This is a genomic window from Sporosarcina sp. GTC18466 (assembly GCF_055389225.1).
In genome coordinates this window covers 2,261,860-2,375,177 of record NZ_AP044037.1, presented here as the reverse complement: position 1 = coordinate 2,375,177, position 113,318 = coordinate 2,261,860, and the positions used below count along the sequence as shown (strand labels likewise).

At 49.9% G+C, this 113,318-nt stretch carries 122 protein-coding genes and 5 tRNA genes (2 of these 127 only partly in view); 21 read left to right on the top strand and 106 right to left on the bottom strand.

Features of this window, described 5'->3' with window-relative positions:
• The 4 genes from ACZ5FK_RS11685 to ACZ5FK_RS11670 all read right to left on the bottom strand — a co-directional run.
• Positions 1-388, bottom strand: the beginning of a protein-coding gene (locus ACZ5FK_RS11685) for a 5-oxoprolinase subunit C family protein (RefSeq protein WP_464805074.1). The gene continues 608 nt to the left of window position 1, outside the view; the window shows 388 of its 996 coding nt (coding positions 1-388); it begins with the start codon at positions 386-388; its stop codon lies beyond the left edge, outside the window.
• Positions 385-1,080, bottom strand: coding sequence for a 5-oxoprolinase subunit PxpB (pxpB, locus tag ACZ5FK_RS11680; protein ID WP_464805073.1), 696 nt, complete (start codon positions 1,078-1,080; stop codon positions 385-387). Before pxpB ends, ACZ5FK_RS11685 begins: the two co-directional genes overlap by 4 nt.
• 150 nt (positions 1,081-1,230) lie before the next feature.
• Positions 1,231-2,583: a transposase gene (locus tag ACZ5FK_RS11675; protein WP_464805072.1), complete on the bottom strand. Its 1,353-nt coding sequence runs from the start codon at positions 2,581-2,583 to the stop codon at positions 1,231-1,233.
• Between the two features lie 194 nt (positions 2,584-2,777).
• Positions 2,778-4,445, bottom strand: coding sequence for a DUF2207 domain-containing protein (locus tag ACZ5FK_RS11670; protein ID WP_464805071.1), 1,668 nt, complete (start codon positions 4,443-4,445; stop codon positions 2,778-2,780).
• 171 nt (positions 4,446-4,616) lie between these two features.
• Between ACZ5FK_RS11670 and dacB the strand changes: the two genes are divergently transcribed.
• A complete protein-coding gene (dacB, locus tag ACZ5FK_RS11665; protein ID WP_464805070.1) occupies positions 4,617-6,125 on the top strand; it encodes a D-alanyl-D-alanine carboxypeptidase/D-alanyl-D-alanine endopeptidase in 1,509 nt (502 codons plus the stop codon).
• Positions 6,126-6,211: 86 nt separating this feature from the next.
• Here dacB and ACZ5FK_RS11660 read toward each other — a convergent pair whose 3' ends face one another.
• The 6 genes from ACZ5FK_RS11660 to ACZ5FK_RS11635 all read right to left on the bottom strand — a co-directional run bounded on the left by ACZ5FK_RS11660 (position 6,212) and on the right by ACZ5FK_RS11635 (position 10,332).
• Positions 6,212-6,595 carry a hypothetical protein gene (locus tag ACZ5FK_RS11660; RefSeq protein WP_464805069.1) on the bottom strand — a complete coding sequence of 128 codons (384 nt, stop codon included), beginning with the start codon at positions 6,593-6,595 and terminating at the stop codon, positions 6,212-6,214.
• 113 nt (positions 6,596-6,708) lie between these two features.
• Entirely contained in the window at positions 6,709-7,239 is a 531-nt protein-coding gene (locus ACZ5FK_RS11655) for a GrpB family protein (protein WP_464805068.1), read from the bottom strand.
• On the bottom strand, positions 7,223-7,777 hold the full coding sequence (locus tag ACZ5FK_RS11650) for an AAA family ATPase (RefSeq protein WP_464805067.1): 555 nt from the start codon (positions 7,775-7,777) through the stop codon (positions 7,223-7,225). The genes ACZ5FK_RS11655 and ACZ5FK_RS11650 overlap by 17 nt, the downstream gene beginning before the upstream one ends.
• 2 nt (positions 7,778-7,779) lie before the next feature.
• Positions 7,780-8,619: a VanW family protein gene (locus ACZ5FK_RS11645; RefSeq protein ID WP_464805066.1), complete on the bottom strand. Its 840-nt coding sequence runs from the start codon at positions 8,617-8,619 to the stop codon at positions 7,780-7,782.
• Positions 8,620-8,699: 80 nt separating this feature from the next.
• On the bottom strand, positions 8,700-9,812 hold the full coding sequence (locus tag ACZ5FK_RS11640; RefSeq protein ID WP_464805065.1) for a hypothetical protein: 1,113 nt from the start codon (positions 9,810-9,812) through the stop codon (positions 8,700-8,702).
• Positions 9,805-10,332 (bottom strand): sigma-70 family RNA polymerase sigma factor, encoded by a 528-nt coding sequence (locus tag ACZ5FK_RS11635; RefSeq protein ID WP_464805064.1) that lies wholly within the window; start codon positions 10,330-10,332, stop codon positions 9,805-9,807. Before ACZ5FK_RS11635 ends, ACZ5FK_RS11640 begins: the two co-directional genes overlap by 8 nt.
• 213 nt (positions 10,333-10,545) lie before the next feature.
• Between ACZ5FK_RS11635 and ACZ5FK_RS11630 the strand changes: the two genes are divergently transcribed.
• From ACZ5FK_RS11630 to ACZ5FK_RS11610, 5 genes are read left to right on the top strand one after another with little or no spacing between them, the layout of a single operon-like run.
• Positions 10,546-11,265, top strand: coding sequence for an ABC transporter ATP-binding protein (locus tag ACZ5FK_RS11630; protein WP_464805063.1), 720 nt, complete (start codon positions 10,546-10,548; stop codon positions 11,263-11,265).
• Positions 11,266-11,278: 13 nt separating this feature from the next.
• Positions 11,279-12,028, top strand: coding sequence for an ABC transporter permease (locus ACZ5FK_RS11625; protein WP_464805062.1), 750 nt, complete (start codon positions 11,279-11,281; stop codon positions 12,026-12,028).
• A gap of 46 nt (positions 12,029-12,074) precedes the next feature.
• Positions 12,075-12,533: a LytTR family DNA-binding domain-containing protein gene (locus ACZ5FK_RS11620; RefSeq protein WP_464805061.1), complete on the top strand. Its 459-nt coding sequence runs from the start codon at positions 12,075-12,077 to the stop codon at positions 12,531-12,533.
• Entirely contained in the window at positions 12,530-12,943 is a 414-nt protein-coding gene (locus ACZ5FK_RS11615; RefSeq protein ID WP_464805060.1) for a DUF3021 domain-containing protein, read from the top strand. The genes ACZ5FK_RS11620 and ACZ5FK_RS11615 overlap by 4 nt, the downstream gene beginning before the upstream one ends.
• A 15-nt stretch (positions 12,944-12,958) precedes the next feature.
• Positions 12,959-13,309: a DUF4288 domain-containing protein gene (locus ACZ5FK_RS11610; RefSeq protein ID WP_464805059.1), complete on the top strand. Its 351-nt coding sequence runs from the start codon at positions 12,959-12,961 to the stop codon at positions 13,307-13,309.
• 56 nt (positions 13,310-13,365) lie between these two features.
• Here ACZ5FK_RS11610 and ACZ5FK_RS11605 read toward each other — a convergent pair whose 3' ends face one another.
• From ACZ5FK_RS11605 to ACZ5FK_RS11590, 4 genes are all read right to left on the bottom strand, one after another.
• The gene (locus ACZ5FK_RS11605; protein ID WP_464805058.1) at positions 13,366-14,562 is read right to left on the bottom strand and encodes a class I SAM-dependent rRNA methyltransferase; all 1,197 of its coding nucleotides are present in this window, start codon (positions 14,560-14,562) and stop codon (positions 13,366-13,368) included.
• A 97-nt stretch (positions 14,563-14,659) separates the two neighbouring features.
• Positions 14,660-15,307: a hypothetical protein gene (locus ACZ5FK_RS11600; RefSeq protein WP_464805057.1), complete on the bottom strand. Its 648-nt coding sequence runs from the start codon at positions 15,305-15,307 to the stop codon at positions 14,660-14,662.
• A gap of 816 nt (positions 15,308-16,123) precedes the next feature.
• Entirely contained in the window at positions 16,124-16,852 is a 729-nt protein-coding gene (locus tag ACZ5FK_RS11595) for a MerR family transcriptional regulator (RefSeq protein WP_464807421.1), read from the bottom strand.
• Between the two features lie 155 nt (positions 16,853-17,007).
• Positions 17,008-17,430 carry a GyrI-like domain-containing protein gene (locus tag ACZ5FK_RS11590; protein ID WP_464805056.1) on the bottom strand — a complete coding sequence of 141 codons (423 nt, stop codon included), beginning with the start codon at positions 17,428-17,430 and terminating at the stop codon, positions 17,008-17,010.
• Positions 17,431-17,544: 114 nt separating this feature from the next.
• Here ACZ5FK_RS11590 and ACZ5FK_RS11585 point away from each other — a divergent pair, with 114 nt between their 5' ends.
• Both ACZ5FK_RS11585 and ACZ5FK_RS11580 read left to right on the top strand, forming a co-directional pair.
• A complete protein-coding gene (locus tag ACZ5FK_RS11585) occupies positions 17,545-17,862 on the top strand; it encodes a YbjQ family protein (protein WP_464805055.1) in 318 nt (105 codons plus the stop codon).
• Between the two features lie 55 nt (positions 17,863-17,917).
• Positions 17,918-18,244, top strand: coding sequence for a hypothetical protein (locus ACZ5FK_RS11580; RefSeq protein WP_464805054.1), 327 nt, complete (start codon positions 17,918-17,920; stop codon positions 18,242-18,244).
• Here the strand turns inward: ACZ5FK_RS11580 and ACZ5FK_RS11575 are convergent.
• The gene (locus ACZ5FK_RS11575; RefSeq protein ID WP_464805053.1) at positions 18,241-19,125 is read right to left on the bottom strand and encodes a DMT family transporter; all 885 of its coding nucleotides are present in this window, start codon (positions 19,123-19,125) and stop codon (positions 18,241-18,243) included. The two genes, ACZ5FK_RS11580 and ACZ5FK_RS11575, sit on opposite strands and share 4 nt — an antisense overlap.
• 138 nt (positions 19,126-19,263) lie before the next feature.
• Here ACZ5FK_RS11575 and ACZ5FK_RS11570 point away from each other — a divergent pair, with 138 nt between their 5' ends.
• Positions 19,264-20,001 (top strand): DUF3888 domain-containing protein, encoded by a 738-nt coding sequence (locus tag ACZ5FK_RS11570; RefSeq protein WP_464805052.1) that lies wholly within the window; start codon positions 19,264-19,266, stop codon positions 19,999-20,001.
• A 38-nt stretch (positions 20,002-20,039) separates the two neighbouring features.
• Here ACZ5FK_RS11570 and ACZ5FK_RS11565 read toward each other — a convergent pair whose 3' ends face one another.
• The 12 genes from ACZ5FK_RS11565 to ACZ5FK_RS11510 all read right to left on the bottom strand — a co-directional run bounded on the left by ACZ5FK_RS11565 (position 20,040) and on the right by ACZ5FK_RS11510 (position 31,048).
• Positions 20,040-20,204 (bottom strand): hypothetical protein, encoded by a 165-nt coding sequence (locus ACZ5FK_RS11565; protein WP_464805051.1) that lies wholly within the window; start codon positions 20,202-20,204, stop codon positions 20,040-20,042.
• A gap of 109 nt (positions 20,205-20,313) precedes the next feature.
• Entirely contained in the window at positions 20,314-20,814 is a 501-nt protein-coding gene (locus tag ACZ5FK_RS11560) for a glycosyl-4,4'-diaponeurosporenoate acyltransferase CrtO family protein (protein ID WP_464805050.1), read from the bottom strand.
• Positions 20,811-21,935: a glycosyltransferase family 2 protein gene (locus ACZ5FK_RS11555; RefSeq protein ID WP_464805049.1), complete on the bottom strand. Its 1,125-nt coding sequence runs from the start codon at positions 21,933-21,935 to the stop codon at positions 20,811-20,813. Before ACZ5FK_RS11555 ends, ACZ5FK_RS11560 begins: the two co-directional genes overlap by 4 nt.
• A 21-nt stretch (positions 21,936-21,956) precedes the next feature.
• Entirely contained in the window at positions 21,957-23,459 is a 1,503-nt protein-coding gene (locus tag ACZ5FK_RS11550) for a phytoene desaturase family protein (RefSeq protein ID WP_464805048.1), read from the bottom strand.
• Positions 23,460-23,475: 16 nt separating this feature from the next.
• The gene (locus ACZ5FK_RS11545; RefSeq protein ID WP_464805047.1) at positions 23,476-24,339 is read right to left on the bottom strand and encodes a phytoene/squalene synthase family protein; all 864 of its coding nucleotides are present in this window, start codon (positions 24,337-24,339) and stop codon (positions 23,476-23,478) included.
• A gap of 12 nt (positions 24,340-24,351) precedes the next feature.
• Positions 24,352-25,869 carry a phytoene desaturase family protein gene (locus tag ACZ5FK_RS11540; RefSeq protein WP_464805046.1) on the bottom strand — a complete coding sequence of 506 codons (1,518 nt, stop codon included), beginning with the start codon at positions 25,867-25,869 and terminating at the stop codon, positions 24,352-24,354.
• Positions 25,870-26,052: 183 nt separating this feature from the next.
• Positions 26,053-26,763: a polysaccharide deacetylase family protein gene (locus tag ACZ5FK_RS11535; RefSeq protein ID WP_464805045.1), complete on the bottom strand. Its 711-nt coding sequence runs from the start codon at positions 26,761-26,763 to the stop codon at positions 26,053-26,055.
• A gap of 114 nt (positions 26,764-26,877) precedes the next feature.
• Entirely contained in the window at positions 26,878-28,317 is a 1,440-nt protein-coding gene (gene aspA / locus ACZ5FK_RS11530) for an aspartate ammonia-lyase (protein ID WP_464805044.1), read from the bottom strand.
• Positions 28,318-28,572: 255 nt separating this feature from the next.
• Positions 28,573-29,574, bottom strand: coding sequence for an NAD(P)H-dependent flavin oxidoreductase (locus tag ACZ5FK_RS11525; protein ID WP_464805043.1), 1,002 nt, complete (start codon positions 29,572-29,574; stop codon positions 28,573-28,575).
• Positions 29,571-29,801 (bottom strand): hypothetical protein, encoded by a 231-nt coding sequence (locus ACZ5FK_RS11520; protein WP_464805042.1) that lies wholly within the window; start codon positions 29,799-29,801, stop codon positions 29,571-29,573. The genes ACZ5FK_RS11525 and ACZ5FK_RS11520 overlap by 4 nt, the downstream gene beginning before the upstream one ends.
• Before the next feature lie 202 nt (positions 29,802-30,003).
• The gene (locus tag ACZ5FK_RS11515; protein WP_464805041.1) at positions 30,004-30,729 is read right to left on the bottom strand and encodes a dihydropteridine reductase; all 726 of its coding nucleotides are present in this window, start codon (positions 30,727-30,729) and stop codon (positions 30,004-30,006) included.
• Between the two features lie 124 nt (positions 30,730-30,853).
• On the bottom strand, positions 30,854-31,048 hold the full coding sequence (locus tag ACZ5FK_RS11510) for a YwbE family protein (protein WP_464805040.1): 195 nt from the start codon (positions 31,046-31,048) through the stop codon (positions 30,854-30,856).
• Positions 31,049-31,283: 235 nt separating this feature from the next.
• Here ACZ5FK_RS11510 and ACZ5FK_RS11505 point away from each other — a divergent pair, with 235 nt between their 5' ends.
• Both ACZ5FK_RS11505 and ACZ5FK_RS11500 read left to right on the top strand, forming a co-directional pair.
• On the top strand, positions 31,284-31,736 hold the full coding sequence (locus ACZ5FK_RS11505) for a MarR family winged helix-turn-helix transcriptional regulator (protein WP_464805039.1): 453 nt from the start codon (positions 31,284-31,286) through the stop codon (positions 31,734-31,736).
• A complete protein-coding gene (locus ACZ5FK_RS11500) occupies positions 31,733-34,387 on the top strand; it encodes an MMPL family transporter (protein ID WP_464805038.1) in 2,655 nt (884 codons plus the stop codon). The genes ACZ5FK_RS11505 and ACZ5FK_RS11500 overlap by 4 nt, the downstream gene beginning before the upstream one ends.
• Before the next feature lie 22 nt (positions 34,388-34,409).
• On the opposite strand, the gene ACZ5FK_RS11495 is transcribed toward ACZ5FK_RS11500, so the two are convergent.
• Positions 34,410-34,784 carry a hypothetical protein gene (locus tag ACZ5FK_RS11495; RefSeq protein ID WP_464805037.1) on the bottom strand — a complete coding sequence of 125 codons (375 nt, stop codon included), beginning with the start codon at positions 34,782-34,784 and terminating at the stop codon, positions 34,410-34,412.
• Positions 34,781-36,367 carry an amidohydrolase gene (locus ACZ5FK_RS11490; protein WP_464805036.1) on the bottom strand — a complete coding sequence of 529 codons (1,587 nt, stop codon included), beginning with the start codon at positions 36,365-36,367 and terminating at the stop codon, positions 34,781-34,783. The genes ACZ5FK_RS11495 and ACZ5FK_RS11490 overlap by 4 nt, the downstream gene beginning before the upstream one ends.
• A 106-nt stretch (positions 36,368-36,473) precedes the next feature.
• Here ACZ5FK_RS11490 and ACZ5FK_RS11485 point away from each other — a divergent pair, with 106 nt between their 5' ends.
• The 5 genes from ACZ5FK_RS11485 (at position 36,474) to pstA (ending at position 40,851) form a co-directional block, all read left to right on the top strand.
• Positions 36,474-36,914 carry a YtoQ family protein gene (locus ACZ5FK_RS11485; RefSeq protein WP_464805035.1) on the top strand — a complete coding sequence of 147 codons (441 nt, stop codon included), beginning with the start codon at positions 36,474-36,476 and terminating at the stop codon, positions 36,912-36,914.
• A gap of 92 nt (positions 36,915-37,006) precedes the next feature.
• Positions 37,007-37,822, top strand: a complete 816-nt coding sequence (gene pstB / locus ACZ5FK_RS11480; RefSeq protein ID WP_464805034.1) for a phosphate ABC transporter ATP-binding protein PstB — start codon at positions 37,007-37,009, stop codon at positions 37,820-37,822.
• 155 nt (positions 37,823-37,977) lie between these two features.
• Entirely contained in the window at positions 37,978-38,964 is a 987-nt protein-coding gene (locus tag ACZ5FK_RS11475; protein ID WP_464805033.1) for a PstS family phosphate ABC transporter substrate-binding protein, read from the top strand.
• A 65-nt stretch (positions 38,965-39,029) separates the two neighbouring features.
• Positions 39,030-39,983, top strand: coding sequence for a phosphate ABC transporter permease subunit PstC (gene pstC / locus ACZ5FK_RS11470; RefSeq protein ID WP_464805032.1), 954 nt, complete (start codon positions 39,030-39,032; stop codon positions 39,981-39,983).
• 1 nt (position 39,984) lies between these two features.
• Positions 39,985-40,851, top strand: a complete 867-nt coding sequence (gene pstA / locus ACZ5FK_RS11465) for a phosphate ABC transporter permease PstA (RefSeq protein WP_464805031.1) — start codon at positions 39,985-39,987, stop codon at positions 40,849-40,851.
• Between the two features lie 47 nt (positions 40,852-40,898).
• On the opposite strand, the gene ACZ5FK_RS11460 is transcribed toward pstA, so the two are convergent.
• From ACZ5FK_RS11460 to ACZ5FK_RS11400, 13 genes are all read right to left on the bottom strand, one after another.
• Positions 40,899-42,491: a GGDEF domain-containing response regulator gene (locus ACZ5FK_RS11460; RefSeq protein ID WP_464805030.1), complete on the bottom strand. Its 1,593-nt coding sequence runs from the start codon at positions 42,489-42,491 to the stop codon at positions 40,899-40,901.
• Between the two features lie 84 nt (positions 42,492-42,575).
• Positions 42,576-43,925 (bottom strand): phosphoglucosamine mutase, encoded by a 1,350-nt coding sequence (glmM, locus tag ACZ5FK_RS11455; protein ID WP_464805029.1) that lies wholly within the window; start codon positions 43,923-43,925, stop codon positions 42,576-42,578.
• A 36-nt stretch (positions 43,926-43,961) separates the two neighbouring features.
• Positions 43,962-45,293 carry a CdaR family protein gene (locus ACZ5FK_RS11450; RefSeq protein WP_464805028.1) on the bottom strand — a complete coding sequence of 444 codons (1,332 nt, stop codon included), beginning with the start codon at positions 45,291-45,293 and terminating at the stop codon, positions 43,962-43,964.
• Entirely contained in the window at positions 45,286-46,122 is an 837-nt protein-coding gene (cdaA, locus tag ACZ5FK_RS11445; RefSeq protein WP_464805027.1) for a diadenylate cyclase CdaA, read from the bottom strand. Before cdaA ends, ACZ5FK_RS11450 begins: the two co-directional genes overlap by 8 nt.
• A gap of 156 nt (positions 46,123-46,278) precedes the next feature.
• Positions 46,279-46,926 carry a zf-HC2 domain-containing protein gene (locus ACZ5FK_RS11440; RefSeq protein WP_464805026.1) on the bottom strand — a complete coding sequence of 216 codons (648 nt, stop codon included), beginning with the start codon at positions 46,924-46,926 and terminating at the stop codon, positions 46,279-46,281.
• A 13-nt stretch (positions 46,927-46,939) separates the two neighbouring features.
• On the bottom strand, positions 46,940-47,503 hold the full coding sequence (sigW, locus tag ACZ5FK_RS11435; RefSeq protein ID WP_464805025.1) for an RNA polymerase sigma factor SigW: 564 nt from the start codon (positions 47,501-47,503) through the stop codon (positions 46,940-46,942).
• Positions 47,504-48,098: 595 nt separating this feature from the next.
• Positions 48,099-49,004 (bottom strand): arginase, encoded by a 906-nt coding sequence (gene rocF / locus ACZ5FK_RS11430; protein ID WP_464805024.1) that lies wholly within the window; start codon positions 49,002-49,004, stop codon positions 48,099-48,101.
• A 74-nt stretch (positions 49,005-49,078) separates the two neighbouring features.
• On the bottom strand, positions 49,079-51,190 hold the full coding sequence (locus ACZ5FK_RS11425) for an EAL domain-containing protein (RefSeq protein ID WP_464805023.1): 2,112 nt from the start codon (positions 51,188-51,190) through the stop codon (positions 49,079-49,081).
• A 228-nt stretch (positions 51,191-51,418) separates the two neighbouring features.
• Positions 51,419-51,493: transfer RNA gene (locus ACZ5FK_RS11420), tRNA-Gln, on the bottom strand.
• A gap of 58 nt (positions 51,494-51,551) precedes the next feature.
• A tRNA-Glu gene (locus ACZ5FK_RS11415) sits at positions 51,552-51,626 on the bottom strand.
• Between the two features lie 6 nt (positions 51,627-51,632).
• Positions 51,633-51,717 (bottom strand) — tRNA-Tyr (locus ACZ5FK_RS11410).
• A gap of 57 nt (positions 51,718-51,774) precedes the next feature.
• Positions 51,775-51,850 (bottom strand) — tRNA-Thr (locus tag ACZ5FK_RS11405).
• 141 nt (positions 51,851-51,991) lie between these two features.
• Positions 51,992-52,066: transfer RNA gene (locus ACZ5FK_RS11400), tRNA-Asn, on the bottom strand.
• Between the two features lie 229 nt (positions 52,067-52,295).
• Here ACZ5FK_RS11400 and ACZ5FK_RS11395 point away from each other — a divergent pair.
• Complete coding sequence (locus tag ACZ5FK_RS11395) at positions 52,296-52,961, top strand: polysaccharide deacetylase family protein (RefSeq protein WP_464805022.1); 666 nt, start codon at positions 52,296-52,298, stop codon at positions 52,959-52,961.
• Positions 52,962-52,988: 27 nt separating this feature from the next.
• Here the strand turns inward: ACZ5FK_RS11395 and ACZ5FK_RS11390 are convergent, their stop codons facing one another.
• Positions 52,989-53,657: a KinB-signaling pathway activation protein gene (locus ACZ5FK_RS11390; RefSeq protein ID WP_464805021.1), complete on the bottom strand. Its 669-nt coding sequence runs from the start codon at positions 53,655-53,657 to the stop codon at positions 52,989-52,991.
• 139 nt (positions 53,658-53,796) lie between these two features.
• Here ACZ5FK_RS11390 and gerD point away from each other — a divergent pair, with 139 nt between their 5' ends.
• Positions 53,797-54,414: a spore germination lipoprotein GerD gene (gene gerD, locus ACZ5FK_RS11385; RefSeq protein WP_464805020.1), complete on the top strand. Its 618-nt coding sequence runs from the start codon at positions 53,797-53,799 to the stop codon at positions 54,412-54,414.
• 46 nt (positions 54,415-54,460) lie between these two features.
• Here gerD and ACZ5FK_RS11380 read toward each other — a convergent pair whose 3' ends face one another.
• The 5 genes from ACZ5FK_RS11380 to ACZ5FK_RS11360 form a co-directional block, all read right to left on the bottom strand.
• Entirely contained in the window at positions 54,461-55,519 is a 1,059-nt protein-coding gene (locus ACZ5FK_RS11380; RefSeq protein ID WP_464805019.1) for an Mrp/NBP35 family ATP-binding protein, read from the bottom strand.
• A 76-nt stretch (positions 55,520-55,595) separates the two neighbouring features.
• On the bottom strand, positions 55,596-56,330 hold the full coding sequence (locus ACZ5FK_RS11375) for an N-acetylmuramoyl-L-alanine amidase (RefSeq protein ID WP_464805018.1): 735 nt from the start codon (positions 56,328-56,330) through the stop codon (positions 55,596-55,598).
• 576 nt (positions 56,331-56,906) lie between these two features.
• Positions 56,907-57,203 (bottom strand): rhodanese-like domain-containing protein, encoded by a 297-nt coding sequence (locus ACZ5FK_RS11370; RefSeq protein ID WP_464805017.1) that lies wholly within the window; start codon positions 57,201-57,203, stop codon positions 56,907-56,909.
• A 78-nt stretch (positions 57,204-57,281) separates the two neighbouring features.
• On the bottom strand, positions 57,282-58,655 hold the full coding sequence (locus tag ACZ5FK_RS11365) for an MATE family efflux transporter (protein WP_464805016.1): 1,374 nt from the start codon (positions 58,653-58,655) through the stop codon (positions 57,282-57,284).
• Complete coding sequence (locus ACZ5FK_RS11360) at positions 58,639-59,094, bottom strand: GNAT family N-acetyltransferase (RefSeq protein ID WP_464805015.1); 456 nt, start codon at positions 59,092-59,094, stop codon at positions 58,639-58,641. The genes ACZ5FK_RS11365 and ACZ5FK_RS11360 overlap by 17 nt, the downstream gene beginning before the upstream one ends.
• Positions 59,095-59,178: 84 nt before the next feature.
• Between ACZ5FK_RS11360 and ACZ5FK_RS11355 the strand changes: the two genes are divergently transcribed.
• Positions 59,179-60,003: a MerR family transcriptional regulator gene (locus tag ACZ5FK_RS11355; protein WP_464805014.1), complete on the top strand. Its 825-nt coding sequence runs from the start codon at positions 59,179-59,181 to the stop codon at positions 60,001-60,003.
• Positions 60,004-60,059: 56 nt separating this feature from the next.
• Here the strand turns inward: ACZ5FK_RS11355 and ACZ5FK_RS11350 are convergent, their stop codons facing one another.
• The 11 genes from ACZ5FK_RS11350 to fdrA all read right to left on the bottom strand — a co-directional run bounded on the left by ACZ5FK_RS11350 (position 60,060) and on the right by fdrA (position 76,046).
• Positions 60,060-62,120 carry a catalase gene (locus ACZ5FK_RS11350; RefSeq protein WP_464805013.1) on the bottom strand — a complete coding sequence of 687 codons (2,061 nt, stop codon included), beginning with the start codon at positions 62,118-62,120 and terminating at the stop codon, positions 60,060-60,062.
• A gap of 119 nt (positions 62,121-62,239) precedes the next feature.
• Positions 62,240-62,665, bottom strand: coding sequence for a MerR family transcriptional regulator (locus ACZ5FK_RS11345; protein ID WP_464805012.1), 426 nt, complete (start codon positions 62,663-62,665; stop codon positions 62,240-62,242).
• An 11-nt stretch (positions 62,666-62,676) separates the two neighbouring features.
• Positions 62,677-63,786, bottom strand: coding sequence for an FAD-dependent monooxygenase (locus ACZ5FK_RS11340; RefSeq protein ID WP_464805011.1), 1,110 nt, complete (start codon positions 63,784-63,786; stop codon positions 62,677-62,679).
• Between the two features lie 143 nt (positions 63,787-63,929).
• Complete coding sequence (locus ACZ5FK_RS11335) at positions 63,930-65,996, bottom strand: catalase (RefSeq protein ID WP_464805010.1); 2,067 nt, start codon at positions 65,994-65,996, stop codon at positions 63,930-63,932.
• A 120-nt stretch (positions 65,997-66,116) separates the two neighbouring features.
• A complete protein-coding gene (locus tag ACZ5FK_RS11330) occupies positions 66,117-67,376 on the bottom strand; it encodes an MFS transporter (RefSeq protein WP_464805009.1) in 1,260 nt (419 codons plus the stop codon).
• Between the two features lie 204 nt (positions 67,377-67,580).
• On the bottom strand, positions 67,581-68,315 hold the full coding sequence (locus ACZ5FK_RS11325) for a response regulator transcription factor (protein WP_464805008.1): 735 nt from the start codon (positions 68,313-68,315) through the stop codon (positions 67,581-67,583).
• A 2-nt stretch (positions 68,316-68,317) separates the two neighbouring features.
• Positions 68,318-70,939 (bottom strand): ATP-binding protein, encoded by a 2,622-nt coding sequence (locus tag ACZ5FK_RS11320; protein ID WP_464805007.1) that lies wholly within the window; start codon positions 70,937-70,939, stop codon positions 68,318-68,320.
• A gap of 29 nt (positions 70,940-70,968) precedes the next feature.
• Positions 70,969-71,907 carry a carbamate kinase gene (gene arcC / locus ACZ5FK_RS11315; RefSeq protein ID WP_464805006.1) on the bottom strand — a complete coding sequence of 313 codons (939 nt, stop codon included), beginning with the start codon at positions 71,905-71,907 and terminating at the stop codon, positions 70,969-70,971.
• Positions 71,889-72,788 carry an oxamate carbamoyltransferase subunit AllH family protein gene (locus tag ACZ5FK_RS11310; RefSeq protein ID WP_464805005.1) on the bottom strand — a complete coding sequence of 300 codons (900 nt, stop codon included), beginning with the start codon at positions 72,786-72,788 and terminating at the stop codon, positions 71,889-71,891. Before ACZ5FK_RS11310 ends, arcC begins: the two co-directional genes overlap by 19 nt.
• A gap of 11 nt (positions 72,789-72,799) precedes the next feature.
• The gene (locus ACZ5FK_RS11305) at positions 72,800-74,062 is read right to left on the bottom strand and encodes a YlbE family protein (protein ID WP_464805004.1); all 1,263 of its coding nucleotides are present in this window, start codon (positions 74,060-74,062) and stop codon (positions 72,800-72,802) included.
• A 235-nt stretch (positions 74,063-74,297) separates the two neighbouring features.
• Positions 74,298-76,046, bottom strand: coding sequence for an acyl-CoA synthetase FdrA (gene fdrA, locus ACZ5FK_RS11300; protein WP_464805003.1), 1,749 nt, complete (start codon positions 76,044-76,046; stop codon positions 74,298-74,300).
• A 297-nt stretch (positions 76,047-76,343) separates the two neighbouring features.
• Here fdrA and ACZ5FK_RS11295 point away from each other — a divergent pair, with 297 nt between their 5' ends.
• Entirely contained in the window at positions 76,344-77,219 is an 876-nt protein-coding gene (locus ACZ5FK_RS11295; RefSeq protein WP_464805002.1) for an alpha/beta hydrolase, read from the top strand.
• A gap of 29 nt (positions 77,220-77,248) precedes the next feature.
• Positions 77,249-78,298, top strand: coding sequence for an ureidoglycolate dehydrogenase (gene allD / locus ACZ5FK_RS11290; RefSeq protein WP_464805001.1), 1,050 nt, complete (start codon positions 77,249-77,251; stop codon positions 78,296-78,298).
• A gap of 45 nt (positions 78,299-78,343) precedes the next feature.
• Here allD and ACZ5FK_RS11285 read toward each other — a convergent pair whose 3' ends face one another.
• The 47 genes from ACZ5FK_RS11285 to rpoB form a co-directional block, all read right to left on the bottom strand.
• Entirely contained in the window at positions 78,344-79,585 is a 1,242-nt protein-coding gene (locus ACZ5FK_RS11285) for an allantoate amidohydrolase (protein WP_464805000.1), read from the bottom strand.
• 164 nt (positions 79,586-79,749) lie between these two features.
• A complete protein-coding gene (locus ACZ5FK_RS11280) occupies positions 79,750-80,133 on the bottom strand; it encodes a DUF3887 domain-containing protein (RefSeq protein WP_464804999.1) in 384 nt (127 codons plus the stop codon).
• Positions 80,130-80,825: a YhfC family glutamic-type intramembrane protease gene (locus ACZ5FK_RS11275; protein ID WP_464804998.1), complete on the bottom strand. Its 696-nt coding sequence runs from the start codon at positions 80,823-80,825 to the stop codon at positions 80,130-80,132. Before ACZ5FK_RS11275 ends, ACZ5FK_RS11280 begins: the two co-directional genes overlap by 4 nt.
• Before the next feature lie 80 nt (positions 80,826-80,905).
• Positions 80,906-82,231 carry a GHKL domain-containing protein gene (locus tag ACZ5FK_RS11270; protein ID WP_464804997.1) on the bottom strand — a complete coding sequence of 442 codons (1,326 nt, stop codon included), beginning with the start codon at positions 82,229-82,231 and terminating at the stop codon, positions 80,906-80,908.
• Entirely contained in the window at positions 82,218-82,967 is a 750-nt protein-coding gene (locus tag ACZ5FK_RS11265) for a LytR/AlgR family response regulator transcription factor (protein WP_464804996.1), read from the bottom strand. Before ACZ5FK_RS11265 ends, ACZ5FK_RS11270 begins: the two co-directional genes overlap by 14 nt.
• Before the next feature lie 142 nt (positions 82,968-83,109).
• A complete protein-coding gene (gene rpsI, locus ACZ5FK_RS11260; RefSeq protein ID WP_464804995.1) occupies positions 83,110-83,502 on the bottom strand; it encodes a 30S ribosomal protein S9 in 393 nt (130 codons plus the stop codon).
• Positions 83,503-83,521: 19 nt separating this feature from the next.
• Positions 83,522-83,959 (bottom strand): 50S ribosomal protein L13, encoded by a 438-nt coding sequence (gene rplM / locus ACZ5FK_RS11255; RefSeq protein WP_464804994.1) that lies wholly within the window; start codon positions 83,957-83,959, stop codon positions 83,522-83,524.
• Positions 83,960-84,123: 164 nt separating this feature from the next.
• A complete protein-coding gene (truA, locus tag ACZ5FK_RS11250) occupies positions 84,124-84,870 on the bottom strand; it encodes a tRNA pseudouridine(38-40) synthase TruA (protein ID WP_464804993.1) in 747 nt (248 codons plus the stop codon).
• 10 nt (positions 84,871-84,880) lie between these two features.
• Positions 84,881-85,678 carry an energy-coupling factor transporter transmembrane component T family protein gene (locus ACZ5FK_RS11245; RefSeq protein ID WP_464804992.1) on the bottom strand — a complete coding sequence of 266 codons (798 nt, stop codon included), beginning with the start codon at positions 85,676-85,678 and terminating at the stop codon, positions 84,881-84,883.
• Positions 85,671-86,549, bottom strand: a complete 879-nt coding sequence (locus ACZ5FK_RS11240) for an energy-coupling factor ABC transporter ATP-binding protein (protein ID WP_464804991.1) — start codon at positions 86,547-86,549, stop codon at positions 85,671-85,673. The genes ACZ5FK_RS11245 and ACZ5FK_RS11240 overlap by 8 nt, the downstream gene beginning before the upstream one ends.
• On the bottom strand, positions 86,525-87,370 hold the full coding sequence (locus ACZ5FK_RS11235) for an energy-coupling factor ABC transporter ATP-binding protein (protein WP_464804990.1): 846 nt from the start codon (positions 87,368-87,370) through the stop codon (positions 86,525-86,527). The genes ACZ5FK_RS11240 and ACZ5FK_RS11235 overlap by 25 nt, the downstream gene beginning before the upstream one ends.
• A gap of 263 nt (positions 87,371-87,633) precedes the next feature.
• Positions 87,634-88,014, bottom strand: a complete 381-nt coding sequence (gene rplQ / locus ACZ5FK_RS11230) for a 50S ribosomal protein L17 (protein ID WP_184209305.1) — start codon at positions 88,012-88,014, stop codon at positions 87,634-87,636.
• A gap of 27 nt (positions 88,015-88,041) precedes the next feature.
• Entirely contained in the window at positions 88,042-88,986 is a 945-nt protein-coding gene (locus ACZ5FK_RS11225; protein WP_464804989.1) for a DNA-directed RNA polymerase subunit alpha, read from the bottom strand.
• A gap of 135 nt (positions 88,987-89,121) precedes the next feature.
• Positions 89,122-89,511, bottom strand: coding sequence for a 30S ribosomal protein S11 (gene rpsK / locus ACZ5FK_RS11220; RefSeq protein ID WP_184209308.1), 390 nt, complete (start codon positions 89,509-89,511; stop codon positions 89,122-89,124).
• A gap of 24 nt (positions 89,512-89,535) precedes the next feature.
• On the bottom strand, positions 89,536-89,901 hold the full coding sequence (gene rpsM, locus ACZ5FK_RS11215; protein WP_464804988.1) for a 30S ribosomal protein S13: 366 nt from the start codon (positions 89,899-89,901) through the stop codon (positions 89,536-89,538).
• Between the two features lie 24 nt (positions 89,902-89,925).
• The gene (rpmJ, locus tag ACZ5FK_RS11210) at positions 89,926-90,039 is read right to left on the bottom strand and encodes a 50S ribosomal protein L36 (protein WP_076758849.1); all 114 of its coding nucleotides are present in this window, start codon (positions 90,037-90,039) and stop codon (positions 89,926-89,928) included.
• 40 nt (positions 90,040-90,079) lie between these two features.
• Positions 90,080-90,298, bottom strand: coding sequence for a translation initiation factor IF-1 (gene infA / locus ACZ5FK_RS11205; protein ID WP_184209310.1), 219 nt, complete (start codon positions 90,296-90,298; stop codon positions 90,080-90,082).
• A gap of 410 nt (positions 90,299-90,708) precedes the next feature.
• Positions 90,709-91,362 (bottom strand): adenylate kinase, encoded by a 654-nt coding sequence (locus ACZ5FK_RS11200; protein ID WP_464804987.1) that lies wholly within the window; start codon positions 91,360-91,362, stop codon positions 90,709-90,711.
• 55 nt (positions 91,363-91,417) lie between these two features.
• On the bottom strand, positions 91,418-92,710 hold the full coding sequence (secY, locus tag ACZ5FK_RS11195) for a preprotein translocase subunit SecY (RefSeq protein WP_464804986.1): 1,293 nt from the start codon (positions 92,708-92,710) through the stop codon (positions 91,418-91,420).
• Entirely contained in the window at positions 92,710-93,150 is a 441-nt protein-coding gene (rplO, locus tag ACZ5FK_RS11190; RefSeq protein WP_464804985.1) for a 50S ribosomal protein L15, read from the bottom strand. Before rplO ends, secY begins: the two co-directional genes overlap by 1 nt.
• A 31-nt stretch (positions 93,151-93,181) precedes the next feature.
• Positions 93,182-93,364 (bottom strand): 50S ribosomal protein L30, encoded by a 183-nt coding sequence (gene rpmD / locus ACZ5FK_RS11185; RefSeq protein WP_464804984.1) that lies wholly within the window; start codon positions 93,362-93,364, stop codon positions 93,182-93,184.
• A 14-nt stretch (positions 93,365-93,378) separates the two neighbouring features.
• Positions 93,379-93,879, bottom strand: coding sequence for a 30S ribosomal protein S5 (gene rpsE, locus ACZ5FK_RS11180; protein ID WP_464804983.1), 501 nt, complete (start codon positions 93,877-93,879; stop codon positions 93,379-93,381).
• Positions 93,880-93,901: 22 nt separating this feature from the next.
• Positions 93,902-94,264 carry a 50S ribosomal protein L18 gene (gene rplR, locus ACZ5FK_RS11175; RefSeq protein ID WP_464804982.1) on the bottom strand — a complete coding sequence of 121 codons (363 nt, stop codon included), beginning with the start codon at positions 94,262-94,264 and terminating at the stop codon, positions 93,902-93,904.
• A 34-nt stretch (positions 94,265-94,298) separates the two neighbouring features.
• A complete protein-coding gene (gene rplF, locus ACZ5FK_RS11170) occupies positions 94,299-94,838 on the bottom strand; it encodes a 50S ribosomal protein L6 (protein WP_464804981.1) in 540 nt (179 codons plus the stop codon).
• A 30-nt stretch (positions 94,839-94,868) separates the two neighbouring features.
• Positions 94,869-95,267 carry a 30S ribosomal protein S8 gene (rpsH, locus tag ACZ5FK_RS11165; RefSeq protein WP_464804980.1) on the bottom strand — a complete coding sequence of 133 codons (399 nt, stop codon included), beginning with the start codon at positions 95,265-95,267 and terminating at the stop codon, positions 94,869-94,871.
• A 29-nt stretch (positions 95,268-95,296) separates the two neighbouring features.
• The gene (gene rpsN, locus ACZ5FK_RS11160; protein ID WP_001085700.1) at positions 95,297-95,482 is read right to left on the bottom strand and encodes a 30S ribosomal protein S14; all 186 of its coding nucleotides are present in this window, start codon (positions 95,480-95,482) and stop codon (positions 95,297-95,299) included.
• 19 nt (positions 95,483-95,501) lie between these two features.
• Positions 95,502-96,041 carry a 50S ribosomal protein L5 gene (rplE, locus tag ACZ5FK_RS11155; protein ID WP_464804979.1) on the bottom strand — a complete coding sequence of 180 codons (540 nt, stop codon included), beginning with the start codon at positions 96,039-96,041 and terminating at the stop codon, positions 95,502-95,504.
• Between the two features lie 27 nt (positions 96,042-96,068).
• Positions 96,069-96,428, bottom strand: coding sequence for a 50S ribosomal protein L24 (gene rplX / locus ACZ5FK_RS11150; protein WP_464804978.1), 360 nt, complete (start codon positions 96,426-96,428; stop codon positions 96,069-96,071).
• 35 nt (positions 96,429-96,463) lie between these two features.
• Positions 96,464-96,832 (bottom strand): 50S ribosomal protein L14, encoded by a 369-nt coding sequence (gene rplN / locus ACZ5FK_RS11145; protein WP_464804977.1) that lies wholly within the window; start codon positions 96,830-96,832, stop codon positions 96,464-96,466.
• Between the two features lie 39 nt (positions 96,833-96,871).
• Positions 96,872-97,135 (bottom strand): 30S ribosomal protein S17, encoded by a 264-nt coding sequence (rpsQ, locus tag ACZ5FK_RS11140; RefSeq protein ID WP_464804976.1) that lies wholly within the window; start codon positions 97,133-97,135, stop codon positions 96,872-96,874.
• Between the two features lie 17 nt (positions 97,136-97,152).
• Positions 97,153-97,353, bottom strand: coding sequence for a 50S ribosomal protein L29 (gene rpmC / locus ACZ5FK_RS11135; protein ID WP_025783856.1), 201 nt, complete (start codon positions 97,351-97,353; stop codon positions 97,153-97,155).
• A complete protein-coding gene (gene rplP, locus ACZ5FK_RS11130; protein ID WP_464804975.1) occupies positions 97,343-97,777 on the bottom strand; it encodes a 50S ribosomal protein L16 in 435 nt (144 codons plus the stop codon). Before rplP ends, rpmC begins: the two co-directional genes overlap by 11 nt.
• A 1-nt stretch (position 97,778) precedes the next feature.
• Positions 97,779-98,435 (bottom strand): 30S ribosomal protein S3, encoded by a 657-nt coding sequence (rpsC, locus tag ACZ5FK_RS11125; protein WP_464804974.1) that lies wholly within the window; start codon positions 98,433-98,435, stop codon positions 97,779-97,781.
• A 3-nt stretch (positions 98,436-98,438) separates the two neighbouring features.
• A complete protein-coding gene (gene rplV / locus ACZ5FK_RS11120) occupies positions 98,439-98,783 on the bottom strand; it encodes a 50S ribosomal protein L22 (RefSeq protein ID WP_464804973.1) in 345 nt (114 codons plus the stop codon).
• Positions 98,784-98,803: 20 nt separating this feature from the next.
• Positions 98,804-99,082, bottom strand: a complete 279-nt coding sequence (gene rpsS, locus ACZ5FK_RS11115; RefSeq protein ID WP_191693410.1) for a 30S ribosomal protein S19 — start codon at positions 99,080-99,082, stop codon at positions 98,804-98,806.
• A gap of 60 nt (positions 99,083-99,142) precedes the next feature.
• Positions 99,143-99,973: a 50S ribosomal protein L2 gene (gene rplB, locus ACZ5FK_RS11110; RefSeq protein WP_464804972.1), complete on the bottom strand. Its 831-nt coding sequence runs from the start codon at positions 99,971-99,973 to the stop codon at positions 99,143-99,145.
• Positions 99,974-100,005: 32 nt separating this feature from the next.
• Positions 100,006-100,290 (bottom strand): 50S ribosomal protein L23, encoded by a 285-nt coding sequence (gene rplW / locus ACZ5FK_RS11105; protein WP_464804971.1) that lies wholly within the window; start codon positions 100,288-100,290, stop codon positions 100,006-100,008.
• Positions 100,290-100,913 (bottom strand): 50S ribosomal protein L4, encoded by a 624-nt coding sequence (rplD, locus tag ACZ5FK_RS11100; protein WP_464804970.1) that lies wholly within the window; start codon positions 100,911-100,913, stop codon positions 100,290-100,292. Before rplD ends, rplW begins: the two co-directional genes overlap by 1 nt.
• Positions 100,914-100,938: 25 nt before the next feature.
• On the bottom strand, positions 100,939-101,565 hold the full coding sequence (rplC, locus tag ACZ5FK_RS11095) for a 50S ribosomal protein L3 (protein WP_464804969.1): 627 nt from the start codon (positions 101,563-101,565) through the stop codon (positions 100,939-100,941).
• 40 nt (positions 101,566-101,605) lie between these two features.
• Positions 101,606-101,914, bottom strand: a complete 309-nt coding sequence (gene rpsJ / locus ACZ5FK_RS11090; protein WP_042478628.1) for a 30S ribosomal protein S10 — start codon at positions 101,912-101,914, stop codon at positions 101,606-101,608.
• Between the two features lie 1,748 nt (positions 101,915-103,662).
• Positions 103,663-104,850 (bottom strand): elongation factor Tu, encoded by a 1,188-nt coding sequence (tuf, locus tag ACZ5FK_RS11085; protein ID WP_464804968.1) that lies wholly within the window; start codon positions 104,848-104,850, stop codon positions 103,663-103,665.
• Between the two features lie 120 nt (positions 104,851-104,970).
• Positions 104,971-107,049 (bottom strand): elongation factor G, encoded by a 2,079-nt coding sequence (gene fusA / locus ACZ5FK_RS11080; RefSeq protein ID WP_464804967.1) that lies wholly within the window; start codon positions 107,047-107,049, stop codon positions 104,971-104,973.
• Between the two features lie 50 nt (positions 107,050-107,099).
• Complete coding sequence (rpsG, locus tag ACZ5FK_RS11075; protein ID WP_464804966.1) at positions 107,100-107,570, bottom strand: 30S ribosomal protein S7; 471 nt, start codon at positions 107,568-107,570, stop codon at positions 107,100-107,102.
• Between the two features lie 38 nt (positions 107,571-107,608).
• Positions 107,609-108,031, bottom strand: coding sequence for a 30S ribosomal protein S12 (gene rpsL, locus ACZ5FK_RS11070; RefSeq protein WP_464804965.1), 423 nt, complete (start codon positions 108,029-108,031; stop codon positions 107,609-107,611).
• A gap of 99 nt (positions 108,032-108,130) precedes the next feature.
• Positions 108,131-108,382 carry a ribosomal L7Ae/L30e/S12e/Gadd45 family protein gene (locus ACZ5FK_RS11065; RefSeq protein ID WP_464804964.1) on the bottom strand — a complete coding sequence of 84 codons (252 nt, stop codon included), beginning with the start codon at positions 108,380-108,382 and terminating at the stop codon, positions 108,131-108,133.
• 187 nt (positions 108,383-108,569) lie between these two features.
• Positions 108,570-112,175, bottom strand: a complete 3,606-nt coding sequence (gene rpoC / locus ACZ5FK_RS11060) for a DNA-directed RNA polymerase subunit beta' (RefSeq protein WP_464804963.1) — start codon at positions 112,173-112,175, stop codon at positions 108,570-108,572.
• Positions 112,176-112,294: 119 nt separating this feature from the next.
• Positions 112,295-113,318 carry the 3' end of a DNA-directed RNA polymerase subunit beta gene (rpoB, locus tag ACZ5FK_RS11055; RefSeq protein WP_464804962.1) on the bottom strand. It continues 2,519 nt past the right edge of the window, so the window shows 1,024 of its 3,543 coding nt (coding positions 2,520-3,543); the start codon falls outside the window, past its right edge; its stop codon occupies positions 112,295-112,297.

Here is a 113,318-nt window from a genome sequence, read left to right as displayed (position 1 = left end):
TGGAGCGGCTTCCCATGACGACGGGGATATCAAATCCGCCCGCAACGGCCAGGTACATCCGGCATCCTTCCACAGCAGGGCCTGTCCGCAGTTCAGCGCCTTTTTCAATGAATAGCGGCTTCCATAAGGGAATCGGCTCCCCATTGATATTCGGGGACAAGTTTCCTCCGCATAATGCGATGACTGCATCCTCTTCGAACCGGAGCTTCGGGCCGACCAGTGTCATTTCAAGCGTCGCTTCCATTTCTTCATTGCCGACCAGCAGATTGGCTGCTCGATGCGAAAAGACATCCATCGCACCGCTCGTCACGACACCGAACTTCTGGAAACCCGACCTGCCGAGGTCTTGGATCGTATCACTGAGACCTGCCTTTATGACTGTTATCATCCTTCTTCACCCCGCAGCCTGTCATATTCGGCCCGGGATATAGGGGTAAACCGGATGAGATCGCCCGCTTTCAACAGACTCGGCGGATTTTGACCTGGCAGAAATAAGTCCACAGGTGTTCTGCCGATCAGCTGCCAGCCTCCCGGAGTCTCAATCGGGTATACTCCGGTTTGCATGCCGGCGATGCCGACGGTCCGTTCCGGAATGGCCAGCCTCGGAGTCTTCCGTCTCGGAGCGACAATTTGTTCAGACATGCCTCCGATGAATGGAAAACCTGGAGCAAAACCGATCATATGGACTTTATATTCACCTGAAGAATGGATGGAAATCACCTCATCGGCCGTGAGTCCGTTGACACGCGCAACATATTCCAAATCAGGTCCCTCTTCCCCTCCATAAAGAACAGGAATCTCCACGATATTCCCTGTCGCCGAATTTCCCAGCTTGACACCACGCAACAAATCATGAATGCGCTTACAGACATCTTCATAGGGCGTGCCATTCAATTGATCCGGCCGGTAAAATACGGTTACTGTCGTATAGGCCGGAACATATTCAACCATCCATGGAGGAGATTCTCGCTCGAGCCGTTCTCCTACTGCCAGGACTTTCCGCTGCGCATCGTCCCCGATTTCCTCTGATACTTCGATGACGACCGCCTGATCACCTAAAGGAGATAATGAATACTCCATCGGCCCACCTCTTTCGACAAAATTCGACGATATGGATTCCATTGTACTATGTAGTTAAAAAATTTCAATATATGAGTCAATTTCATAATTGCTCTTTTTAAAAATGCAAAGACTTTCCCAATCGGAATTTTGCATTTCAAAAAACAGAAATCATGCGAGTTTTTGCTGTTGTAACGATGCGTTAATCCGATCAGCTGCCAGCTTTGATGCGTTATAGATTAAAACAATGGCGTCAAAATGGACTTTCGTCCGTTTTCCAGTTCTATATCGTACATTGTTGAGCTGATAGAATTCTTTCAGATAGGCATTGACGCGTTCGACCGCAGTTCGGCGGGCGAAGACTTTCTTCCAGGCCATTGATCCACGGGCTGGCACCGTGTACTTGCGAAGATCTGTTGCACTTTTGACCTTATATACTTTTTGACATTGTCCTTGGTTGGCGAGCGGACAGTCTTTACACTCGAGAGGTTGCGTGTATTTTAGGGTCCCGTACTTCGGGTCATAGCTATCATAGCGATATGAATGCTCTCTGAAACAAGTTGGCGCAAAGTGCTCATCATAGCCGATCATTTCACGCTCGTTCCGTTTATTATAAGCAATGTTTGACTGATGGCCCATCCGATGGATTTGTTGATAAATTGGTTCAAAATCATAACCCGCATCCATGGAGTGATATTGAATTGTCGACAGCTGGAACTGCGATAAGCCTTTCAATAGCGGAATGGCCGCCTTACCGTCATTCAAATTGCCGGATGACAGGATAGACTGCAGGATATATTGACTGGTCGCGCCCACAGCTAAGTGGCCTTTGTAGCCAAACCAAAAGACATTTTTCCCTTCGCTGTTCTTTTTAATGCCCCATTTAGGGGCTTGAGGTATTTCTGTGCGTAACTTGTGAAGAGGCGCATCAAGCTGAGCTTCAATCTTCTTTTCATAAAGAGACAAATTCGCTTCCTCTTCGGCCTTGTCTGCCAACCATTGCTCGCGCTCTTCTTTCTTTTTTCGTCCCCGTTTTTTGGGCGTTTTCTTGGCATCTGCCTCCTTCGGAGGCGCCTGGTCCCGAGCTTCAAAGTGAGTGGCGTCAATCGCAATTGTTTCATCGGCGATAAATCCTTCACAGATGGCTGTCTCGATGACCGTCTGTTGCACTTTCTCCAAAACATCGGATTCACTTAGTTTCGCGAGAAGTCGGCTGTAGGATGCTTCGGAAGGCACCGAATCCGAAACCTTGAAACCGCAGTCCAGTTTAAATGACAAATCCCGTTTCAGCCGTTTGACTAAGTCGGCAATCGTAGGAATTCGTTCAACGTACCGAATAAAGAAGCTGACAAGCATAGCTCCATAATTCAGCTCTACAGGCGCACCAAGACTGGATTTCTTATTGATCGCAAAGAAGATTGCATCTAGATCGAGCGCACTTATAATCTCTTGATATTGTTGGGTAGGTTCCATGTCGTATAATTCTTGGATGCCAAATAGGCTTTGTTGTCGTATAATGGTCAAAGGGAGTACCTCCAGTCTTTTGGGATGTTTTAGTCGACTACCATTATACAAGACTTGGGGAGGTACTTCTTTTTTGATGTCTTGAAACCCTTGATAGATAAGGGCTCGGAATTATGAAATTCACTCATATGAATGAAAATAGTTGTGATAGGAATTAAAAAACACCCAAGGCTTTAACCTTGGGTGCCGCTTATCTAAAATGCGCCCGATCCGCCGCCGCTTCCGCTGCTGGATGAAGTGGACGAAGTCGAGGAGGCGGCATTCACAGAGGAGACCTGTTCACCGGCATGCGTGAAAGAGGACGTCATCACGTATGGATTCGGATAGAACGCCGCGAAACTTCCTGCTCCGCGGTGACGTTCTGCTGTTTCCTCTGCCTCTCGGAAGAATTGATTGCCTGCTGCAGAAAGATCCTTGTCGCCAGTACCTATTCCGAACAGATACGACCGAATCTTATCATTTTGCGGGAGTGTTCTCCACCTGTCGAAATCAAAGTTCTCCAGGTACCGGTTCCATTCATTCAAGAGCATATGCCCTTCCACGCTGTAAGGCTTGTAAAATGCCGCCGTTGCCCCTGCCAGAAAGACAAGGATCAGGTTTGCGAACAGCAGGATGAGCAAATCAAATCCGATCGACAAGGCAAACAAGACGGCAAAACCCAAGGCCGTCAGCCAGAACACGGTTCTGATTCCGCCGCGCTTCGCGTACATCCCTGACTGGTCCACCTCTTCCTTCACATGTGCAAGCCACTGCTGCTTTTCGGTGTCATACTTATTGACATTCTCCTCTTTTTCCAGGAACTCTTTTAATTGTCCTGCCGTGAAAGTCCTATCCGCACCGACCGTCTCGAACAGCAGGCTGATCAAAGCCCGTTCGTGCGCCGTCTCAGCATGACGGTTGAGAAGTTCGAATGAATCCTCTCCCGTCTGCTTGATATACCCCTTGCGGACAAGATCGAGAAGTGCCGCCGTCATCACTTCCGGTTCAGCGGCGCTTCCCGTTTTCAGCAATACTGTCGCAGGGATGCTCAATGTTTCCGCAGGCATTTCCGATTTCGCGCCTGCCAGCTGGTTCATCGCGTAATCATACCGTGATTTCCTTAGCAGCACAGCCCGGACAGCTGCAAAAAGATATACGGCCAGCAAAGCAGCCATGACGCCGATGATCACATTGCCGGCAGTCTCCCTGCGCTCCTCGGCATCCAGGAAATCCTGGCGGTCTGCAGCCAGGATTGCAAGAGCTGACCCTTCATGGACTGCCCCGCCTGAGAAGAGCTCCCTAGGATACACAACCCGGACATCCGCAGACGTCTCTGCCGGTACGCTGCCGAGAGTGAAGGTGACCCCTTCCCTCGTACGGGACGTTTCCTTTCCGTACGCAGCTCCGTATCCCAGCACATCCAGCGGCTCTGCGCTTGCCGGAGGGCTGACGTCAATCCGCATATTTCCATATTCCGATTCATTGTTCTTATCGAAAAAAGCCCAATAAAATTGACCGCCGTCGTTAAACAGATCTACACCATTTGAAATCGAGTAATGGATTTCAAGATTTACGGTATCGTCTTTCCCTTTCCGGTAGATCTTAAAGAGATCCTTCTTTTGTTCAACTTCCAGCCGCTTTCCGTTTTCAACAGCCATGAATCCCTTGATTGATGTCCCTTCGCGCGGGATGATTGTCCGGGTCACGCCATTGAATTTACCGTCAAAAACATACGTATATCGCTCCGTGATCTGTACATCGCCATTTTCCTGCATGATGGCATGAATCTGTCCCTGCGGTATTTCATAGTCTACAGCGAGCGCTTCACGCGGTACGAAGAAAAGCAACATTACGATCATCAGTAGAAGCTGAGTCCATTTCACAGTCATCACCTCTTTGTTCCTTTACGAAGAATTGCCGGTCAAAGTTTCACTTCATTTCCAAGGGACTAGACAAGCTGGTACATTTCTATCAATTTGAACTTTTCAGTGAGTAATAAAACAATGGCTTGCTAACCTATAGTACAATGAAGAAAATCGAAAGGATGTGTACATATGAAGAAATTCGGCAAACGGGCATTCCTCGCTGTCACCATGGCTGCTGTTGTCATCGCACCAGCCGCTTACCAGGCACCCCAATTGGCAGCCGCATCGACATCCACGACCATTCCATCCGCAGAAGCCACTCTTGCCCAGCAAATCGATACCATCTTGAAAGACCCGAAACTTGAGGGAGGCATCACGGGCGTAACCGTCCGCAATGCCAAAAGCGGAGACATCGTCTACTCCCATATGGGCGATATCAGGCTGCGGCCAGCATCGAATATGAAACTGCTTACCGGCACATCAGCAATGGCTGTTCTGGGACCGGACTACAGATTCTCGACAGAAGTCCTGACAGACGGTGAAGTGCGGGGGAATCAGTTGAAAGGGAACCTCTACTTGAAAGGGAAAGGCGATCCGACCTTGCTGAAAGAGGATCTTGAAGACTTCGCCAAGCAGTTGAAAGCGCAAGGCATCACAAAGATTCACGGTGATTTGATTGCGGATGACAGCTGGTATGACAATATCCGGTACTCACAGGATTTGAACTGGTCGGATGAGCATAATTACGTCGGCGCGCAAGTTTCTGCATTGAATTTATCGCCAAATGACGATTATGACGCAGGCACTGTCATCGTTGAAGTGAAGCCGGGCACAAAGGCCGGAGATCCTTCGATTGTGACTGTATCTCCTGCAAACGATTATGTGGAGATCGTGAACAATGTGAAGACAGTCGCTAAAGACGGGACAAAATCGGTCTCTATCGAACGTGAACATGGCACCAATAGAATCTTCGTCGAAGGGGTCATTCCTCTAGAAGGAACGAGTTCCCGTTCATGGACAGCAGTTTGGGAGCCGACCGGCCTTGTACTGGATGTATTCAAGAAAGCCCTTGCAGAGCAAGGCATCCGTATGATCGGCAATAGCCGGACAACAATTGGTGCTGCTCCGGAAGATGCCAAGACACTGACCACCCATTACTCCATGCCGCTTTCGGAGCTGTATGTGCCTTTCATGAAACTGAGCAATAACGGGCACGCCGAAACGCTTGTGAAGGAAATGGGCAGAGCCGCAAAAGAGGACGGCAGCTGGGATGCCGGGCTTGCGGTCATGGAAGAGACGTTGAAAGACCTAGGAGTCAATACCGGCACAATCGTCTTGCGTGACGGCTCCGGCATGTCCCATAAGAACCTGGTCTCACCTGACGAGCTCTCCTCCTTGCTTTACAGCATCCAGGATGAAGACTGGTTCCCTGCATTCGAAGCATCCCTTCCTGTCGCAGGCAATGAGGATCGCATGGTCGGCGGCACACTTCGAAATCGTATGAAGGAAGGCCTTTCTGCAAATAATGTCAAAGCGAAAACCGGTTCCATTACTGGAGTTTCAACACTGACCGGCTATGTGAGAGCAAATGACGGAACGCCTTTAGTCTTCTCCGTGATGATCAATAACTATATCCATGGCCCTGTTACGCCGATTGAAGACGCAATTGCAAATGTACTGACAAAATATAAATTTTAATGAAGCCGAAAAAAACAGCATTTCCGCCTGTTAATCAGGAGGGATGCTGTTTTGTTTATCGAATAAAACATTGATGCGGCGATGCTTTAAAGTTCTGCACTGTCGCTCATTTCAAATACATCAAATACGTCTTTCTGAATGATCAATGACATGATTTTGCCGTTTTTCCGGAAGTAGTGCACATTTCCGACGCGTTTCTCCTCTACTTCCTCCCAGCCCCACTTCTCGATCTCCGCGAGGTATTCAGGCGGCGGCGTCCCGTTCCAGTCACCAATATTCTTCAGTTTGTATTTGGCGGATTTCGCAATTTGTGCGTTGCAATCCTCCGGCTTCACTTCATAGGCGTTTTTCGGAACAGGAAACCCTTCATTGATCACAGCCATCCGGTATCCGTCATCGTCCGTAAATTCATAGGAACAGCCTGTCATGACGAGTACTGTCAATAGGACTGCTGCCAGTCGACGTTTCATGTCGCTGCACCTCTCGCATGTTTGTTACTCTCAGCTTACGTCCAATCCATGCGATTGTCACCCGACAGATTTGTGACTGTTTTGACAGCCTGCCAACTGGAACTTTACATCCATCATCCTTCTACCCGAAGTCCCACAATCTGGTCGACAAACGCCTTCTTCGCTTCCGCATATTCCCTTTCGTTATTAGGATACAATTGGACGAGATCCATCTTCAATGCCTCATATTCACGGGCTACTTCTGGATGCTCATTGAGGAAGTCCCGGAAGAAAGTATGGGCCTGCCACCAGTCACCGCCATGCTCCACGACATGGTAGACATGGGTCTTTGTCAAGTCGTTCAAATCGGAAAACTTTGCGTAGACGACTTTCCCTTCCACTTCGGCTTTCAAGCGGTAAATATCCGCGTCCTTTAGCGCATGCCGGTCAAACTTCTCAGCATCCGCCAGCTGTCTCACGCCAATGAGCACATCGATCATCGGCTTTGCTGCGATTCCCTCAATTGCTGTGCTGCCGATGTGCTGAATTTCGATTACATGTTCGCCGATCAGCGTCTCAAGCAGCTTCTTCTCCTTTTTAAACAACGCCTTCCATTGCTCCTGGTAGGGCGCCAGCTCAACGACATCCTTATTCAATCCCAACATGCTCTGCTTCCCCTTTCTGTACCACTGCCCCGCAGATGAAATCGACAATTTCTTCAACTGTCCTTCTATCTGTATCGACCCGCATTTCAAAGCATTCATCCCGGAAGCCATCCAGGCACTTATCCGTCTGTGCGAAACACCAATTCCCCGGTTCCTCTCCGCGGGCAAGCAATCTTTTATGGATAGTCTCCTTCTCCGCCATCAAACAGAAGTGATAGGTCTTGTCAATTGTTGAAAAGCCTTCGTGGACGATTTGAAAATACTCCTGATTATAGATAGTCATCGGTACAATCAGATCCCGCTGATATGTCCGTTTCAGTTGAGCCGCCACTTCGACGACAAGCGTTCTCCACATCGCAAAATCCTGAAAATCCCCTGTCCGTTCTTCCGGAAGTTTCATATCTTCAGGAATCATCTCCCGCAGCAAGAAGCCGACCATTTCAGGATCAAATATGAAAGCGTCCGGCATCCGGCTGTGCAATGCGTTTGCTACGGTCGTCTTCCCTGCACCGAACGCTCCGTTGATCATAATGATCATACTCATTCCCCCTTATATGTCAAAAACGGTTCATACATTGTAATGGCATGATTCTCCGTGACGAATTCATCCGCCAATAAGTTCCCATCCATATCATACACATGGCGGAAAATCGTATTATGCCTGACGTATCCACCCCAAATTTCATATGTGAATTCGTGATTTTTTTCATATACTTCATATGTTCTCATCTGCGGCTCAACCGACCGCCATTCCCCAACCAGATGCGTATCTGTCAAATAGATGACAAGCTGGTACGCATGCGGCGTTTCATTCTTAATCTGTAAATCCAAATAGTTATAGGCGCAAGTCGCCCCGCTCCCGAACGGCTGGCTCCTGCCCGAATCGGGAAATACATCATAGCTGTGCCGGTATCTCTCCGTGACAGTCAGCGGTGTATGCAAGGTGATCCAATAGATCAGATTGGACAGCTGGCAGAGACCGCCTCCCGTGCCGACCGTCACCTTTCCATAATGCAGGATCATGCCGTCCACATAGCCTTTTCGTTTTGTCGTATTGCCGATCAGCTTCCAATACGAGAACGTTTCACCCGGATTCACAGTGACGCCGTGCAGACGCCCTATGGCCAGTTTCAGGTTGGTGATCTTATTGTATTGCAGCTGCATCTCCACATCTTTCAACTTTCGCAGCAGAGGTGTCCGGTGCCGTTTGATCAAGTACGGCAACTCTTCTCCCGTCCGTAATTTTGCATATCGCTTTCCATCCCATGCCCACTCACCGTATCGCTTCAGCCTGTACGCCTTTTTCCCCAGATAAATGCGCAGCTTGCTTCGCTTTACCGGTTTCAATGAAACCAAACCTTCACCCCCATCCGGATACATATTCCATATAGCGCATGGAAATCCCTTCTTCTGTTAAAAATAAAAAAAGAAGTGCCCGCAGGAGACACTTCCCTCTACATTTAATCCGCATACTGGAGGCTTACAATCAGATCCCCTGCAGACGAATGTTCCGTACTGACCATCTGTGAGGTGGTATCGGAATACAAATCCACGCCCTCATACCCCTCCAGCACATGATTGAAATACACCTCATCCACTTTCGTGAAGCGGATGGAACGCAGTTTGCCGAGCTTCGTAAACTCGAATTCAATTTCATCGCCATACGTGATTGTATACCCGTCGTTCTTCTCATAGTCCACTTTATAGTCTTCCCCGAAATAGCGGATCACTTTCTCCTCTGAATCACCGAGTGTCAAGCCGTGCAAATAGAAGACGCCGCCCGCTTCCGAAAGGATCGGCTGGGAATGATTCAGGCCGATCTCCATGGAATGCCCTGGCATTTCCGGCTTCAGAATAAAGCCCGGGTTTTCAGCAAAATTGGGATCAATCACATAAAGCCCGATGCTCATTTTCCCGTCGCCCGTATCTGTCATCTTCAAGATTCGCGGTGATTCCGGTGCATAGATGAACCGCATGGAATCGTTCGCATCGAATTTAATGCCGCCATACTCTCTGTATAGCTGTTCACCGTACGACAAATCGACGTTTGAGAAAAAGAGTCCTTCCACCGTCTCCTGATACAAAAACACACGGAGACCGTCTTCATATACCATTCCGGTATCCGCACCCGTACCCTGCAATTCCTCATCCAGGGTATAGTCATCGCCCAGCCGCTCAATCACGTCATCCAGCGAATCGCCAACTGTCAGGCCCATCAAGTAGAAGACACCCTGCTCCACAGTCAGTTCGGGCCGCGTCATATCATCCGCTGCTTCTGGCGGCAATTCCTCAACGGTTGGCACAGCAGGTCCCGTATCCCCCGGCTGCGCAGGCGGCTGCCCAACACCCTCTCCCGGCTCGCCGGTCACTTCTGAAATTGGTTCCGGATGATCAAGTGTCACTTTCAGAACAAACCCGACGGAACAAGCGAGTATGATTCCCGTCATGACGGCATATTTCCACTTTCCCCCTGAAGCCCTCGCACCTTGCGCTACTGATTCTGTCACATTCCGCATGACACGTTCTTTGCTGTCCTTCAGATCCTTCAATTCCGGCGGCAGAAACTTATTCATCGAGCAACACCTCCCATTCAATTCCCCGCAGCTGCTTTTTGATCAATTCCCGTCCTCTCACAAGCCTTGTCTTCACGGTGCTCTCCGGGACGGACAGCAATTGTGCGATCTCTGCGACACGCATTTCATTGAAATAAAAATGGATAAGCACTTCCCGCTGTTTGAGCGGCAGCGCCAGAATGGCCTTTCCGATCAGCTCCTGTTCGTCCTCTCGCACCAGTCCGTCCACATGCCGCATTCCCATCTGCGGCGAGAAACGGTCCCGGAACTGGAGCTTCCGGTATGACCAGCTCTTCAAATAATCCTTGCATTGGTTGACCGTCATCCGTGCTAAATACGCCTTCAATTCCCCTCTTTCCTCATAGCTGTCTTGGCGGTGATGGAACTTGATGAATACATCTTGTACGATATCTTCCGATGCATGGAGATCCCTCACATACCCATAAGCGATCCGGAGCAAGTACTCTGTGTACCGTTCCATCACGTCCTGAAGTTCAAAGCGGTTCAAATGTGCTGCCACTCCTTTCCCTACTTAGAAAACGACGCTCGATTGCCGGGGGTTTGGATTTCAATGAAATAATTTCGGTCCAGCAGTTTTCTTCCCATGTAATTGACCTCTCCTTTCCTGCAACTGACCGGTCGAAATGCGCGGGTCACCGAAAATCGGTTTTCGGACTCGGTTTGCGGAGATATAGTAGCAGTACAAAGACAAGACAACGCGGAGGGATGGCAAATGGAAATTGTACGTGTCGAGGGACTTCGGAAATCTTATGGGGCGAAAGAGGTGCTGAAGGGCATCGATTTTCAGGCAAAAGCAGGAGACATCATTGGGGTGATCGGCAAAAATGGTGCAGGCAAATCGACATTCCTGGAGATCCTGCTGACGCTACGTCCATATGAACAGGGAAACGTCCGGTTGTTCGGACAAGAAATTCGGGAATCGTCGGACCGGCAGCTGGCGCAGATCCGGCAGAACGCCTCGGCCGTACTGCAGACGACTCAATTCTATAAGACTTTGAAAGTCGTCGAATTGCTCAAGCTATTTAAAGCATACTACAAGTCTCCGCTGGACGTGGAACAGATCATGGCGGACTTCAAACTGGAGCCGCATCGCAAGACATTTTTCGACAAACTATCAGGCGGGTGGAAGCAGATCGTCAGTCTCGCCATCGCCTTTCTGTCGGAACCGAAACTGCTGATCCTCGATGAGCCGACAACAGGACTCGACCCGCATATGCGGAATATGCTATGGACTTATATCGCCAGCTATAACAAGCGGACGGGCGGAACGGTCATTCTCACGACACACAACATGGATGAGGTGCAGCTGTATTGTGACCGCGTCATGCTGCTGAATGACGGTGTTGCGGAAGTGTTTGACACGACAAAAAGCATCCTCGCTTCCGGTTTCGCTTCTATCCATGATTTCTATATTACACAAGTAGCTATATAAAGGAGGACTCCCCATGCTTGCCACTCAATTGAAATATGATTTGCTCATGTTTTCACGGGAACTGTTTTACGTCGTATTCACGCTTATTGTGCCGCCTGCCACATATCTGTTCATGGGATCACTATTCGGTGATTCGACATATGCGGGCAACTTAAATTACGCGCAGAGCTATACGCCATCCTTCATCCTGCTTATCACGTTCGGCGTCGTATTCTTCGCCTTCGGATTCGATCAGGTGACACACCGGACGACAGGCGTTGAAAAACGGATTGCCCTCGCCCCCGTGCCGAAACGCGTGCTGCTCACATCTGCAATCTTGAAATCAATTCTGCTCACAAGCTTCGGCTATCTGCTCATCTCTGTCATCGGTCTGCTCGTTTATGGCCTGACGTTCAGATTTGCCGATGTGATTGTCTCGTTCCTATTATTCATGGGACTGAACGCCGTGCTGCTCCTGCTGTCTTCTGCCGTCTTCTCGTTTTTCAAGACGCTGAACAGTGCCTTGGTGTTCGCGATTGTCGCCTTTCAGATCGTCTTGATCACTGGTGGATTCGCGATTCCTGTCAGCATGATGCCGAACTTTGTCCAGCTCATTGCGAACGCCAACCCGCTGTATCATATGAATCAATTGTTCATTGCCGCCTGGAACGGGCAACTTGAGTTCAGCAGCACCACTGCACTGTCTGCCGTCTATATTATTGCGCTTCTATTGCTTTCGGCTATAGTCATCCGCTTCCAAAATCGACGCCAACATTTCATGTAAGTCATGGTACGATGGAAAGAAGAGTTTTCCTTTGGAGGTGATTTTCATGAAAGTGACACTGGATATCGACAGTGACCATACTGAAACGAAAGTGACAATCCACTGCGATGAAGTGGATGATTCGATAAAAGAGATCCTTGATTTTTTGAAAGGGAAGAAGACTGAGTTTCTTGTCGGCCGTGATGGTGATATGCAGCATATTTTAAAACCGGATCATATCCATTACTTTCACACGGAGAGCGAAGGCGTCGTCGCCGTGACAAGCGAAGGCTCATTCGCGCTCCGCGAAAAGTTATATGAGCTGGAGGAACTGCTGCCCAGCACCAAATTCATCCGGCTGTCCAAGTCCGTCATCGCCAACCTGCATGAAATGAGCCGGTTTGAAGCTTCCTTTAACGGCACCTTATGCGTGTATTTCAAATCCGGCGCTAAAGAATATGTCTCCCGGACCTATGTAAACTCCATCAAGGAAGCCTTGAAAATGAACAGGAGGAAGAACGGATGAAGACATTTGTAACAAGAAGCATCATCGGCATTTTCTTCGGCTCGTTCCTTGCGCTTATGATCATTTTTGCTGTTATTTATTTTGGTGAAAATGAAGTGCTTGACTCAGCCATCCTGGTGAAGAACTCGCTCGGCTCCATATTTTGTGGATGGTTTTTCACTGTCACTCCTTTGTTATTCGAAAACGAGAAATTGACATTGCCTGTGCAGACGGCCCTGCATTTTCTGAGTGTCACCATTCTATATTTCATCATCGCGTTCATAATCGGCTGGGTACCGTTCACAGCACAAAGTTTCTTTGGGACACTTGCTGTGTTCGTATTCGTGTATATCATTCTTTGGTTTGCGTTCTATCAATATTTCAGAAGCCAAGCGAGGAAGTTGAACCGTGAATTGAATGAGCTGTCTTGATAAGGGGGAAGTTTTATGAAACTGTATTCCATCAAGCTGTTGCTAGAGTCGATTGTCGAGCCCTTGCCAGATCTTGTGCCAGGCGATGCCTATGGAAAAACGTTCGAGGAAACGATCGTCCTGCTCCGGACGGCGAGCCGAGAGTCGATTGAAGAGAAGATCCGCACCCATTTTGTCGATGACACGTATGAGAATGCCCTCGGCGGCATGACGACTTGGCGCTTTGTCACGATACTGGATGTATATGAGTTGGTGGACGAGCTCGAAGGGGACTTGGACTTCAAGGAAGTGTACAGCCGTTACTTGCCGTTTGATAGGATGATGACTGCCGGCGAAGTCATCGCCCTGTACTCGCTCGATAAATAAACCACAGAAAAACTGCCCCCGGAAATTGTTTCTTCCCAGGGGCAGTTTTATTGGTCTTATTTCAATTTCTGCAGGACAACCACCTTCAAATAATTGAATTCCGGAAACTCCCGTGTGGCCCGGAAATCTTTTGGCAAATGGAATTCCTGGAGGATCTTGTACGGCATGCCTGCGTCTTTGAAGCCTTTATCAATGAACGTCTTGAACTTCTTCATGCCGAAGCTCGCGTTGTTCGTCGAAGCGATGATGACGCCTTTTTTTGCTGTGATGGCAATTGCGTCCTGCAGCAATGCCGGATAGTCTTTTGCGGTACTAAACGTATGCTTCTTTGAGCGCGCAAAACTTGGCGGATCAAGGACGACAAGATCGAACTTCAATTCGTGACGCTTTGCATAGCGGAAGTAGTCGAACACATCCATCACTTTGATGTCCTGTTGTTCGTAGTCGATTCCGTTAACGCTGAACTGTTCGATCGTCTTCGGCAAGCTGCGCTTTGCAAGATCGACGCTTGTCGTCTTTTGCGCCCCGCCGAGAGCCGCGGCAACAGAGAACGCTCCTGTGTAAGAGAACGTATTCAGCACAGTCTTCCCTTCTGCATACGTATCACGTATCGCTTTGCGGACATCCCGCTGATCGAGGAAGACGCCTGTCATCGCTCCATCGTTCAAGTCGACAGCAAAGTTCATGCCGTTTTCTTTGACGATGATCGGGAAGTCTCCCGGCTCGCCTTTCACGAAATCATCTTGCTCGACGTACTGCCCTTTCGCGTCAAACCGCTTCTTCTCGTAGACGGCCTTGTAATCCGCAATCTTGTCGAGCACGCCATACACATGGTGTTTCATCGAATATATGCCCTCGCTGTACCAGCTGACGACATAATAGCCATCATAGTAATCGATCGAGAGGCCGCCGATGCCGTCCCCTTCTCCGTTGAAAAGGCGGAAAGCGGTCGTTTCGCTATCTTCAAAGAATGTTTCGCGGCGTGCGAAAGCGGCTGTCATCTTCGCTTCAAAGAAGTCGAAGTCGATCGCTTCCTCCTGTTTCCGTGTCAGCACCCAGCCGATTCCTTTGTTTTGATTGCCATAATAGCCTGTCCCCGCATAGTTGCCGTACTTATCGGCAAGCCGCAGCAGGGTGCCTTCCTCCTTCAGCATGTCCGGATTCAGGACATTCTCTTTCGAGAGCAAGGGGTATCCTTTTTTCACTAGCTGCACACCTTCAGCATTCAGTTGCAAATCGATTGTTTTCGTCATCGTGTCATCCTTTGTTTGTCATTTCCTTCATTATCGCATGGTTCCCCGGAATTTGCGAAAAGAACATAATAAAAAGCCTCTCCCTAACGAGAAGCTTTCACACAAGCAGCCGGAACGCAAGACTTTTCAATAGGCCTGGCCGTATTTCCGGTTCCTCTTTCCACCCTCGGCTGCTCTTTAAATACCCGCGCAGATCTCCCTCATATAGAAGCTCCAGCTTCGGCAAATCAAGCAAATGATGCGGCATCGTCAAGCAGGGCGACGTCGCAAGTGAACGGCAGCCGCTGTCATGCAGCACGGTCGCAATGAACTGTGAGCAGAAAAATGCACGTTCCCGCTTGATCTCCCGGTTCAGCGCGACACCGAACAAGCCGATGAAGTTATATTTATAATCCGATTGATTCCTTTCAAATGTACCGATCATCTCCCGGATCTGCCGATACGTCCGCCGCGGCACTACATAGCGATACACGGCGCAATTCGATTGGCGGAATACCCCTTCCGCGGCATTCTCCCTGACAAAGCCGCCGCTGAACGGATTAGATGGCTGTTTCCGTCCGAAACTGTACATCTCCGTCAGCTGTTCATCGAAGGCGATCGATGCATGATTCAGCTCTTTTCTCGTATACATTCCGATGGCTTTGGACAAAAGCGTCCCCGTATCCGTCAAAACGATATATATCGTGACCCCCATCATTCCAACCCCTGCCTCTTCAATCTCTGGCTCAAGTATGAACGTTTCCATTCCTCCCGTGAACCGTCCCGCGTCTCAACCTATCTACGCCTCAAGACGTATTCACGCCTCCCGTTTCCTACTTAATTATACGTTTTAAACAAGTGGAAGTTTCGGAAATTCGAACTATTTCGATTCACGAAATGGATTAGGCTGGAAACGGCGGGCTTCGTGGCTGGAGGAGTGCTTCGATTAGCGGAATCGGTTTTATTCTGTTGAGCGACCAATTAGCGGGTGAAGTGATTTGTTTAGCGGTGAGAACGATCCATTTAGCTGGCGAATCGATCCGATTAGCTCGGGGAGCGATCCATTTAGAGCGAGAACCGACCGATTAGACGATGAGAGTCACCGAGAGCTATATTGAACGTATGTTTCGCATGGGATGCACGCCCATTTACGAATCTGTAGCCTGTTTAGCGTTGACGAACGCCTATTTACGAGTCCGAACGCCTATTTTGCACCGGTCAACGCCCATTTACGAGTCCGAACGCCTATTTTGCACCGGCCAACGCCTATTTACGAGTCTGAACGCCTATTTTGCACTGGCCAACGCCCATTTACGAGTCCGAACGCCTATTTTGCACCGGCCAACGCCTATTTACGAGTCCGAACGCCTATTTTGCACCGGCCAACGCCCATTTACGAGTCCGAACGCCTATTTTGCACCGGCCAACGCCTATTTTGCACCGGCCAACGCCTATTTTGCACCGGCCAACGCCCATTTACGAGTCCGAACGCCTATTTTGCAACGATCAACGCCCATTTAATCCCCTACATAAAACAGGCCCAACACCAACCACTTCCGGTGTTAAGCCTGTTTCCTTTACATTATCGCCGCGACGCATAAATGTGCATGGCATCCCGCATGAAAGCGGCGAGCCCTTCGCCGAATTGGTCGATATTGCGGGTGAATCGCTCATCAGCTACGTACATATCACCAAGACTTGCAAATGCGTCGGGGGAGTAGCGGCCGATCCGGTTCAGGAAGGCATACCACTCGCCGATCGCTTGCTGGGCTTCGGCAGACCCTGCATCGCCATTCCGCAGTTCGGCGAGCTTCCGGTATATTCGGTTCATGTCGTCTTCTTCCGTCTTTCCAAATGAAGCGACCGATTGATTCGCCTGGTCGACTGCCGCATCTCCCCAGCGGTCCCGCGCCTCCTGTTCGTACGGATTGGTGCTGAAATCAAACCCTTTGAACTTCTCTTCGTTCGTCATCTCAATCTCTCCTTTTTCTGCCCGCAGCGATTGATCCAATGTGTTGATCATCGCGTCCAGCCGCCGCCGCTTTTCCATCAGCATGCTGCGCTGCAGCGTGAATGCTTCCAGCCGGTCGAAGGCGGGGCTTGCGAGCAGTTCTTTTATCTTCTTCAAAGGAAAGCCGAGTTCGCGGAAGAAGAGGATCTGTTGAAGTGTCGCCACATTGCTGTCGGAATACAGACGGTACCCCGCTTCCGTCACTTCGTCCGGCACTAAAAGCCCGATTTCATCATAATGATGCAATGTGCGGACACTGACACCAGACAGCTTTGCTACTTCTTTTACTCTCATCGCGATCGCCTCCCCTCTTCTTAGACAATAAAGTATAACGTAACGTGAGAGTCAACAGATGAATGACAAATAATTTCAGTTTGCCGGATTTGCAGCATACCACTCCAAAAACGTTTCTTTTTCAATGATGTTCAAGATGCAACTTTCCTTGTACTGTGACTTCATCTTTCAATCGGCACCCACACTTCCGTTTCATACGGCTTTGCCGGATCGGGATGGATGTATCGCTCAAAGCCATAGCTGTCCCGCATGTCGACATCAGGCGTTTGCATGAGCGTGTCGAACATGGCGGGAATCATTTGATTGCCGCCTTCTACCCGCCCGATGATGAAGCGGCCGCCGGGTACAGTGAGTGACGTAAAGCCGGGCAAGTCAGCTGCCTGTTCGTTTGCAATTCCGGCAATGTATTGAAATTCGCCCTCCAGCACTTTTACGGTTACACCGAACGCGACTTCTTCCTGTATTCCTCGATCATGAAGGGCGGCATTCAATGTATCCCACAATGCCGGTATCTCTTCAGCCGATCCTTTCATTTCCAATCCATAAATCGTGAACCCTTCGATAGTGTCAATCCGCTTTTCCATAGGAGCGCCTCCTTTTCTCCACTATACGGCAGTACGGACACTACTTTCAATTTATTTTGCAAGTACGGAACTTTCGATATACTGATACGTATAGCTACTAAAGGAGGAATTGGCATGCTTCAAACAACAACAAACACATTGGATGGGAAGAAGATAGTGACGTATCACGGTATTGTCTCGGGAGAGGCGATCATGGGGGCGAATATTGTGAGGGATCTGTTTGCGTCTGTGACAGATATCGTCGGCGGAAGAAGTGCCGCCTATGAGGATAAGCTTGCGGAAGGGCGGCAGATTGCCCTTCGCGAAATGGAGGAACGGGCGAAGCGGCTTGGGGCGAATGCGGTCATCGGCGTGGACCTCGACTTTGAGACCGTGCGTGAAGGCATGATGATGTGCATTGCGACCGGCACAGCTGTGACGTATACGGAATAAAAAAATAAGATAAGCAGCGCGTGCCGCTGCTTATCTTTTTTGGGAGGTGTCGATATTGAAACTCTTTGTGGTCGGTCTGCTGCTGCTCCCCGTTACATTTATGCTCATCCTTGCTTACCTAAGCGGCCCGCAAATGCGAAGGATCATGTTTGGCTGTTCGCTCCTCGTGTTAAGCGTCACCATTTTCATCGGGTCATGGCTGACTTACTATGATCAATTCATCCGGCCCAGAACCGGCGTGCTCGGCAGCTATGTGCCAATGCCTTTTTGGGAAGAGATGCAAAGCTCCATTGTCACGGCCATGCTCGCTTTTCTTCAAGGCATTGTATTTATCATAATCGGAATCAGGCAAAACCGTGCCAAAAAGGATTTTTCCCATTAACCAACCGGCCTTCTAATCCGCCCTTTCGTCAAAAATGCCAGTTTGGTTTCCGACAGGATGATCGCTGCGAGGATCAGGACAGCTCCGATTCCCATGCGGTACGTCAAGATTTCACCGAGCAGCAGGATGGAAAACACCATGCCCCACAGCGATTCCGTCGACAGGATGATAGCCGCCTTTGTTTCCGATATGAATTTCTGAGCGACGGTTTGTAATAAAAATGCGAGGGTCGTTGAGAATATGCCTAGATATAATAGCGATGTAAGTGCTTCAGGCTGCATGTTGAAAGCCATTTCCCCTTTCAGCAGGACCGCAACGAAGCCAATGACAGCGGCTACTGCCATTTGAACGATGGTCAGCTGAATGGCATCTTCGTTTTTCACAAAACGCGATGTGTAAAAAATATGGAATGCGAACGCGATGGCGCAGCAAAACGAAAGGACATCTCCGATATTGACTGTCCCTGCAAACTCCAGGGACAGCGCGGCGACTCCTGCCATGGCAAGGAAAGCGCCTCCTACTTCGAACAGATCCAATTTTCTTCTATAGATCAACAGCCCAATGAAAGGAACGACTACAACGTTCACTGCTGTCAGGAACGCATTCTTTGAAGGCGTCGTATATTGCAGGCCGACTGTCTGCAGCACAAAAGCAATATAGAGAAAACAACCTAAAATGGCACCTTTCCATAAGACACTTCTTGATATCGTTTTTAATTTCCGGTAAAACACAATGCCTAGCAACACCGCCCCAATCAGAAAACGACCCGCCAGTATTTGATAGGGTGAATAGGATTCAAGCGCGACAGCACTTCCTACAAAGCCGCTTCCCCAGATGATTGCGGTCAGCATCAGCCCGATTTCCCCGTAATATCGTCTCAACTTAATCTCCACCGTTCTTCAAAAATATAGGTTCTCCCTATTATAGCGGAAACATGCGGCCGTCAGATGCATTGTTTTTCATTCCCGGGAAAACCTATGACCATTGAGTACATGTATGGTGAAAGGAGGTCAATCCCATTGAAAAAACCATGGATCATCCTGCTCCTCGTCCTTATGCTGTTTCAGGCACGGATCCCTACCATGCAGGCAGCTGAACCGCCCACGTTCCAAGATGCCCTGCTCGCGATCCTCGAACCGCATATTTCAAAGGCGATTATCGGGCATTACGGTTATTTGAAGTCATATGCGCTGCAGGAAGCAGATATCCTTTCCATCTCACAAGAACAAAAAGACGTCTTTGACTTTAATGTGACGATCATGGTGAAAACGTTCAAAGGTGCGAAAAATCCGCCGTATGGCAAAGAGACGCTGAAGTTCCGCATTCAGCCGTCGGATGTCCAGCTGCTCGAGTTCACGCATGAAGGTGACGAAGAGGAGAAGAAGGTGGAGCAGTTTTACAAAGAGGCAATCCAGGATCTCATTCGTTCGTTTCACTTGAATGTGCTGACATATGATAAACAGACATTCCAGCAAGTGCAGTACAAAGCGGAAGCTGACAATGCGTACAACTCTCTCCAGTCCATATTGGATGAAGTCGTCACAAAGGAATTGAATCCATACATCCAGCCGCCGTATAAGAACGTCATCTTGCCTGTCACCTATCTGAAAGGATCGGAAGGGTTCGTCCTCTTCAAAAAGACAGACGGAACAAACCGCATGCTCGTTCTAAAGCAGGAAAACGGGCTATGGAAAGTGATCGGCGAGAAAACCGAGGAAGGAAAAAAGATGGAAGCAGATCTCCTGTGGTATATGTAATGAAAAGCGGCTTCCACATGGAAAGCCGCTTTCGCTGTTTAGTTTGGTGCGCCTGACCAGCCTGATACATCGTCTTCAAGCGGGATCTGTGCCCGTTTCGCCCGGATGGCCGCCGCAAAGAACAAGACCACGAGGAAGAACGAAATGACGCCTGCCACGATGGTTCCGACTCTTTCCAGCATGATCACGAGCAGATCCAGCACACCTACGCCTCCACTTTCTGAAAATTCTAGTATATGACCAGTATACGATAACTCCCTTTCTTTATAAATCTCTATTTCTGCAAATAAAAAAAGGATCTCTGCCCATCATTCAGGCAGAGACCTTTAGAATCCGTTCGAGTCTCGGACGGTTATATCGCTGGATGATGATGAACGGGAGATTGAAGAGGACGGCATAGGCTACATTCAGATGTGCAGCCCATGCCGGATTAAACAGGTAGAAGAGGAAGGCGGGAAGGATGGACAGCCAGTGGGTCAATTCGGCGCGCATGGATTCCACTCGAAACTGGGACAGCGATTCGCGGCCAGTTCCATGCAGTCTTTTTTTGTTGTACCCTGTCTTGATAAATAGAGTGCCATCCGGAACATGCCCTTTCCAGGATTTCACGCGGAAAATAGTTTGCCACAGCCACCCTTCCCGCTCCCATTTATAAATCCTGAAAAGCCGGCCATATTTGTTGAACCATTGAAGCGGGATCCGGTTGGCAGCTGCAGAAACAGTAATATGGATCACAGCCCATAGGAACGCGTCCAGCCCGAACAGCCATGGCAGCGACAGCTCAGTCAATTGGAATTCTCCCCTTCCATTCATTCCACATGGACATCCCTTCCTCGCCAGCTGACTCTCTTGCGAACGCGGCGCAGATACGCCGAGTAGGAAAAGACGGCGGTGAACAGCAATAACTGGATTGGATAAAACAAAAATGCCCATACAGAAAAGTTGCCGATCCGCCGGGAAAATAGAGCGAACTGGAGGGCATACGAGCCGTATAGGAAGAGAGCGGCAGCAATCCACGGCTGCGGCATTGTAATCAATGCAGCTAGGAGAAATGCCGCAATCGACAAGCCGCCGGCCAGCCAGGTATTAACGAGAAGCATGACAGCCGGAGCCGTGAAGCTCGCGCCTGTCGCAAAGCTTTTCGTCAGGCTTTCCAGCATCTGCCGGGGGCCTTCCGCATACATGCTCAGCGATACATTACCTTTCCCGCTATAGCAGCGGACGGGAAGTTCCGCAGCCAGAAAGCGCTGGCCCAGTGCCAGATCGTCCATCACATGGCCCCTCACGGCCGCATGCCCTCCCGCCATCTTGTAATCATCACGGCTGCATAAAAGGCATGGGCCAAATGAACCCGCAGGCAAAAATCGTCCCTTCCAAGCTGTAAACACGTTCATTCCTACGACAGCAATAAGCGGGAATATGGCGGCGATCTGTTCATGCCATCCAGCCGTGCGATGATACGGCTGGAGCGATAGGATGCCCCTGCCGCCAAACGCTTCATAGCTTTTTATGTAGTGGAGCAGACTATTGGCTTCCTCAAAATAAGTATCCGCATCCATGAAAAGCAGCAGGTCCCCGCGGGCTGTCCTTGCTCCGGCAGCACAAGCGGCCGACTTGCCGATCCATCCTTCCTCCGGCGTGTCCCGCCGGATAACAGAAGCGCCAAAAGAATATGCGATGCCTGCCGTATCATCCGTTGATTCATCATCTACTACAATCATTTCAAATTCGATGCCTTGCTGCCAGTTCAATGATTCCAGCAGCGGTATGATCCGCTTCTCTTCGTTGCGGGCAGGAATGATGACAGAGACCAGGCGGTTGCCGGAAGGCATGACGGATGTTCCGGGCAATCGCGGAAACCTGAAAAACATCAAAGCGCCCGCAAGTATTCCGGCCGTACCGATCATAGCTGCAACGATTCCAGCAATCATCATCATTTCCGCCCCCTCTTCCGCTTACCGCGACTCATGCCGATCTCTTTTTACAATCATATCGCATAACTGCTGGCCGCTCAGCGTCACCATCGGCATGCCGCCGCCCGGATTGACAGTCCCCCCCGCAAAATAGAGATTATTGTATTTCTCGCTCTGCTTCTTGTTCTTGAACCCTTTGTTCTTCTTTTTATCCGACAAGGTCCCATAAATAGAACCGCGGTGCGATCCATATGTCCGCTCGATATCATGCGGCGTCCAGACATCCCGCGTCACAATGTGCGAGCGCAATCCTTTCAGCCCCATGCGCTCCAGCTTCACGAGTACCCGCTCTTCGAACTCCTCATACTGTTTCTGGGTGAACGGATTATCTTGAATATGCGGGATATGCGGCAGGATCTTCAGGTTCTCATGCCCCGGCGGCGCCTGCTCGGGATCGGTCTTATTCGTATTCACCAGATAGATCGTCGGGTCATCCGGCAATTCATGCTGATGAAAGACTTTATCCATCTGCTCTTTCAGGTTCTCGGAGAAGAAGAAATTATGATGGTTCAGCTGCGGGTAGACTGTATCGACGCCAAGATGCAACACAAGGCCCGAGCTGGAAGGCTCGAACTTTTTTGCAAGTTTCTCCGTATAGGAACTCTCTTCGCCGAGCAGTTTCTCGTATGTCGGGATGACTTCCATATTGGAGACATAGTAATCCGCGCTATGCTCCGTGCCGTCCGAAAGCACGACGCCCGTGATGCTGCCATCTTCCTTCAGCAACCGCTCAGCGCCGTTCCCTGTATGTATGTCTACGCCCGCTTCTTCCGCTAATTTCGCAAGTCCTTCCGCCAGTTTATGCATGCCCCCGGGAATGTACCAGCATCCTTGCGCATGCTGCATATAGATCATCATGTTCAAGACAGCTGGCGCGTCATAAGGGGAGGAGCCGACGTATTTGATGAAGTAGGAGAGCATATCTCGCAGATGAGGCTCACGTACCCTTTTTGCGATCGCCTCATACATCGTCGAACCAAGGTCAAAGCCTTTGAGCGCTTTGAACAGGCCATGGTGTTTGATCACCTCGGATGTCGTCTCGAGCCCTTCAGCGAAATACCCTTCTTCCGTCAGATCATACAGCCCTTTCGCATATGAAAGGAATTCACCATAGTCGTCGATATCCTCTTTTGTCAGGAAGGGGTTCATATCCTTCATCAGCTCCAGGTCGCCATACAGATCGAGAATAGTGCCATCCGGGAAAAAGGACCGCCATTCCCTCTCCAGCCTTTCCACTTTTACGTAGTCTGACATGGTTCGGCCGCTTCCCGCGAATAGCCGCTCGAAAATATGCGGCATCGTCAAAATGGATGGACCGAGGTCAAAGCCGAAACCGTCCTGCTCAAGGCGGTTCAGTTTCCCGCCAAGATGGCTATTCTGTTCATACAGCGATACGCCATACCCCTGCTGAGCGAGTGATATGGCGGCGGATAAGCCGCCGAGTCCGCCTCCGATTACGATCACTGTTTTCCTTGTTGCTTCCATGCCCATTTCCCCGCCTTCACACGGCTGTCTCAGCCAGAATCTGAATCATCTCATGAGTCGTCACAAAATTCCTCGTACGCAGGCAGTCATGCCCATTCCGCCTGACACTGGCAAGGATCGCCCGGTATATGAGTGCAGAGGATAAGACAGCAAACCGGCTATCCGCATCGAACAGATGGATATGTCCGCTGAATTCGTCGTAGAGATCCTCCGCCCTGCCGGCCATCCGCTCCCAGATGTCGATTAATCCATCCGTCACGTCCAGACTAGCAATATGTGCATCCGTATAGGAAGTCCGCTGCATCTCCTCTTTTGGAAGGTAGATTCGCCCCTTCTCCTGAAAATCCTCGCCTACGTCGCGCAAGATGTTCGTGATCTGCATGGCGATGCCAAGTTTGACCGCGATATCTGTCAAATCTTCCTCCGCTTCTCTTGCGATGATCGGAAGCAGCATGCGCCCGACTGAACCCGCTACGTAAAAACTATACTTCTCGACCGCTTCCATTGTTTCCGGCTGGCTAAAATGGATATCCATCAGCTGTCCTGTCAATTGATCATAAAACGGCTGGATGTCCATGTCATATCGCGAAAAGACGTCCCGCATCGCTCTCCATAACGGATGGTCGTCGTCTTCTTGTGCAGCAAAGCGGTTCAATGATGCGACAAGCGCATTTAAGTCCATCGTTTTTTGCTCGATCGTTTCATTTTCATCTACACAATCATCTGCAATCCTGCAGAACGCATAAATCACATATACGGCTTTCGCCTTTTCTCTCGGAAGTGTGGAAAAAGCGTGATAGAAACTGTTGGAGTATCTCTTGATAATGTCTTCACAGTAGGCATAATCGGCAGCGAGGGTCGATTGTTCGTTCAGTATCATGGGAATCCCCTTTCATCTTGCCTGTTGTAAGCGGCCGTCATCGAGGAGCAGCTCTTCGGTCGCAATTTTTGCCGATAATAGAACAATCGGTACGCCGGCTCCTGGATGTGTGCTGCTCCCGGTGAAATACAAATTCTCACAATGGGTCGCCTTGCTTTGCGGCCGCATGTGATTGCTCTGCGAAAGGCTTGGCTGGAGTCCGAAGCAGGCTCCATTATAGGCGTTGAACCGTTCCTTGAAATCTTCCGGGGTCATATATGTTTCAGAGACGATTTCACTTTCGATATTCTCGAAGCCTTCCACTGTCTTCAGCTGATTCAGCACATAGCTCCGGTAGTGCTTGATCGTGCTATCATCCCATGCGTACTTCGAACATGAAAGGTCCGAAACGGGCACAAGTATGTATAAGCCGTCTTTGCCTTCAGGCGCAAGAGATGGGTCAAGTTTTGAACCGATATATACGTAGAACGATGCCGTTTCCAGGCGATCCCCAGCGAATATGCCGTCCAGATTCCGTTTCAAGTCGTCATTGAAGATAAAATTATGGGCATTCGGAATCTCGTCGTATTTGCGGTCCATCCCCAGATACATAAGGAAACAGGAACACGAATACTTCATGCTGTCGATTTTCTGGTCAGTGTATTTCCCTTTCGCTTTCACGTCTTTCACCAAATGTTTCATCGCGTATGGGAAATCCGCATTGCACATTACGTAGTCGGATGCATGAAACTCGCCGTCCGTCCGGATGCCCGTCGCTTTTCCGCCTGAAACGACGATCTCCTCAACAGCCGAATTGTAGATTACCGTGCCGCCGAGCTCCTTGAACAGCCGTTCCATCGACTCTGCCATCGTGTACATGCCGCCTTTGATGAACCAGACACCATACAGAAATTCGATCATCGGAATCATCGTATATAAGGAAGGGCCGCTATAAGGGGAGACACCGATATACAACGTCTGGAAACTGATCATCTGTTTCAGCCGTTCGTTTTTAATATATTTGCTGATAAAAGAATCAGCATTGCCGAATGTCTTCAGCCGAAGTCCCTGGCGGATCATCGCCGTGTTGTAGAAATCCCTCTTCCTGCGGAACGGCCGCTGGAGGAAATGCTCCTTCGCCACAAGATACCGTTTGTGGATCTCCTGCAGGTAATTCAGGAAGCCTTGTGCGTCTGCATCACTTTCCATTTCAAATGTCTTCATGAGCTCTGTGAGGTCGGAAGAGATCTGTACATGGTCTTCTGGCTGTGCGCCAAAAAACACGCTGTACATCGGATCCAAGCGTTCCATCGGTATATAGTCATCCGGATTACGTCCGCAAAATTCGAAAACTTCACGATACAATTCGGGCATCATGACAATCGTCGGTCCGAGGTCGAACGTATAGCCATCCTTTTCAATCCGGTGCATCTTCCCGCCGGCCCTTCCTTCTTTTTCATGCAGCTCAACATCATAGCCCGCATATTGAAGACGGATCGCACTTGCAAGTCCTGCGACTCCGGCTCCAATCACGATCACTTTCTTCTTCATTCCGTTTCCCTCGCTCGCCTTGTATAATGTTTGTACAGATAGACAGATGGATAAATTACTATGTATCTTGTATTATACGCAATACCCTATGAAAATAAAGCAAAACCTTATACAACTGTTATACAAACGCTGAACTCTCTTCAAAAAGAAAACTCTGGCGCGTTATCATGCCAGAGTTTCCAATCAATCTATTTTATTTGGAACGATAAATGTAACCCCATTCCTTTTCGCTCTCCCCAAGTAAACAGCGAGCTTTTGCAGCATGGCGGCAGGTGCTTCATCATCCGCCCCCGGGTTGGTGCCGTCGTCATGCAGCAGCAAGATCGATCCATCTTCAGGCGTATCGAGAAGCCCGGGCAGCAGCCGGGTTTCACAGCTCTCGACTTTCCAGTCTTTGAAATGCTTTGACCACAGGATGATGCGATAGCCATGTTTGCGTGCAAGGGGCAAAGAGCTGGCATTCAAAAAACCCCAAGGCGGCCGATACAGGACAGGACGTTCGCCTGTAATTGCCTGGATGATCTTTTCCGTTTCCACAAGCTGCTCTTCCAATCGCCAAGGCGTCAGCAGCCAGCTGGACGTATGCTGCAGATGGTGGATACCGATCTGATGCCCTTCCTTGTGCATCCTCTTGATAAGATCAGGGTTCTTTCTCGCATGCTCACCGACAACAAAAAAGGTCGCAGGAATGCTGTAGTCCTTCAGCAGATCCAGCAATTGACCTGTATATACAGGATTCGGCCCGTCATCAAAGGTCAATGCAATCCCTTTGTGGGGCAATTTCTTAACGATGCGCATCCCCGTCAAACGGATGGCAGCTGTCGCCAATACTGTATAGCAAAGGGGAATGAAAAGCAGTATCGACACCCATAAAAACATAGTCCGTTTCTTCATGTAAGCACCTCGCCCATCAGCATTTGTTCTCCATCTTAGAAGATATACCCGAAACAACCGGGCGTGACGCCATACAAAAAGGAAGCACCCTTTGCAGGCGCTTCCCAGTTTTCATTATTTCACTTGAAGATGATCCGCTTTCGGATTGTCTTTGTCCGCCCGCTTCAATTCTGTCATCTTGTACGCATCCAGCAGCACATCAAGCTGCTTTTGGTCGAGCACCTCGTAGTTTAGACAGAGGTCTCTGATCGGCACTCCAGTGCTGAAGGATTCCCGTGCGATCTTGGAAGACATCTCGTAGCCGATATACGGGCTGAGTGCCGTAATTGTACCAATGCTCTTTTCGACATATTCACGCATCTTTTCTACATTCGCGGTAATGCCGCTGATGCAGTATTCCCGGAACACTGTGATGCCGTTTTTCATGATAGACAGGGATTGCAGCAAGTTATAGACAAGCACCGGCTCCATGACATTCAGTTCGAATTGCCCTGCCTCGGACGCGAGACTGATTGTGTGGTCGTTGCCGATCACCTGGAATGCAATTTGGTTCATCACTTCGGCCATGACCGGGTTCACTTTCCCTGGCATAATTGAGGATCCCGGCTGTCTTGCAGGCAAGTTGATCTCAGCAAGACCTGCACGCGGCCCTGAAGCCATCAGGCGGAGGTCGTTCGCCATCTTCGATAGGTTGATCATTGAAATTTTCATCGCCGAGGATAACTCTGTGTACACATCGGTATTCTGCGTCGCGTCGATCAAGTTGTCCGCTGAATACAGCGGCAGGCCGCTAATTTCACGCAGCTGCTTTACAACGTTATCAATGTACTCGACATCCGCATTTAGGCCGGTGCCAATTGCTGTGGCGCCCATATTGACCGCGGAAAGGGGTTCGCGGGTCCTGGCAATCCGCTGAACGTCCCGCTCAATGACACTGCGGTATGCACTGAATTCCTGGCCAAGGCGGACCGGAACAGCGTCCTGCAGATGGGTTCTTCCCATCTTGACGATGCCATCGAATTCCTTTTCCTTTTTCTTCAGTTCATCCACCAATTGTTCCATCGCTTCTACCAGCTCATTGACAAGCCGGTGCGCTGCAATTTTAATCGCTGTCGGGAATGCATCATTTGTCGATTGCGACATGTTAACATGGTTATTCGGGCTGACGATGCTGTAATCGCCCTTTGGATGCCCCATGATTTCAAGCGCACGGTTCGCGATGACTTCGTTCGCATTCATGTTGAATGAAGTGCCTGCCCCGCCCTGGATCGGATCGACGATGAATTGGTCCACTAGTTCCCCTGCAATGATTTCATCTGTTGCCTGGACAATCGCCATGACGACATCCTTGGAAAGACCATGGATAAAGTGATTGGAAATGGCTGCTGCCTTCTTGACGATCCCGATGGAGCGAATCAATTCGGGGTGCATCCGCTCTTTCGTGATTGGGAAGTTCTCCGTCGCCCGTAAAGTTTGGATTCCGTAATACACATTTTCCGGGATTTCCTTCTCTCCTAGAAAATCATGCTCGATTCGTCCTGCTGCTGCCTTCATGTATCTGTTCCTTTCTGCCAGCTGCCTTAGAGTGGCATATAATATATTTCATTCTGTCACGAAAATGTTTTACTACCACAAGTATTATACACCATTTGGAAGGTCCGGCCGCATCTTTCTGCTTATTTCTCCATAATTCATATCTTGAGCGCATTCAAAGAAAATACCCGCCCGAAAAACGATTACACTTCGTTTCCGCAGCAGGCATTATATATGGTTCTCATTCGTTTTTTTGTTATGTAACCAGCATCTCACTTAAAGAAAACGCCCTAAAATCTCCTGTACGGTGCCGCCCTTTGCCCGATAGACATTCTCGCCTGCCCAAAGCGACATATATTCCCGACGTCCTTGCTTGGCCGCTTCGCTCCTGATCCGCTTCGTCAAATCATTCTGATACGGGTACGGCGCAGCCGGCATGCCCTCCATCCGATCGATGAATTCGTTGCGGATGCCGCGCGCCATTTTCCCGGAGAACGCTTTAGTCAATACCGTCGAATCTTGTCCAGCCTCAAGCACAGCATTTTTATAGACGGGATGCGCTCCGCTTTCATCAGCCGCAAGGAGTGCCGTTCCGATCTGCACGGCTTCCGCGCCGAGCGCCAGCACTTCCTGCATGCCCTCTTTATCCGCAATTCCACCTGCAGCGATCAGGGGAATCGAGACAGCTGGTTTCGCTTCCGCGATCAGTTCCCGGACAGGAAGCAATCCGGTTCCCAGGAACGATCCCCGGTGGCCCCCCGCTTCGCGTCCTTGGAGCACGACGGCATCCATGCCCGCATGTTCGGCGTAGACGGCCTCTTCTACAGAAGTCGCCGTTCCGATCAGATAGACGCCAGCATTTTTCAGGCGCCCAGCATCCTCTTCATCCGGCACCCCGAATGTGAAGGAGCAGACAGGCACACGCTCTTCAATGACCACTTTGAGCTGCTGTTCGTATGACGGCTGTGAGATGGGCGCTTTCCAGAAAGGCATGCCAAGCTTCTCTCCGATCGGCTGCAGTGCAAGATAAGCGGTACGCAGGCATTCCTGGTCCGCCTCGTTCTCTTCGGGAACGAACAGATTGACGGCAAACGGTGCAGCCGTCCGTTCTTTCACGTCTCGTATAAAAGCCCGCGTGTCTTCCGCAGATAAGTAACCCGCCCCGATCGAACCAAGCGCTCCCCACCTGGAAGCGGCTGCGACGAAGTCCGGCGTGGTCACTCCCGCCATAGGTGCTTGAATGATCGGGTGCTGAAGGTGCAGCAGTTGAAAACTCATTCTACCATTCCCCTTTCCTGATGCCGGAGGAAATAGGCCAGCAACAAAGGCAGCAGCGGCAACAAGGCAAGCAGACGGAAAGCATTATTTGCGCCGAAGAAATAATAGGACATCGGCAAAAACAGGACAGCGCTGAAGACCAATGCTGCCGGCTGCCGCGTAAAGAGACCAAAGAAGAACAGCAGTATCGAAAGGATCAAAGCCGCTTGCACCAATACACTGATCAATTTGATTACCTCCTAAGTACGTCTATCTATCCAGTATATCGAAAGTTGATAGAAAATTGAATTATACCGTGCCATGCTTGTCGGAGGGATGCTCGCCAGATTGCTTCGGACGTTCGGATAGAAAAGCGCTGCAGGAAACGGGAGATCGTTTCCTGCAGCGCTGCGCAGTATCTTCTATCAGGATCCGCTCCTGCGCCACTCGTTACTGCGCTTCCATCGGCAGCTCAGTCGCAAGGAATTCCGGAAGCTGATTCTGGCGTTTGTCGAGCATAATCTGTTCTGGTTGGATGCCCTCTTCCGTCAGCAACGCGATGTTCTGCACAAGGAATTCATCACTTCCGACAATATAGAAAAGGCCTTCTTTGTCTGCCGCCAGCTGTTTCACCTCTTCGTAAAACTCTTGACGGTTATCGACAAACCGCGTGGTGAACTTCTTTTCCGGAACTGCTGTAAACACATTCGGGAACAGGTAGTCTTTTGTCGAGTCGATGTTCAATGAATGCACTTTATTCACATCGTCCTGCCGCTCCAGATACTCGAGGATGAGCGGCCTGAATGTTGCCAGGCCTACCCCTGCGGACAGCAGATACACATTTTTCCCTTCGCGTTTCAATGGCACATTGGAGTGCGTTTTAAAAATCGCAACTTCATCGCCGATCTTATGATTGCGCAAAAACGCTTTGAATTCCGAGCATTGTTCTTTAATGCGCGTAGTGATTCCGATCATATTTTCATTCGGCAAAGTAGAGATCGACATGTGGCGCACAAGGCCCCTATTCGGTTTTTCACCTTCATTGAATCCTTTTAAGCCAAGGTGTGTATGAGAGCCCTCTTCCCATGTGAATTCCCCCGGTACATCCAGCATGTAGGTTTTCACCTCAGGCGTCTCATCTATGATGTTATTGATCTTCGTCCAGTAAATTTGCATGCATATATCTCCCCTTACCCTGTTTTTCGAATCTCTACTGTCTATCATACAATAATTGATAACGATTCTCAATTAAAAAGGGGGTTATTTCAGATAGTTTATTCAAATACCGGCATGCATGGGGTCATTGCAAGATGTCACATACTCTTCCGACCTGGCCATCCGCCAGCCGCACTTTGATGCCGTGGGGGTGGAAGCTGGAGTTTGTCAGCAGGTCTTTGACAATCCCTTCCGTTTTTTCTCCTGTCCTTTGATCTTTCTTCAGAATTACATTCACGCGCAAACCTGGTTTAACATCGCTTCGGTTTCTTCCATCCATTCGAATCCGCCTCTCCATTTCTTATCGTACGCACAGTTTACCATACGATTCCCTCATCATGCTCCTATGAGACAGATCAGCCAGCAGGTTATCGCCATAAACTTGTCATATATCGCTCTAGCCCTTATATTCCCATACTTTAGAGCGATACCTTGAAGCGAACCATGATCACTCTATTTGACTAGTAGTAGTAGACCCCCTAAACTACATATATTAGTTGAGGGGGTCTACTAGTTTGAAAGAAAAGTTGAGAGAAGCGATTGAATTGTTCGAGGACATATTGATTTACGGATCAGAGCATGTCGTGAAATCGGTTCATGTGGATGTGTGGAAAGAATATTCCCCTGAGCAGATCCAAGTATTGAAGATCTTGCAGGCACATGGCCCACTGACCGGCGGCAAGCTCGCCGAAATTCAAGGTGTGCACAAGAGCGCCATCTCCACTCGTCTTAAGAAGCTCGAGGACAAAGGATTGGTGATATCAGCGAAAAATCCGAATGATCAGCGGGCGAAGGTGATGCATTTGACGGACACTGGAGCAGAAGTGCTAAAACAGTCAGATGAAGCCGTCTATCTTGGCGTTGAAAAGTTGTTTGATGGCCATATCGAAGAACAGGAGATCGATACGTTCATCGAGACATTCAAGAAACTGAAGGAAATCTTGCAAATGAAAGGGATGTACTTATGAAACACGTTCTCAAGTTCAAATGGCCAATTTTTATTGGCCTATTGGTGATTACGATCGGTCTGTTCCTGCTGGCACCCGATCTCGCAAAGCAAGCCGAGGAGGCAGGTTCGTTCCAGCTGCCTGATACAGCCGCTTCAGAAAAGGCCGCAGCAATCCTGGATCAAGCAGGCGCTTCTGAAGATACCATTTCCCTCGTTTATGCGCTTGATGCGCCTGTTACGGATGCGCTTCGCAAAGACGTGAAGGAAGCCGTAAAGAAGATCGAAGCGCTCGGCAGTCCGGTGAAAGATGTGTTGAACCCTTTCGAAAATGAGGATTTGGAAGAGCAGCTCGTCTCTGAGGATAAAAAAACGATCCTTGTCCCGGTGACGGTGGAAGGCAGCCAGGAAGAAATCATTAAACTTGCGGACACGATCCACGAGGACATCATACCGACAGACGAGACAGTCTATTTGACGGGTGAAGCGATTATAAACAACGACGTCAACTTAAGCGCACAGGAAGGGTTGAAAAAAACAGAATTGATCACGGTCATTCTGATTTTCGCACTCCTGCTCATCGTTTTCCGATCCATCGTGACGCCGTTCGTCCCGCTGATCGCGGTTGGGATCTCCTATCTTCTCAGCCAATCGCTCGTCGCGTTTTTCATTGATTGGTTCGGTTTCCCGGTATCGAACTATACACAGATCTTCCTTGTCGCGATTCTTTTCGGCCTTGGGACGGATTACTGCATCCTGCTCTTAAGCCGGTATAAAGAGGAACTGCTTGCCGGCCATGAAGTAGTGGAATCGATTCTCAACACATATAAGACGGCAGGCCGCACATTGTTCATCAGTGCATCCGCTGTATTCATCGGTTTTGCTGCAATCGGTTTCGCAGATTTCCCTATTTTCAAGTCGGCTGTTGCCGTTGCGGTCGGGATCGCTGTACTGCTTGTCGTACTATACACCGTCGTCCCGCTGTTCATGGTGTTATTGAAAGATAAGTTATTCTGGCCGTCCAAAGGGGCTGCCTCCCATAAAGACAGCAAGCTGTGGGTTAACTTCAGCAAACTATCCGTCATGCGTCCGCTTCTTTCGATGCTGGTGGTCGGTGTGATTACAATTCCCATCCTTTTGACGTATGACAACGATCTTTCATTCAATACGGTTGATGAAATCGACTCGAGCAAAGAGTCTGTAAAAGGACTTAACCGTATCTCAGACAGTTTCGGTGAGGGGGATTCCCTTCCCGTTCAGGTCATCTTGAAAAAAGATAAGAACATCGTCAATGAACGTGATGTCACCTATCTCGAATCGATGAGCAAAGACCTCGAGAAAGTGGAGGGGGTCAAGTCGGTACGGACCATTACACGCCCGACCGGAGAAATGCTGGAAGACTTGTATGTCGACCATCAGATCGCTCTTATGTCGGATGGCCTCCGTGATGCCATTGACGGACTTGGGCAAGTGCAGGACGGACTCGGTAAGGTACAAGGCGGTTTAAATGATATTACTGGCCAGCTGCCACAAGGCACAGAGGCGGCTGCAGGCGGTGCTGGATTGCGCCAAGCAGCTTCCGGCCTCAGCCAGATCAATGACCAGCTTTCGCAAATTGCAGGCGGCCTGTCTCAAGGCATGCCGGCAACACAAGCGGCAGGCGGTTTGCAGGCACTCAGCGGCGAGCTGAAGAAAGTGAGCGGCAGCCTCTATGGCGCTGCAGACCAGCTTGACGGATCCACTGGCCAGATCGGAGCGCTGGCAGGCGGGCTCAAGGAGCTTGCGGGCGGCGTGAAGGCGTCGAATGACGGTCTCACTGAAATCCACGACGGCCTGACGGAGCTTTCGGATATGCTGAGCGACATGGGCGACTCAAAGAGCGTCCGCGACACCGGGCTCTACATTCCGAAAGGGACGCTAGACAATGAAGATTTCCAGCAAGTACTAGACCGGTACACGATTGACAATCAGACCGGCATCATGATGGAGGTCATCTTGGAGCAAGACCCGTATTCACGCGAAGCAATCGATATCGTCCATGATATCGAAGACACAGTAGACCGTTCTGTGATCGGAACTCCTTTCGCGGATGCGGATATCGCATTCAGCGGAATCTCTGTCATGAATGCGGACTTGAACGATATTTCGTCTAAAGATTTCACGCGGACAGTGACCATCATGCTTGCAGGCCTGTTCGTTGTGCTGTTCATCCTGTTCCGTTCCGCCATCATGCCTGCCTACATGATCGGATCACTGCTCTTGACGTATTATACATCCGTCTCCATCACAGAGCTGATCTTCGTGAACGGACTTGGCTATGACGGCATCAGCTGGGCCGTGCCTTTCTTCGGCTTTATCATGCTGATTGCACTGGGCGTCGACTATTCGATCTTCCTGCTCGACCGCTTCCGCGAAGAGAGCATCAATGGAAAAAACGTGCGCGATGCCCTCGTCACGTCCATGGCGAAGATGGGAACGGTCATCATCACTGCGGCTATCATCCTTGCAGGCACATTCGGAGCGATGATGCCGTCCGGCGTACTCAGCCTTGTGCAGATTGCGACCATTGTCATCACCGGTCTTCTTCTGTACGGACTGATCATCCTTCCGCTTCTGATCCCTGCTATTACGGTATCATTCGGACGCGGCGTCTGGTGGCCATACCGAGGATAAATTAAAAAGGAACGGCAGGCCGTCAATCGGGCACTGCCGTTCCTTTTTTTCCTGCTCGCAAAAATCCCAGCAAACTTCCCATAACAGCGAGAGCCATGCCGAAAGGATTGAGCGAGAGCAGTCCTGCCATCAGCAGCAGGACGCTCCATTTCTTTTGTTGGGGTGTCTTATAAATGCCGATGCCAAGCAAGATCATGGCAGCCGCTATCAGGCATCCGAACGCCATAAGGAACGGGGCCGCCTCTCCTGAAAATGCAGACATCCATACGGCATTCATCTGCGTGAAAAGGGAGGTCTTCTCTGCTTCGGAACGGACAAGTTCCAGCTGCACATCCAGTGTAGCGAGACCAGCGAGAAAAGCCAGAGCGGAGGGGACCGAGGCCAGTCTTCCAATCACTTTCCTAGAGTCTCTCCCCGGTACATGATTTCGCCGGCTACAACAGTCATCATGACGTTCGCCGATGGAATTTCTTCCGTCCCTATATGAAGCAGATCACGGTCAAGAATTGTGAAATCTGCGTCAAAGCCGGGTGCAAGCTGGCCTCGCGACTCCTCTTTGCCAATGGTTGCCGCACTCCCCGTTGTGAAGAGAGAGACCGCTTCAAACGGCGTCAGGCTCTCCTTCATAAGATAGCCGTCCCCTTTCGCTCCTGTCTTTTTCCGTGCGATTGCCGCATAGATGCCAAGCAGCGGGTCGACTTCTTCTACGGGCGCGTCCGATCCCCCGCCGCAAATGAATCCCTCTTCCAGAAGGCGCTTCCACGCATACGCCCAATCAAGCCGGCGCTCGCCAAGACGCTCCATCGCCCAAGGGAAGTCAGAAGAGACGAATACCGGCTGGATATCAAGGACAACCGGAAGCTTCTTCATCCGTTCCACCAGATCATCACGCAGCACATTTACATGGATCAGCCTGTCTTTCTTCCCGGCAGGAGCCGGATATTTCTCGATGGCGTCAAGCGCCTTTTCCACCGCAGCATCTCCGATTAGATGCATAGCTACCGCTTCTCCGTAGCGGCGGGCGAGTTCGACATGTTCATCGATTTCCTCATCGGTCAGTACGGCCGTGCCCGACGTTTCAGGGGCATCCGCATAGGGCTCGCTGAGCAGAGCAGTCCTTGCACCAAGTGCACCGTCTACGAAGAATTTCATCTCCCCGCCATGGATCCAAGGCTCGTCATACGTCGCCCCGTCCTCCATCAGCTGCTTGAAGACCGTCGACCGGCGCAATAGATGCGCCCTGAACTTTTTCTTATCTTCTCCAATGACATTTTTGAACGCATTGAGCGGGTTTGTATAGTCACCGTAGTAACCAAGATCATCCGTCACGCACCCCGTCAGGCCGAGGGAAAGGAGATCCCGGACGGATGCCTCAAGCGCTTTTGTCAGCGACTCTTCCGTCGGCTCCGGGATAAGCTGCAGCAGCCGATCCATCGGTCCTTCTTTCAAGTAGCCCGTCGGCTCTCCATCAGCGTCGCGCTCGATGACGCCATCGGCAGGATCAGGTGTATCCTTCGTAATGCCCGCGAGCTTTAGCGCCTTCGAATTGGCGAGCGCCGCATGCCGGCATGTCCGCTTGAGGATCATCGGTGAATCGGTCACTTTATCCAGCTCTTGGCGCGTCAATATCCGTCGGTCCTCAAAATTATTTTCGTTCCAACCTTCCCCGATGAACCATTCATCTTCTGGAAGATCCGGGTACGCGGAATGCAGCATCTCAAGCATTTCATCGGCGGAAGCAGCTTTTGACAGATCAAGGCTGAGCAGCTTCTGTCCATGCCCGATGATATGCATATGATTATCAATGAAACCCGGATATAGAATCGCTCCTCTAAGGTCGACCTCATTGTCCGCCTGCCCTTTCAAATCGGCATAGGAGCCGGATGCAATGATTTTTCCATTCTCTGTCAGGAGTGCCTCTACAGTCTCGCCTTCTGTTTTCATCGTATAGAGTGTTCCATTATGCCAAATCGTCTTCATGCCATATCCCCCTCTTCTCCCCTTATTCTAAACTTTCAAGCAACCCCCGGCAATCTTTTTCATTGGGTGCTATACTGGAAGAAAACATACACAAGGAGGAACCATGATGCGATTGACTGTATACTTGGCAGGCGAAATCCACACATCTTGGCGGGAGGAAGTAAAACAGAAAGTGGCGGCACTTGCCCTGCCGATCGATTTCGTAGGCCCGATGGAAGACCATGACCGCTCCGATAACATCGGAGAGGAAATCCTAGGCAAGCAGCCGGACGCCGTGTTCAAAGATTCCGCCGCTTCCAGCTTCAACAACTTGCGCACAGAGATTCTGCTCCAGAAATCCGACCTCGTCATCGCCCTGTTCGGCGAGCAGTACAAACAATGGAATACCGCGATGGATGCAAGCAGTGCGATTGCACTCGGCAAGCCGCTTGTTCTCATTCGTCCTGAAAAGCTGCATCATCCTTTGAAGGAACTGTCACGCAAAGCGCATGCGACCGTGGAAACAGTGGACCAGGCAGTGAAGGCGCTGCATTATATTTTTGAATGATCATTTACAAGACCTTTACATCCGCTTTATACGAGCTTAACAACCGTTCTGTATACTGGGCTGCAAACCTCAATACATAGGAGGACGCCCATATGGTCATGAAAGAACGGTTGAAGGAAACGCAGTTCAGCGTCGTGAGTAACGAAGGCTGGAGGAAGCCGATTTACGAAACGAGCGGGTTGAATCTCTGGTATGGCACATCGCACGCTTTGAAGAATATCGGGCTCTCGATCAATGAAAAAGAAGTGACCGCCATCATCGGACCGTCCGGATGCGGAAAATCGACCTATCTGAAGACGTTGAACCGGATGGTCGAGATGGTTCCGGATGTGACAATTTCCGGAAATGTCACATTCAGGGGAAATAATATCCTCGGGAATTCGATGCCGGTGGAATGGCTGCGTGCGAAAGTCGGAATGGTGTTCCAGAAGCCGAACCCTTTTCCGAAATCCATCTATGAAAATGTGGCATTCGGTCCGAAAGTCCATGGCATCAAGAATAAGGCGATGCTCGATCTGATCGTGGAAGACAGTCTGAAAAAAGCTGCCTTGTGGGATGAAGTAAAGGATCGCCTCCATAAGAATGCATACGGACTCTCCGGCGGCCAGCAGCAGCGGCTCTGCATTGCCCGCTGTCTTGCCGTCGATCCTGAAGTGATCTTGATGGATGAACCGACATCCGCCCTTGATCCGGTTTCGACGCACAAAATCGAAGAATTGATCCAGTCCATTAAAAACGATGTGACGATTGCCATTGTCACCCACAATATGCAGCAAGCCGCCCGTATCTCCGATCGCACCGCATTTTTCCTGAACGGTGAAATCATCGAAGCCGACACGACACAAACCATCTTCAACCGCCCAGCCGACAAGCTGACCGAAGACTATGTAAACGGCCGGTTCGGCTGAACAGAACAATCACCCGCTCACCCGGGTGATTGTTTTTTATTTGAAATTACCCCACTCTTTACAAAACCTTTACACCCTCCCCATATGGGCTTAACAAAGGGTCTCTATACTAGCAATTGAAGATAGGGTTTATAACCAAAGGGAGGACAATTGGAATGAAACACGGCAAATTGCTTCTATGTGTGATGTTTGGATTGGTCGCAATCTTCATGGCGGCTTGCAGCATGGAGAAGAAAGAAGAAAGCGGAACAGCGGCAGCAACGACAGATGGAACCCAAGCCCGTGAAAAACTGGATGGGCATGTCGCCATCGACGGCTCCGGCACCGTCTACCCGCTGATGGCCCGTATCGCAGAAGAATATATGACAACTGAGCAAGAAGGGGTATCGGTGGAAGTGAGCCGCGCGGGAACAAGTGCTGGCTTTAAAAAGTTCCTCGCAGAGAACGGGACCGACTTCAATGACGCGTCCCGGCAGATGAAAGACGAAGAAGCAGCCGAAGCTGAGAAACTCGGAATTGAAACAAAAGAATTGAAGGTTGCGCTGGACGGTCTGACATTTGTCATCAACAAAGATAATGACTGGGCTGCTGAAATGACGCCTGAGCAATTGATCAGCATTTTCCTTGATGGCAGCGACGTGGAAAAATGGTCGGACATCGACCCCGGCTGGCCAGATGAGAAGATCAACGCCATGGGGCCGAACGAAAATCACGGCACGTATGAATTTTTCTATGAAAAAGTGCTGGATAAACAAGACATGAAACATGATATCAATCTTCAGCAGGAATACTCGACGCTCGTGAAACTGGTCTCTGAAGATAAGAATGGCATCGCCTTCTTCGGCTTCGGCTACTATGCAAGCAATAAGGACAAATTGAATGCCGTCAGCGTCGACTTTGGAAACGGCCCAGTGGAACCCGGCCTCGATACCATCGCGGAAGATGGGGCCTATCAAGAGTTTACACGACCGGTGTTCACGTACTTGAACGTAAACAATGCGAAAGATAAACCGCAAGTGCTCGATTACGCCATCTATGTCCTGGACCACATTGCCGAATTCGCAGGGGAAACAGGATTTGCGCCGGTGCCTGAGGCCGAGTCCGAAAAAGCGATCGAATATCTGGAAAGCTTACGCCGGTAATTCAAGTGGAGATGGGAGCTGACGGCTCTCATCTCCTTTCACTTCATGAGGAGGTTGAGGTACATATGCTGCATTCACCATACCACGGGCCGGACGCCCCCAGCGTAAGGAACATGATCGAGGAAAACCGGCAAAAAGCGGGTTTGGGCACATACGCGGAGAGAGCGGTCCCTGTTTTCCTGTTTCTGGCGGCGTCCGTCTCGGTTCTGACGACAATCGGCATCGTCTTCACACTGCTGTTTGAGACAGTTGAATTTTTCAGGCGGGTGCCGATCGCCGGATTTTTCACCGGAACCATACTCAAACCGCTCAGCCAGGATCCCGAGTTCGGCGTGTTGCCGATTCTCGCGGGCACGCTTGTCTCAACTGTGATCGCCTTGCTCGTTGCGGCCCCGCTCGGTCTGATGGCCGCCATCTATTTGAGCGAGTATGCATCTGTCCGGGTGCGCAAAGTGCTGAAGCCGGCTCTCGAACTGCTCGCCGGGATACCGACAATTGTCTATGGATTTTTCGCTTTTACAGTCGTCACCCCATTACTGAAAACGTTCATCCCTTCCTTGGAATCAACCAATATCCTAAGCCCCGGCATCGTCATGGGCATCATGATCATCCCGATGATCGCATCCCTGTCTGAAGACGCGATGAGCTCGGTGCCGGCGAGCATGCGGGAAGGGGCTCTCGGACTCGGAGCAACGAAACTGGAGATGACGCGTAAAGTGATCATTCCAGCTGCACTATCCGGCATCATGGCCTCCTTTGTGCTCGGCATATCGAGGGCGATCGGCGAAACTATGATCGTCACCATTGCGAGCGGCAGTTCGAAAAACTTCACGTTTGATGTCACCCAGTCCATGCAGACGATGACCGCGTATATCGTCGAAGTGACCGGTGGCGACGCTGCAGCCGGCTCGACTGTCTATTACAGCTTGTACGCGGTCGCGATGACGCTGTTCGTCTTTACGTTAGTGATGAATCTGCTGGCGCGCATAATATCCCGGAAGTTCAAGGAGGCGTATTAAGATGCAATTCAGCAACCGGAGCATGAAAATCCGCGTCAGTATGGACCGCGCTGGAAAGTGGATGTTCTCATTGGCGGCTTTCTTCGGCATCGCCATTCTAGGTGTCCTGCTGCTCGAAGTCTTGACGCAAGGCATCAAGTTCATCAACCTCCCGTTTTTGACCGGAAAGCTATCGACCCAGCCAGAACGCGCAGGCATCATGGGGGCGATCCTCGGCACGCTCTGGCTCATGGCAGTCGTCGCGCCAGTAACGATGGTCCTGGGCGTCAGTACAGCCGTTTTCCTGGAGCAGTATGCCGGAAACAGCCGGCTTGTCGGCTGGATCCAGACGAATATCGCCAATCTTGCCGGCGTGCCATCCATCGTATACGGGATTCTGGGCCTCACCGTTTTCGTCCGGCTGCTTGGCTTCGGCAATGTCATACTCGCAGGCGGGCTGACGATGTCCCTGTTGATCTTGCCGATTGTCATTGTCGCGAGCCAGGAGGCCATCCGGGCGGTTCCCGGCCAGCTCGGCGAAGCGTCCTATGGGCTCGGGGCGACCAAATGGCAGACGATCCAGCGCATTATCCTGCCTGCCGCCCTGCCCGGCATCATGACAGGAGCGATCCTCTCCTTGTCGCGCGCCATCGGGGAAACAGCGCCGCTCGTCGTCATCGGCATTCCGGCACTTCTGATCCCGTTTCCCGGCAGTCTCCTCGACAGGTTCACCGTCCTGCCGATGCAGATCTATTATTGGACACTCGATTCGGCACTCGTTGCGGAATATGCCAATCTCGCTGCCGCGACAATCCTGGTCCTGCTGCTTCTTCTGTTCCTGCTGAACTTCTCAGCAATCCTGATCCGCAATCGCATGAAAGTGTATTGATTGAGTCCATAGAAAAACGGCTGCCATGAGTCGATGGCAGCCGTTTTTTATCCTTTATTGAACATCCGAGCAGCCAAGTTGCGGATCCGTTCGAGGATTTCTTCCGGCAGGAAAGGCTTCGTGATATAATCGTCCGCCCCGAACCAAAGGGCCGCTTTCATGTCGGATTCTTTCGTCCGGGCGGTCATCATGGACACGACCACATTGCTCAGTTCGCCGTCCTTTTTGATGCGGCCAAGCACCTCGAGGCCGTCCATGCCCGGCATGATGCCGTCGAGCAGGATGATATAGCTTTTATCCGGGCTGTACCAGTCCGCCGCCAGGAAGGATGGGCCGTCCGCAAAAGTGCGTACGGTCAGCTCGATATCATCCTGCTTCAGCTCCGATAATGTATCATGCAGGATCGTGCGGATCAGCCGGTCATCATCGACAATGATGACTTCGAGCTGCCTCCGCCTGGACTGGCCTTCATTGAATATGACTGTCCGGTTCCGTCCCGTCCGCTTCGCTTCGTAAAGTGCCTGGTCTGCACCAGCTAGAATGCCTTCTGCTCCTTCCCCTGCATACGCTGCTGCGCCCGCCGAAAAGGTGATCGAAAAGGTGGTACTGCCGGCGCGGAATGGGATCGTCTGCAAATGCTCCCGGAGCTTGCCGATCATCTTGGCGGCTTCTTCGGCACAAGCTTCGGGCATGATGATGGCGAACTCTTCCCCTCCATACCGATACACTGTATCCTTCTCACGTTTTTCTGAAACAAGCAATCTTCCGAACGTCTGGAGCACATCGTCGCCCACAGGATGGCCATACACATCATTCACTCGCTTGAAATGATCGAGATCGAGCAGCACAAGCGTAAAGGGGGTGTTCTTTTCTTTATACTGCTCGGCAGCATGCTCCAGCGCCTCATCAAAGTTCCGGCGGTTCCCGGCTCCCGTCAGGCCGTCTTTGATGGTCAGCTGTTCGATGATCTTCCGTCTCTCATTCCGGTTAACGAGAAATGGGAGGAAGACCCCGATATCGATCGGCTTGGGGAACAGGTCCTGCCCGCCGAGACGATACGTTTGCAGCCAATTGTCACGCGCAGTCGTCTTGCTCATCATTAAGATGGAGACGTTTTTGGAGAGCGCCGTCTCCCCAATCCTTTGCAGAACGTCAAACCCCGACATATCGGGCAGCTCCGTCTCCATCAGGATGAAAGATGGCCGCATCGAGTAGAACTGTTCGATTCCCCGCTTGCCGTCCAGCGCTACGATAACTTGTGCGCCCGCCATCTCTAGCGTCTCTTTCATATCAGAGATGAAGTTCATGTCATCATCGATTAATAAAATGAACGTGTCTTTCAGTTTCCCTGTGTTCTCATTCCTTCCGTCTGCCGGCTCAAAGCTGCGGTTGAGCAGAAGCTGCTTGAAGTTCGACAAGATGGAGCTAGGGATTTTGGTCTCATGGTCAGGAGAAATTGCGTGAAGTTGTTTTGTGGCAAATTCGAAGAGGCTTTCCATTCCTGCGGCTTCCGCCATACTGCTGATGGACTGAAGGAACGAATATAACTCCTTTTCCGTAACGGACTTGGCTTCCCCCCAGCTCTCGAACACAGTTTCCATACGGTTTCTTATGATTTTCCTAGCCTTGTTGGCAGTCATGTTGTCACTCCAATAAAAAATCCATTCGCTTGGCATTCGAAAACGCCGGGATGACTATCTATAGCCATCCCAGCGTCCTCTTTTTTACTCTGCGCCCATTTCCGTACGTACTACATCAGCGATTCTTTCAGCATACTGCTTGCATGCATCCTGATCCGGCGCTTCCACCATAACGCGGACGAGCGGCTCAGTACCCGAAGGACGTACGAGAACGCGGCCATTTCCAGCCATTTCGGACTCCACGTCCTGGATTGCCTTCTTCACTGTATCATTCGCGGCAACCGCATTTTTATCTGTCACCTTTACGTTGATCAGCTCTTGCGGATAAACGGTCATCTCACCAGCCAATTCCGACAGCTTGCGCCCTGTCCGCTTCATGACATAGACAAGCTGCAGGGCTGTCAGCAAGCCGTCGCCTGTCGTGTTATAGTCGAGCATGACAATATGGCCTGATTGCTCCCCGCCAAGATTGTAACCGCCCTTTTTCATCTCTTCGACGACATACCGGTCACCGACAGCTGTTTTGATGCTCTTCATATCATGACGTTCAAGAGCCTTATAGAAGCCCAGATTGCTCATGATCGTCGATACGATCGTATCGTCTTTCAAACGGCCTTTCGCCTGCAGATGCCGTCCGAGGATGAACATGATCTGATCTCCATTGACAATGCGGCCGAGCTCGTCAACCGCAATCAGGCGGTCTCCGTCACCGTCGAACGCAAGGCCGACATCAGCACCCTTCTCCGTGACCAGGCTGCTGAGACCTTCCGGATGCGTCGAGCCGACGCCGTCATTGATGTTCAAACCGTTCGGGGAAGCGCCCATCGTCGAGAGATCGGCGTCGAGATCTGCAAACAGATGGGTCGCGAGTGAAGACGTCGCTCCATTTGCACAATCCAATGCGACATGGATATCTGTGAAATCTTCATCCACCGTCTGCTTCAAGTACTGGATGTACTTATGGCTTCCCTCAAAATAATCGGTCACTGTACCGACATCCGCTCCGACCGGCCGCGGCAGATCATCCTGTTCCTGATCAAGCAGCTTTTCGATCTCCTCTTCCTGCTCATCTGTCAGCTTGAAACCGTCAGATCCGAAAAACTTGATGCCGTTATCGGCTACCGGGTTATGCGAAGCTGAAATCATGACGCCTGCCTGGGCATTCATCGCTCTTGTCAAATACGCGACGCCTGGCGTGCTGATGACGCCAAGGCGCATCACTTCAATGCCGTTTGACAATAGGCCTGCAATCAATGCACTTTCAAGCATCTGCCCTGAAATGCGGGTGTCCCTGCCAATCAGAACTTGTGATTTCTCAGTTCTGTTCTTGGTCAGCACGTAGCCGCCAATCCGGCCTAATTTAAACGCAAGTTCCGGTGTCAGTTCCTTATTCGCGATTCCTCGTACACCATCAGTCCCGAAATACTTTGTCATATCGATTCTCCCTTTCAACCTATACATTCACTCTTATCATGCAAGAACGATATCGAGCACAACTTCTTCATCCGATAGTTTCCAAGCGACGTGTTCAGGCACGTCGACATGGACAGGGAAGGTCTCTTTTCCCTCCGACTCCACTTTTGAAAGATCGACCGATACATGGAGATCTGATGCTTTCAGTGAGTCGATCACCTCTTTATCGGCGGTCACCGTCAGATTGACGAGCCCGTCCGCAGGTTTGCTGAATGTGCTTTTAAATGTCTGGTTCAAACCTTTTATCTCAATGGGGATGTTCGGAAAACTCTTCGTCACTTCCACTTTGACGACTGGAGCCTTGTCCTGTTCCTTGTCCTTGTCTTTATCCTCGTCACCCTCCTGTTCAGGATTCATAGATACGTCAGGAGGTGTTTCAATATCTTCTTCCTTCTTGGTGATCTCTATCTTCACTTTCACTTTGTCATCAGACAAGGAGGTCACGCCTTTTGGTTTAGGCAGATTCACTTCAATGGTCCCTGAGTCATGAATACCCGTGATATCTACTTGTACCCCCAATTCTTTAATTGAATCCAAAACGGCACGAGGTCCGAATAGTCTGACGGACTTCAAGTCGCCTGTAATGGAGTCAATCGTGACATCCTGCGCGGGAATGCCCCGTTGCTTCAGCACGATCGGCACTTCCTTGTTATTCTCTTCCACCTGCACCTTGAGATTGACCTCTTCAGGCACAATTGTGACATTCAGTTTGTTCAGATCGCGGTCCAGGACGCGGACACGGACTCTCTGTTCAAATGATTTGTCGATGCCATTGTCCTTGCTGGCTGACGCTTTGACAAAGCCGATGGAATCGATGACGCTTTTCGCACCTGTCACTTCGATGGTGGAAGGTTCCACTTCCATTTTGACGACATTGAAACCGTCAGCGAGAAGGCGCTCGTTAAATTCCGGATCCACCGGCAGTGCTTTAGTAATCTTCTCTTCGATGTTGACATCCACCGTTGCAGGATCCAGTTTGACATGCAATTTATCTGATAAGTTTTCAGTTCGAATTTCCACTGTATGCTGGCCAGTCGGTAAATTTCGAAGATCGACTTTCAGCGTGAAGTCCTTCATCAATTTCGTCGATTGCACGATATTGGCCGGTCCGTCAATTGTCATGTTAACCGTTTCCGGTACACCGGTAACAACTAGATTTTCGTTGTCATAGTAGACTTCCACAGGGATATCCCGCATGAACTCAACTGTGTCCCCAATTGAATTCTTGGAATTGTTGTCTTCTTCACCGCGGACGGAAATGAAAAGGATGATGGCGAGAGCCAGAGCCGTAAAGCGAAGAAACCATGGCCGGTCCAGTAAATTATCCATTGTTCCGTTTCCCCCATTTCCAGAAAGGAGTTGCCGCCTGTGTATCTTCCGCGCCAAACCAGTTTTGCCGCAGCTTCGTCTCGAATTGTTCCATCGTCAGGTTCCGGTTAATGTCCCCATTCGCTGTAATACTTACAGCTCCCGTTTCCTCCGACACGACAATGGTGATCGCATCCGTTACTTCACTGAGGCCAATCGCCGCACGGTGCCGGGTGCCGAGTTCCTTCGAGATGAACGGGTTCTCGGAGAGCGGCAAATAACAGGCTGCGGCCGCAATCCGGTTTTTCTGGATGATGACAGCGCCATCATGCAGCGGCGTATTCGGAATGAAAATATTGATCAGCAATTCAGATGTAACATTGGAGTTCATCGGAATCCCCGTCTCAATGTATTCACTCAGCCCGGTCTCCCGTTCAATGGAGATCAATGCGCCGATCCGCCGCTTCGCCATATAGCTGACCGATTTGCTGAACGCCTCGATCAGGCGGTCACGCTCCTCCTCCTCTTGCATCGCCGTTCGCGCAAACAGCCGGCCTCTGCCCAGCTGCTCAAGTGCACGCCTGAGTTCCGGCTGGAAGAGAATGATGACTGCAAGGAATCCAAACCGGACAACCTGCTCCATCATCCACTTCAACGTCTCGAAACCAAGAAACTCAGTTAGGATCCGGACAATGAGGATAACGAAAATCCCTTTAAGCAACTGGACTGCCTTCGTCCCTTTAATGATGGTGATCAACTTATAAAAGACGAACCAAACAAGAAGCACATCCACAATATTCTTTAATATTTCAAGCGGGCTGGAACTTGCTAACGATTCCCAAATCGGCATGTGCTTCCCCTACCTTTAATCCCATTTCTTATTTTCAGTATATCATACAGGCGGACGTACCGCTCTTACAGGACGATGACAACCGACTGAAAGGTTGCAATGAACGTCATATAAGAAAAAACGAGCGGCAACAAGCGCTTAGCTGTCTCCGTCGTTTTAATCTTCCTTGTCGTTCTTCTTTTTATCCGAAGACGAGAACAGCTCGCCCGCGGTCGATTTAATCTTATACCATAGCCAGTCAAAGACTTTGTCGATCTCTTCACTCTTACCCGTGACAATGGCAGTGGAAGCCATATACTTAGATCCGTTGATGACGGTGACGTTTCCGTCGACTTCCCCTTCGATCCGCAGATTTCCATTTTTAACGACAATATTGCCCTCCACGGTCTCTCCGGCAGGGACAACGACCGTCTCGCCGTCAATCACAAGTCCGGCTTGCTTTGTTACAGAAAACTGATCATTGTTCGGATAGCTCGAGAACAGAGCAGCGCTCATCAGAATAACAAACATCGCAGCGGCCGCAAGCATCGGATGCCTCCTTAAAAATCGCTGGACGCCCGCTTGTGATTTCTCTTTCGGAAGACGATCCATGACGCCTTGCACAAATCCATCCGGCGCTTTGACCGGTTCCGCCTGTTTGATGAAGAAAAGGGAGGATTCCACTTTCTCCAGCTCTTCCATCATTTTTCTGCAATCTTCACAAGAAGCCAGATGCTCCTTCAAAACGCGCTCCTCTTCCCGGCTCGCCTCTCCGTCTAAATACGCGTGCATATAAGGGATGATTGACTCCTGGCACGAATTCATCCTAACTTCCCTCCTACATAGTACCCATCTGTTTCCGAAGTGCTTCCCTCCCGCGATGTACGCGGGTCTTTACGGTCCCAAGCGGCAATTCTAAAATATCACTAATCTCCTGCAGCGGCAGTTCTTCCAGATAACGTAAGATAATGACGGTCCGATACTTATCAGGCAGCCGGCCAATCTCATATTGGACGCGGTCGCGTGTTTCCATCCTCTCCACTTCTTCTTCCGGCAAATCACCGGTCGCCGCTATTTGCGAATACATATTGAGACCTTCCGTACCGGGCACTTCCGCATCCAGGTAATAATCCGGCTTCTTCTTCCGGATCCGGTCGATGCAAAGGTTCGTGGCAATCCTGTAAAGCCATGTTGAAAACTTGCGTTTCTGATCATAGGTGTGAATGTTGACATAGGCGCGTACAAACGCTTCCTGGGCGATATCTTCGGCTTCCTGGCGATTGCTCAGCATACGGTAGCACACTTGGAACAACTTGTGCTGATACATCGTCACAATCTCTCCGAACGCTTCCTGATTGCCTTTCAACACTTCTTTTATTCGTTTATTGACCAATTCATCCAATTATGTTCATCCCCCGCTCCATGCGGTTGTACCCTCTATACGAATGAAGGGACCAACAGGTTTCATTTTTTATAATTTGTTTTTTACTTACCGTACAATTGTATGCACTTTATAGTTTACCAAATTGCAAGGTTTTTTTCCGCCTAAAATGAAAACAAATTTGCATGCTGCCGGTGGAACGACGGATCGATTCATTTTGCATTCGGAGCGATCCATTTGGACGGCGAAGCGATCGATTAGCCGGAGATGTGATCCATTTAGACGGCGGAGCGATCGATTAGCCCGAGATGTGATCTATTTAGCCGACAGAGCGATCGATTAGCCGGAGTTGTGATCCATTTAGACGGCGGAACGACCGATTAGCCGGAGATACGATCCATTTAGACGGCGGAGCGATCGATTAGCTCGAGATGTGATCTATTTAGCTGGCGGAACGACCGATTAGCCGGAGATGTGATCCATTTAGACGGCTTATTGATCTGATTAGAGCTTCAGACCCGGCATTTATTAGTAGCGGACGCCTATTTATCCCTCTGAAGCAAGACCAGTCCATAAAAAAGCCTCTCCACTCAAAATGGAAAGGCATGTCCTTCTATCAAATTAATTTTTCTCCAAACAGTGAGCCCATCAATGCGACGGCGACTTCTGCGGTTTTGTTCTTTTCGTCGAGGATTGGATTCACTTCGACAAATTCAGCGGAGGTGATCATTCCGGAATCCTCCAGCATTTCCATGGCGAGATGGCTTTCCCGGTAGCTGATGCCGCCCGGAACCGGCGTCCCGACACCCGGCGTGTAGATCGGGTCTAGTCCGTCCAGGTCAAGGGATAGATGGACTCCGTCGACTTTTCTGGATTTCAAGTAGTCGATCGCCTGCTCCATCACCGTTGTCATGCCGTATCTGTCGATTTCATGCATGGTGAAAACTTTCACGCCAAGCTCACGGATCAAGTCCCTTTCGCCCGGGTCCACGGAACGCGCGCCGATGATGACGATGTTTTCCGGCTTCACTTTCTGTCCTTCCCGGTGCAGATTAATGAGCCTTTCGTGGCCGATGCCCATGTTGACGGCAAGCGGCATGCCATGGATGTTGCCGGATGGCGATGTTTCTGCCGTATTCATATCGGCGTGCGCATCATACCAGATGACGCCTAGGTTTTCGTATGCGTCCGCGAGACCCGCCAGTGTGCCGATCGCAATGCTGTGGTCTCCGCCGAACACTAGCGGGAAGTTTCCTTGTTTCACGACATTGCTGACCCGTGAGGCAAGCTCCGAAGTCGCCGAGATCACTTCATCCAAATTTTTCAGCCGCTCATCGGATGGCTCTTTCCGCTCCACAGCGCTGACCGGAACGTCTCCTTCATCTTTTACAGTATGGCCGATTGCTTCAAGTCTTCCTACCGCGTTCGCATAACGCATGGCGCTCGGCCCCATATCGACGCCGCGCCGGCTTTGCCCTAGATCGAGCGGGAGACCGACAATTGATATATTTAATTTCTTCATAATAAACGCCCCTTTCTTCCTCTCCATTGTAATTTCTCAATACAAATGGCTCAACTCGACATTTTCAGGAATATTTATTCATGTAATGGGACTTTGTTTAGCATCATCATGGACACACATTGATCGGCGGGTAATGGCTTACTATAGAAATAGCCTTGTCCTTCCTGGCATCCGAGATTCAGAAGAAGCTTCGCCTGCTCTTCGGTTTCAATACCTTCCGCGATGACAGCAAGGCCTGCCGTCTCTGCAATCGTGATAATCGCTTTTACAATGGCCCGGCTGTTATTGCTGACGAGAATGTCCCGGACAAATGACATATCGATTTTCAGCGTATCTGCAGGCAGTTCCTTAATATAGCTAAAATTGCTGTAGCCCGTGCCAAAATCATCAATAGCAACGGTTATGCCTAAATCGCGTATCATCTGCAAGGTTCCCCGCATGTCATCCGTGTCGGCAAATGAGCTTTCTGTCAATTCGATCTCCAGAAGGACGGGATCCATGCCGGTGTCTTCGATGATCCTCTCGATCATCGATACCACACCCGGCTCTTCCAGCTGGACGGTCGACATGTTGATGCCCATCCGGATGGGCGGATACCCCTCATCCTCCCATTTGCGCGCCTGCTTGCACGCTTCTCTGAAGATCCACTCCCCTAGTGGCACAATCAGGCGGGTCTCTTCAGCAAGCGGAATAAACTTATCTGGACGGATCCGGCCGAGTTCAGGATGATCCCAGCGGACAAGCGCCTCCACGCCCATCATATCGCCGCGCGCCAAATTCATCTTCGGCTGATATTCCAGCGTAAAGTATTCTTGCTGGACGCTCTTCCGTAATTCACTCTCCAATAGGATGCGTTCTATCGTCTTCTGTTCTGTCTCGGGTTGATAAATCTTATAGCCGCTTCCCCCCTGCGCCTTCACAAAATGGAGCGCCTTTTCCGCATTTTTAATGAGCCCAGAAATGGTGTCCCCATGTTCCGGATAGAGGGCAATTCCATAGCTTGTCGAGATGGAATAGGTACCGCCATCAACAACCAGCGGGCGCTCGAGCTCCTCTTTTATTGCCTGAATGGCTGTTTCTGGCGCTTTCTCTCCGGCAACCTCGGAAAATGTAAAAACAAATTCATCCCCCGAGTTTCTGCCAATCAGATCACCCGGCGGCAGAAGATCCCGCAGTTTGGCGGCCAGCGTCATGAGCAGCCGGTCTCCGACTTCGTGCCCGAAAGATTCATTGACATACCGCAGGCGGTCAATATTTAAATAGACGAGGCAAAATCGATTCCCCATCCGTCTCGCCTCCTCCGTTTTCTGGAGAAGTCTCGTCCGGAACGCCCCGCGGTTCAAAAGGGACGTCAGCTGGTCAATGTGCTCGAGGCTGTCAATCAGCTCTTCCGTCCGTTTCCGCTCTGTGACATCCCGGATGACCACAACTGTCTGGCGAAAATATCTTCCCGGTTCCTGAATCAAGTTGAATGTCATTTCAAGAAAACGTTTTTCTGTTCCCTCTGTGCGGACTTGGCAGCCAAGTCCCGTCGCTCCGGCCTGAATCGATTCCAGCGTTCGCCGGATTGTCTCTTGATCGTCCGGATGAACGAGTGATAGCAATGTATCTTCCCCTGCCGATAGGGATCGGCCAATCATCTTTGTATGAGAGGGAGAGATATAATGAAATCCCCCGGTCGCATCCACAACAGAAATCATATCGGACGCATTCTCCGTGATAATCCGATATAGCTCCGCATTATCCATGACTTTTTGTTCCATCCGCTTCCGCTCTGTCACATCATATCGGATTGATATGTATTGATATGGCGCCCCTCCGTCCTCTCTCACAAAAGGCACGATTTTGGTATCGACCCAGTAGAAAGAGCCATCCTTCGCCCGATTTCGGATTTCTCCGCGCCATGGCATTCCGCTTCGGATGGTCGACCACATATCCTCGAAGAACGATTTCGAATGATATCCTGAATTGATAAGCCGGTGGGTTGTGCCAATCAGCTCTTCTCTTGTATACTGGGAAATTTCACAGAACGCCTCGTTCACATATGTGATCATGCCTGCCTTGTCCGTGATTGCGACGATTGCCGACTGATCCAAAGCAACCGCAATATCGCCAAGCCGTTCTGCCGCTTCTCCTAACCGCCCGTCCTTTAAACGGGCGTGCAATTCCTTCATATAGACGCCCATATTTGACCTCTTCCTTTTGAAACCTATAAGACTGTTATCTAGCATAATAAGCAGTAGACTTTAATACCTACACTATACTACAGAACAACAACTTTCGCTTTAGAACCATGATGAAAAAATGAAAAGATGTGACGATTTTATAACTTGCGTCACGAGGTGATCAAAAACAGAAAAACCCTCTCCAGAAGGAAAGGGTTTTTCAGTATGTATAAATGAATAAATGTAAAATGGCTGGGGTAGCTGGATTCGAACCAACGAATGACGGAGTCAAAGTCCGTTGCCTTACCGCTTGGCTATACCCCAATGATTACTTCCTTACTATGGCATACAATCCACAGTATTATACATGGAAACCGTAAAATGGTGACCCCTACGGGATTCGAACCCGTGTTACCGCCGTGAAAGGGCGGTGTCTTAACCGCTTGACCAAGGGGCCATATAATGGTGGTGGGGGACGGATTCGAACCGCCGAACCCGGAGGGAGCGGATTTACAGTCCGCCGCGTTTAGCCACTTCGCTACCCCACCAGTTTACTATTATGATTGTTTCTCGCCTATCTCAATTTTAAGGATAATATCAGACTATGGAGCTTCCAGCCGGGCTCGAACCGGCGACCTCTTCCTTACCATGGAAGCACTCTACCTGCTGAGCTATGGAAGCAGATACTGCGTAGAAAGGATGTCCCTTCCGTAAACACAAGACTTATTGTAAGGGGGTCATTGTAAAATGTCAACCGTATTTTTTCAATCAAGTTCGGGCAATAAAAAACCACTTCAGCAGTGGATGCCTTAGACAAAAAAATGGCTCCGCAGGTAGGACTCGAACCTACGACCGATCGGTTAACAGCCGATTGCTCTACCACTGAGCTACTGCGGAATTGCATTATGTATTCCTGCAACACATAGTATACCATATTCTGCAGGTTTGACAACCGTTTTTTCAAGTTGTCCCTGACGACTTTTTTATACTAACATGCCAATTCATATTGGTCAAGCCTATCTCATAAAGTAACAGTAGAAAATTTGTCCTTCCGTTTAACAAGGCTTTTACGCCGCTGTTCATTCTCCAACCGAAAAACGACTATAGCATATCGAAGGAGTTCTGTATGGATAAAAAGTGGATCTTCATCATTATTTGTACACTCGCCATCTTTCTCGTCTTTCCAAACTTTCCAAGCAAACACTCGGTCATCTCTGTCTTTAAGCTGACAGAAGAGCCTGACCATATTATCGTCCGCGGGGCTTCCGGCTCGGCCCTAACGGTCAACATCTCGTTTGGCGATCAGGATGTGGAAGAATGGATCGGCGCCTTACAAGCCCCGTATCCGCTGCTCTTCCTGGATATGGACTGGGTGGACCGGTTCCCGGAGACATTGGAATTGATCCAGAAAAAAAATATCCCCGTTGGTCTGCTCGGACACGCGGGAGCGGACTATCATCAAAATACAGATCTCCTCCTTGAGCAATTGGAGCGCTATGAACAGCATTTCGGCGTGAAACCTCTTTGGTTCCGCACCCTAGATGAGAGTTTTCCGCTGCCGCTCCGGTCAGCCCTGTGGGAAGCGGAAGTGAACGCGCTTGGTTCTTCCGCCGTGTATGCGGGCGGTGAAATTCCGCCAGTCATGGACGGTGAGATCCTGTCCGTTCCATTGCACCGGGAAGACCGCATCAAATTCGGCGATCTGAAGAAGCTGATGGACAGCCGTAAATTCCGTTCGCTGGAGGATGTTCTGTTCAACTTGTCCGTGAAAGTCAGGAAAATCCCAAAATAAAACGTGCCAGCACGCAGCCGGCACGTTTTATTTTGCTTTTGCCATCTTTCTGGCCTTCCTTCGTTCGTCCAGCCGGGCCTTATCCTCATCGGATTGCCGGTTGTATTTCGGCAATGCAAGAAGCTGGAAGGCATTGACGGCGAGAAGCGGGAACAATAGGATTGTCACCCAAGAATCGATATTGCCTGAGCGCACCATCAGCGCCGGAAGCCATTCAAGCGTCGTGATGACGATCATGAAGAACAGCGCCGAGATGAGCGCATACTTTTTCGTCCATTTCGCTTTATAATAGGCGGTCACTGCTGCAGTTGCGAGCAGTGCGAACAATAGGACGAGATACAGCATCGTCCGTCCTGTGTCTCCTGCGGTCAGCCGGAACCTGAAGAACACGAGGTCAAACAGGACAACCACGATCAGCAGCAGCTGCACCCAGTTCCACAGCGTCAGCGACCGGAACATGTTGACGCCGAACTGATGGACTGTCAAATAGGCGAAAAAGCCCATCTGCGCGACGACACTCATGGTGAATCCTAAGAACACCATCCATAATAGAGCACCTATAAATTCAAGGTATTCCCCGTTGGCCGCATATTGTGAAAAGAATTCCCAGCGGACAATCAATCCGACAATACCGGTGATAAGGCCGCCGATCCACATTGCATTCAGGAAGAATTTAACCCAATTTCGTATTGTCACAACATCGTTCCCCTTTTCAATTACTTTTATTAGTGTATCAACGTTTCGGCCAAAAATCTATTTCGTTGTACACGTGATGCATATTACGTATCAGTTTGTGAACAATAAATGAAAAGAAGACGAAGGGATTTTGATATCCATGAGAAAGAAGTGGATGGCAGCGGCCGCTTTTTGCGTAATTTTATTAGGCGGTTGTACGCAACAGCAGGCGCATAGCCCGAACTATGACGAAATGAAAAAAATGATGACCGATGCACTGCAGACGGATGATGGAAAAAAAGCGCTCCGGAAGACGCTGTCCGATCCTGACTTCCGTGAATTGATCGTTCTGGAACATCCTGAAGTGAAGAAGTCCATTTCCGATACATTGCTATCCAAAGAAGGCCAGGAATTCTGGAAACAGGCATTTGAAGATCCGAAATTCACGGAAAATCTTGCAAAGAGCATAAAAAAACAGCAATCGGATATCATGGGCGAACTGATGAATGATTCTTCCTTCCAAAAACAGATGACCGATTTTTTTAGCCAGGCGGATATGCAAAAGCAGCTTGGCACTATTTTGAAGTCCGCAGACATGAAGAAAGAGATGGAGAAATCGATCGAGGATTCCATTAATAACCCGCTGATGCAGGCAAAGTGGCAGGAACTGATTTTGAAGGCGGGCCAAGTGTCACCGACGAAAGAGGATAAAGGCGGAGATTCCGGCGGCGGGCAAGGCGGCGGAGGTGGAGACAGTGGCGGTGGCGGCGGTAAGTAATGAAAAGACGGGCAGCGTTTCCCCTAGGGAGACACTGCCCGTTCTGTCAGTCATTCGTCTTTTCAATGATAGTCCCTGCGATTTGTGAATAGATGTTACCGATCGGATGATCAGCTGCATAAACGGAAGGGGCAAAATCCGCCTCGTCCCAGTCGGGCTGTCCGAGCGGAATCTGGCCGAGCACTTCAGTGCGCAGCTCTTCAGCAAGCTTGTTTCCGCCTCCTGAACCGAAGACATACTCTTTCTCGCCGGATACTTTCGACTCAAACCACGCCATGTTTTCGATGACGCCGAGAATCTCATGTTCCGTCTGAAGGGCCATAGCGCCTGCGCGTGCTGCGACGAACGCTGCAGTCGGATGCGGCGTCGTTACGACGACTTCCTTCGTCGCCGGAATCATCTGATGGATATCGAGCGCCACGTCACCGGTGCCTGGCGGCAAATCCAGTATCAGATAGTCAAGAGGCCCCCACTCCACGTCGCGGAAGAACTGGTCGAGCACTTTCCCGAGCATGGGACCGCGCCAAACGACTGGTGCATTATCTTCTACGAAGAAGCCCATAGAGATGACCTTCACGCCGTACCGGTCGACCGGAATGATCCGGTCTCCGCGGACAACCGGCAGATCCGTAATCCCCATCATATCCGGAATGCTGAATCCATAAATATCTGCATCGATCAGACCGACTTTCTTGCCGAGTCTCGCGAGCGCGACAGCAAGGTTGACGGAAACCGTCGACTTGCCGACGCCCCCTTTTCCTGATGCGATCGAGATGAATGTCACATCATTGAGCGGTGACAGCAAATCCTGCGTCTCCGCCTCTGTTGCAGTTCCCCTGAAAGACTCCAACTTATCAGGAGGAAGCTCTTCAAAACGGATGCCGACTGTCTTTGCGCCAGCCGCCTTAAGCACTTCCACGACTTTCATCTGCAAACTCATTTGTTCTGCCGTGTTAATCTTCGCAATTGCCAATTTCACGCTCACATGCTCTTTTTCCGGCTTGATGGAAACATTCACAATGCCGCCGGTTTCAGCTAATGATCTATGTAGGAACGGATCTTGCAATGCGCCGACGACTTCACGGACTACTTCTTCATTTATCACAATAGACACTCCTTAGCGGAAATTTTTCTGTCTCCAGTATACCATAGTGTCTATTGTGTCTTGCTCCTATCTGCTTTTATTCCTGTTCCGCTTCAGGGCCTGCTTCTTCATAGTAATCCATGATGCCTTTCAAAATGGAGTCAGCCACCTTGCCCTGATAGGCCGGATCGACGAGCAGGGCACGTTCTTCCGGATTTGAGATGAATCCTGTCTCCACCAGCACTGATGGCATCGGCACCTTCTTCAATAAATAGACGCCCTTGATCGCCATTGCCTCTCGGTCCGTGTTCTTCAGGCCATCACGGAAAGAGGATTGGATGGATTTCGCGAGCAGCTCTCCGCCCGGATGCCCTTCCGGATGGAAGAATACTTGAGCTCCCCGCCACTTTGTCTCAGGGATGGCATTCACATGGACACTGACGAACAGATCCGGCTCTTCCTCGATGGCGATCTGTTCCCGCAGCTTCAAGTCGGCGAATTTCCGCTCACGGGTCGTGCCGAACTTTTCAGAAGGTGCATGTTCCGCAAGTGCATCTCCGTCCTTCTCTCTCGTCATGACAACAATGGCCCCGTGCTTTTCGAGCCGCTTCCGCACCTCATGCGAAATGCTGAGCGTAATATGCTGCTCGATCACATCGCCGACCGAAGCGCCCCCATCCATCCCGCCATGCCCGGGATCAAGAACCACCTTCACACCTGCCAGTTTCTCAGGCATTAAAAACCCGCGATCCGACGACGACGCTTTCACCCCATACCAGACAACGCCCAACGAACATACAATCAATAATCCGGCCACTAGCCACCGCTTCATCCTGACACCGCCTTTTTCCACACTATACGCGGCAGCCGTGTGGGATATGCCTGGCTTGTTTTTGCTTGACCGCACGGGAAGGAAACGGGCGCCCGGGCGGCGGAATTGGGCGATCATTCCGATAAACAGGCGTCCGGGCGGTGTAAACGGGCGTTCATTACGATAAATGGGCGTCCGGGCGGTGTAAACGGGCGTTCATTACGATAAATGGGCGTCCGGGCGGTGTAAACGGGCGTTCATTCCGATAAACAGGCGGCCGGGCGGTGTAAACGGGCGTTCATTACGATAAATGGGCGTCCGGGCGGCGTAAACGGGCGTTCATTACGATAAATGGGCGTCCGGGCGGTGTAAACGGGCGTTCATTACGATAAATGGGCGTCCGGGCGGAGTAAACGGGCGTTCATTCCGGTAAACAGGCGCTCAGGCGGCGGATTCAGGCGTTCATTCCGGTAAACAGGCGTCCGGGCGGTGTAAACGGGCGTTCATCCCGGTAAATAGGCGCTCGGGCAGCGGATTCGGGCACAAAGAAAAGGCTGCCTCGTCATCCGACGGGGCAGCCTCCTCTTGCCTATTCAATTATTCAACCGGCCCTTGCCATTCCAGCATGCCGCCAGCCATATTGGTTACGTCATAGCCCTTTTCATCCAAGAACTCCGAAGCACGGCCGCTTCTGCCGCCTGAACGGCAGATCATATAGTAATGGGTGTCTTTGTCCAGCTCTGCCATACGTTCAGGAAGCTCTCCCAGCGGGATATGGATTGCGCCGGGAATCATGCCGCCAGCAACCTCTTCATCTTCCCGCACATCCACGAGATGCAGGTTCTCCCCGTTTTCCAGTTTCGATTGCAGTTCTGTTGTTGTGATCTCCTTCATCTACAATAGCCTCCTGTATTCCGTACTGTACGTTCCATCATATAAAGTTGCCCGAGCAGCGTCCATTAATCTGCCTTTTTATGGCTGCTGGCCGGCCGCCGCCCTTTGGGGTGCACCTTGCCGCCTTGTCCTGAAGTTTCGCCGGAACCGCAGGCCTACATACAAGGAAATGCAGACAGCTGTAATCGCCTCGGACGCAGGGAATACCCACCAGATGCCGGCAGGGCCGAACCAGACAGGGAAGCAGATGAGGATGGGGATGAATAGCACAAGGCTCCTTAGTAGGACGACAGTCAGTGCGAGTCCTACCTTTTCGACGGATTGGAAAAACTCCGCGAACACCATATTGACTGCAAGGAACACATAGCCGAGAGCAAAAATGGCGAATCCTTTGATGGCTATCGCTTCAATGCGCGGTTCTTCATCACCGAACAGCAAGATCAGCTTGTCCGGGAAAAAGACGGCCGCCGCAGTGGTCAGCAGTCCAAACCCGATGCCTGTCAAAAGGCCGATCTTCAGCAGTTGCAGCAGCCGGTCCCCGAGACGTGCCCCATGATGGTAGCTGGCGAGCGGCTGCAGCGCCATGCCGATGCCGAGGAATCCGGTCAGCAGGACGGCATGGATGTAGTTGACCATTGCGTAAGCCGTTACACCGTCCGTTCCCATGTAATGCAGGAACGATATATTGAACAGGATGATGATGACAGCTAGCGAACCTTCGACGAGAAAGCTGGGAAGGCCGATTGTGAAAATATCCCGCAGCGTCTGTCTCCGGTAAAATGATTTTGCGAATCGGATGGTCGATGACTTCCGGAAGAAATGAAGGCAGAGGACCAGCATTCCGACGACAGTCGAGAGGGCGGTGGCAAATGCACAGCCGAGGACTCCATAATCCAGGATGAAAATGAACACATAGTTGAGCAGGATGTTCAGGACTGCTGTCGTCATCAGCCCCGCCATCGAGAGTGCCGGATTTCCGTCATTCCTCACAAAGATGCTCAGCATATTCTCCACCGCGAAAAATAAGCCGAATGACAGGATGACCTGCAAATAGTCCTTCACGTATGGATAGGTCACCTCGTCAGCTCCGAACAGGAACGCGACACTCCGCAAGTTGGGCAAGAGGAGGGCAATGATGGCGCAGACGATAAGCAAGATTGACACGAACGACAAAGTGAAAATCCGGTTTGCCTTCGCCCGGTCCCCTTCACCTTGCGCAATGGAAAAGAGGGTCGCACCGCCTGTCCCGATCCAAAGCGAGATGGACAGCAGAACCGAAAAGATCGGTACTGCGATATTGATGCCTGCAAGAGCGGCTGTTCCGACGCCATGACTGACAAAAATACCGTCAAACAAGATGTTGACTGACATGAGGAGGAGACCCGCCATTGCCGGAAATAGATAGGAGAAGAATAACGGGCGGACTGGCCTCGTCTCAATCGCGTGATTCATGGCCGGCCGCCTCCCTTTTCATAAGCAGTTCAGTTTGCCAGACCCATTCCCCGGTCCATCTGAAACCTGCTTTTCTATATAAATGGATAGCCCGGTCATTTTTTTCTGCAACACTCAAATACATATCGCTTGCCGGGTGTTCCGTTTGAAACTTTTCTAAAATTTTCATGAAGAAGTGACGGCCCATGCCCTTTCCCTGGAACCGCCGGTCGATCAAGTAGTGATCGAGCCATACCTGCCCTTCAAAAAGGCCGTACATGGCAAAGCCCGCAGGCTCCCCGTCGATATACAGCCCCAGCGGAATGAGCCGCCTTTCTCGTCTTGCCTCCTCCAGACACTCTCTGACCGTATCGATGAAGCCTTTCTGCTCCGTCCCTACTTGGAGTGAAAGCATGCCGCTCGCCCGGTCTTTTGTTATTGCCTGAATTTCTGTTCTCATGATGTCAAAACCTTTCTCTTTTTGTACCTGCCCCTTCACTCTATGGTATATAGTAACTATATAGTCAAGAGGAGAGAACCAGAAATGAGCGATAAGCATACCAGCCATTTTACAACAGGCGAATTTGCGAGACTATGTAAAGTGAATAAGCAGACGCTGATTTATTACGATAAGATCGGCCTCTTGTCCCCTGTTTTTAAAGACGCCAATGGATACAGATATTATTCCATCAACCAGTATGAATACTTCAGCGTCATTGAACTTCTAAAAGACATAGGAATGCCATTGAAAGAAATCCAGCAGTTCTTACAGCAAAAGTCTCCAGAACGTTTCTTATCCATGATGAAAGAGAAAAAGAAGGAAATCGAAGTGAAAAAGAAGCAGATTGAATTGCTGGATCAAATCGTATCGACAAAAATTGACATGATGGAAGAAGCACTCCATACGGATTTCAGTGCAATCACGGTAGAACAGTTCCATGAAACCAGCTTGTATTTAAGCCGGAAGATCGAGAATGTGCCGGATGAGGAATTTGTCGAAGCAGTCTCTGACTTCATCGACGACCTGTACCAGAAAGACCTGGACACCGGGTTCCCGATTGGCGGCATGACGAAGCGGGAACATGTGCTTGTGCAGGATTACACAAATTACAGCTATCTCTACATGGAGCAGCCCCGGCCGGAAAGCGGCCATACCTATTTCAAGGCGATGCCCGGCAACTTCCTTGTCGGGTACCATGTAGGAAACGACTTGACCCTGCCAAGGACCTATGACCGCCTGTTTGCGGAAATGGAGCGTCTCGGCCTCACACTCGGCGAATATGTATTTGAAGAGTACGTGCTGGATGCGGTCGTGGCGGACAATCCTGAAGAATATGTCACGAAAATCATGATACAGCTGAAGGATTGAACACTGTTCAAGCTTAAAACCCCTTCCCGGACTGCCGGGAAAGGGCTGATCTCTATTCAGGTACGGTCCCAGAACCTCATCTGTCTGACCGCTTCTGTAAATTCCTTGCCGAAGTCACGGCTATTTTCATCAAACAGCACACCGGCCATATTATTATCCGGGGACGATACGACATAGGAACGGCCGGTTGGTGCAACGGCAATCGGCTTGAAGTGCTCGTAGGCGACGACATAGTATTTCCTTATATCGGCACTCGTCTTTGCGCTGACCGGCTCATTTCCACCGACAATATACAGAGCATCGAGAAGATACGGGCTCGTTGTCAAATATGTCTTATCCACTTTGAGCTCCGTCCCGTCCGCGCCTCTTACCGTCCCGAGTTTTTCACTGACAATCACGATGAATACGCCGCTCTGCTGCAAAGTATTCAGGACATTCATCACTTCCGCGGTATTGAATCCATTACTGATCAGGACTCCGACCTTCATGGAATATGCATACTTCGGCGTACTGTACTGGCTGAGGGACGGGTAGCTTGTGGAGACCGGAACGTTGGTGCCTTCCGGACGGTTCACACCGACATTATCCGCTACGATGTCCGCCATCCCTTTATCGACATTGACCAATATATTAACGCAATTCTGCCTCACCATGGCGCTGTTGACGCTTCCGATCTGATAGCTCAGGGCCTCGATCATATGCTGCCTTTCAATATCCGTAAGACTGTTCCAGAAGATCCGGGGCTGCGTATAGTAATCATCAAACTTCTTGGGACGCTGGCGGGTGAAATGTCCTTCCACTTTCGTCGGCGTATGCTCATAGCCGCCTTCTTCAACCGGCGTTGTATACGGAGTATTATCTTCCAATGCATTTAGATGGTAACTCGTTTCATCCACATCGATCCGGTACCGCATGAAACCTTTCCGCTGGTTATTATGAAACGGACAGATCGGGCGGTTGATCGGCAGGTCTTGAAAGTTTTTGCTGCCGAGGCGATGGTATTGTGCCGCCTGGTATGCTAGCAGCCTGCCTTGAAGAACCGGGTCATTTGTAAAGTCAATTCCTGGCACAACGTTACCAGGATTGAACGCCGCCTGCTCGATTTCCGCAAATTCATTATCCACGTTCCGATTGAGAGTCATCTTGCCGATGAATTGGACGGGAATCAACTCTTCCGGCCAGAACTTTGTCGAATCCAAGATGTCAAAATCGAATTTGAACTCATCTTCTTTTTCGATCAATTGAACGCCCAGTTCAAATTCAGGATACGCCCCCATGTCAATCGCTTCCCGGAGATCCCGCCGATGGTAGTCCGGGTCGATCCCTCCGATTTTCTGTGCTTCATCTTGCAAAATGGAATGTGAGCCAAGGACCGGCTTCCATACAAAACGGACAAATGTGGCTTTCCCTTCTTCATTGACAAACTGATATGTGTTCACCGACCAGGATTCCATCATCCGATAGCTTCTGAGGATTCCGCGGTCAGACATGACCCAAAGCGTCATATGGAGCGCTTCCGGATTTGTCGAAACATAGTCCCAGAACGTATCATGCGCCCCTGCCGCCTGTGGCATGCCCGTGCGCGGCTCAGGCTGATAGGCATGGATGATATCAGGGAACTTCATCGCATCCTGATTGATCAATACGGGAAAGGAGATCAATGTCAAATCATAATTTCCTTCCTCCGTATAAAACTTGACGCCCAGACACCGAAGATCGCGCGCCGTATCTTTGGAACCCCTGCTGCCCTGCACCGTTGAAAAACGGACGAATAAGGGCGTCTTTTTTCCTGCTTCCGACAAGAATCCCGCTTTCGTAAGCTGCCTCATCGATTCGTAGCATTCAAACTCACCATGCGCCCCGTATCCTCTTGCATGCACTTTGCGTTCCGGTATTTCCTCATGCACGAACGCCGTGATCTTTTCAAAGTATTGATAGTCCTGCATCAGGCCGGGTCCGCGTTCCCCGGCCGTCAGAATCCGTTCATCATCCGCAATTTTTCTCGACTGATTGGTCGTCAGCGGTTTTCCGGCATTCAGGACACGGAATTCATCCAGCTGTTCTTGCTTGCTTGGATTTCCGATTCCTTGTTTGTTCGTGAAGTATGAGTTATCCAATGAATCACCTATCCTTTGATCGCTATTTCGCATCCGTCCTAGTCTATGCGGCATTTGCCCAAAACGTTCATCCACAGGCCAGAGTCAGAAAAGCCGCAGTCCCGGTCGTCAGGCTGCGGCTACATTTTATTCTTTTTCAGAGGATCGCCATTCGACAGGAAGTGCGAGCCGGATGCCGGTTCAGCTGGCGGATTCATGACAGCGAGGTAGTTTGCCGTTTTCTCCTCAATATAGGCGGCTCTTTGTTTCGCTTCCTCTAGTTGTGCAATTGCGGCTTCTTTCTGTTTTTTCATGATTTCATAACGGGCAGGGATGGTGGAGTCCCCCTGCTGGCATAAGTCTATATAGGCTTTGATCTCTCCGATCGGCATGCCGCAATGGCGCAGATGCTTCACGCAGAGCAGCCAGCTGACCGCCGCCTCGTCAAACAGCCGATTATTATTCCCGTCTCGCGTGAGGTTCGGCACGAGCTGCTTATCCGTGTAATAACGGACCGTGTGCTCTGTCATCTCCAGAAGCGCAGCCACTTCTTTAACGGTCCGCATAGCCTGTCCTTTCATGGCTGCCCGAACGTCCATGTGTAGTAATGGCCCGATTGGACCATCCGCCTGACTGTATGCAAGCGGCGCTTCTCATATTCAGCCAGCGCCTTTATGGCCGATTCTCCTCGGATTCCTCCGGCTGCGCATTCTCCAAGGATGACCGCGTCTTGCAGCGACTCATTGAACCCGCTTGCCGTAACCGGGGCGGGCACATGGGCGGCGTCCCCCACAATGGCGATTCTGCCATCCGCCAGGATTTCAGGAACATATTCTTTTATCGGGATTCCGACGAGGGTGCGTGTCTCAATGCCGTGTATGGCAGCTGAGCGCCAAGGTTCCGGCCATCTGTCCGCCTTCCGCCGAAGCTCCCGCAAGGTCCCTTCCGGAATATCTTGTCCGCGAAGCGAGTGGCGGACGACATTCCCTTCCACGCAGCCAAGCTTCCGGAGCATTTCGCTCTGGGTATTGTCATACCACGTACAGCCGATCCGGCGTTTGCCGGAATTGCCCTCAGGGTCCCGCACCTCGATGACGGAACCGAACTTGAAACCATTCGAACTTCCGAACATATCAACCGTCTGGCCGCCGCTGCGCAGGCGCAGGTGTTTCGGGAGATCCTCCTCCTCCATGGAGGCGAGCCAGCCCATATATCCCGCATATGTCGCGTCAGGCTTATGAGGTGCGATATGCGCACGCACTTGGCTGCTGTGCCCATCTGCTCCAATCAACAGATCCGCCCGGATTGTCTCCCCCTGATCGGTGATCGCGTAGGCATGCTCACTGTCCTGGCCTATCCGCTCGATCCGGGTATTGTACCTGAGCTCGATGAATGGGTTCCGTTTTGCCTCGTTTCGCAGATTGTACTCGATCGAAGACCAGAGCTGAACGGAGCTCTTTCCGCCCGACACTAGCTGTTTGAGCAATCTCTCCGTCTTTGTCTGGCCGAAAGTGCCTCCGTCCACACGCAGCCCGGAGCCCCCTTCCCGTTCTTCACCGACCTTCTCAAGCAGACAGACCCGCACGCCTTCTTCAGCAAGCGCAATTCCCGCCATCAATCCGGCCAGCGAAGCACCGACAATGATGGCATTTCCTTTGACACCGGCCGCCGTATTTCCATTTTGCATAACGGTCCCTCCTTGATAGGAAAGTATATCACCTTCGAGTAACTCGAAGTCAAAGGAAATGCGATACGGGGGGGCTGCGGCTGATTCGTCACTGGAACAGCTAAACCCCTTTCCATGGTGCCGAAAGGGGCTTACGCTTCAAATCAGGTCCTGTTCCAGAAGCGGTGCTGTCCGATTGCCTCGACAAATACATCTCCGAATCCTGAATGATCCTCATCAAATAGAACGCCAGCCATATTATTTTCTTCTGACATGACAATATACGGCCGGCCGGTTGACGCGACGCCGATCGGTTTATAGTGCTCATATGCCACGATGAAATATTTCCTGATGTCGTCTCGGGCTTTCCGGCTGGCAGCGGATCCGTCACCACCAACAATATACAGGGCGTCAAGCAAGTATGGACTTGACGTCAAGTAGGTTTCCTCCACTTGCAGTGACGTGCCCCCTGCCCCGGTGACCGTACCCAGCCTCTCACTGACTATGACGACAAATACGCCATTTTGCCGCAAGGTGTTCAAGGTAGTAATCACTTCGCTATCCGGGAAGCCGTTCCCGATCAATACGCCGACCTTTTGCGTATATGCGTATTTTGGTGTACTTGCCTGGCTCAAAGATGGATAGCTCGTCGAAATCGGCAGATTGGTTCCATTCGGCCGCTGTACTCCGATATTATCCGCCACGATATAGGCCAGCTCCTGATCGACTTTGACGAGGAGATCGACATTCTGCTGGCGAACCGATTCACTTTTCACTTTTCCAAGCTGGTAGCTGAACGCTTCGATTGTATGCTGTTTTTCCACAGGTGTGAGGCTATTCCAGAAAATCCTCGGCTGGGAGAAGAAGTCGTTAAATGACTCACTGCGCCCCCGAATCACATGCCCTTCCACCTTCTTCGGATAATGTACGTAGCCCCCTTCTTCCGGAGGAGTCGTGTACGGTGTATTATCCGCCAGCGAGTTGTTATGATAATTCACTTGGTCGACATCAATCCGCATTCTCATAGCGCCCCGCCGCAGATTGTTATGGAAAGGGCAGATCGGACGGTTCACCGGCAATTCCAAGTAGTTGGGACTGCCTAATCGATGCTGCTGGGTATCACGGTACGCAAGCAGCCTTCCCTGCAGGACGGGATCGTTTGAAAAGCCGATGCCAGGTACCACGTTTGCAGGATTGAACGCGACTTGTTCCAATTCGGCGAAATAATTATCCACATTCCGATTCAGCGTCATCTTGCCGATCATTTGAACGGGAATCAGCTCTTCCGGCCAGAACTTGGCGGGATCGAGTATGTCAAAATCATATTTGAATTCATCTTCCAGCGGAATCAACTGAACACCCAGCTCATACTCTGGATAAGCCCCGTGATTGATCGCCTCACGTAAATCCCTTCGATGGTAGTCAGGATCGAGTCCCCCGATTTTCAGCGCTTCATCTTGGAGCAAGGAATGCGCACCGAGGACAGGCTTCCAGACGTATCTGACAAATGTCGCGGTGCCCTCTGCATTGACAAAGAGATAGGTATTGATCGACCAGGATTCCATCGTCCGGTAATTTTTGATAATGCCGCGGTCGGACATGATCCACGTCACCATATGGAGTGACTCCGGATTGCTCGCGACAAAATCCCAGAACCTGTCATGCGCGCCGGTCGCTGTCGGAATGCCGTCGTCCTGTTTGTTTTGATAAGCATGCATGGAATCCGGGAATTTCATGGGATCCTGGATGATGAGTACAGGCATTGCAATGGTCGTCAGGTCGTAATTCCCTTCTTCTGTGTAAAGCTTCACTCCCAGGCAACGTAAATCACGTGCTGTATCATAGGAGCCTTTCGGGCCTTGCACAGTGGAAAAACGGCAGATCAAAGGTGTCTTTTTGTCGGCCTCCTGCAGAAATCCTGCCTCAGTGACATGTGCCATCGACTGGTAACATTCAAACTCACCATATGCCCCGTATCCCCTCGCATGAACGACGCGTTCCGGTATTTCCTCATGATTAAAGTGGGACATCTTTTCAAGGAACCAATAATCCTCATGGAGAGAAGGGCCCCGTACGCCAGCCTTCAGCGTCTCCGAGTCGTTTGAGATCTTTCTCCCTTCTTGTGTTGTCATGGGATTCCCTGTATCCCGTACCCGGAACTGATCCAATTGACGTTGTTTGCTGTTTTCTCCGGCTCCCTGACTCTTCGAATAGTCCAATTCATCACCCATCCTTTTCGTAAGCTGATGAAACCCGAATGCATTATATATGCAGCGGCTGGGAAAATCATGTTTATGACTTGAAGGACACAAAAAAACGCCATCCGCAAAAAACGGATGGCGCTAAGATCATCAGCCGCCAGCGACTGCTGTTTCGTCGCTCTTCTTGTTCCGGCTCTCTTCTTTGATGAACATCGATGCGATCAATGCAATCACAAGAAGGACTCCTGCGAAGTAGAAACCTGTGTTCAAGCTGCCTGTGACGTCTGTCAAGAAACCAGTGATGTACGGTGCCAAGATGGAACCACACATACCGATGAAGTTATACACACCAAATGATGTGGAATATGCGTTTTTCGGTGCGTTGTCTGCGACAACCGCAACCAATACTGGGTTTGTACTGATCTTACCGAAGATACCGTAACCGATCAATGCCGCGTAAAGGACATACATGTTATCGAATGCCACGATGGATACGAGCGAGATCAGCGATAGCGGAATCATGATGAGCAACACTGGACGGCTCTTACCGAGACGGTCCGCGACCCAGCTGAAGAAAATCGAGCCTGGTATCGCTGCCCATGGCACAAGGGAAGATACAGTCGCAACCGCGCTTCCTTCAATACCGCGAGCGTTGTGCAAGTAGTACGGCATCCATGTAACAACTACGAAGAAACCGTAGATGACACAGAAAATGGTGATGTATGACATGACCAAGTTCCGATTTTTGAAAAGGACGCTCATTTTCAGCTTGTCCTGTTTATCAAGAACTGCGTTGACTTCTTTGCCTTTTGGTTTTTCTTTAATGAGCCACCACATAAGCAAACCGATAAGCACAACAGGAATCGCAACGATGTAGAACGGCGCTCTCCAGCTCATACCTGCTTCAATTGTGTAAGTCGAAAGGAAGTAACCTCCGGAAAGACCGAACGCCATCCCGCTGTTGATGATTGCGGAACCGACTGTCAAGTGCTTTGTCGGAATAGCTTCAGACGACAAGCCGTACTGTGGTCCATAGTAGAAACCTTGGAACACACCGACAAGCAGCCACATAAAGACGAACAGGAAGAATGAAGGCATTAAACCTGTAATCGCCGCAAAAATACCAAATAGAATGATACCGGGCACTAATACTTTTTTCTTACCAATTTTATCACCAAGCATACCGGACGGAATGTTAAGCCCTGCATACCCGATGAAGAAGATACTGCTGATCATACCGAGCTGGCCGGCAGATAAGCTGAATTCGTTCTGGATATCATCCATGACGGGGTTCAGGATGGCACGTGTTCCATAAATGGCGACCCATCCTAAGAAGAATACGATAACGGCTTTGACCCAATACGGGATCAGCTCTTTCTTCTGGCCATTATCATGCACTTGATTAGCCATGATAGTTCCTCCTATTTTTTTCTATGATGGTTTCTTCAGGAAAATGATCATTTGCCTTACACTCGTATCATACGCCAGGATGCATTGCAGACGAATAAAATCAAGTGGAACGACATTGCGAAAACATTAAAATCCTGTCGAAATTCCTGAAGATGGTTTGCCTAAAGGGGCAGCGTTTCAGACTAGGCTGATGTGCAGGAAGAATCAGCTTTCTGGCGAGCTGGCTTCTTTCTTCTTCGCCACGCTTTTCAGCATATAACCAAGACCCGGATACGTTATGATATACTCTTCCGGCTCTTTTAACCGTTCCTTTATTTTACGGCGGATCCTTGCAATTCCTACGCGAAGATATTCCACGTCATCCCTATACTGGGGGCCCCACACTTCGGACAGCAAGGTTTCATGCTGCACGACCTTGTCGAGGTTGATGGCGAGGATCTCGAGCAGCAGGAATTCGGTCTGCGTGAACTTCAATTCCTCGCCGTCAATCCACACCCGCTTGCTGCCCACATCCATTTCTAGAGAACCTGTCTCGATGATAGAGGAGACGCTGACAGCATGTTCAAGCAGAGAAGGCTGACTTCTTCGCAAGACCGCGTTGACGCGTGCGAACAGCTCATCAAGTGAAAAGGGCTTCGTCAAATAGTCGTCCGCCCCGAGATTCAATCCATTCACTTTGTCTTTCGGATTGCTTCGGGCCGTCAAAATGATGATCGGGATATGGGAGAATTTCCGCAGTTCCTTCAGAACATAAAATCCGTCCTTGCCCGGCATCATGATATCCAGCAGGATCAGATCAGGTGAAATCAGGTCATACTTCTCCAGCAATTCCTCACCGGATGAAGCGGTGACGACATCGTACCCGACTGACCGCAGATTCGCAGAGATGAAACGAAGGATTTTAGCTTCATCATCCACGACGCATATTTTCTGTTTCATCCCTACGCCCCCTGTCGTAACGGAAAGTAAAGTGTGAATGTGCTGCCTTGGCCAGGTTTGCTGTCGGCCACGATCTTCCCTTCATGCGCTTCCATGATCCCCTCACAGATCGACAGGCCAAGACCTGTCCCCCCTGAGCGGCGTGTCGCCGTCACATCAACCTGATAGAAACGGTTGAAGATTTTCTGCAGATGTTCTTTTGAGATGCCGATGCCGTTATCGGATACAGCCATCGTCAAGTAATCATCCCTCTTCTCAAGCGTAATGTCGATCCGCTTCACCGGCTGGTCATTATAGCGCAGCGCATTGGTGATTAGATTGACAAGCACTTGCTGCACCCGGGTCTTATCGGCATAGAAGAATAAGGTGTCTTCCGCTTTGTTATGGAACCGGATGAGGGCATCCTCTTTCAAGACGCGCGGGATCAGTTCGATCGACTTTTCGATCACGTGGTCGGCGCGGATCATATTCCGTTCAATATACATGGAACCAGATTCGATCTTTGAGATGTCCATCCAGTCGTCGACCAGCTGCTGGATGCGCTCGATATCCTCATGCACCCCTTCCAGCAGCTCTCTCTGAAATTCAGGTTCCCACTCGACGTTGTCCCGCAACAGCGTCTCGACACTGCCCCGGATATTCGTGATCGGCGTCTTGAATTCATGGGACGTCAGGGATATCAAATTATTCTTGAGTGTATCGATTTCCTCTTCTTTGGTGATATCTCGGATGAGCAGGCCTTCCCCGATTTTTTTCTCATCAAACAAGACGGAAAATTTATGGAGCATATAGAAATCCGTATCTCCGGATTTTGATTTGCATTCAAGCTTCAGTTCATGGTCTTCCCCGTTGAAATAGGAAGTCAGCTCCCCTTCCGTAATTTCGAACAGGCTGGCGATCCGCTGCAGGACATCTGACAGCCTCTTGAGCGGTATATCCGTCCGGTCGCCGTCAATTACGTTCAGGAAGGATTCGTTGACGTAATTGACTTCATACTCGTTATTCAGCAGCATGATCCCTTCCGACATGCTCTCAAGGACTGCGTCGAGTTCAGCGTGTTTATTGCGATATCGTTCAAATAGAAGTTTGTTCTGCATCATAATGGCAAGTGATCTTGAAAACGTCTGCAGGAACGACAGATCTTTCGGTTCAATCGTCTGGCCTTCCAATAAATCGATGATCAAATAGCCATTGGGCAACTCGCTTAGGATGATCGGTTCTATGTGCTGGTTGGAACCTTGGATATACGTTTCCAAGTATTGCTCCAGGCTGACATTGGCATAGATCTCCTCACGCGTCACAGCCAGCTCCCGGAACCAGATATGAATGGAGAACGGGATGGCCGGATTCATCTTCCGCAGGCACACCTGGATGAAATGCGGCAGATCCATATCGGATGATACCGGAGTGATCAGTTTATTGACGGCTGACAGTTCCGCATTGCGTGATTCTAAATTCGCCGTCCGTTCACGAACACGCGCTTCCAGCTGCGTATTCAGTGCAATGAGTTCGTCACGGTTCTCCTCAATTTCAAACAGCATTTCATTGAAATGGGAAAGGAGATCTGTCATCTCCTGCGGGCCTTCAATCTGCTCTGAGATTTGCACAGGCTGATTGGATTTGTAGCTTGCTGAGTATCGTTTTATGGTATCGAGCAAGTTTCGGATTGTCCGCTCCAGCCGCGCACTCAAAAAGAGGCTTGCCAGAACAACTAATAGAGCAGTCAGCGGGATGAACCATAAGATGGTGATGACCGCATCCTTCAATGGTTTCATGATGAGTGTCGAGGGATTGGCAATCCACAGCGTCCAGCCCAAAGTCGGTATCCTCGTGTAGGTGAGGAATTCCTTCTCTTTGCCTGCATCTTTGAACTCAAGTGTTTGGACAAGATCGTCCTTCTTTTGGTTGATGGCCTTTACAATGGTAGTATCGGTCATGTTGACCATTTCTGTTTTTGCGTCGACGTCAGGATGCATGATGACATTATTGTCCTGGTCGAGCAAAACAGCGTACTTCGCTTCCCCGGATACACGCGATAAAACATATTTTTCAAGTGCATTCACGTCGATGGCGCCAAGGATATAGCCCGCCATCTGGTCGTCACTGTCCAGTATCGGAGACACAATCGCCACTAGAATGGTATCGGTTCCGCCTCTTCCATGGAATGCAGGTGAAATGACCTGACGCTTTTTCTCGAGCAGTTCCTTATAATACGAGCGGTCGCTGAAGTCGATATGTTCCCTGCTTGCACCATCCGTGTAAACAGGCGGGTAGAACACAAGTGATTCTCCACGGGTATTCCCTACATACAGGTTTACAAACCCGGGATAATGCTGCTTGATGTCCCGCATGACTTCTTCAATCTTATTCATATCACCTGATTCGAGCAGAGGGGCGATCATGGAAGATACCGTGTCAATGACACGGCCATGCTGTTCCATATAACCCTCAATATTATCCTCCAGGAACTCGGTGACTTTGATTTGGCTTTCCTGATTATCTTTAATTAAGGAGGAGAGCTGAAAGAACTGAAAAATCCCAAGTGAGATGATTGTCGTCAGTCCGATTGCTAAAAACGAATAGCTCAGTTCTTTTCGAAATGAACGGGATTGTTTCTTTCTCATTCAGTCCCTCCTCCCCTGTTTACTTCTTCTTACTTTGTAATTTGAGTACCCGCTTTGCCTTCAACGGCAAGATCCGCTTGAGCGAGGGAGCAGATGATTGCGCGGCCGCCGCGCTCTGCGAACTTCATCGCCGCTTCAACTTTAGGCCCCATGCTGCCTGCGGAGAATTGGCCTTCGTCTGCGTACTTTTTCGCCTCATCCAATTTGATGATGCCAAGCGCTTTTTGATCTGGCTTGCCGTAGTTGACATAGACGTTATCAACATCTGTCAAGATCATAAGGACATCTGCATCTGCTTCTTCCGCAAGACGGAACGCACTGCGGTCTTTATCGATAACTGCTGCAATCCCTTTCAGGCTGCCGTCTTTTTCGCGTACAACCGGAATGCCGCCGCCGCCTGAAGCGATGACGATTACGCCATTATCCGTAAGGCTTTTGATTGTTTTCGAATTCAAGATCGATTTTGGTTCTGGGGACGCCACAACACGGCGGAAACCACGGCCTGCGTCTTCTTTCACGACCCAGCCCTTCTCTTCAGCAAGTTTGTTTGCTTCCTCTTCTGTATAGAACACTCCGATCGGTTTGGACGGATCTTCAAATGCAGGATCCTCAGGGTCCACCTCAGTTTGTGTGAGCAGGCAGACGACTTCACGGTCAAGATCAAGCTTCGTCAATTCGTTTTTCAACGTCTGTTCCATCATGTAACCGATGAACCCTTGGGATTCCGCGCTGCACACATCAAGCGGAAGAGCAGGGACAACGTCTTTCGCTTCTTCATTCTGGCGAAGGATATTGCCGACTTGCGGTCCGTTGCCGTGCGTAACGATCACAGTGTGGCCGTTCTTCGCAATTTTGGAGATGATTTCTGTGCTGAGTCTTACGTTTTCATACTGATTTTCAAATGTTGCTTCCTGTTTCGGTTGAAGGATGGCGTTTCCTCCAAGTGCGATCAATACTTTTTCTGACATTCCAAATTCCTCCTATGCATTAGTAAGCCTAGTAACATGCCGAAGATCGTATCGATTCCGGAGCTATGTCCCATATCGAGCAGTTCTTCGATCAGCGGCCTGAGTGTATTCATATCCGTCTTCCCGGTCAGTTCCGAAGCCGGTTTGACCACAGTCGAGCTGAAATTACCACGAAGGGCGTATAACAGATATTCACGGCCGACATCCGTCGTCAGCCGTTCATCGGCGACCAGGCGCTGCAGCACATTGAATGCCGTATCCGTCAGCAGTCCGACCGCTTGGTGGATCGCCAGGATACCGACCAGATGGTCATCCCCCGACGGCGTCAACCCTTGTCCGCGGCCGATATAAGTGCGTAATGCCTGCTCAATCTGTTGTTCTTCTTCGGTTAAAAGGATGCCCAGCAAATCCTTTACGCGGTCGTCGGTATTCATCGACATGAGGAAATACTCAATATCGACATCGAGCCCCGTTTTCTTTCCTTCTTCCAGCAGTATGGCGATAAGCAGCGCCAAATTGTGCTTGGTTTCCTCTGCTCCCAGCTCGCGATGCGGCAATTCCCAGTGGAAGGGAACAGCCTCAGTGAGCGAGACTATGATCGGCGCATCCTGAAATTGAATCTGCTGTAATTCGCTGCACCATAAGACAGGGGCACCCTGCTCGGCAAACGCCACAATCGGCTGCAACATCTCTGCATGAATGTGGATTCCAAACGGCAGCTGTCCGTTTTTTTCCGTGCCAATAAAAAATAGGCGGCCGCCCGCCTCAACGTTCACGCCGTTCTGGAAAACGCTGTGCACGCGGCCTTCTTTATGGTCAGAAAGCAGCAGAGGAATACGTTGTTCGTATTCCTTTGCCGGTACTATCTTTTTATTTTGCAACTTGCCATTCCTCAAATCAAGCCGAGTTTTACGGCATATGCCTCAAGAGCTTTTTCGAAGCATTCTTTAGGAGCACGGACTGTACCTGCTCCAACTTGGCCCATTCCCGCTTTTTTGTGCGCGATCCCTGTGTTGATAACTGGCTCAATGCCTGTTTCAACGACTTTACGTGCATCAATTCCGAGGCAAGCGCCTTGGAAGTCCCAAGTCGGGATTGTGAAGTTGCTGTTTTGAGATACGCAGATTTCAGCCATTTCATTGCTTGTTGCAAGAGCATCATCAAAGCCGCCAGCTCCGACAAAACGGGTAACGCCTGGCGCTGCGATCATTGCCATACCGCCGACACCAAATGTTTCAGTGATTGCACTGTCACCGATATCCGGGTTCGCATCTTCTTGGGAGTAACCTGTGAAGAAGAGACCTTGCGGTGTGTTAACAGGCGCTGTGAACCACTCATCGCCCATTCCGGAAATGCGGATACCGAAATCTTTACCGTTCCGGCACATTGCTGTAACGACTGTTCCGTGTTCAATCGTACGGGCAGCGTCCATGACAGCCTTACCAGTCGCCATTGCGATGTTCAAGAAGAACTGGTCTGTATCTGCAAGGAATTGGATTACATCTTTGCGGTCTTTCTCGTCCATATCCACTTGCACGATGTATGGGCTGATTTCCTTAAGGAAAATTAGGGATGCCGCAATATTACGTTGGTGGAACTCATCACCCATTGTGATTGCCTTAGCAATCATAACGTTCAAGTTCAAACCGTCATCTGTCAGTTTAAGCGCTTTTGCGATAGTTGGTCCGAGTATATTTTGCATCCACTTCAAGCGGTCGATAACTTCTTGGGAGTTCGCACCGAAACGAAGAACCTTACCGATCCCTTCGTTCATGATGCAGTATGCTTCGTTGCCGTCTGTACGGTTTTCAACTACGAATACAGGCATGTTGGCAGATGTAATTCCGCCCATTGGACCAACCGCGTTCACGTGGTGACAAGGGATGAACTTCACTTCTCCTGCTGCAAGCTGTTTTTCCGCTTCTTCCGGTGTTGACGCCCAGCCTTCGTAGATGGACGCACCGATGCAAGATCCTTGCATTGGGCCAGTCATGTCTTCCCACTTGATCGGCGGGCCGGCATGGAGCAATACTTTGCCTTCGTTCAATTCTTTGATTTTGTCTTTTGCAGGTACCACGTCTACTAAAAATGGCGCTGAACCGGTGATTTTGTCGATAACCGCTTTGTTTGCTTCATCCATTGAATTGTAGTTCATAGTCGCTTCCACCTCATCCTTTTTTATATAAAGATTTCTCGGCTTCCGTTCCGGCGCACGCATTCCGCGGGCATGGCTTGAGCCTCCTCGTCCGCTTCGCTACCTGCGGGGTCTCAAGGCTCATGCTATTCCCGCCGGAGTCGGCGCCTGCACTTCAGCTCAACTATATGTGTAAAAACCATGGAGAAGGTCCAGTTCGCCAGGAAGCCAGACCTTCTGTTGTTATGGGGTACCCTTATTTCAACAGGCTAAGGATTTTCGCCATGCGGGCGTTGCCGCCTGCGACTGGGCGCCAGTCGTATTGAACGAATGGTGTGCCTGTGTCAGCAAGGGCATCCGTGAACCCTTTCAAGCCAACGTTGATCACGCGAGGGCGCTCGGAAACAAGGTTTGCGATCTCATCGGAGACGGAAAGATCGAAGTCTTTGCTTGGCTTGTCATTTTCGACATGCTCTTTTTGATTGTCTTCCACATGCAGGCCGACAATGTTAAGAGCCGTGCGGACCGCTTCGTTATTTGTTTCTTTCACGATGATTCCAGCTTGTTTCAATTCTTTCACATGGCCGTCGTAGCTTTGCGGATCATTTTTCGTACCGCAGACTGTCGCAACGACATGCAATGTGCGTCCTGCTTCTTTCGCAGTTGCCACCGCTTTGTTGATGGAAGGAAGCAATGCGCCTGCCATGTTCTCATGGGAACCATAGCCAAGGACGAAGTCGAGAAGGATGACGGCTGTGGATGGATCTGCACCTGCTTCTTCGATGAACTTCGCGCGTGTTTCAGGGTCGATCATCGGGTGCGGCTTGCCTTGTGTATATTTGTCGTCTCCCAGGTCAACCACTTCATGGCCTTCGTGCTTGAGCACGTAGCCTTCTTCGTTTTTGATATGTGTGCCAAGTCCAAGGGCGTCAGAGATCAGGATAGCCGCTTCAGAAGCAAGTGTTCCACCTGAATAGAGGCCTTTGAATGTATGCTGGCCTTCTGCAAGTTCCGCATTTTCGACTGTGAAGTCTCCGGAATTGTAGTCAGGCTTCACTTTGTTGCCTCTTGCAAGGTCGACTGCGATATGCGCAGTTTCCGCAAGTGTATATGCCTGGTACACGTTGCCGACGTATTGTTCCGGCTTTTCACCAAGGAACACTGCAACAACCGGCTTGGAAAGGCTTTGCAGCAATTCCATTACCTCGTTGCGGACATGCTCTGCAGGCGGCTTCGAAACGATTGTGATAATTTCTGTCTGGCTGTGGTTTTCGAGTGCACGGATTCCGTCCATCATGGTAATTGCGCCAATCGGATCTTTCAGGTCGCGTCCGCCTGTTCCGATCGCGTGGCTAACACCTTCGCCTAGACGGTCAATGATTGTGGACACTTCTTGGATACCTGTTCCAGATGCACCGACGATACCGATTCGTCCTTTATTGACAACGTTTGCGAATGCGAATGGCACGCCATCCAAAATTCCTGTTCCGCAGTCGGGACCCATGACAAGCAATCCTTTTTCATGCGCTTTTTGCTTCAGGCGAAGTTCGTCTTCAATAGAAACGTTATCACTGAACAAGAATACGTGAAGGCCGCGGTCGAGCGCCTTTTCCGCTTCGTCAGCCGCATATTGCCCAGGCACTGAGATCATTGCGATGTTGGCGCCTGGAAGCGCGTCAGCTGCCTTATCCCATGTACGGACTGTTTCAAAACTCTGTTTTTTATTGCTGATCGACTGGTCTTTTAGGTATTGGTCGACTTTTTCAAGCACTTCATCCATGATGCTGGCATCGTCTGTGTCGACGACAATCGCCATGTCATTGGATTCAGCAGCTTCCAGTTCCGGTGTATGCAGCCCTGCCGTTTTGAAAATGTCTTTATTAGCCGGGGTCGCCATCATGATTTGCACTTTGTTGAGACCTTCCATCGTTGAAACCGAGTTGGTAAGCAACATGAGGTTGATGGAGTCTTGATACGAGTTCTTCTTTATAATCGTTTGAAGCACAAAAATCACTCCTATACTTTTTTAAAAACAGCACACTATACTTGTGATTCCCTAAAATCACTAATTAATGCAATTTCAAGCGCTGTTTTATCATCAAAATCATTGTACAGAAGTTTTCATTACAGACGAATAAAATCCCGTAGACTCACATTACAAAAACATAAAAGTTTGACGGTTTTCCTGTCTTCATGCCGAATCGTAGTATATGATAAATAGAAAAATATTGAAGATGGATGATATGAAATCTGCTGTTTCTAAAGATGTGGAAACAGTACAATTGGAGAGGAGAAATGATTTATGGGAGAGATATTTGCATATCGGGAGACAGACGGCTGTACTATTGAAGGGATTCTGCATCGGACCGATTCCAAGAATGCACCCCTGCTCGTTTACATCCACGGCGGGGGACTGATCTGGGGCTCGAAGGAAGATATGAACAGCGAGCAGATCAGGCGTTATACAGAAGCCGGATTCCATGTGTTCTCCGTCGATTACCGGCTTGCACCGGAGTCCAAGCTGCCGGCCATCCGGGATGATCTCGAGACGCTTTTCCGGTGGATCCGCGAAGAGGCGCCTGCCCTGTTCGATTTTGATCCAGGCAAAGTGGCGGCTGTAGGCAATTCCGCAGGCGGCTACCTTTCTCTGCTGGCAGGCACGTGCGAGCATCAGCCGGCTGCCATTGTCTCGTTCTACGGATACGGGCAGGTGACTGGGGACTGGTATAAAAAGCCGAGTCCGTATTTTACAGCCATGCCCGCAGTCCCGAAAGCACTGGCAGATCAGCTCGTCAAACCGACTCCGATTTCCGCTGCTCCTATTCAGAGCCGCTATGCCATTTACTTATACTGCAGGCAGACAGGCGCATGGCTCGACTATGTGGCGGGCGATTCCCTTGCTGGCGATGCCGCAGCCTTGCAGCAATACGCTCCGCTCGAACTGGCGGACAATTCCTATCCGGACACGCTTCTGATTCATGGTGATGCGGATGATGATGTACCGTATGAGGAATCCGCTGCTATGAAAGAGAAGCTGGATTCACTCGGCGTGTATAGCGAGCTGATGACAATCCGCGGGGGAAAGCATAATTTTGACGCAAATATGGAAGATCCAGATGCAGTGCGGGCGGTCGAGAGGACGATCGCGTTCCTGAAAGACCGTTTTTCCATGAATTGAAACGAACCTGCTGAAGAGGAGTGGCTTACATGAAAGTGACCTATGAAGAATTAAAGGATTTAATGGCAGGAAAACTTGCAGCTGCGGGGCTTGCTCCCATTCATGCGGAAACAGTCGCAGACGTCCTGGCACATGCAGATGCCCGCGGAATCCATTCACACGGCGCAATGCGTGTGGAATACTACGCTGAACGGATTGCAAAAGGCGGCATCACGGTAAAACCTGATTTCACCTTCACAAAGAATGGCCCGGGAGCCGCTGTGCTGGACGCAGATAACGGAGCGGGCCATGTGGCTGCCAAAGAGGCGATGGAAAAGGCGATCGGCATGGCACGGGAAAACGGGACCGCGGTTGTCGGCATACGGCGCATGAGCCATAGCGGGGCGCTCTCCTATTATGCCCAGCAGGCGGCAGAGGCCGGGATGGTCGCCATCTCGATGTGCCAGTCCGATCCGATGGTCGTGCCGTTCGGGGGTGCGGAACCTTACTTCGGCACGAACCCGATTGCTTTCGGCGCGCCTGGCAGCCATGATGATAAGATCATCATCGACATGGCGACAAGCATCCAGGCATGGGGCAAAATTCTGCATGCCCGTTCAAAACACGAATCGATTCCGGACACATGGGCGGTCGACAAGGACGGTGGCCAGACAACAGATCCTTTCAAAGTCAACGCGCTGCTGCCGATTGCCGGCCCGAAAGGTTACGGGCTCATGATGATGATCGACATCTTATCTGGCGTGCTCCTCGGCCTTCCGTTCGGCAAACATGTCTCCTCCATGTATCATGATTTGACAAAAGGGCGCGAACTCGGCCAGCTCCATATCGTCATCGATCCAGGCGCCTTCACGAATAAGGACCTGTTCCGCGAAAATATCTCCATGATGATGAAAGAATTGAACGAAGTGAAACCGGCGCCAGGTTTTGACCAAGTGCTGTATCCCGGACAGGACGCGTTTCTGAAAGAGAAGGATACAATGGAAAACGGCATAGAAATTGTCGATGAGATCCTTGATTACTTGCGGAGTGACGTCATCCATAACAATCAATATGACAACAAGGATCCATTTGCCAAATAAACATAAGAAGCGCGACCAGGAGAACCTTTTCCGGCCGCGCTTCTATTAATTTGATGGAACGGTAATCGCCTGCTGAAGCATAGAAGCCCGCAGGACCTTGGCGCCTTCCATCAGCTGTTCCATGGAGGTATACTCTTTTGGATTATGGCTGAGACCCTCTTTCGAAGGCACGAAAATCATGGCTGTCGGACAGAGGGAAGCCATATTCATAGCATCATGTCCCGCTCCGCTCGGCATTTCCATCCAAGCAACTCCTAGCTGCTCACAGATGTCTTTCAATTCACCGACAAGGCCGGCATCCATTTGGACCGGCTGCTCGCTCGAAATCTCCTCCATCCAGGCGTCAAGCCCCCTGACGCTTCTTACCTCTTCAACCGACTTTTCGAGCGCCGCCACGACGCGCCGGCGTGATGCGTCGTTCGTCCCCCGGATGTCGACGTCAAGCTCGGCAAGCCCCGGGACTACATTCATTGCGCCAGGTTGTATTGAAAAGACGCCCACCGTTCCGACCGTTCCATAATCCAGTTCTTCGATGGCAGCGCGTTCCACTGCCAGCGCAATTTCCGCTCCGCCGAGCAGAGCATCCCGCCTGTAATCCATCGGCGTTGTGCCTGAATGATCAGCTGTCCCGTCAATATGCACATGATAACGGACAGGCGCAGCAATAGCAGAGACGACGCCAACTGCAAGTCCCCGCTTTTCTAGAACCGGTCCTTGCTCGATATGCAGTTCCACAAATGCCTTGATTTCATCCCGGAACCGCTTGGCCAGATGGACTTCTTCCAAATCTAGCCCATTCTCCTCGAATGCCTGCATGAGCGTACTGCCGTTTTTATCTGTCAGCGATCGTGTATATGCAGGATCCAAGCGGCCTGCCATCGCTTTGCTGCCAAGCGTCGAGGCACCAAAACGGGAGGATTCCTCGCAAGCGAAAATGATGACTTCCAGCGGATGCTCGGTCACAATGTCTTCATCTTGCAGCGAGCGCATGATCTCAAGCGCCACGAGTACGCCTGCTGTCCCGTCGAACTCACCTGCTGCGTATACAGAATCGATATGGGACCCCGTGGCGACAACCGGCAAGTCCGGGTTGGCCCCTTCCCGGCGCGCGATGACATTGCCCGCATAATCCGTGCGGACCGTGAGACCCGCCTGCTTGAATTGACTGATCATATAGTCGCGGGCCTCCCGCTCCGTTTTTGTATAGGCGAGCCGGTTGATGCCCTCCCCTTTATCCGAAAACCTGGCAAGCTCTTCAAATGATTGACGCAGCCGATCCTCTCTCATTGCATTTCCCCCTTGCCTGCTGGCAGTTTCAGCTAGTGATTTGTTGTATAAAGTATCGCAAGTTCATTAGGGAAAATCAAATTGATTTTTGTTTTAGGCAGTTCCTTTGCTCAAAGGTAATGAAAAACCCCTTTCCATTTGCCGGAAAGAGGTTATAGAACATCTTACTGTATGAATAGACCAGCTATCTTTTCATCCTCTGTGAAAGACACTGTAAACACACGGTTTTCTTTGCTGTATTCAGCGACGAGCACCGTGACGTAGACACCGTCCTTCTCCTCTACCGAAGCTTTGCCGATTTTCTCAAAGTCGCCGGATTGTTCGATCACCGGTCCCAGCTCACCCATCTGTTCCTCCGGCAGCCCGGCTTTCATCTCATCGTTGAACATGGCATGGACTTCGCCATACTCCCCCTGGTTCAGGAGATCCACCACTCTTTCAGCTTTGCCGATGTACATTTCTTTCGTCTCATCATCGACATTTGAGCCGCATGCGGACAGGGCGGTGATGAGGAGGAAGCCGATTAGGATTCCCGCCATTTTCTTCATACGAACACTTCCTTTCTTTTAAGACGCAGGCCATAGAAGAATACGGCCGCCGCCGTTGCCGCCACCATGCCTTCGATGACGGCCAGTACATATTCTTTCGGAACGAAGTGCGGGACAATTCCAATCATCGCATCCACCATCCCATGTATAAGGATGGCAGCAAACAGATAAACGAATTTCCGCCGCAAGACTCCCTGCATGACGAGTAACGACAGTCCGATATGAAGCGCTATGGCGAACAGTCTTTCCATGCTGCCAAGCACAAAGCCAAGCGTATTGCTGCCATGCAGATCAGGAGAGCCTGTGACTAGCAACATGGCCGCCGGAACGCCTAAAACCAGCAACGCCTCAATCCCTCCATGGCCTGCCCCGAAGAGGAAGCCCGCCGCCCAGTTCCGCCTCCGCTTCATCCAAAATCGCATAATGACATATCGTGCGGTCTCTTCAAACACCCCTGCGCTCAACCCTACAAGAAGAGCAAAGAGGATCGGGTGCACTGCACTGAAAAAGGCATAGGACGTACTATGGGCACCCAGGTATGTCATCAGCGGAATGCGAAGCAGCGGCTGAGATATGCAGAATGCCAGTACGCCGCAGACAAATGGCCAGAAACGCTTCGTCCATGCTGCATATACTGCGAATCCTGCTGGAATCCCTATCCCGGCAGCTATTGCGATTGTGATTCCCGCCATCCGCACTCACTCCTTTACAAGCAGTGTACGACAGACAGTCCGGAAACAAAATGGCCGCATCCTAAACGGTCATCACTTCATCATAACCGGTCATTTTTTTTAATCTTGATAGTCTGGGTGAAATACGGATACTCGAATGCCGTTTCAAGCATAGCGTTGTCAGACTGATCGATCAGCCGTTTCAGCGACTGCAGCCCGACGCCGCGTTTGGGACCTTTAGACGAAAAAGGAGCCTCATAGAGCCGATTCACTTGTATGGATCTTTCACTGCAGCTGTTGCGCACGACAAACCAGAGATGCCCCTCTGTTTCAAAGAGCGCCAGTTGAACTGTCTTCTTTTTGCTTCGTACGGCCTCCTCGATTGCATTATCAAGCAGGATGGAGATCATGCGGATGAAGCGGATCGGAGGAATGGGGATTGTCTTGATCACTTCCGGGATATCGACTTCCACGTGCAGCTTTTCTTGCTGGGCCGTCATCACCTTCACACTCAGCACACTTTTCACTTCTGCATTTTCCACTCTTGCCAGTTTGACAATATCCATCTCCTGATGGTTGATAAGCGTGGATGTCGGCGCGATCACTTCCCGGTAAACCTGTTCAATCTGTCCCATATTCTTATTTCGAACGCCCTCCTCAAGGGACAGCAGAATGTTGCTGTAATCATGCCGGAAACCTGCAAGCTCGGCGTGCAGCTCCTCTAGCTTCTCCACATATTGGAGCAGCTCCAGATCCGACCGCTGCCGTTCACGCTGGATGGCACGATCCTTTGAAAGCTGGAAGCCGATCATCATGACCAGAAGCAAGACGAGGAAAAGGACATAGGAGGCAATATAGCTCGCCATGCCATACGACTGGTTCAGCGACGCCAGCAGTCTACTTGCTGGCATTGTCATTACAAACTGCAGAACCATGCCGATGCACAATAGAACGTATGTAATAGGATAAATAGGGCGCTCTGTGAGAAACAATGAAATGATTCGTAAGTGCCTGCGGATCAACACCAATCCGCCAAGCAGTAGAGCGGCCGTAATGCAGTGAATGACACTGCCTGTCCATAAATACAGATTCAGCGGAGATTGCATGAACAGCCAGAAACCGGCTTCCAGAAGAGCACTCCGAAGAAATGTAATCCCGACAATGCTCACCAGCGCGAAATAGATAATTTTTGTTGCCGGCAGACCCTTTTTCATGAATCCGATACTTAGCAGAAACAGGAGCAGCAGCAGACCATTGGTTTCCGGGTAGCCCGTCGCAGTGACAACAATGCCGAGCAGCAAAGTCAGCACAATACCTAGCAGGATGATCATAATGCGGGAGAACCGTTCATACCCGATCAGTCCGATATAGAAAAAGATATGCGCGATACCGATCAGCACAACAGCGATCGCATCATAAATGTACATTCGGCTTTTTCCCCTTCAACGCTTCCCTTACTTGGCGGGTCATCCGCCGGGAAACCGGAATACGGCTTTCGTCTTCCATGACCAGTTCACGTTCTTTTGCATGGAAGGAGGCAATCCGCTCACTATTCACGACATATGACTGATGACAGCGGAGCAGCCGGCGGTCGAGCAGCTCCACTTCCTTCAATGTCCCATAAAAATGCACCACACGGTTTGCAGCAATCAAGGCCAGCCGATGCGGGCCGTCCGTCATGATATACTCCACTTCCCGGAACGGCAGGCGCACTGTCGCCTGTTCTGTATCGATGATGAAATCGTCACTGGGCTGTCCGCTTTCATTCCTTCTCTTGTAATGCAAAAGGCACTGTTCCAGCTGCAAAAACTGTTCTTCATAGGGCAGGCCTTTGTCGATAAAAGTGAACGCTGACACCATATAGCTGTAAGAGATCGGAGCGAGTTCAAAATGGGTCGTTACGAACACGATGATGCCTTGGTCATCCAACTGCCTGATTTTCCGAGCCGTCTCCAGCCCTTTCCGGCCATCCCCTTTTATTTCGATATCCAGAAAATATATGGGTACACGGGACGCGTGCAGAAGCCGCTCCACAATCCGCTCCTCTTTCGAAGTCACCTCGATGAAGTCATATGACACATCTTGCTCATCACAAATTTCTAAAATGAGCCGCCGCATGCGTTCCGCCTGGATGATATCGTCTTCCAAAATAAAGATGCTCACGGGGTCCCCGTCCTTCCCTCGCCTTCTCTTCTTCGACCTTTGCTCTATCGTACCAACTTATGGAGCAGCATGACAGAGGCAAGCCGGAACATATAAAAACCCCTCCCCGAACAAAGCGGGAAGGGGTTGTATGACGAAACGATTAACGCTTCGAGAACTGTGGTGCACGACGAGCGGATTTGAGACCGTATTTCTTACGCTCTTTCATACGAGCGTCACGAGTCAACAAACCTGCTGCTTTAAGAGCCGGACGGAAGTCAGGATCTACGTTAAGTAGAGCACGAGCTACGCCGTGGCGGATTGCGCCAGCTTGACCAGTGAAACCGCCGCCGTGGACGTTTACGTGGATGTCATAGCTGCCAAGAGTTTGAGTAGCAACGAGTGGTTGCTTGATCACTTCGCGAAGTGTTTCGAATGGTACGTAGTCTTCTACGTCACGGTTGTTGACGGTGATTTTGCCTTCGCCAGGAACGAGACGTACACGAGCTACTGAGCTTTTACGACGGCCAGTGCCGATATATTGTACTTGTGCCAAAGGTGGTTCCTCCTCTTAATTACCCACGAAGCTCGTAAGCTTCTGGTTTTTGTGCCGCATGCGGATGTTCTGCACCTGCATAGACGTGAAGTTTCTTGAACATTTGACGACCTAGAGGGCCTTTTGGAAGCATCCCTTTGATCGCAAGTTCCAACATTTTTGTTGGGTAGTTTGTACGCATCTCAAGAGCTGTACGGGACTTGATGCCGCCTGGGTGGTTCGAGTGGCGGTAGTAGATTTTATCATGCAATTTATTGCCTGTAAGTTCGATTTTTTCAGCGTTGATCAAGATCACGTGATCGCCAGTGTCAACGTTCGGTGTGAACGTCGGTTTGTGTTTGCCGCGAAGAATGGAAGCCACTTCGGATGCAAGGCGTCCGAGAGTTTTGCCTTCAGCGTCGACAACGAGCCATTTGCGCTCGACTTCGTGACCTTTCGCCATGAATGTTGTACGCATGTATTGTTCCTCCTAAAAATGTCAAAATTGTTCCGTTTTCTCTATCCCTAAACACAAATAAACTTTCCGGGGCTTATTGTGGGGTTATTGAAATACCATCTATCATCTTATATCGTTTGCCACTTTAAGTCAAGCGTTTTTGTGAAAACGCCAGGAAAAGTTGCTTAATCCCCATAAGTCACTTCCATCAGGTATAAACCGTGAGCCGGCGCGGTTTTCCCCGCCTTTTTCCGATCCTTTGCCTCCAGGATCCCTTCGATGTCCTGAGGCTCATTCCAGCCAATTCCGACAGCAAGAAGCATCCCTGCAATTGCGCGCACCATGTTATATAAGAATCCGTCGCCTTCTATGAGCAGGATGAGGTGCTCGCCCTGTTTCTCCAGCGTCAATTTACGGACGGTGCGCACTTTGCTTGCAGTCGCCGTCTTTGAGGAACAAAAGCTGGTGAAGTCATGAGTCCCCAGAAAGTACTGCGCACCTTCCTGCATCCGTTCAATGTCTGGCTGCCATCTTCCCAGATGGACCGAATAGTTGCGTTCGAACGGGCTCTGCACCTCGCTCAAAGACCATTTGAACATATATGTCTTGCCGGTTGCCGAATAGCGGGCATGAAATTCGCTGTCCACATATTCCGCCGCCTCGCACCTGATGTCTTTCGGAAAATAGACATTAAGCGCCATCTTCCACTTTTCCAGCGGAAGAGTAAGAGGCGTGTCAAAATGGATCACTTGTCCGAAGGCATGGACGCCAGAATCTGTCCGGCCGCTCGCGACGGAGAAGATCGAAGGATCCTTATGGAGTTTCCTAAGGCCTTTGTCGATTTCCGACTGGACGGTGCGCAGTTTCGGCTGGAATTGATACCCTGCGAAGTTCGTTCCGTCATAGGAAATGGTTGCTTTGATTCGTTGCATCTCGTCCCTCCTAATTCCTGAGCAGCAGAAGTGCCGTGAAGAGAATGGCAAAGATGAGGATCACCAGCGTATCGCGCCAATCCCATTTCAGCTGGCGGTAGCGCGTGCGACCTTCCCCTCCCCGGTATCCGCGGACTTCCATTGCAATCGCAAGGTCCTCCGCCCGCTTGAACGCGCTCACGAACAGCGGAACGAGCAGCGGGATGACCGCTTTGATGCGTTCCCGTATCGACCCTGTTGTCAGATCGGAACCCCTTGCCAGCTGCGCCTTCATGATCTTATCCGTTTCATCCATGAGCGTCGGTATGAAACGAAGCGAAATCGACATCATCAGGGCGAGTTCATGAACAGGGAGCTTGAGCCGCTTCAGCGGATTCAGCAATGTCTCCATTCCGTCTGTAATCGAAATCGGCGACGTGGTGAGCGTCAGGATTGTGGTGATCAGAACGAGTACAAGGAAACGGACGGAGATGTAGATCCCTTGCCTGAGGCCTTCCTCATAAATCTTGATGAATTTCCATTCGAATAGCACTGGCCCTTCCTTTGTGAAGATGAAGTGCATCAGCAATGTGAACGCCACCAGAATCAGAATCGGCTTCAGGCCATTGAACAGGAAATACGGCCGGATTCTCGCCGTAGCGATGACAAGCAGTGTGAAAAGGATCAAGACTGCATAGGATGCCGTATTATTCGCCAGAAAGACTGCGAAAATGAACAGGAAGACAAAGATCAGCTTGGAACGGGGATCCAGCTTATGAACAAACGAATGGCCGGGAATATACCTGCCAAAAATCATCTTTTCAAGCATCGGATCTGCCACCCGCTTCCCGCAGCACTTTCGCCATTCCGGCAGCCAGTTCCTCTTCTGTCATCGACAGCTTGTCGAGCGCCTTGCCGGACAGCTTCTCGAATTGCCGCTGAAAACTGACAGCCCGCGGCACCCCGAGACGGAAGCCTGAGAGCTTATCGTTTTGTGCAAAGATGTCTTCTGGCGTTCCAGACATGACTGTAGTGCCGTCATGCATGACAATGACCTGATCGGAGTAACGCGCAGCATCCTCCATGCTGTGCGTGACAAGGATGGTCGTCAGCCCTTGTTCCTCATGCAGACGCCTGAACAGCTCCATGATTTCCTTGCGCCCCCTCGGATCAAGCCCTGCTGTCGGCTCGTCCAATATAAGAACGGATGGATTGAATGCCAGTACGCCTGCGATGGCAACACGCCGCATCTGGCCCCCCGAGAGATCGAACGGCGACTTTTGAGCGACATCAGCAGGCAAGCCAAGCAGCTCGATCAATTCGTGTGTCCGGCTTCTCGCCGCCTCTTCAGAAATACCGAAATTCAGCGGACCGAACATGATATCCTTTTCGACGGTCTCTTCGAAGAGCTGGTGTTCCGGAAACTGAAAGACGATTCCGACAGATTTGCGGACGTCTTTCAGCGCCTTCCCCTTCGTCTCTGCCGTGATGGTCGTCTGCCCCACGGTCACAGAGCCCTCAGAAGGCTTCAGGAGACCGTTCAGATGAAGGAGGAGTGTCGATTTGCCGGAACCCGTATGGCCGATGATAGAGGTGAAGGAACCGGAAGGGATGGAGAGATCGACATGCTGGAGCGCGCGCTTTTCAAATGGTGTATTTCTTGCATATAAATAGCCTACTTGTTGAAGTACGATGTCCATATATCATTCACCAACTCTTCCTCTGTCATCGGAAGATCCCCTTTCAATTCGATGCCTTCCTTTCTCAGCAGCCGAGAAAGCCTGAGAGCGAACGGCAAGTCAAGCCCGATTTCTTCCAGCTCCTCGCCCCGTTCGAATATTTGTGCCGGCGTCCCTTTCGCAATCATGCGTCCTTTGTTCATGACAATGACTCGATCTGCAAGAAGGACTTCTTCCAAGTCATGTGTAATCGACAGGACGGTGAGCCCCGTCCTCTTTTTCAGTTCCTGGACGACAGTGATCACTTCATCCCGTCCTTGCGGATCAAGCATGGACGTCGCCTCGTCTAAAATCAGGAGTTCCGGGCTGAGCGCCAAAGCGCCTGCAATAGCGACACGCTGCTTCTGTCCCCCCGATAAATGATGAGGTTCCTGATCAAGAAAAGCGTCCATCTTCACAAGCTGGAGAGCTTCGTGGACACGGGGCACCATCTCTTCGAAAGGAATGCCTTTATTCTCAAGCGCGAATGCAACATCATCTTGCACAGTGGACCCGACAAACTGATTGTCCGGATTTTGGAACACTATTCCCATCCGCGAACGGATATCCCAGAGATTTTCTTCATTGAGTGGCTCGAGGAAGAGATTTACATGTCCTTCTTCCGGGAATAGAAGGCCGATCATCAGCTTGGCGAGTGTCGATTTGCCGGAACCGTTATGACCGACAATCGCAATCCATTCGCCCTCTTGGACAGTGAAAGATACATCGTCCACTGCTTTTTTCTTCCCGTCTTCCCCTTCATAGAAAAAAGTGACATGCTCCATAGAAAGAATTTCTTTCATGCCCACTACCCCCAGCCATATGTATTGTGAGCGGTTATTGAAAATAAAAAAAGCGCGCACCTCATCCGAAGAAATGCGCTCTTATCTATACTGATGCCGGGTGCTCAATCCGGATCAGCGGATGAGGTACGTAGAGCTAGACCGAAAGGATTCCTAAGAGGACTCCAGGCGATCGTAACACTCAGCTTTTCATATTGTCGTATAAATCCTTATAGAAGAAGGGTTTCCGGCCTCTCAGCCGAAAACACCCTCCGCATGATCCATTACACCAATTCGATAACTACGACTGGTGCACCGTCACCACGGCGTGGACCCATCTTCATGATACGTGTGTAACCGCCTTGGCGATCTGCATAACGAGGTGCAACCGTATCAAACAATTTTTGCAATGCGAATGTCTTTTGCTCCTTGCCTTCTTCGTCTTCAGTGACAATCACTTCACGACGGATGAATTCAGCAGCTTGACGACGTGCATGCAAGTCACCGCGCTTACCAAGCGTGATCATTTTTTCGACGACAGAACGCAATTCTTTTGCGCGTGCTTCTGTTGTTTGGATCCGCTCATGGATAATGAGGTCTGTTGCAAGGTCGCGAAGCATCGCTTTACGTTGTGAACTTGTACGTCCAAGTTTTCTGTATGCCATAGAAGTTTCCCTCCCTCAATTTGTTTCTTAATCTTCAGAGCGTAACCCGAGGTTCAACTCATCCAATTTCGCCTTCACTTCTTCAAGTGATTTCCGGCCTAGGTTTCGTACTTTCATCATTTCGTCCTCACTCTTGTTTGCGAGTTCTAGGACAGTATTGATGCCTGCACGCTTCAAGCAGTTATAGGAACGGACGGAAAGATCAAGCTCTTCGATAGTCATCTCAAGCACTTTCTCTTTCTGATCTTCTTCCTTCTCTACCATAATCTCTGCAGATTGTGCTTCGTTGGTCAGGCCTACGAAGATATTCAGATGCTCCGTCAGTATTTTAGCTCCGAGCGAAACAGCTTCTTTCGGACCGATGCTGCCATCTGTCCACACATCGAACGACAACTTATCAAAGTTGGTGCTCTGTCCAACCCGAGTATTTTCGACTTGGAAGTTGACGCGTGAAACTGGAGTGTAAATAGAGTCGACCGGAATCACACCAATCGCAAGATCCTCACGTTTGTTTTGATCAGAAGGCGCATAACCACGTCCACGGATCGCATACATACGCATGCGGAGATGTCCGTTCTTACCGAGCGTAGCAATATGAAGATCAGGGTTCAGCACTTCAACATCGCTGTCATGTGTAATGTCAGCAGCCGTTACGACCCCTTCCCCTTTTACATCGATTTCGATGACTTTTTCATCATCAGAATAGATTTTGAGGGCAAGCTTCTTCACATTCAATATAATTGTTGCGACGTCTTCGACGACCCCTTCAATTGTAGAGAATTCATGAAGAACACCGTCGATCTGGATAGAAGTGACCGCAGCTCCTGGCAATGAGGAAAGAAGTACGCGTCGCAAGGAGTTCCCTAACGTATTTCCATATCCACGCTCCAACGGTTCGATAATAAACTTACCGAACTTGGAATCTTCGCTGATCATTACTGTTTCAATCTTCGGTTTCTCAATCTCGATCATTCATTTACCCTCCTTCAAAACGTCTAGTATATAGGCCGTTCTTTAATAAAATTGATTCGTATAGATAGCAGTTAGCAATCACACAATTCAGCTTTGCCAAAAATTGTGCTTCGTAATCAATTGAAGAACAGACCTTTATACACGACGGCGTTTTGGCGGACGGCAACCGTTGTGAGGTACTGGAGTTACGTCACGGATGGCAGTTACTTCAAGACCTGCAGCCTGCAATGAACGGATTGCCGCTTCACGGCCAGCGCCTGGTCCTTTAACAGTAACTTCAAGTGATTTGAGGCCATGTTCCATAGATGCTTTCGCAGCTGTTTCAGCAGCCATTTGAGCAGCGAATGGAGTCGATTTACGGGAACCTCTAAAGCCTAGTGCACCAGCGCTTGACCAAGAAAGTGCATTCCCGTGGCTATCAGTGATCGTTACGATTGTATTGTTGAACGTCGACCGGATATGTGCAATCCCAGTTTCAATATTCTTTTTAACACGACGTTTACGAGTTTGTTGTTTACGTGCCATGAGTAGAAAACCCTCCCTTACTTATTATTTCTTCTTGTTCGCTACTGTCCGCTTAGGACCTTTACGAGTACGTGCGTTGTTTTTCGTGTTTTGTCCGCGTACAGGCAAACCACGGCGGTGACGGATTCCACGGAAGCTGCCGATCTCCATCAAACGCTTGATGTTAAGGGAAGTTTCACGGCGAAGATCCCCTTCAACTCTCAATCCGTCGATTTGTTCACGGATTTTATCAAGTTCCGCATCAGTAAGATCACGGACGCGTGTATCTTCAGAAATTCCAGCGTTCGCCAAGATTTTCTGTGCAGTTGTTTTTCCGATTCCGAAAATGTATGTCAATGAAATGACAACGCGCTTATCGCGCGGTACGTCTACACCAGCAATACGTGCCATAAAAGTGTTGCACCTCCCTTTGAATTAGCCTTGTCTTTGTTTATGTTTCGGATTTTCGCAGATTACCATTACACGGCCCCGTCTGCGGATGACTTTGCATTTTTCGCAGATCGGTTTTACAGATGGCCTTACTTTCATCTTACCCAACCTCCTTCAATATTCCGGAGTTGCAAAAGTTTTATTTAAAACGGTACGTGATACGACCGCGTGTCAAGTCGTAAGGCGAAAGTTCCAAAGTCACTTTGTCGCCTGGTAGGATACGGATGAAGTGCATGCGGATCTTGCCTGAAACATGGGCAAGAATCGTATGGCCATTCTCCAGCTCCACTTTGAACATCGCGTTCGGCAACGTTTCGACTACGGTTCCTTCGACTTCAATTACATCGTCCTTCGCCATCAATCCTGTCTCCCTTCTATATCAATAAAGGTCCTAACCTAGCGGCAACAGTCGCTTTCAAAGCTCCTTCAACATATGTCCGGATTGCATGAGTGATGTTCGAAAGACGCCTGTCATATTTCGTTTCCCGTAAGCCAGTCCCCGATTATTGGTCTGGAATATCGTATCGGAATAGACACGACCGACAGGACCGCCGCGAGAGTACCCTGAATTCGGTAGCAGTCCTTTTCGCCAAATAACATTATAACCATTAATATGGATGAATGCATTTGAAACGTTCTGGCAGCGAATCACAATCGGGTTCTTGCGAGTTCCTAAGCCGGGCACCAGTTGCTTTTGCAGCTCAATAAATGTGCTTTCCGTACAGCAAGCAGCCGTGGCATCATGTTCACGTTTGTGCCCGGAAAGGATCACTGTGCGCTTTCGCTAAGGATTGCGTCCAAGTCTTTGAAAACTTCATCGATATGCTGTTCGCCATCGATATTGGTCAGCACGCCTTTCGCATCGTAAAATGCGAGAAGTGGTGCAGTTTGGTTCATATTTACTTCCAGACGGTTCGTAACAGTTTCCGGATTGTCATCCGCTCGCTGATAAAGTTCCCCGCCATCCTTGTCACAGACACCTTCCACTTTTGGAGGGTTGAACTGCAAATGATAGGATGTACCGCATACTTTGCAAATTCTGCGACCGGTCAAACGTGCGATCAGTTCTTCTTTTTCCACTTGGATGTTGAGGACATGCTCAATTTTCCGGTCCATATCAGCAAGCAAAGCATCGAGTGCTTCCGCTTGAGTGACGGTACGCGGGAAACCATCCAGCAAGAATCCCTTGTCGCAGTCCGGTTTGCTAAGCCGTTCACGGACGATGCCGATTGTCACTTCATCAGGGACAAGAGCACCTTGATCCATAAACGATTTCGCTTTGACTCCAAGTTCCGTGCCTTCGCTAATAGCAGCTCGGAACATATCGCCTGTAGAAATATGAGGGATTTCGTACTTTTCGACAATTTTGTCGGCCTGTGTCCCTTTGCCGGCCCCAGGCAGACCCATTAATACGATATTCATACGTCTTGCCCTCCATCTATCACGGACAAACTGACTATCAAAAGTTGTTCGTGTCTTATTTCATAAAGCCTTTATAATGCCGCTTCACAAGCTGCGATTCAAGTTGTTTCATCGTTTCAAGGGCAACCCCGACGACGATGAGCAAGCTCGTACCGCCAATCTGCGCCGACTGTGGAAGGTTAGCGAGATTGATGAAGAAGATCGGCATGACTGCAACGACGGCAAGGAAGATCGAGCCGACGAAAGTCAGTCTGTATAACGTGCTCGTCAAATACTTTTGTGTGTTCTGGCCAGGCCGGATACCAGGAATATAAGCGCCCTGCTTTTTCAAGTTGTCCGCCATATTCTCAGGATTGACCTGAATGAACGCATAGAAGTATGTGAATGCGATGATCAATGCCACGTAAAGGACCATTCCGACCGGATGCGTGTAATTGAGATACGTCATAATGAACTTCGTCATCGCGTTTTCACCGAAGAAACCGGCTAATTGCTGTGGTGTGATGAAGAACGCTACGGCGAAGATGACCGGGATAACCCCAGCCGCGTTCAATTTAAGCGGCAAATGTGTCTGCTGTCCGCTAGTAGTCTGCTGACGGCCTGTAACACGTTTTGCATATTGGATCGGAATTTTACGTAGCGCTTCTTGCACATAGACTACGCCTGCGATAATCGCCACAATGACGATCAGCAAGAGAGCCATGGTAGCAATCCGGATGAACAGCAAATCCCCAGCATCTTGAATCTGAGTTGCATACAACTGATTCACTGCGTTCGGGATACCCGCTACGATACCGGCGAAGATGATAATCGAGATACCATTGCCGACACCTTTCGCGGTGATCTGCTCACCGAGCCAGAGCAAGAAGGAAGTTCCTGCAGTCAACACGATCGCGATAACGACATACGTCGCTATCCCTTCGTCTTTGATCAAAGTGCCGCCGAACATCTGGTTGAAACCGAATGACATGGCGATCGCCTGGATGAAAGCAAGGATGACTGTAAAGTATCGAGTGAACTGGGCAAGCTTCCGTCTTCCGACATCCCCTTGTTTCGACCACTCTGTAAATTTCGGGACGACATCCATCTGCAATAGCTGCACAATGATGGAAGCGGTGATGTAAGGCATGATCCCCATCGCAAAGATGGAGAACTTGGAGAGCGCTCCACCACCGAAGACGTTTAGAAACCCGATAAATTGGTTATCAGTTTGCTGCAGTGCTGTTGCGTCAACGTTCGGCACCGGGATGAATGCTCCCAGCCGGAAAACGATGAGCACAAGTAGAGTGAAAATGATTTTAGACCTGATATCTCTAACGCGCATAAAGTTGGAGATTGTCTGAAACATTATACCACCTCGGCTTGCCCGCCCGCTTTCTCGATCGCTTCTTTTGCTGAAGCAGAGAATTTATGAGCTTTGACAGTGATCTTTTTCTCAAGAGTCCCATTACCAAGAATCTTAATTCCGGATTTTTCGTTGCTCACAATTCCTGTTTCGATCAGCAATTCAGGCGTTACTTCTGTGCCATCTTCGAAACGGTTAAGCGTCTCAAGATTGACAACTGCGTATTCCTTGCGGTTGATGTTAGTGAAACCGCGCTTCGGAAGACGTTGGAAAAGTGGAAGCTGTCCACCCTCAAATCCAAGACGAACACCGCCGCCGGAACGAGCCTTTTGACCTTTGTGACCTTTACCGGAAGTTTTGCCGGTACCGGAACCGATACCACGGCCAATACGTTTGCGGTTTCTGCGTGCACCTTCGGCTGGCTTCAATTCGTGTAATTTCATCTTTCGGCACCTCCTTATTCAAGAATGTTGATTAAATTTCTTTTACTGTGACCAAGTGGCTGACTTTTGTGATCATGCCGCGGATTGCGACATTATCTGCATGTTCAACTGTTTGGTGCATTTTACGCAAGCCCAATGCTTCGACTGTTTTACGTTGTGCCGGTTTTGCACCGATCACACTTTTCGTAAGGGTGATTTCAAGTTTGTTTGCCATTGTAATTTCCCCCCTCAACCTAACAGTTCTTCTACGGATTTGCCGCGCAACTTCGCAACGTCCTCAGCGCGCTTCAGGCTCTTAAGACCTTCAATTGTAGCACGCACCATATTGATTGGTGTGTTAGAACCGAGTGATTTTGAAAGGATATCCGTGATGCCTGCTAGTTCAAGCACGGCACGGACAGGGCCTCCAGCGATAACTCCTGTACCAGGCGCTGCTGGTTTTACAAGGATTTGTCCTGCTCCGAAACGTCCGAGAACCTCGTGTGGTGTCGTTCCACCAACCATCGGCACTTCGATCAAGTTCTTCTTCGCATCTTCGATCGCTTTGCGGATCGCATCTGGAACCTCTTGTGCTTTACCAGTTCCGAAACCGACACGGCCGTTTTTGTCACCGACTACGACAAGTGCTGTAAAACGGAAACGGCGTCCACCTTTAACCACTTTCGCTACGCGGTTAATCGTAACTACACGTTCTTCGAATTCACTTTTAATCTGTTCATTACGACGCATGAAATCTGTCCCTCCTTCTTAATTAAAATTCAAGTCCATTTTCACGTGCTGCGTCTGCAAGAGCCTTCACACGGCCATGGAATAAGTATCCGCCACGGTCAAACACGATTGACTTGACGTTTTTCTCTGTAGCGCGTTTTGCGATCATCTCGCCGACTTTCGCAGCCGCTTCAACGTTCGACTTCGAATCCAAGTTGAATTCTTTGTCCATTGTGGAAGCACTTGCGATTGTCACGCCGCTCATATCGTCGATCAATTGTGCATAGATATGCTTGTTGGAACGGAATACGTTCAAACGTGGACGCTCAGCAGATCCGCTGATTTTCGTACGCACGCGTGCATGACGCTTTCTGCGGACAGCGTTCTTATCTTGTTTTGTGATCATCGTGGTCACTCCTTCCGAATGCCTTTAAGCGGCATTATTTACCTGTTTTACCTTCTTTGCGGCGGATTTGCTCGCCTTCATACTTGATACCTTTGCCTTTGTACGGCTCTGGCGGACGTACTTGACGGATGTTAGAAGCAAGTGCTCCTACACGTTCCTTGTTGATGCCGCGAACGATGACTTTCGTGTTCGCTGGAACTTCAACTTCTACGCCTTCTTCAGGTGTGAACTCAACAGGGTGTGAGTATCCAACGTTAAGTACGAGTTTCTTGCCTTGCAGCTGTGCACGGTAACCGACACCGACAAGTTCAAGAGCACGTTCGAAACCTTGGGAAACACCAACAACCATGTTGTTCAATAGTGAACGAGTTGTTCCGTGGATGGAACGGTGTTCTTTTGAATCGGATGGGCGAGTCAAAGTGATGACATTGCCTTCCTGCTCGATTTTTATGTCTTTGTTAAACGAGTTTGTAAGTTCGCCTTTCGGGCCTTTTACTGTAACGTGGTTGTCATCAGTGATTGTGACAGTCACGTTTTCAGGCACCTCGATCGGCTTTTTGCCAATACGGGACATTCTGTTGCACCTCCATTCGATTGCTATTGATTACCAAACGTACGCTACGACTTCGCCGCCCACTTGCTTCGCACGAGCTTCTTTGTCTGTAAGAAGACCTTGTGATGTGGAGACGAGTGCGATTCCAAGACCGTTCAACACTTTAGGCACTTCGTTCGTCTTTGCGTAAACGCGGAGACCCGGTTTCGAAATACGTTTTAGGCCAGTGATGACACGCTCGTTGTTCTGTCCATATTTAAGGAAAATGCGGATGATGCCTTGTTTGCTGTCTTCGACGTACTCGACGTCACGGACAAAACCTTCACGCTTCAAGATTTCAGCGATTTCTTTTTTCATGTTTGAAGCAGGTACCTCAAGCTTCTCGTGACGAACCATGTTCGCGTTACGGATGCGTGTAAGCATATCTGCAATCGGATCACTCATAGTCATTCCATTAACCTCCTTCCCAAAATAGGGGATTACCAGCTAGCTTTTTTGACGCCAGGAATTTGTCCCTTGTACGCAAGTTCACGGAAACAAATACGGCAAAGTTTAAATTTGCGATATACGGAATGCGGACGGCCACAGCGTTCACAACGTGTATATTCTTGAACCTTGAACTTCGGTGTACGTTTCTGTTTAGCGATCATTGATTTCTTAGCCACGTTTTCGCCTCCCTCTACTTTACTTCTGGAACGGCATACCGAACTGTGTCAACAACTCGCGCGCTTCTTCGTCGGAGTTTGCAGTCGTAACGATGACGATATCCATTCCACGTACTTTTGATACTTTATCAAAGTCGATCTCAGGGAAAATCAACTGTTCTTTCACGCCAAGTGTGTAGTTGCCGCGTCCGTCGAATGCTTTCTTGGAAACACCACGGAAGTCACGTACACGTGGAAGCGAGATTGAAATCAGCTTATCGAGGAATTCATACATACGCTCACCGCGAAGAGTAACTTTCGCTCCAATCGGCATGCCTTCACGAAGACGGAAACCAGCGATTGATTTCTTAGCCTTTGTGACAACCGGCTTTTGTCCGGAGATGATTGTAAGATCTTCAACAGCAGCATCAAGTGCTTTTGAGTTTTGAACAGCATCGCCGACACCCATGTTGATGACAATCTTTTCTACTTTCGGTACTTGCATAACTGACTTGTATTCAAACTTGCCCATAAGAGCAGGTGTGATTTCTTTTGTATATTTATCTTTTAGACGGCTCATTCGAAAGAACCTCCCTTCTTCAAGAGATTAGTTTTTTAGTTCTTTTTTGCTTACGACATCGATCACTTCGCCGGATTTCTTAGCAATACGAGACTTGATGCGGTATGTTTTGCCGCTTTCTGTCTTCTCTTCGTATTTGTATCCAACGCGAGTAGGTTCTCCTGTTTTCGGGTCGACAAGCATGACGTTGGAGACATGGATTGCAGCCTCCTTGCTTACGATACCGCCTTGAGGGTTCTCTTGGTTCGGCTTCGTATGCTTTTTGATGATGTTCACGCCTTCAACAAGAACTCGTTCTTTGTTTGGAAGCACTGAGAGGATGACGCCAGTTTTGCCTTTGTCTTTCCCAGTGATTACTTTTACTTTATCGCCTTTTTTAACGTGCATTTGAGTGCACCTCCTTGATTGGCACTGTCATGTGATTAAAGAACTTCTGGAGCAAGTGAAATGATCTTCATGAAGTTGTTGTCGCGAAGTTCGCGGGCAACTGGTCCGAAAATACGAGTTCCACGTGGGCTCTTGTCATCACGGATGATAACGCATGCGTTTTCGTCGAATGTGATGTAAGATCCATCCTTACGGCGCATGCCGCTTTTTGTGCGGACAATAACAGCTTTGACAACGTCGCCTTTCTTGACAACGCCGCCTGGTGTTGCCTTCTTAACTGTAACAACGACGATGTCGCCAATGTTTGCAGTCTTCCGGCCTGTTCCACCAAGGACTTTAATCGTTAGCACTTCACGTGCACCCGAGTTGTCCGCAACTTTCATACGAGTTTCCTGTTGAATCATTGAAGTACCCTCCTCTCGGATTTAGATATCCGAACAGTGTTAGATAATGACAGCTTTTTCGACGACTTCGAGAAGACGGAAACGCTTTGTTGCCGATAGTGGGCGAGTTTCCATGATACGGACGATATCTCCGATTTTCGCTTCATTCATTTCGTCATGAGCTTTGAATTTTTTAGAGTACTTTACACGTTTGCCGTATAAAGAATGCTTTTTGTGTGTCTCTACGAGTACAGTGATCGTTTTATCCATCTTGTCGGATACGACACGGCCTGTGTATACTTTGCGCTGGTTACGCTCAGTCATGGCTGCAACCTCCTTCATCAGTTATTTGCACTGATTTCTCTTTGACGTATTACCGTTTTCATGCGCGCAATCGATTTACGAACTTCACGGATGCGTGCAGTGTTTTCTAATTGTCCTGTCGCTAATTGGAAGCGAAGGTTGAAAAGCTCTTCTTTCAGTGATTTCACTTTTTGCTCGATCTCTGCAGTTGTCAAGTCACGGATTTCATTAGCTTTCATTAGACTCACCACCAATTTCTTCACGTTTAACAAACTTGCTCTTTACAGGCAGTTTGTGAGATGCGAGTCGAAGCGCTTCACGTGCTACTTCTTCAGACACACCTGCAATTTCAAACATTACGCGGCCTGGCTTCACTACTGCAACCCAGCCTTCTACAGCACCCTTACCGGAACCCATCCGGACTTCAAGAGGCTTCTTTGTATATGATTTATGCGGGAAAATATTGATCCATACTTTACCGCCACGCTTCATGTAACGTGTCATTGCAATACGGGCAGATTCAATTTGACGGTTTGTGATCCAGCCGGATTCAGTTGCTTGGATACCGAATTCACCGAATTGGACAGTTGCGCCGCCTTTTGTCTTACCGCGCATCTTGCCGCGGAATACACGACGGTGTTTAACGCGTTTAGGCATTAACATATTAGTTGCCTCCTTCCTCAGAGTTCTTCTTCACTGGAAGGACTTCTCCCCGGTAGATCCATACTTTAACGCCGAGTTTGCCGTATGTTGTATCAGCTTCTGCATGAGCATAGTCGATATCGGCACGGAGTGTATGAAGAGGAACAGTTCCTTCGCTGTAGTGTTCCGCACGAGCGATGTCAGCACCGCCGAGACGTCCGGATACTTGTGTTTTGATACCTTTAGCGCCTGCACGGATAGTCCGTTGGATCGCTTGTTTTTGAGCACGACGGAAAGATACACGGCCTTCCAATTGACGTGCGATTGATTCTGCAACTAGTTTTGCATCAAGGTCTGCACGCTTGATCTCAACGATGTTGATGTGTACGCGCTTGCCTGTCATTTCGTTCAATTGCTTACGAAGTGCTTCGACTTCAGAACCGCCTTTACCAATCACCATACCTGGCTTCGCAGTGTGAATAGTGATGTTGACGCGTTTTGCAGCACGCTCGATTTCCACTTTGGAAAGCGATGCATCCTTTAGACGCTTTTCGATGTATTCACGGATTTTCAAGTCCTCGTGCAAAAGATTCGCATAGTCTTTTTCTGCGTACCATTTGGAATCCCAGTCACGAATGATGCCAACCCGCAATCCATTAGGATGTACTTTTTGACCCACGAATTATCCCTCCTTCTTTTCAGATACCACTACAGTGATGTGGCTAGTACGTTTATTGATCGCACTTGCACGGCCTTGTGCACGTGGACGGAAACGTTTCATAGTTGGACCTTCATCTACGAAAACTTCGCTCACGATGAGGTTTTCAATGTCCATCTCATAGTTGTGTTCAGCGTTAGCGATCGCTGACTTCAGTACTTTTTCCACGACTGGAGATGCCGCTTTAGGCGTCAGACGCAGAATCGCGACAGCTTCACCGATTTTCTTGCCCCGGATAAGATCAACGACCAAACGGACTTTGCGAGGAGCAATACGGACTGTGCGAGCAGTAGCTTTTGCTTGTTGCATAGGAATTACCTCCTCTCAAATTAGCGTTTAGTTTTCTTATCGTCGGCACCATGGCCTTTGTATGTGCGAGTTGGAACGAATTCGCCCAATTTATGACCAACCATGTCCTCAGTCACGTAGACAGGCACGTGTTTGCGTCCGTCATAAACTGCAATTGTCAAACCGATGAAAGACGGGAAGATTGTAGATCGGCGAGACCAAGTTTTGATAACCTGTTTCTTTTGTGCATCCTTTTGTGCGTCAACCTTCTTTAAAAGATGATCGTCTGCAAAAGGTCCTTTTTTCAAGCTGCGGCCCATGTGGAAACCTCCCTCCGTGATTGTACTACGGTCCGTTCATAGAACCGCAGTGCGATCACATTATTTTTTACGACGACGAACGATGAGTTTGTCGGATTTGTTGTTTTTCTTACGTGTCTTATAACCAAGAGCTGGCTTGCCCCAAGGTGTAACTGGGCTTGGACGGCCGATTGGTGTACGTCCTTCACCACCACCATGCGGGTGATCGTTCGGGTTCATGACAGATCCGCGTACAGTCGGGCGCTTGCCTAACCAGCGTGAACGACCTGCTTTACCGATGTTGATCAATTCGTGCTGTTCGTTTCCGACTTGACCGATTGTTGCGCGGCAAGTGGATAGAACCATGCGGACTTCACCGGATTGCAAGCGGATGATAACGTACTTGCCTTCACGGCCTAGAAGCTGTGCAGAAGTTCCAGCAGAACGGACCAATTGGCCGCCTTTGCCTGGCTTCAATTCGATGTTGTGGATTGTAGAACCCATCGGAATGTTTTCAAGTGGAAGAGCGTTACCTACGCGGATATCCGCTTCCGGTCCAGACATGATAGTCATGCCCACTTCAAGACCTTTAGGTGCAAGAATGTAGCGTTTTTCTCCGTCTACATAGTTGATCAATGCGATGTTCGCAGAACGGTTTGGATCGTATTCGATCGTAGCAACGCGTCCTGGAATGCCATCTTTCCGGCGTTGGAAGTCGATGACACGGTATTGGCGCTTGTGGCCTCCACCTTGGTGACGAACAGTCATCCTACCTTGGTTGTTACGGCCGCCTTTGCGTTTAAGCGGTGTAAGCAATGATTTTTCCGGCTTGTCTGTAGTGATTGCAGAGAAGTCCGAGCTAGTCATGTTACGACGTCCGTTGGAGGTAGGTTTGTATTTCTTAATCGCCATTGGTGTTCCCTCCTTCGTTTAGTTGCGTTAAATTACATTTCAAATAGTTCGATGTCTTTGGAGTCTGCTGTTAGCGTGACAATCGCTTTGCGGCGCTTGTTTGTGTAACCAGCATGCTTGCCCATACGCTTGAACTTACCTTTGTAGTTCTGCACGTTGACTTTTTCCACTTTCACGCCGAAGATTTCTTCGATCGCTTGTTTCACGTGAGTTTTGTTCGCACGTGTATCAACTTCGAAAGTGTATTTTTTTAATTCCATTTGTTCAGAAGTACGCTCGGTAATGACCGGACGCTTCAACACATCACGTGCTTCCATTAACCAAGCACCTCCTCGATTTTTTCGATGGCACCTTTTGTGATGACAAGCTTGTCGTGTCCAACAAGGTCAAGTACGTTGATGCCGTTTGCTGTAACGACGCTTACTCCTGGGATGTTACGAGCAGACAATGCTACTGTTTCATCTAGATCAGCTGTTACAAACAATGCTTTCTTGTTGATTGAAAGGTTTTCAAGCACTTTTACGAATTCCTTCGTTTTTGGTGCATCGAAAGCTAGGCCTTCCAATACGATGATCTCTTCTTCGCGGACTTTCGTGGAAAGCGCAGAACGAAGAGCCAAGCGGCGGACTTTCTTAGGAAGCTTGTAGCTGTAGCTTCTTGGGTTTGGTCCGAATACAATACCGCCTCCACGCCATTGTGGCGAACGGATTGAACCTTGGCGCGCACGGCCAGTTCCTTTTTGTCTCCATGGCTTACGGCCACCGCCAGCCACTTCAGCACGAGTTTTTACTTTGTGGTTCCCTTGGCGCAAAGAAGCACGCTGTTGAACCAATGCTTCAAATAGGACAGCTTGGTTCGGCTCGATTCCAAAGATGGATTCGTTCAATTCGATATCGCCGACTGAAGCGCCTGTTTGATTTAGTACGGATACTTTAGGCATTCTGATTTCCTCCTTCCTTCAGTGATTAGTTCCCTTTGATAGCCGCTTTAACTTGAACAAGTGATTTGCGAGCTCCTGGAACGTTACCTTTAACTAGCAACAAGTTACGCTCAGCGTCAACTCGTACGATTTCAAGGTTTTGGATCGTGATTGTTTTGCCGCCAGTACGTCCTGGCAACTTCATGCCTTTGAATACACGCTGTCCGTCAACCGCACCTAGTGAACCTGGTGCACGGTGGAAACGGGAACCGTGGCTCATTGGCCCGCGGGAGTGTCCGTGGCGCTTGATAACACCTTGGAAACCTTTCCCTTTAGATACTCCTGTAATATCGACGATGTCGCCTTCAGCGAATGCGTCAACTTTGACTTCCTGACCAACTTCATACCCAGCCACATCTCCGCGGAATTCGCGAATGAAGCGCTTAGGAGCCGTTTGAGCTTTCGCGACGTGTCCTTTTTCAGGTTTGTTCGCAAGCTTTTCACGTTTGTCTTCGAATCCGAGCTGGATTGCTTCGTAGCCGTCCGTTTCAGCTGTCTTCTTTTGAAGAACAACGTTTGGAGCAGCCTCAATCACAGTCACTGGGATCAAGTCGCCGTTTTCAGCAAAGATTTGCGTCATACCGACTTTTCTTCCTAAGATTCCTTTGGTCATTTGTCACACCTCCTGATTGTTTGATTTTTATTTTCAAGAATTACAATTTGATTTCGATGTCAACGCCTGAAGGCAAGTCGAGCTTCATCAATGCATCGACAGTTTGTGGTGTCGGATTGACGATATCGATCAAACGCTTATGCGTACGCATTTCGAATTGTTCGCGCGAATCTTTGTACTTATGTACCGCACGAAGGATCGTGTAGACAGAACGCTCGGTTGGAAGCGGAATCGGACCTGACACGCTAGCACCTGAACGCTTTGCAGTTTCAACGATCTTTTCAGCTGACTGATCAAGGATTCTGTGATCATATGCTTTCAAACGGATACGGATCTTTTGTTTTGCCATTATTTTCCCTCCTTTTCGCCTATTTTCTAGACAGTTCTCCACGGAAATTTCCCACACGCGCGCCATGGCAAAGCGGCCGGGCGTGTCGGCAACCTCCCGCTTCATCGCAGTCAAAGACCAACATTCAACATTATACATAAGGATATAGGTTTCTGCAAGTCTTTTACGGAAAAAAGTTTTTCTCCGGCCTTGATTATTATATATGCGCACGGCATTTTAATCAAGTCCTATCCATAGATATGGGAATATGTTTTTTGTGGCGTTATATATGTTGTGGTTGTGTGGTTATGTCTGATATAGAAGAGTGCCTGCCTGGCAAGCGGATGATGCTGTGCATTTAGGCGTGTGGGACTGTCGTAAGGGATCCGCAATGGTGATTGACAGGTTTGTGCGGGTTGATATAGAGTGGGCAATTGAACGTTTGGCCTGTTAAACGAGTTTTCTCTATTTAATTGTAATCGGCTGTCCTGACGCTGGCGATACGGACGGTCCCTGGCTTTGGCAGCCTGGAGCATATAGATGGGTAGACGGACATTGCTTGTGCAACTCCTGCGGGGCTTTCTAATAGTAGGTGTTCACCATGTCTAACGGATGTTCATCTTCAGTAAACAGTCGTACTGGCAGCTAAACGAATCGTTCCGCTGGCTAATCGGTCGTTGCGGCAGCTAAACGGATCACTCGGATGCTTATTCGATCGCTCCGGCTGATAAACGGATCACTCCGCTGACTAATCGGTCGGTCTGGCGGCTAAACAGATCACTCCGCTGGCTAATCGGTCGTTGCGGCTGATAAACGGATCACTCCGCTGACTAATCGGTCGGTCTGGCGGCTAAACCGATCGTTCCGCTGCCTAATCGGTCGTTCTGGCGGCTAAAAGGATCACTCCACTGCCTAATCGGTCGATCCGTCGGCTAAACCGATCACTCCACTGCCTAATCGGTCGGTCCGCCGGCTAAATAGATCACTCCGCTGGCTAATCGGTCGTTGCGGCAGCTAAACGGATCACTCGGATGCTTATTCGATCGCTCCGGCTGATAAATGGATCACTCCGCTGGCTAATCGGTCGGTCCGCCGGCTAAATAGATCACTCCGCTGGCTAATCGGTCGTTGCGGCAGCTAAACGGATCACTCGGATGCTTATTCGATCGCTCCGGCTGATAAACGAATCACTCCGCTGACTAATCAATCGTTCCATCGGCTAAACAGATCGCTCTAGCAGCTAAACGAATCGGTCCGCTGGCTAATCGGTCGTTCTGGCGGCTAAACGGATCACTCCGCTGACTAATCAATCGTTCCATCGGCTAAACCGATCACTCTAGCAGCTAAACGAATCGGTCCGCTGCCTAATCGGTCGGTCTGGCGGCTAAACGGATCACTCCGCTGCCTAATCGGTCGGTCCGTCGGCTAAATAGATCACTCCGCTGACTAATCGGTCGTTCCTCCAGCTAAACAGATCACTCCACTGGCTAATCGGTCGTTCCATCGGCTAAACCGATCGCTCCAGCAGCTAAACAGATCACTCCGCTGGCTAATCGGTCGTTGCGGCCGACAAACCGATCGTTCCGCTGGCTAATCGGTCGGTCCTCCAGCTAAACAGATCAGGCCGGCTGCCTAAACTATCGGTCTGCCGTTTAACCGGACAGCTCTTAGTCTCCCTATTTATTATCCATATATATGTATTCATAGAAAATGAAAAATCCCGGCCTCGTCAGGTCGGGATTTTCATGATTGCAATCAGGTAGTACTAATTACTTTTCGATTGTAGCAACAACGCCAGCGCCTACTGTACGTCCACCTTCACGGATTGAGAACTTAGTTCCTTCTTCAATCGCGATTGGAGAGATCAATTCTACAGTCATTTCAACGTTGTCTCCAGGCATTACCATCTCAACGCCTTCTGGAAGTGTGATGATTCCAGTTACGTCAGTTGTACGGAAGTAGAACTGTGGACGGTAGTTCGAGAAGAATGGAGTGTGACGTCCGCCTTCTTCTTTTGAAAGAACGTATACTTCAGACTTGAATTTAGTGTGTGGAGTGATCGAACCTGGCTTTGCAAGAACTTGTCCACGCTCGATGTCTTCACGTGCTACACCACGAAGAAGTGCACCGATGTTGTCTCCAGCTTCTGCATAGTCAAGAAGCTTACGGAACATTTCTACACCTGTTACAGTTGTAGATTTTGGTTCTTCAGTCAAACCGATGATTTCAACTACGTCACCGACTTTAACTTGTCCACGCTCAACACGGCCAGTTGCAACTGTACCACGACCAGTGATCGAGAATACGTCCTCGACAGGCATCATGAACGGCTTGTCAGTGTCACGTGGTGGTGTTGGGATGTACTCATCGACTGCAGCCATAAGCTCAACGATTTTCTCTTCCCATGCTTCGTCGCCTTCAAGAGCTTTCAAAGCAGAACCTTTGATAACTGGTAGGTCATCGCCAGGGAATTCGTATTCAGAAAGAAGATCACGGATCTCCATTTCTACTAGTTCAAGAAGTTCTTCGTCGTCTACCATGTCACATTTGTTCATGAATACAACAAGGTAAGGAACACCTACTTGACGAGAAAGAAGGATGTGCTCACGAGTTTGTGGCATTGGGCCGTCAGCAGCAGATACTACTAGGATACCGCCGTCCATTTGAGCCGCACCAGTGATCATGTTCTTAACGTAGTCAGCGTGTCCTGGGCAGTCAACGTGTGCATAGTGACGCTTTTCAGTTTCATATTCGATGTGGGATGTGTTGATTGTGATTCCACGCTCTTTTTCTTCTGGAGCGTTATCAACGTCAGCGTAAGATTTCGCTTCTCCACCCATTTTTTTCGAAAGAACTGTTGCGATCGCAGCAGTCAAAGTTGTTTTACCATGGTCAACGTGACCGATTGTACCAATGTTAGCATGCTCCTTGGAGCGGTCGAATTTTTCTTTAGCCATTTTGGAGTTCCTCCCTTAAATGTAAGTGAATTTTTTATATAAGCATAGGTGCTGGAGGGGGCCCCCTCCAACTACCCATATCTTACAAGTAATTTACTGTAGAAACAAGGTTCAATTCAATTATTGACCTTTATTTTTTTTGATGACTTCTTCAGAGATGGATTTCGGTACATCTTCATAGTGATCGAACACCATGGAGAATACACCGCGGCCTTGCGTGTTCGAACGAAGCGATGTCGCATAGCCGAACATTTCTGCAAGTGGAACCATCGCGCGGACAACTTGTGCATTACCGCGAGCTTCCATACCTTCAACGCGGCCACGGCGTGACGTGATGTCACCCATGATGTCGCCCATGTACTCTTCAGGAATGATGACTTCTACTTTCATCATAGGCTCAAGAAGGACAGGGTTACATTTTGCTGCTGCGTTTTTAAGTGCCATCGAAGCGGCGATCTTGAACGCCATTTCGTTGGAGTCGACGTCGTGGTATGAACCGTCGAAGAGGCGTGCTTTCACGTCGATCAATGGATAGCCCGCAAGGACACCATTGTTTAGTGAGTCACGAAGACCTGCTTCAACCGACGGAATGTATTCACGAGGAACTACACCGCCGACGATGCCGTTAACGAATTCAAAGCCTTTGCCTTCTTCGTTTGGAGCGAACTCGATCCAAACGTGACCGTATTGACCACGACCACCGGATTGGCGGACGAACTTACCTTCGACTTCCGCAGCGCTGCGGAATGTCTCACGATAGGATACCTGTGGTGCACCTACGTTTGCTTCTACTTTGAACTCACGCTTCAAGCGGTCAACAATGATGTCAAGGTGAAGTTCACCCATACCAGCGATGATGACTTCGCCTGTTTCTTGGTCAGTGTGCGCACGGAATGTAGGGTCTTCTTCTTGCAATTTCGCAAGGGCAGTACCCATTTTGTCCTGGTCGCCTTTTGTTTTCGGTTCGATTGCAACCGAGATAACCGGCTCAGGGAATTCCATAGACTCAAGAATGATTGGCGCTTTTTCATCGCAAAGTGTATCACCAGTTGTTGTGTCTTTCAAACCAACCGCTGCTGCGATTTCACCAGCATGGACTTCGCTGATCTCTTCACGGCTGTTCGCGTGCATCTGCAGGATACGTCCTACACGCTCACGCTTGCCTTTTGTAGAGTTCTGTACGTAAGAACCAGACTGGAGAACACCTGAATACACACGGAAGAATGTAAGTTTACCGACGTAAGGGTCAGTCATTACTTTGAACGCTAGTGCCGAGAATGGCTCTTCGTCACTTGCATGGCGCTCTTCTTCTTCTTCTGTATCAGGGTTGATACCGTTCATGGAAGCGATATCTGTCGGTGCAGGCAAGTAGTCGACGACAGCGTCAAGAACTAGCTGGACACCTTTGTTTTTGAAAGCAGTACCGCAAACGACTGGATAGAATTCTACCGCTAGTGTCGCTTTACGGATTGCTGTTTTGATTTCTTCAACAGTGAGCTCTTCACCGCCAAGGTATTTTTCCATGAGATCTTCATCGAAATCTACGATAGCTTCGATAAGCTTTTCACGGTATTCCTCTGCATCAGCGCGGAATTCCTCAGGGATATCCTCAACAGTTGTGTCAGTTCCAAGGTCATTACCGTACATTGTCGCCTTCATTTCTACAAGGTCGATGATGCCGCGGAAATTGTCCTCAGCGCCGATTGGCAACTGGATCGGGTGTGCATTCGCTTGAAGACGGTCATGAAGGGTTTTTACGGAATAAAGGAAGTCCGCACCTGTCTTGTCCATCTTGTTGACGAATACAATACGTGGTACGCCATATGTTGTCGCTTGGCGCCATACTGTTTCGGTTTGTGGTTCTACGCCTGATTGAGCGTCAAGAACTGTTACCGCACCATCAAGTACACGAAGGGAACGTTCAACTTCAACTGTGAAGTCTACGTGTCCAGGAGTATCGATGATGTTGACACGGTGGCCTTTCCATGCTGCTGTTGTCGCAGCAGATGTGATCGTGATACCACGCTCTTGCTCCTGCTCCATCCAGTCCATTTGAGAAGCACCTTCGTGCGTTTCTCCGATTTTGTGGATTTTACCAGTATAGAAAAGGATCCGTTCCGTTGTCGTCGTTTTACCGGCATCGATGTGAGCCATGATACCAATGTTACGAGTATTCTCTAAGGAGAACTCCCTAGCCATATTGTCTATCTCCTTCCACTCTGGATTGTGGTGTCAGAAACCGTCGGATCTTACCAGCGATAGTGAGCGAATGCTTTGTTCGCTTCAGCCATCTTGTGCATTTCTTCACGACGTTTCACAGAAGCACCTGTGTTGTTGGAAGCGTCCAGGATTTCGTTCGCAAGACGTTCTTCCATTGTCTTCTCTCCGCGTGTACGGGAGTAGTTCACTAGGTAACGAAGGCCAAGAGTCGTACGGCGCTCAGGGCGTACTTCTACTGGTACTTGATAGTTCGCGCCACCTACGCGGCGTGCACGTACTTCAAGAACTGGCATTACGTTGTTAAGTGCAGCTTCGAATACTTCTAGAGGGTCGTTTCCAGACCGTTCCTTGATGAGTTCGAACGCACCATATAGGATTTTTTGAGATGTACCTTTTTTACCGTCAACCATCATTTTGTTGATGAGACGAGTGACAAGCTTCGAGTTATAAATTGGATCCGGCAATACGTCGCGTTTCGCAACAGGACCTTTACGAGGCATGTTGTGTTCCTCCTTTCAGAATGATCGATTCTCTATAATCAGCTTTTCTTTTCTTTTGGCTTTTTCGCACCGTATTGGGAACGGCTTTGCATACGGCCAGTAACACCAGCAGTATCAAGCGCACCACGGACGATATGGTAACGGACACCCGGTAAGTCTTTTACACGTCCGCCGCGGATCAACACGACGCTGTGCTCTTGAAGGTTGTGGCCTTCACCTGGGATATACGCGTTCACTTCGAGAGTGTTTGTCAAGCGGACACGAGCATATTTACGAAGGGCCGAGTTCGGCTTCTTCGGTGTCATCGTGCCGACACGCGTGCACACACCTCGTTTTTGTGGCGAATTGACGTTTGTCATCGACTTTTTGAAGCTGTTGTAGCTTTTTCCGAGAGCCGGTGATTTAGATCCGGAAACTTTCGATTTACGTGGTTTGCGGACCAATTGGTTAATTGTAGGCATCGGATATTTCCTCCTTTCATTACTCTTTTTTAAGACCACACATCCAGGTGGTTCATTTTTAAGGTAAAAACAAAGTCTTCGCGCACAAGAGCGCAAAAACTAATAACGAGCAATCGCAACCGCAGCAGTTCCAACTTCGATTCCGCATGATTCGCCGAGCATCTCTTTCGACTCGACATATATGATAGGAATGTCATGAATTTCAGCTTCCCGGATGACCGGTGTGGTGAGTTTCACATCGGCGTCGGATGCAATGATGATTTCCATCGCTGCCCCTGCCCTGATCGCTTTCACTGTTTGCTTTATACCGATGATTGTTTTCTTTGCCTGCTTGACTTTATCGTAAGACATATACATATCCTCCAAAGTACCAGACATTCAACTATCAACCTTTTGTATATTACCACCTGCAACGAGAACTGTCAACAACTTTCCCGCTAAAAGCAGAAAAAATGGATGCCTTGATAGGAACCGGCCATCCAGCCGGCTCCCTCTCGGCAATCCTCTTGCTATTATGGTGAACCAGGCGGCAGTTTCCTTATTCTACAGAAACTTTTTCGCCCGCTTCGTCTGTTTTACCTTCCTGTTCCATTTCGATATGGCGGTAGCGCTGCATGCCCGTACCTGCAGGAACAAGTTTACCGATGATGACATTCTCCTTGAGGCCGAGAAGCTCATCCGTCTTCCCTTTGATTGCTGCATCTGTAAGGACACGTGTTGTCTCCTGGAATGATGCGGCGGACAAGAATGATTCTGTCTCAAGGGAAGCTTTTGTAATACCGAGGATCACAGGGCGTGCGGTAGCCGGCACTTTGCCGCCCTTCAGCACGACTGCGTTCGCTTCGAAGAATTGATGGATATCAAGAAGCGATCCAGGCAGCAAGTCCGTATCTCCCGCTTCGATGACTCGCACCTTGCGCAGCATCTGGCGGACCATGACTTCCACGTGCTTATCGCCGATCTCAACACCTTGCATCCGGTATACTTTCTGCACTTCTTTCAGCAAGTATTCCTGGACAGTCGCTACATCTTTCACGACAATCAATTCTTTCGGATCGATGGAACCTTCCGTGATGCTTCCCCCGCGTCCGATCCGGTCGCCGATGTCCACTTTCAGGCGGGCATTGTACGGAGCCAGATATTTGCGTGTCTCAACATCACCCTGGACAGTGACTTCCTTCTGCCCTTCACGGATTTCATCGATTTCAACGACTTCCCCGTCGATTTCTGAGATGACGGCTTGACCTTTCGGATTCCTCGCCTCAAAAATCTCCTGGATACGCGGAAGACCTGATGTAATATCGTCTCCTGCTACACCGCCTGTATGGAATGTACGCATCGTCAGCTGGGTTCCCGGTTCTCCGATCGATTGGGCGGCGATAATACCGACCGCTTCACCGACTTCGACCGTTTCACCTGTTGCCAGGTTGATGCCGTAGCACTTCTTACAAACGCCGTGTTTCGTGTTACATGTGAATGCAGAACGGATTGTGACTTTCTCAATACCCGCATCGATTACCAAGCGAGCAAGATCAGCCGTGATCAATTCGTCTCTCTCCACGATGACTTCATTCGTCTCCGGATGACGGATCGTCTTCTTCGCATGACGTCCTTCAATCCGCTCTTCAAGTGTCTCGATGACTTCCGTACCTTCCATGAGTGCCGAGATTTCAAGGCCTCTGTCAGTTCCACAGTCGTCTTCGCGGACGATGACATCTTGCGCTACGTCTACAAGACGGCGTGTCAAGTAACCGGAGTCGGCTGTCTTCAGCGCCGTATCCGCAAGTCCTTTACGCGCACCGTGAGTCGAGATGAAGTACTCGAGGACTGTCAGACCCTCACGGAACGAGGACTTGATCGGAAGTTCGATGATGCGTCCTGCCGGGTTCGCCATGAGTCCGCGCATTCCCGCAAGCTGCGTGAAGTTGGATGCGTTACCCCGGGCGCCCGAGTCGCTCATCATGTAGATCGGGTTCGTATTTTCAAGGGATCCCATCAATCGGTCCTGGATCTCATCTTTCGCATGGCTCCAGTACGAAATGACACGGTCATAACGTTCTTCTTCCGTAATAAGACCCCGGCGGAATTGCTGGGTCACCTTATCCACTTTGCTTTGTGCGTCTTGCAGGATCTCTTCCTTGTTCGGAAGGACGACGATATCCGAGATACCGACCGTAATACCTGCGCGAGTCGAGTATTTGAATCCGAGATTCTTCATGCGGTCTAGCATTTTCGATGTCTCGGTAATATGGAATCTCTTGAAGATCTCGGCGATGATGTTTCCGAGGAACTTCTTGATAAACGGCTTGACCAGTTCTGTCTGTTCGAAGTATTCCTTGACGTTTTCAGTGCCGTCGAGGAAGTATTTATCCGGTGTTTCCTCTTGCAAGTTATGGCTTGTCGGCTCATTGATGAACGGGAACGATTCCGGCAGGATTTCATTGAAAATCAGCTTGCCGACTGTCGTGAGGAGCAATTTGTTGTTCTGCTCTTCCGTGAAGGTAGGATTCTGCAATGTGCCCGCTTTGATCGCGACCCTTGTATGGAGATGGACATGCCCTGTCTGATAAGCGATGAGTGCCTCTTCCATGCTGCTGAAGATCGTTCCTTCGCCCGGCGCGCCTTTCCTTTCAAGCGTCAAGTAATAGTTGCCGAGAACCATATCCTGTGATGGTGTAACGACCGGTTTTCCATCTTTCGGATTCAAGATGTTCTGCGCTGCGAGCATGAGAAGACGGGCTTCTGCCTGCGCTTCAGCTGAAAGCGGTACGTGGACCGCCATCTGGTCACCGTCGAAGTCGGCGTTATATGCCGTACAGACGAGCGGGTGAAGCTGAATGGCGCGGCCTTCAACAAGCATCGGCTCAAATGCCTGGATACCGAGGCGGTGAAGAGTAGGGGCGCGGTTCAGCAAGACTGGATGTTCCTTGATGACCTCTTCCAGTACATCCCACACTTCGGAATGAAGGCGCTCGATTTTGCGTTTCGCACTCTTGATGTTATGGGCGAGTCCGCGTTCAACAAGCTCTTTCATGACAAACGGCTTGAATAGCTCAATCGCCATTTCTTTCGGCAATCCGCACTGGTACATCTTCAAGTTCGGACCGACGACGATAACGGAACGGCCTGAGTAGTCAACACGTTTACCGAGCAAGTTCTGACGGAAACGGCCCTGCTTCCCTTTCAGCATATGGGAGAGGGATTTCAAAGGACGGTTACCCGGTCCTGTTACTGGGCGTCCGCGGCGTCCGTTATCAACGAGCGCATCGACTGCTTCCTGAAGCATCCGTTTTTCGTTCTGAACGATGATGCCAGGAGCTCCAAGGTCCAGCAGACGCTTAAGCCGGTTGTTACGGTTGATGACGCGGCGGTACAGGTCATTCAAGTCGGAAGTCGCAAATCGTCCTCCGTCGAGCTGTACCATCGGACGCAATTCAGGCGGGATGACAGGAAGCACTTCAAGCACCATCCACTCTGGGCGGTTGCCTGAATTACGGAAAGCTTCCACAACTTCAAGACGGCGGATCGCACGTGTGCGTCGCTGTCCTTGAACCGTCTTCAATTCTTCTTTCAGCATTTCTGTCTCTTTGTCGAGATCGATCGCACGCAAGAGCTGTTCGATCGCTTCCGCACCCATAAGAGCCTGGAACTTGCTGCCGTATTTTTCACGGTACAGTCTGTATTCCTTTTCGGAAAGCAGTTGCTTGCGCTCAAGCGGTGTATCAGCAGGATCGACGACAACGTAGGACGCGAAATAAATGATTTCTTCCAGCGCACGCGGTGTCATGTCGAGGATGAGTCCCATACGGCTCGGAATCCCTTTGAAATACCAGATATGCGTAACAGGAGCAGCCAGCTCGATATGGCCCATCCGTTCCCGGCGCACTTTTTGGCGCGTCACTTCAACTCCGCATCGATCACAGACAACGCCTTTATACCGGACGCGCTTGTATTTGCCGCAATGGCACTCCCAGTCCTTCGTAGGTCCGAAAATCCGCTCGCAGAACAAGCCATCCTTCTCCGGCTTCAATGTACGGTAGTTGATTGTTTCCGGCTTCTTCACTTCTCCGTAGGACCAGGAACGGATCTTATCAGGTGAAGCGAGACCGATTTTCATATACTCAAAATTATTAACATCTATCAAGGAGCCTACCTCCCTTTAGTCTTATCTCCGCGATGGTTCCATTATCAGCGGCTTGCACAAAGGCCCCCTGCCGAAAATCCATGAAGGCAGGTCCAGGCCTCTGTTCCAAGCTCTTTTGATCAGACAGGCTGATCTTCTGTCATGAGATTCAATGCATCAGTCGGCTGCATATCGTCCTCTTCGTCGAGATCCCTCATTTCAATCTCTTCAAATTCGTCCGTCAGCATTTTGACATCGAGTCCGAGGCTCTGCAATTCCTTGATCAATACTTTGAATGATTCAGGAACGCCAGGCTGCGGCACACTTTGTCCTTTGACGATCGCTTCGTATGTTTTTACACGGCCCACGACGTCATCAGATTTCACAGTCAAGATCTCTTGCAATGTATAGGCGGCTCCGTATGCTTCAAGCGCCCATACTTCCATCTCTCCGAAACGCTGTCCGCCGAACTGGGCTTTTCCGCCGAGCGGCTGCTGCGTGACGAGGGAGTATGGTCCCGTAGAACGGGCGTGGAGTTTGTCGTCGACCATGTGGGCGAGTTTGATCATGTACATGACGCCGACGGATACCCGGTTATCGAACGGCTCGCCTGAGCGGCCATCGTAAAGAACGGTTTTTCCGTCACGGTTCATACCTGACTCTTCCATCGTATCCCACACATCTTCTTCGTTCGCTCCGTCAAATACCGGTGAAGCCATATGGACACCGAGATTGCGCGCTGCCATGCCGAGGTGCAGTTCAAGCACCTGTCCGATATTCATACGGGAAGGTACGCCCAGCGGATTCAACATGACATCGATCGGTGTGCCGTCCGGCAAATATGGCATATCAGCTTCAGGCAAGATGCGGGAGATGACCCCTTTGTTACCGTGGCGTCCCGCCATTTTGTCACCGACTGAGATCTTACGTTTTTGGACGATGTATGCACGCACTAGCTGGTTCACGCCCGGCGGCAATTCGTCTCCGTCTTCACGGTTGAACACTTTCACGTCAAGTACGATACCGCCCGCACCGTGAGGCACACGGAGGGATGTATCACGGACTTCACGCGCCTTTTCGCCGAAGATCGCATGCAAGAGGCGCTCTTCCGCCGTCAATTCAGTAACCCCTTTTGGCGTCACTTTACCGACAAGGATGTCACCG

What these genes read in the sequence shown, in the direction of transcription:
- pxpB (WP_464805073.1), bottom strand. Translation starts at nt 1,080, where the DNA reads ATGGAGTATTCATTATCTCCTTTAGGTGATCAGGCGGTCGTCATCGAA.
- dacB (WP_464805070.1), top strand. Translation starts at nt 4,617, where the DNA reads ATGAAGAAATTCGGCAAACGGGCATTCCTCGCTGTCACCATGGCTGCT.
- ACZ5FK_RS11660 (WP_464805069.1), bottom strand. Translation starts at nt 6,595, where the DNA reads ATGAAACGTCGACTGGCAGCAGTCCTATTGACAGTACTCGTCATGACA.
- ACZ5FK_RS11655 (WP_464805068.1), bottom strand. Translation starts at nt 7,239, where the DNA reads ATGTTGGGATTGAATAAGGATGTCGTTGAGCTGGCGCCCTACCAGGAG.
- ACZ5FK_RS11650 (WP_464805067.1), bottom strand. Translation starts at nt 7,777, where the DNA reads ATGATCATTATGATCAACGGAGCGTTCGGTGCAGGGAAGACGACCGTA.
- ACZ5FK_RS11645 (WP_464805066.1), bottom strand. Translation starts at nt 8,619, where the DNA reads ATGTATCCGGATGGGGGTGAAGGTTTGGTTTCATTGAAACCGGTAAAG.
- ACZ5FK_RS11640 (WP_464805065.1), bottom strand. Translation starts at nt 9,812, where the DNA reads ATGAATAAGTTTCTGCCGCCGGAATTGAAGGATCTGAAGGACAGCAAA.
- ACZ5FK_RS11630 (WP_464805063.1), top strand. Translation starts at nt 10,546, where the DNA reads ATGGAAATTGTACGTGTCGAGGGACTTCGGAAATCTTATGGGGCGAAA.
- ACZ5FK_RS11625 (WP_464805062.1), top strand. Translation starts at nt 11,279, where the DNA reads ATGCTTGCCACTCAATTGAAATATGATTTGCTCATGTTTTCACGGGAA.
- ACZ5FK_RS11620 (WP_464805061.1), top strand. Translation starts at nt 12,075, where the DNA reads ATGAAAGTGACACTGGATATCGACAGTGACCATACTGAAACGAAAGTG.
- ACZ5FK_RS11615 (WP_464805060.1), top strand. Translation starts at nt 12,530, where the DNA reads ATGAAGACATTTGTAACAAGAAGCATCATCGGCATTTTCTTCGGCTCG.
- ACZ5FK_RS11610 (WP_464805059.1), top strand. Translation starts at nt 12,959, where the DNA reads ATGAAACTGTATTCCATCAAGCTGTTGCTAGAGTCGATTGTCGAGCCC.
- ACZ5FK_RS11605 (WP_464805058.1), bottom strand. Translation starts at nt 14,562, where the DNA reads ATGACGAAAACAATCGATTTGCAACTGAATGCTGAAGGTGTGCAGCTA.
- ACZ5FK_RS11600 (WP_464805057.1), bottom strand. Translation starts at nt 15,307, where the DNA reads ATGGAAACGTTCATACTTGAGCCAGAGATTGAAGAGGCAGGGGTTGGA.
- ACZ5FK_RS11590 (WP_464805056.1), bottom strand. Translation starts at nt 17,430, where the DNA reads ATGGAAAAGCGGATTGACACTATCGAAGGGTTCACGATTTATGGATTG.
- ACZ5FK_RS11585 (WP_464805055.1), top strand. Translation starts at nt 17,545, where the DNA reads ATGCTTCAAACAACAACAAACACATTGGATGGGAAGAAGATAGTGACG.
- ACZ5FK_RS11560 (WP_464805050.1), bottom strand. Translation starts at nt 20,814, where the DNA reads ATGAATGGAAGGGGAGAATTCCAATTGACTGAGCTGTCGCTGCCATGG.
- ACZ5FK_RS11555 (WP_464805049.1), bottom strand. Translation starts at nt 21,935, where the DNA reads ATGATGATTGCTGGAATCGTTGCAGCTATGATCGGTACGGCCGGAATA.
- ACZ5FK_RS11550 (WP_464805048.1), bottom strand. Translation starts at nt 23,459, where the DNA reads ATGGAAGCAACAAGGAAAACAGTGATCGTAATCGGAGGCGGACTCGGC.
- ACZ5FK_RS11545 (WP_464805047.1), bottom strand. Translation starts at nt 24,339, where the DNA reads ATGATACTGAACGAACAATCGACCCTCGCTGCCGATTATGCCTACTGT.
- ACZ5FK_RS11540 (WP_464805046.1), bottom strand. Translation starts at nt 25,869, where the DNA reads ATGAAGAAGAAAGTGATCGTGATTGGAGCCGGAGTCGCAGGACTTGCA.
- ACZ5FK_RS11535 (WP_464805045.1), bottom strand. Translation starts at nt 26,763, where the DNA reads ATGAAGAAACGGACTATGTTTTTATGGGTGTCGATACTGCTTTTCATT.
- aspA (WP_464805044.1), bottom strand. Translation starts at nt 28,317, where the DNA reads ATGAAGGCAGCAGCAGGACGAATCGAGCATGATTTTCTAGGAGAGAAG.
- ACZ5FK_RS11525 (WP_464805043.1), bottom strand. Translation starts at nt 29,574, where the DNA reads ATGAGTTTTCAACTGCTGCACCTTCAGCACCCGATCATTCAAGCACCT.
- ACZ5FK_RS11515 (WP_464805041.1), bottom strand. Translation starts at nt 30,729, where the DNA reads ATGCAAATTTACTGGACGAAGATCAATAACATCATAGATGAGACGCCT.
- ACZ5FK_RS11510 (WP_464805040.1), bottom strand. Translation starts at nt 31,048, where the DNA reads ATGGATGGAAGAAACCGAAGCGATGTTAAACCAGGTTTGCGCGTGAAT.
- ACZ5FK_RS11500 (WP_464805038.1), top strand. Translation starts at nt 31,733, where the DNA reads ATGAAACACGTTCTCAAGTTCAAATGGCCAATTTTTATTGGCCTATTG.
- ACZ5FK_RS11490 (WP_464805036.1), bottom strand. Translation starts at nt 36,367, where the DNA reads ATGAAGACGATTTGGCATAATGGAACACTCTATACGATGAAAACAGAA.
- ACZ5FK_RS11485 (WP_464805035.1), top strand. Translation starts at nt 36,474, where the DNA reads ATGCGATTGACTGTATACTTGGCAGGCGAAATCCACACATCTTGGCGG.
- pstB (WP_464805034.1), top strand. Translation starts at nt 37,007, where the DNA reads ATGGTCATGAAAGAACGGTTGAAGGAAACGCAGTTCAGCGTCGTGAGT.
- ACZ5FK_RS11475 (WP_464805033.1), top strand. Translation starts at nt 37,978, where the DNA reads ATGAAACACGGCAAATTGCTTCTATGTGTGATGTTTGGATTGGTCGCA.
- pstC (WP_464805032.1), top strand. Translation starts at nt 39,030, where the DNA reads ATGCTGCATTCACCATACCACGGGCCGGACGCCCCCAGCGTAAGGAAC.
- pstA (WP_464805031.1), top strand. Translation starts at nt 39,985, where the DNA reads ATGCAATTCAGCAACCGGAGCATGAAAATCCGCGTCAGTATGGACCGC.
- ACZ5FK_RS11460 (WP_464805030.1), bottom strand. Translation starts at nt 42,491, where the DNA reads ATGACTGCCAACAAGGCTAGGAAAATCATAAGAAACCGTATGGAAACT.
- glmM (WP_464805029.1), bottom strand. Translation starts at nt 43,925, where the DNA reads ATGACAAAGTATTTCGGGACTGATGGTGTACGAGGAATCGCGAATAAG.
- ACZ5FK_RS11450 (WP_464805028.1), bottom strand. Translation starts at nt 45,293, where the DNA reads ATGGATAATTTACTGGACCGGCCATGGTTTCTTCGCTTTACGGCTCTG.
- cdaA (WP_464805027.1), bottom strand. Translation starts at nt 46,122, where the DNA reads ATGCCGATTTGGGAATCGTTAGCAAGTTCCAGCCCGCTTGAAATATTA.
- ACZ5FK_RS11440 (WP_464805026.1), bottom strand. Translation starts at nt 46,926, where the DNA reads ATGAATTCGTGCCAGGAGTCAATCATCCCTTATATGCACGCGTATTTA.
- rocF (WP_464805024.1), bottom strand. Translation starts at nt 49,004, where the DNA reads ATGAAGAAATTAAATATATCAATTGTCGGTCTCCCGCTCGATCTAGGG.
- ACZ5FK_RS11425 (WP_464805023.1), bottom strand. Translation starts at nt 51,190, where the DNA reads ATGGGCGTCTATATGAAGGAATTGCACGCCCGTTTAAAGGACGGGCGG.
- ACZ5FK_RS11395 (WP_464805022.1), top strand. Translation starts at nt 52,296, where the DNA reads ATGGATAAAAAGTGGATCTTCATCATTATTTGTACACTCGCCATCTTT.
- gerD (WP_464805020.1), top strand. Translation starts at nt 53,797, where the DNA reads ATGAGAAAGAAGTGGATGGCAGCGGCCGCTTTTTGCGTAATTTTATTA.
- ACZ5FK_RS11375 (WP_464805018.1), bottom strand. Translation starts at nt 56,330, where the DNA reads ATGAAGCGGTGGCTAGTGGCCGGATTATTGATTGTATGTTCGTTGGGC.
- ACZ5FK_RS11370 (WP_464805017.1), bottom strand. Translation starts at nt 57,203, where the DNA reads ATGAAGGAGATCACAACAACAGAACTGCAATCGAAACTGGAAAACGGG.
- ACZ5FK_RS11365 (WP_464805016.1), bottom strand. Translation starts at nt 58,655, where the DNA reads ATGAATCACGCGATTGAGACGAGGCCAGTCCGCCCGTTATTCTTCTCC.
- ACZ5FK_RS11360 (WP_464805015.1), bottom strand. Translation starts at nt 59,094, where the DNA reads ATGAGAACAGAAATTCAGGCAATAACAAAAGACCGGGCGAGCGGCATG.
- ACZ5FK_RS11355 (WP_464805014.1), top strand. Translation starts at nt 59,179, where the DNA reads ATGAGCGATAAGCATACCAGCCATTTTACAACAGGCGAATTTGCGAGA.
- ACZ5FK_RS11345 (WP_464805012.1), bottom strand. Translation starts at nt 62,665, where the DNA reads ATGCGGACCGTTAAAGAAGTGGCTGCGCTTCTGGAGATGACAGAGCAC.
- ACZ5FK_RS11340 (WP_464805011.1), bottom strand. Translation starts at nt 63,786, where the DNA reads ATGCAAAATGGAAATACGGCGGCCGGTGTCAAAGGAAATGCCATCATT.
- ACZ5FK_RS11335 (WP_464805010.1), bottom strand. Translation starts at nt 65,996, where the DNA reads ATGGGTGATGAATTGGACTATTCGAAGAGTCAGGGAGCCGGAGAAAAC.
- ACZ5FK_RS11330 (WP_464805009.1), bottom strand. Translation starts at nt 67,376, where the DNA reads ATGGCTAATCAAGTGCATGATAATGGCCAGAAGAAAGAGCTGATCCCG.
- ACZ5FK_RS11325 (WP_464805008.1), bottom strand. Translation starts at nt 68,315, where the DNA reads ATGAAACAGAAAATATGCGTCGTGGATGATGAAGCTAAAATCCTTCGT.
- ACZ5FK_RS11320 (WP_464805007.1), bottom strand. Translation starts at nt 70,939, where the DNA reads ATGAGAAAGAAACAATCCCGTTCATTTCGAAAAGAACTGAGCTATTCG.
- arcC (WP_464805006.1), bottom strand. Translation starts at nt 71,907, where the DNA reads ATGTCAGAAAAAGTATTGATCGCACTTGGAGGAAACGCCATCCTTCAA.
- ACZ5FK_RS11305 (WP_464805004.1), bottom strand. Translation starts at nt 74,062, where the DNA reads ATGAACTACAATTCAATGGATGAAGCAAACAAAGCGGTTATCGACAAA.
- ACZ5FK_RS11295 (WP_464805002.1), top strand. Translation starts at nt 76,344, where the DNA reads ATGGGAGAGATATTTGCATATCGGGAGACAGACGGCTGTACTATTGAA.
- allD (WP_464805001.1), top strand. Translation starts at nt 77,249, where the DNA reads ATGAAAGTGACCTATGAAGAATTAAAGGATTTAATGGCAGGAAAACTT.
- ACZ5FK_RS11285 (WP_464805000.1), bottom strand. Translation starts at nt 79,585, where the DNA reads ATGAGAGAGGATCGGCTGCGTCAATCATTTGAAGAGCTTGCCAGGTTT.
- ACZ5FK_RS11280 (WP_464804999.1), bottom strand. Translation starts at nt 80,133, where the DNA reads ATGAAGAAAATGGCGGGAATCCTAATCGGCTTCCTCCTCATCACCGCC.
- ACZ5FK_RS11275 (WP_464804998.1), bottom strand. Translation starts at nt 80,825, where the DNA reads ATGGCGGGAATCACAATCGCAATAGCTGCCGGGATAGGGATTCCAGCA.
- ACZ5FK_RS11270 (WP_464804997.1), bottom strand. Translation starts at nt 82,231, where the DNA reads ATGTACATTTATGATGCGATCGCTGTTGTGCTGATCGGTATCGCGCAT.
- rplM (WP_464804994.1), bottom strand. Translation starts at nt 83,959, where the DNA reads ATGCGTACAACATTCATGGCGAAAGGTCACGAAGTCGAGCGCAAATGG.
- truA (WP_464804993.1), bottom strand. Translation starts at nt 84,870, where the DNA reads ATGCAACGAATCAAAGCAACCATTTCCTATGACGGAACGAACTTCGCA.
- ACZ5FK_RS11245 (WP_464804992.1), bottom strand. Translation starts at nt 85,678, where the DNA reads ATGCTTGAAAAGATGATTTTTGGCAGGTATATTCCCGGCCATTCGTTT.
- ACZ5FK_RS11240 (WP_464804991.1), bottom strand. Translation starts at nt 86,549, where the DNA reads ATGGACATCGTACTTCAACAAGTAGGCTATTTATATGCAAGAAATACA.
- ACZ5FK_RS11235 (WP_464804990.1), bottom strand. Translation starts at nt 87,370, where the DNA reads ATGAAAGAAATTCTTTCTATGGAGCATGTCACTTTTTTCTATGAAGGG.
- rplQ (WP_184209305.1), bottom strand. Translation starts at nt 88,014, where the DNA reads ATGGCATACAGAAAACTTGGACGTACAAGTTCACAACGTAAAGCGATG.
- ACZ5FK_RS11225 (WP_464804989.1), bottom strand. Translation starts at nt 88,986, where the DNA reads ATGATCGAGATTGAGAAACCGAAGATTGAAACAGTAATGATCAGCGAA.
- rpsK (WP_184209308.1), bottom strand. Translation starts at nt 89,511, where the DNA reads ATGGCACGTAAACAACAAACTCGTAAACGTCGTGTTAAAAAGAATATT.
- rpsM (WP_464804988.1), bottom strand. Translation starts at nt 89,901, where the DNA reads ATGGCACGTATTGCTGGTGTAGACGTACCGCGCGATAAGCGCGTTGTC.
- rpmJ (WP_076758849.1), bottom strand. Translation starts at nt 90,039, where the DNA reads ATGAAAGTAAGGCCATCTGTAAAACCGATCTGCGAAAAATGCAAAGTC.
- infA (WP_184209310.1), bottom strand. Translation starts at nt 90,298, where the DNA reads ATGGCGAAGGACGATGTAATTGAAGTCGAAGGAACCGTAGTCGAAACG.
- ACZ5FK_RS11200 (WP_464804987.1), bottom strand. Translation starts at nt 91,362, where the DNA reads ATGAATATCGTATTAATGGGTCTGCCTGGGGCCGGCAAAGGGACACAG.
- secY (WP_464804986.1), bottom strand. Translation starts at nt 92,710, where the DNA reads ATGTTTCAGACAATCTCCAACTTTATGCGCGTTAGAGATATCAGGTCT.
- rplO (WP_464804985.1), bottom strand. Translation starts at nt 93,150, where the DNA reads ATGAAATTACACGAATTGAAGCCAGCCGAAGGTGCACGCAGAAACCGC.
- rpmD (WP_464804984.1), bottom strand. Translation starts at nt 93,364, where the DNA reads ATGGCAAACAAACTTGAAATCACCCTTACGAAAAGTGTGATCGGTGCA.
- rpsE (WP_464804983.1), bottom strand. Translation starts at nt 93,879, where the DNA reads ATGCGTCGTAATGAACAGATTAAAAGTGAATTCGAAGAACGTGTAGTT.
- rplR (WP_464804982.1), bottom strand. Translation starts at nt 94,264, where the DNA reads ATGATCACAAAACAAGATAAGAACGCTGTCCGCAGAAAGCGTCATGCA.
- rplF (WP_464804981.1), bottom strand. Translation starts at nt 94,838, where the DNA reads ATGTCCCGTATTGGCAAAAAGCCGATCGAGGTGCCTGAAAACGTGACT.
- rpsH (WP_464804980.1), bottom strand. Translation starts at nt 95,267, where the DNA reads ATGACTATGAGTGATCCGATTGCAGATATGCTTACACGCATCCGTAAC.
- rplE (WP_464804979.1), bottom strand. Translation starts at nt 96,041, where the DNA reads ATGAGCCGTCTAAAAGATAAATATACAAAAGAAATCACACCTGCTCTT.
- rplX (WP_464804978.1), bottom strand. Translation starts at nt 96,428, where the DNA reads ATGCACGTTAAAAAAGGCGATAAAGTAAAAGTAATCACTGGGAAAGAC.
- rplN (WP_464804977.1), bottom strand. Translation starts at nt 96,832, where the DNA reads ATGATTCAACAGGAAACTCGTATGAAAGTTGCGGACAACTCGGGTGCA.
- rpsQ (WP_464804976.1), bottom strand. Translation starts at nt 97,135, where the DNA reads ATGACTGAGCGTAACCAGCGCAAAGTATACACAGGCCGTGTCGTATCC.
- rpmC (WP_025783856.1), bottom strand. Translation starts at nt 97,353, where the DNA reads ATGAAAGCTAATGAAATCCGTGACTTGACAACTGCAGAGATCGAGCAA.
- rplP (WP_464804975.1), bottom strand. Translation starts at nt 97,777, where the DNA reads ATGTTAATGCCTAAACGCGTTAAACACCGTCGTGTATTCCGCGGCAAG.
- rplV (WP_464804973.1), bottom strand. Translation starts at nt 98,783, where the DNA reads ATGCAACAAGCAAAAGCTACTGCTCGCACAGTCCGTATTGCTCCTCGC.
- rpsS (WP_191693410.1), bottom strand. Translation starts at nt 99,082, where the DNA reads ATGGGCCGCAGCTTGAAAAAAGGACCTTTTGCAGACGATCATCTTTTA.
- rplB (WP_464804972.1), bottom strand. Translation starts at nt 99,973, where the DNA reads ATGGCGATTAAGAAATACAAACCTACCTCCAACGGACGTCGTAACATG.
- rplW (WP_464804971.1), bottom strand. Translation starts at nt 100,290, where the DNA reads ATGGAAGCACGTGATGTGTTGAAGCGTCCGGTCATTACCGAGCGTACT.
- rplD (WP_464804970.1), bottom strand. Translation starts at nt 100,913, where the DNA reads ATGCCTAAAGTATCCGTACTAAATCAAACAGGCGCTTCAGTCGGCGAT.
- rplC (WP_464804969.1), bottom strand. Translation starts at nt 101,565, where the DNA reads ATGACCAAAGGAATCTTAGGAAGAAAAGTCGGTATGACGCAAATCTTT.
- rpsJ (WP_042478628.1), bottom strand. Translation starts at nt 101,914, where the DNA reads ATGGCAAAACAAAAGATCCGTATCCGTTTGAAAGCATATGATCACAGA.
- tuf (WP_464804968.1), bottom strand. Translation starts at nt 104,850, where the DNA reads ATGGCTAAAGAAAAATTCGACCGCTCCAAGGAGCATGCTAACATTGGT.
- fusA (WP_464804967.1), bottom strand. Translation starts at nt 107,049, where the DNA reads ATGGCTAGGGAGTTCTCCTTAGAGAATACTCGTAACATTGGTATCATG.
- rpsG (WP_464804966.1), bottom strand. Translation starts at nt 107,570, where the DNA reads ATGCCTCGTAAAGGTCCTGTTGCGAAACGCGACGTATTGCCGGATCCA.
- rpsL (WP_464804965.1), bottom strand. Translation starts at nt 108,031, where the DNA reads ATGCCTACAATTAACCAATTGGTCCGCAAACCACGTAAATCGAAAGTT.
- ACZ5FK_RS11065 (WP_464804964.1), bottom strand. Translation starts at nt 108,382, where the DNA reads ATGTCTTACGATAAAGTCAAGCAGGCAAAGAAAACAATCATCGGTATA.